Raw genomic sequence first — 115,343 nt, 5'->3', positions numbered from 1 at the left:
GTAACGGAAACGAACTATGACTATCTCCCCCTCGTATCCGAGAAGCCTTTAGAAAAAAACAAAAATGCGGGTGAGAAGACTGCAGATGAGAAGACTGCAAGCGAGAAGAAGTGTGGGAAGAGCAGGTAATCCGTGATAAAGAAAGGAGATAGAGATATGTACAGAAAAAATTGGAATTTATTGGGCTTATTAATTCTGGGTATGATTGTTTATCAATTCGTCTTCCCGGTGTCAGCAGGAGATTCTTGCAGGCAGGAAAATGAAAGTGTGGGAACGGTTATAATCGCCACTGTTGAAGGAGACTCTCACACTTTTGGGAAGGATAGTATCGCGACTGCGTTTGAAAAAGAAGGTTTTGAAGTAATTAATCTTGGAGACAGTATTTCTGCTGAAAGCCTTGCCGCAACCGCCAAAGAGAAGGAAGCTGATTTTGTATTCAGTTCCGCCTCCATGAGCACCACCATGCTCCACCAGATCCAGATTGAGGAGCAGCTCAAAGCTGCAGGTATCCGGGATAAAGTTATAACAGGTGTAGGAGGATCGCTGGTCACTCAGGCCTGGGCTGACAAGATCGGAGCTGACATATACGCTGCAGGCCCTGAAGACGCTGTTTTCAAGGCAAAATCGACCCTGTTGAACGGCAGCATACCCGGAACTCATATTTCGGCTAATGAAAGTACAAGTTGCGGAAACTGCCACAGATAAGTGTTTGAAACCCGGTAATCTTTGAAAAAGGATTATGTGGATGATTGGGAGATGGGGGCTATCTCAATCGAAATTTCGGAGAAGTCATCATTCATAAAGTGCCGGGGGGAAACAAAAGTAATGACCCGAAGTCGCAACAGGAAATAAAAGTTGAGAAAATCAGTAGTTAAGAAACTTGAGCGTTGAGTAAGAAAGTCAGTTAGGTGGTTCACAAGGTTTATCCTGCATCATGAAGTAGAATATTACCGGATCAGTTTTGAGGCTGCCCTGCTTTTACTCCATTTACAGTATCCTGTGTCATGAAGTATATTACTGGATCAGTTTTGAGGCTGTCCTGCATTTGCTCCATTCTACAGTAATCCCTCATGAACCAATCATAAATATGTAAGTCATATTATAAAATACTGATGATAGAATTTCTGTTTATTTAATCAGTCCCTATATTTACGAATCGATCGCCCTTGCATACCTGAGAAAAGGTAACTTAATCTGCCTCAAATCCCGGATATAAATCAAAAGATATCGTGTTTTCTTTACTTCACCGTCCCCCTGCTTTAATATTTTTCAGGATTTCCTTTACCCCGGGCCTTTTTCCGTACATGAGCAGGTAAACCCTGAACAACCGGCTTGAAATCACGATTACTACATGAATTGAAACAAAAAGGATAAAGAAACTCGCTGCGATCTGGTAGAAAGGAACTTCCGAAGCCCCGATCCTTGCAAGCATGGATGCAGGAGAGGTGAAAGGAAATAGGGACAGAAAAACTGCAAGCGGGCTGTCGGGGCTTGTAAGGATCACCTGCATGAATATAAGAGGAAATGCAGCTACAAATGTGAAAATTCCTGCTACCTGCTGGCTCTCCTGAAGGGAACCGGTTACTGCCCCGACTCCTGCCATCATGCTGGCAAAGAAGAGAAAGCCGAGCAGAAAATAGATAAGGGCAATAAAAAGGAGCATGGGTTCGAGATCTACCGGAAGGGCATAGCCACCTCCCAGAAAGATTACTGAGAGCCACACGACAATCTGCAGGAGGCCAACTGCCCCAAGCCCCACTACTTTGCCGGTAAGAAGCTCGGAAGGGGTTACGGAAGAAAGAAGAACCTCCATAATTCTATTTTCCTTTTCTTCAGCAACCCCCCGGAGGAGATAGCCTGAAGCCGAAAAAATGCTGAAAAAGAGGAGAAAAGCCATAAGAAAAGGCAGACCAAAGCTGGTAAGGATCTCGGCTATACCCTGCTCTGAAGATTCTCCATTATCCCCTACATTATACATATTAAGGTTAATCGGATCTTTGACCCTCTCAAGTACGGGTTCATCCACCCGATCTTTCAGGAGAGAATTGATCGCGATATTTGAAAGCTCAGCCGAGAGTTCAGCCCCCGGAACTGACATTCCCTTTTCGGAGGCATAAAGTTCGATCACGCCGGTCTCAAGGAAATCTGCAGGGACTATAAGATAGGAAGAAATCTGCCCTGACTGCAGGGCTTCCCTGGCTTCAGAGCTTTCTTCGTACCTTATAAACTCTATAGTTGAGGGCTTTGCTCCCAGCGGTCCTACAGAGAAACCTTCATGAGTTAAAGATTCCGGAAAATCGAAGGAACCGGTCATGTCAATATAGCCTACCCTCTGATCTTCGGCAAGAGTGGTGCCGGCAAGCAGAGAGGGAATAATAGCGATTCCGGCAAGGAGAAGAGGAAAAGCAAAGGTCATGAAGAGAAACTCTTTACGCCTTACGGTTTTCAGGAACTCATACTTGGCAACAACAAAGGTTTTTCCGGAAAAGTTACTCACCAGAAGCACTCTCCACAGTCTCAATAAAAATCTCGTTAAGGGAAGGAAAAGCCTGCTCAAACCGCAGGACATCAGCTCTCCGTATAAGCTCCTGCAGAACTGCCTGTGCGCTTATGCCTTCCTCAGGAAAGATCTCAACTGACCCTTCATGCTCTGTAATTTTTCTGATGCCTTGAATTTCTGGAATAATGCTCAAACTCCTTTTTTCGGCGAACTCCACAAGCAGGGAGTTATTCCCGTGCTCCTTTCGTATCCCTGCAACGGTGCCGTAAAGCACTCGTTCACCTTTATTCAGCATAAGGATCCTGTCGCAGAGCTTCTGCGCCTGTTCCATCATATGCGTGGAGAGGATAATAGTCCTGCCTGAGTTTCTGTACTCGAGGATTTTGTCTTTAACGGTTTTCGTGCTTATGGGGTCAAGCCCGGAAAACGGCTCGTCAAGAATAATAAGTTCAGGCTCATGGATAATAGAAGAAAGAAACTGAATTTTTTGCTGCATTCCTTTTGAAAGCTCTTCTACCCTTTTCCCCCTGTGTTCGTACAGGTCCAGGGATTTCAGAAGAGACTCTGCATTCGCCTGTGCCTCTTTCTTAGGGACGTTTTTAAGTTGTGCGAGATAGACAAGCATATCCAGAAGCTTTGTTTTCCTGTACAGCCCCCTTTCTTCAGGAAGGTAGCCTATCCTATCTTTTGCAGCAGGACCCAGAGAACCCCCAAAGACCCTGATTTCTCCCGAATCCGGTTTTATAATATCAAGAAGCAGCCTTAAAAGGGTGGTTTTTCCAGCCCCGTTTGGTCCCAGCAGCCCGAAGATCTCACCCTGTTCGACTGAAAAAGAGATGTCTCTGATAACATTTTTTTCTGCGAAAGACTTTGATACGCCTTCAAATTCCAGAGTATGCATCCAGATTAAATATATTCCAATATAGAATAACTTTATTGGATGTTTAATTTGGGGGAATAGGTGACAATATGCTACCCAGACTGGTCATACACAACACCATAAGTCTCGACGGCTCAACTACCGGCTTTACGGCAAACCTTGATGTTCACTATGGAATCCTGGGCAATTACGAGCCTGATGCCATGATAGTCGGCTCAAACACCGCAAAGGCGGGAACACAATTTTTTTGCGAAAAAGTCCCTCCGGAAGATGAATTGGACTTCAAGAAACCTGAAATTCAGCCTAACGACACCCGGGCATACTGGATGATCGCTGATTCCCGGGGAATTCTTGAAGGGCTGATGCACGTTTTCAGGCGTTCCGAGTACAGTAAAGATGTGATCGTCCTTGTATCGGAGAAAACTCCTGAGCCTTACATCAATTATCTAAAGGAAAGGAACTACGACTTTATCCGGGCAGGAGCAGAACGCGTGGACGTCAAGCAAGCACTTGAAATTGCAAATGAACGGTATGGTTTTAAGCTTGTAGTCTCGGACAGCGGAGGAATACTGAACAGCATTCTGCTCGAACAGGGGCTCGTTGAGGAAATCAGCCTGGTCCTGACTCCGGAGATTGTGGGAAAACCCGGGACAAATCTTTTCAGAGGCATTGAGAAAAGCGGGATTCAACTTGAACTTTTAAAAAATGAAATTGTGGAAAAGAAGTATGTGCATCTGGTGTACAGGGTTTTAAAAGAATAAAAAGGATAAGAAGAGAATTAGAAAAAAATAAGAAAAGAATTAGAAAAAAATAAGAAAAGAATTAGAAAAAAATAAGAAAAAAAATAAGAAAAGAATAAGAAAGGAATAAGAAAGGAATAAGAAAGGAATAAAAACCAACATCATTACCACTGAAAGGTTACTGAAAGAAACAGATTTGAGAGTAGTCATACCAATCCATGCGTCCACGGATTAAAAATTAGTCTATTGAAACTGCTTTGCGCCTTTCTATATTCTGTACTTTTTTGTAGGCAACTGACGATAGTTTTGACTATGCCACAGATACGGCAATAAATTGCTGCACTTTCTTGCAGTACTTTGGGATGTTTAGGACATATGAAATATCCAGATAGAGTTTTGAACTTAAAAGTAATTCTGTTGAGAGCGGAATAGGCTGCGTAAGATTATTATAGTTCTGATTATTCCAATCCTCCTGTGATAAGAGTTAGATATCAGGAATTCCCTCTGGAGATACAAAAAAATAAATTATTTTATTGTGTTAAAGCCCCTGATTCTTTCCCTGTAGCGAAAATATATGTAATGAATAATAATTATTAATCAGTTCAATAAACTTTATAATGTAAATCTATATAATATTATGAAGTATTAGGCAGAAACGTTTCCGGGGAGAGTAAACCCGGATGAAATTTACGGTGGAATCTCAATACGAATTACAAAACTAACCCTATCATCTCATATACAGAGGATAGTTTCGAAAGTCTTGCTTTAAGCGGGATGGGATCTGGAAAGCCAGAACTCTCTACCCGGACTGATAAACTGTTTTCAGCTTTTCTTTTAGCTGCCGAATCTCGGTTTGAGGAGTGAATACATTGCTCGAAGCCTTAGTGTACGGTGCAATTGCCGCCCTTATATCCGGAACTGTCCTCCCTCTCCTGTACCGCAGTAAAAACACAAGAAAGACTTCTTTTGGCCTTTCTCTGATCTCATCAATCCTGCTTCTGGGTTTTGCAGGCGCGATCCTCTACACTGGAAAAGAGCCTGTATTTCCAGCCATTAGATATCTTCCGGGCCTGGATTTTACCCTTGCTGCAGACCGGCTCTCAGCCGGATTTATCCTGCTAATTGCAGCAGTCGTGCCCGGTGTTTCAATATATTCGGTAGAATATGTGGAACACGCTAAAAGTGAATCCAGGAAAAACCTGCAGACAGCCCTGACAAATCTCTTCATCCTTGCCATGCTTATGGTTGTACTTGCAGGCAATATGGTCATCTTCCTTATTTTCTGGGAAATAATGTCCCTTTCATCTCTCCTGCTTGTGCTTCACGACTATTCCTCTGAGGAAAATAAAAAAGCAGGCTTTTTCTACTTCGTGATGACCAACATCAGCACGGCGTTTCTTTTCGTGGGCTTCATAAGCCTCTTCAAGTTGACAGGCTCGGCCGAGTTCGGACCGCTTGAATACTCTGCAAGCGAGCTGGCTCTCCCCTTCCTCTCCCTTTTTATTGGTTTCGGGGTCAAGGCAGGACTTGTTCCTTTCCACAAATGGCTTCCCTATGCTCACCCTGCAGCCCCATCAAGTGTCTCGGCACTGATGTCCGGAGTCATGCTGAAGGTTGCAGTCTATGGCTTCCTGCGTTTCCTGCTCTCTGTCTTCACACCTGAACTCTGGTGGGGAGTACTCATCCTTACAGTAGGCAGCCTTTCAGCCCTCTTTGGGGTAATTTATGCCCTTAAGGAAAACGACATAAAAAGGCTCCTTGCCTACAGCAGCATTGAAAACATAGGAATCATTTTCACGGGAATAGGGCTTTATGTTATATTCAAAGTTGAAGGGCTTGAATCCCTCGCCCTGTTAAGCCTTGCCGGAGCCTGCTTCCATGCCTTTAACCATGCCCTCTTCAAAAGCCTGCTCTTCCTCTGTGCAGGCTCGATAGTCCATGCTACAGGCACAAGGAATATCGAAGCCTTCGGAGGCCTTGTAAAAACGATGCCTGTAACCTCAGCCCTTTTCATGATAGGTTCAGTCTCGATTGCAGCCCTGCCCCCAACAAACGGTTTTGCTGGTGAACTCCTGCTCTACCAGGCTTTCTTCCAGTCGTTTGCCGTAACTGACCCCCTTCTCACCGTATTTCTGATAACTGCTCTCTCAAGCTTTGCCCTTACCGGAGCACTGGCAGCTGCTCTTTTCGTAAAACTTTTCGGGATCACCTGTCTTGCCATGCCGCGTTCGGAAAAGAGCCGCCTTGCTGTAGAAGTCCAGAAACCCATGCTGATAGGATCCGCAGTGCCAGCAGCTCTCTGCATACTTGCAGGGCTTTTCTCAAAGCAGCTCCTTTCTCTTGCAGGCTGGGAGATTGAGTTCCCGGACCTGCTTTTGCTGGGGCTTCTGCTTGGGTTAATATACGCAGCCCTTTTCCTGATAATCCGTTCAAAAGAAACGAGCCCTGCCAGGATTAGCGAAACCTGGGGATGCGGAAGTCCGACCCTTGCCCCTTACATGGAATACAGCTCTGCAGGCTTTTCCGAGCCTCTTGTAATGATCTTCAAAAACATTTACAGGACAAAGATTGTGCACAAAGCTGAGTACCTCGACAAACAGGAAAGCCTCTTTAAAAACGGGAACGTGGAAATCCGCCTTCTTCGCTTCTTTGAAGAGTACCTTTACATCCCTCCTGCGCAGGCAATCGAGAGTTTTTCAAAATATGTTTCAAGCCTGCAGAACGGAAAACTTGACAGTTACGTCCTTTACGCCTTTCTGGCAGTAATTGCATTGATTATAGCAACCGGAGGCCTTGTATGAACACGTCGTTCCTGCTCTTTGCCCTCTTAAATCCGCTTTTTGCCCTGCTGGCAGCCCCTCTATACATGGCTCTGATCCGGAAGGTAAAGGCATACGCCCAGGGAAGAAAGGGCCCGAGGCTTTTTCAGGTTTATTACGATTTAAGAAAACTCATGAAGAAGGAAGCGGTCTATTCCCCTACCTCCTCCTGGGTCATGCGGTTTACCCCATACCTCAACCTTTCGACTCTGCTAGTTTGTTCCCTTTTCGTACCTCTGGTCTTTGTACCGGAACCTGCAGGAGGGCTGGGGAATATCATTGTCTTCCTGTACCTTCTTGCACTTGAAAGGTTCTTTACCGCCCTTGGCGGACTTGACGCAGGAAGTGCTTTCGGAGGCATGGGCAGTTCAAGGTCAATGAGCCTTGCAGCCGTGATCGAACCAACGATGGTAGTTGCTTTTGCAGCTCTGGCTTTTGTTCTGAAAAGCCTCAATCTGCACCATATGTTCGCACTTACTGCAGGCACGGTCCTTCCCATTAGCCCGACCCTTGTCCTGGTCTCAATCTCGCTCTTCATTATCCTGATCGTGGAGACCGGCAGGCTCCCTGTGGATAACCCGGCAACTCACCTTGAACTTACCATGATTAATGAGGCAATGATCCTTGAACAGACAGGAAAAAATCTTGCCCTGCTTGAACTTGCCCATGCTCTTAAACAGTTCCTGCTTATGGGGATATTGATTAACACAATTCTTCCAGTAGGGCTCAGTACTGAGATAGATGCCGGAAAAATTGCGGTCTCAGCCATTCTCTTCCTCCTGAAAGCAGGGCTGCTTGCAATAATAATCGGGCTCTTTGAATCAGCCCTTGCAAAGATGAGGCTCTTCAGGCTTCCTGCATTTTACGTGATGGCATTTTTCTTTTCAGCCCTTACCATCCTTATCGAGGTGTTTGCATGATTGACCCGCTCTTCCTTGAAGGCATAATAAAGGTCCTTTTCGTCTTTGTCCTTATCAGTGCAGGGCTGATCATCTCAACCCGCAACCTGAGTTCGGTCCTTACCACATACACAATCCAATCTTTCCTGCTATCTGCAGTCTCATTTCTCCTCTACATGATAGACGGAAAAGGTCAGCTTCTGCTGCTGGCAGGCCTGACCCTGGCAAGCAAGGTAATTCTTATTCCTTACTTTATCTCCAGAATAGAAGAGAAAATCAAAATCGGAAGAGACCTTCACTTTGCGTATCTGGAGCCTACTCCCTCTCTTCTGCTGAGCATAGGCCTTATCCTCCTCTCCTATACGTTCCTTTCAAGGGTCTTCGAAGGACTGCCCCTCTCGAGGCTCTTCTTCTTCGGGGCTGTGATAGGCCTTTCCCTGACCCTGATGGGCATGCTTGTGATGTTCAGCAGAAAAAAGGTAATCACAAAAGCGCTTGGCTACCTAAGCATGGAAAATGGGGTCCTGATGTTCGGGCTTTTTGTTACGGAGCTTCCCTTTATCATCGAAGTCCTGATTATAATCGACCTTATTATCCTGGTCATGCTGACCACTATTCTGGCTGTGGGGATGGACTCGAGCATTGAAGAATACAGGCAGAAATTCCGAAAACTGCAGATCTGGACAGGAGTGGAATCCCTGTGATCCGGTATTACCTGTTAGTAATGGGGATATTCCTGGCACTTGGTCTTATTCCAAAATCTCATAGACTCATGAATGCGCTTGCCGCAGGAAACGGCCTGCTGCACCTTGTCATGAGCTGCACAGCTCTGCTCATGTTTGACCTGCCAGGAAGGCTCGGAGAATCTCTCTATCTTGACCACCTTAACCTTTATGTGGAACTAATAACGGCCCTGGGATTTTCGGCGGCAGCCTTCTATGCCAGAGGGTATACCGACAGCCTTATGGAAGCGGGAGAACTTGACCCTAAAAACCTGAAGACCTTCTACCTTGCCTTCAATCTCCTGCTTGTTACATCCACTGTTGCGCTCTTTTCGGATAACCTGGCGCTTTTCTGGATCTTTGCAGAACTCACAACGGTCTGCGCTGCCATGCTTGTTGCAATTCTGTCAGCAAGGGAGAATATCGATGCAGCCTTAAAGTACGTCTTCATAGTCTCCGGAGCCATGCTCTTTGCTTTCCTCGGGCTGGTTTTCCTCTTCACCCTCTCTGAACAGACCCTCGGAGAGGGCACCCTCAACTGGACAGTACTGGCAGTTCATGCCTCTGAGTTTTCCCCTGCCCTTCTCCTTGCAAGCTTTACATTCACGTTCATAGGCTTCGGGGCAAAAGCAGGGGTAGCTCCTTTCCACACCTGGCTCCCGGACGCCTATGCAAGGGCACCTTCGGTAAGTGCAATTCTTTCAGGTTTAATGCAGAATCTGGGAATCTACGGAATTATCAGGATGTATGCCCTGCTTAGAGAGAGCAGTGCCGCCCCACAGGCGTCTTCTATCCTGATTGCAGCAGGGGTTTTCTCAATTGCTCTCGCTTCATTCAGCATGTTCCAGCAGAGGAATTTAAAGAGGCTGATAGCCTTCTCAAGTGTCGAGCATATGGGCCTTCTCCTCATAGGAATAGGGATCGGGACGCCTATTGCCCTTTTCTGGACTCTATATTACATGCTCGTCCATATCCTGGTAAAGGAAACTCTGCTGTTTTCCGCAGGCATTCTGCACAGGCAATACAGAAGCAATATGCGTGAAAATATGAAGGATGTCTTCAAACTCCAGCCCATGGCAGCCTGGTGCCTGATCCTTGGGAGCATTGCAATAGTAGGAATGCCGCCTTTTCCTCTCTTCCCGGCAAAATATTTCATCCTGCTGGAAAGTGCGATAGTTTCTCCCTACATGACCCTTGCAGTGCTGCTCATGCTCATCCTTGCAGCTGCATCCTTTGCAAACTTCCTGTTAAAAGCCTTCTCAAAAGTGACTGTAGAGGAAGAAAATGAAAAAGAGGAGCACAGACACATAACCAGGACTCCTGCAGGAACAGGAGAAAACGCAAAGGAACTCTCCACAGGAAAAGCAGGCTATGAGAAAAGCAGGCTTGCGGGTCAATATATGGTAAAGGATGGAATGAAGGTCCCAACGATCTTCATGCTGGCTCTTGCCCTTGCCCTTGGCTTTTATTTCCCGGATTCACTAAGGGATCTGCTTGATGCGATAATTCTTGAACTCGGGTATGTTTAAGGGGCGGTAAATATGGATATCAAAATGAATAAAGATACAGCGGAATTGCTTTCAATAATTTCGGGCATTGTAGAAGAAGAGCCCGAACTGCTCAATGCCCGTGAAAACGAAATATACCTGAGGCTTTCGGAAACCGGGTTTGAAGATGCGGCTCTTGCGCTTGCGGAAAGGAAGTTCAGCCTTATCGGGCTTTTTTGCGCAGAAGCCTTTGAAAAAAAGAGCGGATTTACCCTCTTTTATGTATTCAAACAGGCAGGACAGGCCCCTGCCCTTGTACTTGTCCGGGAGGCAGAAAAAGAAAAAGAGGTTCCCTCGGTTGCAGGAACCTTCCCCTCGGCTTCCTGGTTTGAGCGGGAAATTAGGGATGGTTTCGGGCTGGATTTTGCCGGTGCCCTTGATAACAGAAGGCTTTTCCTGCACGAGTGCTACCCCGAAGGCTTCCACCCTCTGCTAAAAACCTTCAAAAACGGGCCTATCCGCCCCTCTGAATTCCCCCGAAAAGAGTACAGGTTCAGGCAGGTTAAAGGCGAAGGTGTATACCAGATCCCTGTCGGGCCTGTGCATGCCGGAATAATCGAGCCGGGGCATTTCAGGTTCAGCGTGATAGGAGAGCCTATATTCAGCCTGGAAATCCGGCTTTTTTACAAGCACAGGGGAATAGAGAAACTGGCTGAAGGAAAAAGCCCCTCAGAATGCGTCGCTCTTGCCGAAGCAGTGAGCGGGGACGAAAGTATGGCAAATGCAACAGGGTTCTGTATGGCAGTAGAGCAGGTATGCGGAATAAAAGTACCTGAAAGGGCAGAACGCCTGCGGGCAATAATGCTTGAGCTCGAACGCGTTTATTCCCTGCTCGGAGACCTTGCTGGAATGGCTGTAGATGTAGGCTTTTCTCTTGTGGCAAGCCCCTTTTTAATACTGAGGGAAGAGGCATTCAGGCAGAACGAAAAACTGACAGGCTCAAGGTTCCTGCGCGGAATTACCATTCCCGGGGGGTTGAAAAAGGACATCCCCGATTCACTCCTGAACGACCTTCCTGCCTTCCTGGAAAAGTTTTCCAGGGCATTTGAAACTGCTTTCGAGAGGGCAATGTCTTCATCTTCACTTATTGACAGGTTTGCAACGACAGGCGTGATAAAAAAGGAACTTGTCTCTCCGCTTAACCTTACAGGCCCTCTTGCCAGAGCTTCAGGCTGTCCTGCCGACACCAGGCTCGACAGGCCCTATGGAGCCTATAAAGACTTTGCTCCGGAACTTTCAGTAAGGAAAATAGGGGATGTATTTTCCCGCTTTGAGGTAAAAGCCAATGAGATCCGTGCATCTGCGGACCTGATCCTGCGCCTCGCAGAAAAACTTCCACAGGGCCCCATATTTGCTGAAAGTACCGGATACGCCGGATACGCCGGGCATAATCTAAGAGAAGCCAATAGCCCTGGAGCTACAGGATATTCCCTTGCCCTTGTAGAAGCCCCAAGGGGACAGAACCTGCACTGGGTCTACATGAAAAACGGGATTGTTGACCGTTATAAGGTAAGAACGGCATCTTTCTGTAACTGGCAAGTTATAGAACATGCAGTACTCGGAAATATTGTTCCCGACTTTCCCCTGATCAACAAGAGCCTTAACCTCTCCTATGCAGGAACCGACCTTTGAATATACAAAAACTTAGGAAACACGAGGTATAATTATGGTAAACCCTCTTTCCCTCTTTCTCCGGCCCAAGGTTACGGAGACCTTTGAATTCCGGGATGAAGAATTGGAAGCCCTTGGAGCAGAAATCAAAAAAGAGATCCCGAAAGTTTTCGGGCACAGCCTTGCCATCCGCGAACTGGATTCAGGCAGTGACAATTCCACAGAGATTGAAATCTCAAACCTCGGAAATCCTCATTATGATGTTGAGAGGTTCGGGATCTCTTTTGTTGCTTCCCCGAGACACGCTGACGTCCTGATGGTTACGGGAGCAGTTACCCTTAACATGGCTGAAGCCGTGAAAAAAACCTATGAAGCCATGCCCTCCCCAAAATTTGTGGTAGCAGTGGGAGACGATGCCTGTGACGGCGGGATCTATAAGGGTTCTTACGCCGTACTCGGCGGGGTTGATAAAATCCTGCCTGTGGATATGAAAATTCCCGGGAACCCGCCCTCTCCGAAAGAAATCCTGAAAGGGATTTTTGCCCTTGTAAAAAACGCCTCCAAATAAAAGCATCCAATAATCGTGGAACTCCTTCTGCTTCTGGCAGAGGAGACTTCTTTTTTAGTGTTAAAACGTACTTTTTATTCCTCCCTCATCGGACTGCGAGTCTCTCAATTTCGGGAAAAAATATACCTGAGAACCTCAGGAAACCGGAAGAATACAGAGGAAAAAGTGAACTCCCAGAAAGGAGTAATCTCGAAGGGAGAACGCATGTCTGAAAGTTCGGGAAATCCAGATGCACAAACAAAACAGGAAGTATCTGCCGCCAAGAAGTGGCTTTCAGTTAAAGAAGCCGAAGCTCTTGGCTACTACGATTTCATGAGTTACCTGGGAGTGCCCTATTATCATACAGGCGGCCTTGTATCCACCAAAAAACTTGCAGAGTTATGCCGGATTGACAGGACGAAAAAAGTCCTGATGGTAGGCTGTGGAACCGGCTTTTCGGCCTGTTTCCTTGCCAGAAAAATCGGCTGTGAGGTGGTGGGAATTGATATTGCAGAACTTTCCATTGAGAAAGCAAAAGAACGGGCCAGAAGGCAGGGAGTTTCGGATAGGGTGAAGTTCAGGGTTGGGGACGCTTATGCCCTGCCCTTCGAAGCCGGGACTTTTGACGCAGTGATAACCGAGTTTGTGTCCCAGTTCCTGGACAAGGGCAGGGCCTTCAAAGAATTCGCGCGGGTCCTGAAACCGGAGGGCTACGTGGGAATCAACGAACTGTACAAAGAGGAGAGGATTCCCCCGAAAGCCGCTGAAGAAATCGCTTATGCAGAAAAAGTATTCAGGGAAATAACAGGGCTTCCCTTTTCCCCCTCCACGCCGGAAGAATGGAAAAAGGGACTTGAGGAAAGGGGGCTCAAAGATGTAAATATCCGAAAGTTCAGGCCTTCTCCAAGCCCTGGAGAAGTAAAAGCCCTTATGGAGGGGATGGGCGGAAGCTGGAAATTTTCCCGGTACTTTGCAGAGCTGATTTTGAAAATGGGAAAGTATTACCTGTTCAGCAGAACGATCCGGTACCGGTTCAACCGACTGGGAGAAGGCAAAAAAATCCTGCTCCGAAAAAAGTCAACATCAAAATATGTGGGTTACGTCCTTGCTACCGGAATAAAGGAATGAGAAAAGGATTAGAAAGACAGACAGAAAATAAAAAAGGCAAAGAGACGAGGGAGAAGAAAAATAGGAAGTGAAAAAGGCAGAGAAAAAGGAAAAAAAGGTGAAGAGTAAGGGAAATAGCAAAGAAAAAGGAAAATAGCAAAGAAAAAGGAAAATAGCAAAGAAAAAGAGCTTAACTTTAAAAAAGTAAGTGCTTTTTGGAAAAAAATATAAGGAAGCAACTGAAAAGTAGCGCATGAGTGTTGGCACTAAGTCCCCCTCACAGCTTTCTTCGGGGAGAAAGAAAGGACTTTTGCCAATAAAGGTTGCTTCCTGAAAAGAAGTCAACTACCCACTAAATCTAAAGATATAACGGGTTTCCTGCTGAAGGTTTATGAAGGAGAAACGATCCGGCATACTTGAGAAGCTTCTAGGGGAGATGGAGTAAAATGAAAATATCACTTATTGACCTGGCATTCCTATCTGAAAAAAGGAAAGATTTATTGCTCCTTCTGGAAGAAGGGCCCAAGACAGGCGACGAAATAAAAACAGCCCTTAACGTTACCTCGACTTCAATTATGCCCCAGATCAAGAAATTAAAGGAAGGGCGTCTGATCGTGCTGGATGAAAACAATGCCTACAGGCTCACGGATATGGGGGAAATAGTTGTTGAGAAGATGGAGCCTCTGCTTGATACGGTCAGGGTTTTCGAGGAAAACTACGATTACTGGATTAACCATGATTTTACCGCAATTCCTGAGCATCTTCTTAATAGGATTAATGAACTCGGAAATTACTTCATGCTTGAAGCCGATCTTAACCGGCTTTTCGAAGTTCCAGAAGACTTTAAGAAGAATCTTCTTGAGTCAAAACACATAAAAATGTTTCTTTCATATTTCAATCCCCTCCATATTGAAATCTATTCAGAGCTCGTAAGAAAAGAAGCAGAAATATGCCTTGTCCTGACAGAACCGGTCTTTGATAGAATGAAAAAGGATTATTTTGAAGACCTGAAGACTCTTGTAGAATCAAAGAATACGGAAGTATATATCTGTGACAAAAATGTAACACTTAAAGACGTCGTAACAGAACGTTTCTGCTCTCTTGTACTCTTTGATAAAAAAGGAAAATTTGACCATCAGCGGTTGATGAGCTTCGATGAAAGCGCACTTAAATGGTGCGAAGAGCTCTTTATATATTATAAAGAGATGTCCAGACGCCTGGAGAAAATATAATTTTTCACTGGTAATATGGTCTGTTTAAGACAGAAGTAGCATCTTTTTGAAACATAAGACTGAAGCCGAATAGAGACGAAAATCGAATCTGGACTGGAAATGGGATTCGGAAAAATACCTCAGCTCGAAATAGAAAAAATATCTTTCCGACTACAATAGTTTTCCAATGTTAGCTTACTTTTCCTGATGTCCTCTGCTTTCCAGACAGTAAATCTCTTTAGATTGTAAATATCGTCTCAGATTTCAAAGCTTCTAATTACCAGCGTGTTTGTGATATTTTTTGATATATTACCAATTTTTTAAATATATAAAATATAGATAATTAAATATATATTTTGAGCTTGCAGCTCTGTGTCCTCTCTTTAGTCTCCCAGATATTTATCGATAAGGGACCTGAACCTGTGGATATCTATGGGTTTTGAGATATAATCCACACATCCCATTTCGATAAAGTGTTCTTCACTTCCCTTCATAGCATGGGCTGTGACAGCTATCACTGGAATATCTGCAATAGCAGGGTTCTTTTTGATCCTGTCCATAACCTCAAGCCCATCCATTTTAGGAAGTTGCATATCGAGGAGGATAAGATCGAACTTTTTCTCAGCAAGGCGTTCAAGAGCCTTTATCCCGTCCTCAGCTTCTGTGACACGGTGGCCGTAAAACTCAAGGAGGTCCAGGATCAGTTCCATGTTCATGGGGTTATCTTCGACAATAAGAATTTCTTTCATCTTCACGCCTCTTCAGCATAGCTAATTGTTTTATCCTATTAATTAACTCTTTTCTTCCGAATGTACCCTTTTTAAGAATAGAAATAAAACGCTCCTTAAGTTCACCGTTCAGTTCTTCAATATTCTTCTCAGTAAACTCTCCTGCGGTACATACAATTAAAGGAATGTCTTTTGTCTTCTCATCTGCTCTCATGCGGGAAATTACCTCAAATCCACTTATTCCCGGCATCAGTAGATCGAGGATAAGAATATCTGGCTGCTGCTCGGAAAAGAGGCTGTCCAGACCTTCCTGCCCACTATAAGCCTTTACCACCTCAAAGCCTTCGGGTTCAATCATTGAACTCAGCAGTTCCACTGCATTATCATCGTCGTCAATGATAAGAATCCTTGGCTCTTCGAACCTGAACTTACCTGTGATCTCTCTTAAGGAATCCAGCAGTTCGATTCTTTTTACTGGCTTTGTAAAGGAATAAGTTGCCCCAAAGGCAATTCCCAGCTCGTTATTATCTGTCACTGAAATAATAAGTATGGGAATGCGGGCTGTCTCAGGATCGCTCTTCAGCTGTCTCAGGACACCCCAGCCGTTAGTATCAGGAAGGAAAACATCTAACGTGATAACATAAGGTTTCAGTTTCTTTGCAACGTATAAAACATCTTTTCCTCTATATAGAGAGGCTGTACTGTACCCGTCTTCCCTGAGAACAACTGAAATAAGTTCATTGGAATTCATCTCGTCATCAACTACGAGAACAAGATTCTGCGCTCCAATACTCTTTTCAGGAAGAAGTATCTCAGGAAGCTCGATTTCGTCCTGCAGGTCTTCGGCACACTCTTTCACGGAAAAGGTAGCTGCTTTATTCATTTCAAACTCAAGCATTAAATCGTCAATTTCCTTAGTATCGGCTTTTCGGGACTCAGGCGGTTTAGTGAGCGGAATTATAAACATAAAAGTACTGCCTTTCTCAAGTTCACTTTCAACCCAGATGTCTCCCTGGTGTAGATGTACAATTTTCTTCACGAGAGCAAGCCCAAGCCCTGTCCCGCAGTACTGCTTGGCGGATGATGCATCGATCTGAGTAAAGGGCTGGAAAAGTTTTTTCTGGTCTTCAGAAGAAATACCAATCCCTGTGTCCGTTACAGAAAAAATAGCTCGGTTTCCGCTTTTTTTACAGTGGACAGATATCTTGCCTCCTTCCGGGGTAAACTTGACCGCATTGCTTACAAGATTGTAAAGAATCTGAATAAAACGGTTTCTGTCGGCTTGAATAGCTGCAAAATCCGGTTCTACCTTAAAGCTTATTTCAAGAGATTTTACCTGGGTAAGAGGAGAAAGAGTAGCCTTCACCTCTTCGAAAACCGGGTCAATAGAAAACTCACTGTAGTGCAACTCCATTTTTCCGGCTTCTACTTTTGAGAGGTCAAGAATGTCATTTATAAGTCCCAGAAGATGTTTTCCGCTGGTAGAGATGTTATTAACATATCTCAGCTGTTTTCCGTTGAGTTCCCCAAAAACTCTCTCAAGCAGTATGTCTGAAAAACCAATGATGGAATTCAGAGGTGTCCGCAGTTCATGGCTCATATTGGCAAGGAACTCACTCTTTGTACAGCTGGCAGCCTCAGCTTCCAGTTTTGCCTGAAGGAGCTTCTCTTCAGAACGTTTGTATGCTGTAATATCGAGCCCTGTTTGCAGGACTCCGGTTACTCTTCCGTTATTATCCTTTATCAGATTTGCACGGATCATCCAGACTTTTCCGTCCGGAGTAACTACCTCTCCGAACTCCTCATTTCCGGATTCAAGCGCTTTTTGTGCAAAAGATTCTCCGGAAACAGCATCGGACATTGGAGAAAATTCCTCATATCTGTGCCCAATAATGTTTTCAAGCTTAAGACCTGCATGGTCCAGAGAAGCCCTGTTTGCCCAGACGATTCTCAGCTCAATATCCATAAAGATCACGAGTTCGCTGAGAGAGTTAAGAATAACCCTCTTCTCGTGTTCCTGAGCTTTAGATTTATCAGAATTTATTTTCAGACGATCAAGCATCCGGTTTATTCCTTCAGTTAACCTTGAGAGCTCATCATCCCCGTTCATAATACAATGTGCTGAGAAACTTTCGTCCTTCCCCACTTTTTCTACAAAATTATCAATGGCAACAATTCTGGATACTACCTCCCTATCAAGAAGGAACTTACAGACTGCTCCGACCATGAGACCTGAAAACAGGAGGAAGAGTACTATATACTTAAGGGACTTCCTGCCTTCTGCATAGATGTTCCTGTCAGCATCCGCCCGAACCATGACGGTTGGATTTCCGTTAAGGTCTTCGTGGATATAATAACCTGCTAACCTGTCCCCCTCTACAATATGTGTGAAACTCTCATTTCCATTTTCGAAAAAGACTTGCTGGAAATCAGGAGGCACGCTATCAGGACTGTAAAGCAAAACCGGATTTCCTGTAATTTTCTGGATGGACTCGACGAAACCGGAATCCAGATTCATCCCCAGGATTATTGTGCCGATTATTTCCCTGTTATCGTATGCAGCAGATACGGGACGGCAGGAAACAATTGCAGGTCCGTTTTTCAGCAGGAGCATCCCATTTAAAGGACTCATTTCCCCCCCGCAAAGAAGACTTCCAGCATTTATTTGTTGGTTGATTTCAGGAATTATTGAGTCATTAGAAGCATTACTGGCGTATATTGAATCCGAAACCTGGGAGTATATTATGTGCCCAGAACTATTTACAAAAAAAATGAAGTCGCATCCACTCAGGGTAAAAAGATCAGTGAGCACAGTTCTGCCAAGATCTTCTTGATTCTCACTTAGCATAAAAGCCCTGATGTCTTCCCTTGAAGAAAGGGCAGAGTTTGTCTCATCCAGTTGTATGATCTGGAAATCAATTACATTATGTATATTTTCCACTGTGCCAATTGCCTCTTTCTCCTCAAGGTCGGAAAAACTCGAGTAGAGGATATTCTGAGACGCAAAAATGACGAGCGAAGTAAGGAGGGCAAAAATGATATAGATAATAACAAAAATTTTTCTACTTACATTCATATTATGAACTCGGCTGGGTTGAAACAGAATAGGGGGGGTTAAAAAATAATTGTAGCAGATAGACTTGGGATGATAAATATATAAAATACTCCACATACATAGTATAAAAATTTATCCTGAGTCAGTAGTTAAAGGGAATAATAAGGCTTTATTATCAAAAAAACGGATATATAGCATATTTTATAAAAAAATATATTAAATAAGAAGCAAAAAAAAGAACTTGCCAAAAGTGTTAATTGTCACATAATTTACTATCATACTATCTCATAAGTTATGTATCAGCTTTCTCTTCCAGTATGTCAGCTTTCTTTTCCAACATGCCAGCTTTCTTTTCCGGCATGTCAGCTTTCTCTTCCAGCCTGCCTTTAAAAATACCCTTCTAGCCATTTTGAGTCCAGAGTAATTTATCCTCGGAAGTGACCGGATCACCATTTAAAGAATCTAGCTGCCCAGTTCACATTAGTTCTCAGGAGATATTTCCTCAGTTCATCGATCCCCAGGAGGAAAACCGCAAAAGGAACGGCGAGTAACATGTACCTGAGATCAATTGGAGCGGTGTTGAAGATAAGGTTAGCAAATGGATTCCAGATAATGAGGGCAAGAATCAGGAGTTCGCTTGCAATTCCCAGGAGAACCGGGCGGTTGCTGAACAGTCCCATTGAGAAGACAGACTGAAACCGGGTTCTTGAAGCAAACACATTAGCGATCTGGCAAATGATCACGGCGGAGAAGAAAGCGGTTATTGCCTGCATATAAAGGGGATTAGTGTTTGCAAGCTGCTCACCGAAACTCCAGCCCCCATCAAAAAGTACGGCAAAATAACAGAAGAAACCTGCAGCAGCCTCTATAGGCCCTTTTACTCCATAGGATGTCAAAAGCACCTGGGGAGTTAATAACTTTTCATTCCTTGGTCTGGGAGGCCTCTTCATAATATCTCCCTCTCCTTTTTCCACCCCCAGAGTAATGGCAGGAAGGATATCAGTCCCCAGGTCGATTGCCAGGATAAGCTGGACAGTCATAGGAAGGGGAATAGAAAGGAGAACAAAAGCTATGAAGGGCAGGATCTCGGGGATATTGCTTGTAAGGATGTAAACAATAAACTTTTTTATGTTATCAAAGACGGTTCTGCCCTCTTCTACAGCATTTACTATCGTAGCAAAATTGTCGTCCAGAAGCACCATGTCTGCGGCTTCGCGAGCCACATCCGTGCCGCTGCCCATAGCGACCCCCATATCGGCATTCTTGATAGCAGGAGCATCGTTTACCCCATCGCCGGTCATGGTCACGATCTCTCCTTCTGCCTGGAAGAGCTGTACAATTTTCAACTTCTGTACAGGAGAGGTTCGGGCAAAAACAATACTCGGGTTTTTAAGCCGGGAAGCAAGCTCTGTACGGGAGAGGGATTTCAGCTCGTCTCCGGTAATAATCTCAGGTTTTCCGGATACCGCAAGTCCTACATCCCTGGCAATTGACTCTGCGGTAACCGGGTGGTCACCTGTGATCATGACAACCTTGATCCCGGCAGCATGACATTTCGCAATAGCTTCTCTGGCTTCAGGGCGCGGTGGGTCTACAATCCCGATGAAACCCAGAAAAATAAAATCTCCGGTATACTCGTTCTGTGCTTCTGCCTGCCTGAACGCAAGGGCAATTATCCTTTCTCCTTTTTCTGCCAGCCTCAGGTGCCTTTCCAGAAGCTCTTTTTGCCTGGCATCATCCAGTTTTCGGATTTCTCCGGACTCCATAACTGACCCGCACATTTCCACAACCACTTCCGGAGCGCCTTTAAGGTATACCTCAAGTTTGCCTTCGGGAGTGCGGCAGACAACTTCCATGCGTCGGGTAAGGGAATCGAAAGGAAACTCCTCCAGCCTCGGATACTCTTGCTGGAGTTCTTTTACATCTACGAAACTGTTCGCAAAAACAAGAAGCGCACCTTCTGTCGGGTCGCCAGTGTATCCGGGAGGCGAGTCGTAAAGTTTCGCGTTATTGCAGAGCCCTGCAACCCTTATAAAAACCGGAGGAATCTTTTCCGGATTCCATACGGGATTTCCTGTAACAGGAACTCCTTTTGCGCCTGAGTAAGTACCTTTCTCCGCAAGACCTTTTTTTGTACCATCTTCTGCATCCTGCCCTGCAGAGCCTTCTTGAGAAAGGGAAGGTTTTTTAGGCTCCAGAGTTTCAAACCCTACGATAAGAGAATTTACTGCCATCCTGTTCTGAGTAAGGGTCCCGGTTTTGTCCGTGCAAATCACAGTAGTCGAGCCCAGGGTTTCCACAGACTCAAGCTGTTTTATAAGGGCATTCCGGGAGGCCATTCTTCGGGAAGCAAGGCTGAGGGCAAGCGTAACTGTGGGCAAAAGCCCTTCAGGAACATTGGCAACAATGATTCCTATGGCAAAGATAAGGCTTGCGAGAAAAATATTCTGGAGAAAGAATGCGAGCAGGAAAAAGGTAATTCCAAGGAAAATCGCAATTGCTGAAATAATCTTTATGAAATGGTTGAGTTCTTTTCGGATAGGGGTGTCCACGGATAATGTCTGCTCTGTAAGCGTTGCGAGGCTTCCGATCTGGGTATCCTGTCCAGTACCGAAAACAACGGCTTTACCGTTCCCGCTCTGTACGAGAGTTCCGGAAAAAACCATATTCCGGCATTCCAGCAGATTCGAATTAGTGCATTCAAGAGAACGCAACTGCGGCTCTGATTCCCCGGTCAGGGTTGAATTGTCCACTTTCAGGGAATTGGTTTCAATCAGACGCCCATCGGCAGGAACCTTATCCCCCTCTTCAATAAGGACAACATCCCCTGCCACAAGTTCCGAAGCCAGGACATCCCTTACTTTTCCATCCCTGAAGACCTTTGCATGAGGAGGTAGAAGCTGCCGGAAACTTTCCATTGTCTTTGCAGCCTGATACTCCTGCACAAACGTGAAAGTCCCGTTAAGGAGAACGACTGCGAAAAGAGCAACCCCTATATAGATATTTCCCTGCCCGGGATCAAGGTACTCGCCAAGAAAAGATAGAATCGCTCCTACGGTCAGCAGGACAGCGAAAAAATTACGGAACTGACGGACGTATCTCTTAAGTATGCTTTCCTTTCCGGCTTCTTCGAGGATATTTGGTCCGCATTCCTGAAGCCTTCGTGTAGCTTCCTGTTCATTGAGCCCGTTTTCGTCCGTTTCGAACCTTTTTAGAAATTCCGGAAGAGAAATAAGATGTTCATCGCCCCGCGGAGAGCATACCCTATTTGTATTTCCAGCCAATTCCTTTTCCATCCAATCCCCTATAGTTCAATGTGACGCAAGAATAAGAAACTTAACGTTACGAATCTGCCGAATTACTTCAAAAATCCAGAATAATCAATTATCCGAGGCTGGTATTTAATAGAGATTTTACCGATTACAGAACCGGATAGTAGAAAATAGAGGATGGAAAAAGATTGGAAGAAATGAAGAACCTGGATAATAGAGTTAAAATTAATTACATGATTTATTTAAAAAACGGCCAAAAAAAATTCTCGGCAATTAGCTTTTATAATTTGGTAACTAAAAAATATTCGTATCCTAACTCAATTGAGAAGCTAGAGAATTGTTTTTACTGCCATGATTCTCACTCCTGCTCAGGCGAGACAAAAAAGCTGATTCATAAGGCACTAGCTGGCTCCATTCATCAGTATAGAACTACAGTTTTTTAATAGATTTTGAACTCTGGATACTCTTGTCCAGAGTGTGAAACATTTTGGATTGAAAAGGTCTATATAATATTGTCAAGTAGACAATTAAATTGGAATAAAAATATATGTATAAGAATAGAAGTAAAAAAGGTATGACCGATATGAGCGAATTCACACTTAAAACAAGACTTTTAGCTGCCCTTGAAGGCAAGCCCGTTGACAAAACACCAGTTTGTTCCGTGACCCAGACGGGGATTGTAGAACTTATGGATGAAGTCGGAGCCCCCTGGCCTGAATCCCACACCAGCCCTGAACTTATGGCAAAGCTGGCACTCGCCAACCACGAGCTCAGCGGACTTGAAGCTGTAAGGGTTCCCTACTGCCTTACCGTCCTGGTCGAGGCCATGGGCTGTGAGATCAATATGGGTACCAAGAACAGGCAGCCCTCCGTCACCGGTCACCCCTACCCCAAAGAAATTGAAGGCGCAACAATCCCTGCAGACCTCCTTCAGAGAGGCAGAATTCCAGCAGTACTTGAAGCAATCAAGATCGTCAGGGAAAAAGTAGGTCCTGATGTGCCAATCGTTGGCGGTATGGAAGGCCCTATCACAGTCGCTTCCGACCTTATAAGTGTAAAATCCTTCATGAAATGGTCCATCAAAAAACCTGAACTCTTCGAACAGGCCCTGGACCTCGCAACTGAAGCCTCAATCATCTATGCAAACGCAATGGTCGAAGCAGGTGCAGACGTTATTGCCATTGCAGACCCTGTCGCTTCCCCTGACCTCATGAGCCCTGACTCCTTCAAGCAGTATCTCCAGCCAAGGCTGCAGAAGTTCTCCGCCAATGTGAACTCCGTAACCATCCTTCACATCTGTGGAAACGTGAACGCAGTTCTCGACTATATGGCAGACTGCGGATTTGAAGGCCTCAGCGTTGAAGAAAAAATCGGCAGCGTAAAGAAGGCAAAGGAAATCATCGGAACCAGAGCAAGGTTAGTAGGAAACATCTCCAGTCCGTTCACCCTGCTGCCCGGACCTGTTGACAAGATCAACGCCGAAGCCAAGCAGGCTCTTGCAGACGGTATCGATGTACTCGCACCAGGCTGTGGAATTGCACCCATGACCCCTCTCGAGAACATCAAAGCCATGGTCGCAGCAAGAGACGAATACTACGCCTGAAAAGGCACAAACTTTCTTTATTTTTTAGGGGCAAATCCCGGAGCTCTAAAACAATTAGAACTTCGGGATTTTCTGTCCCGATTCATATTTTTTTTACTTTTCCAGGAAGGGACCTCAGGAATGAGGAGATCCGGAACCGGGTCCCTAACAGGCTGTTATTTTAGGAAGCTAGATCCAGGCAAGTGATTCAGCAAAACTTACCGGAACAGCTTATTCGCCATAAAACTTATTGAAATTTATTAAAAATAACAAATGCTGAGATAATTAGTTGAGTAAGTCTTAAACTTTTTTGGAGGAGGTTAAGATATGAAAACAGGAGTTGCAATTGACCTGGGAACCAGCGGATTCAGGGCCCAGAAAATTGACCTGGAAAACAGCAAGATTAAGAAAACCGTGATAACTCTCCGGAACCCCCTGCCGGGAGCAAACGTAATGGACCACCTTGACTTTGCAATCCATTACGGGCTTGACAAAGCCCATGGGCTCTCGGCAACAGCAGTAAAAAATATAATTACGGAACTCGGAGTAAAACCTGAAGAGATGGAGAAGTTATCAATCTGCGGAAACCCTATCCAGCTCTCTATCTTTCAGGAAATTCCCATTGAAGACCTGGCATACGCAGGCGAGCGTAAGAAACAGAAGTATCATATTGAGGAACAAAACAGAGACGCTCGAATCATACCTCTGACCGAAATCGAGGGATTTGAGGAGTTTAAGAACTGCAAACTGTTTGTGCCCCCCTCCATAAAACACGAGGTTGGAGCCGATGCACTTGCCCTTATAGTAAAGGCAGGCATGATCGAGAGTGATGAGATTGCGATCGCTACGGACTACGGGACAAACGCCGAAATGGCCCTGAAATCAAACGGGATTATTTACACCGGATCGGCTGCTGCCGGTCCAGCTCTCGAAGGTCAGGAAATCGAATGCGGGTCCATTGCATCCCCGCATACCATCTGCGATGTCGAATTTGAAGGAGAAAACCTGCGCTGTTACGTGCTCGACAGGGATATGAAAACAGCCATGGGAGACCTCGTAAACCCGAAGACAGGGGATGTTGTGGAAAAGGGTGAGGTCACTGCAAAAGGCATTACAGGGACAGGAGTTATTGCCCTTATCGAAGCCGGGATAAGGAACAAACTAATAGTTCTGCCAAAAATTAAGACTCCTGAGGGCATCATTCACCTTCAGGATGGGATCAAGTTTACGGATAAAGACCTTATAGCGGCCGGAAGAGCCATAGGGGCACTCAGGGCAGGGCACATTACCCTCTGTGCAGCTGCAGGCATTGGGATGGAAGACCTCAAGATAGCTCACATGTCAGGAGCTGCCGGGACTTACATGGATGCCGCAAAAGCCCACCAGGTAGGAATGATCCCTTACAACGCAAATTATGTCTCCCAGATAGGGAACACTTCCCTGACTGTTGCCCGGGAAATCCTGCTTTCTGAAGACAGGCTCCGGGAACTGCAGGCAATTGCAAAGGAAATCCTGGGCACGCATGTGATGTTCGCAACCTCCGAGGCCTTTAAGGAAGCATATATGCTTGAACTTGCCTACTGGAACGAGGGTATGGCATTCAAGATGCTACAGAAGTTCCTGAAAAAGAAAAGTCTCCCCATGATCAGCGAGCCTTCAACGAACCTTAAAATCGACCGCCAGGTTGAAAGAGATATTCCTGAACTCGGAGAAGAAGGACTTGAAGTGCTTGAAAAAGTCGGGACCTACCTTACCATGGTCATCGAAAACTGCACAGGTTGCAAACAGTGTGCAAAAGTATGCCCCAACGGAGCTCTCAGGATGGAAGACAACGGGACTGTAAAAATAAGGACCGACCTCTGTGACGGAGCAAACTGCCAGCGCTGCCTGCATGCCTGCCCGGATGACAGGTTCAAATGGGAAAACCTGACTGTTGCAGGCAACTGAGAAGGAAAAAAGAAGGTAAGAAAAACTTATTAAAACTGAAATAAAGTAGAATGCCCGTGAACTAAAGTTTGCGGGCTTACTGCTTCATTTTCCGTGGTCAGAAGATGTCGAGTGAGTGAACTACTCCTAGCTAAAGCAGAGGAGCTTTCTCCCTTCTTTCTCGTAAATATTTACCTTCAAAACTAGAGTTATTTTTTGTTTGTACCCACGAAGTTTGTTCAGTTGCTTTTGATTTTTGACTTTATTATGTCTCTTTTAATTTTTGACTTTTTTACTATGAAAGCCAGGATAAACCCGGAGGGAATAGATGCCAAAAACGGATTGAGAGACACAAAAAAGATTTTGATCACCCCCGATTTAGAGATAAAACAATATACTTTGAGAATAGAAAAATTGACGCTTATATCTCCGGAGCAGAGGTCTGGGGGTTTACAATTCATTCTAGAATGACAGGAAAGAAAAGGGAAATAAGCAGAAAGCGGCAGAAAACGGAGGAAAGAAAGTGGATGTCATTGTTGTGGGTGGTTTCCTGGGAAGCGGGAAGACAACCACTATTATCAATATGGGTAAATACCTGGCAGAAAAAGGAAAAAAAGTTGCCATCATCGTGAATGAGATAGGGGAAATAGGGATTGACGGGGACGTGATCAAAAGGTTCGGATTCGATACCAAGGAGATCACAAGCGGCTGCATCTGCTGCTCTCTGAAAGTAGGGCTGAGGACAACAATCACCCTCCTCGCAAATGAATACAAACCCGATATCCTGATGATCGAGCCCACCGGAATTGCTTTCCCGCACATTATCAGGAACGAAGTAGAGCTTATGAATCTTGGAGATGAGGTAAAAATCGCGCCCCTTGTGACCCTGATCGATGGCAGCCGCTTCAAGCATCTGATGAAAGAGGTAAAAGAATTTGCCATGAGGCAGATTATAGATGCCGAGATTCTGGGAATAAACAAGGTAGATCTGATCGAACCTATCAGAATCCCCATTCTGGAAGCTTCAGTCCAGCAGCTGAACCCTAAAGCCAGGGTGGTTCTGCTTTCAGGAAAGGATACCGGGGAAAGATTTGAAAGTTTCATGCAGGTAGTTCTCCCTGACATAAAAGAAGTTCCGGAAAAAGCTCAGGTAACCACCACAGAAGAAAAGTCCAACTTTTCTGGGTCTCAGGAAACCGAAGATTCCGTCGAAGCCTCCGGAGTTGGAAGCTATGCTGCAGAATTTGCAATAAAGGAAGGAGAAAGCCTGAGCACGGAAACAGCAAGGGAATTCACTACAGAATTAATGAACACAATAAAAGAAAAGGTTCTGGATCTAAACCCCGAATTTGTAGGGCATATCAAACTCTTCCTGGACAATGGATCTGAAACCGTGAAACAGAGCGTTACTATCTATTACGAAGAGCCCCAGGAAGAGATCATCAAATCAAAAGAAGGAGCTGTCCCGACATTAAAGATCCTCTCCGCAGTCTCAAATGTTAAGAAGGAAGCTCTAAAAGATGCTGTGAACAGCTCGGTACAGGAAACCTTTGAGAAAAGGGGAATAGACGTGCATAAAGCCAGACATGGACATGATCCAGAACACGGCCAGAAGAGTGGACATGTACATCACGAGCATGGACATGTGCAAAGAATCGTGAGTATTAAAGGCAGGAAAGAATAAAAAGAAAAAAAGGTAGGAAAAATAAGAAGAAAGAAAAGGGCGAGTCAGATTAAAAGTGTTCCCGCTCCGCCATTTTCAAAAATATTTTTTTCAGAAAGTTCCGGTCTGGCTGCCGTAAATAATTGCCCGGAATGATTCTGGCCGACAGACAGTAATGCTTTTTAATTGATTTTCTCTGAGTGGTCTATATAATACTGAGCAAGTTCATTGCCCCATTCCAGAGCACTTGGGGTAAAACTCATGATCTTCCTGTGGTCGAATTCTCCATCTTTTCCAAAGAGCTTCAGCATCATAAAAGTGTCTGCAACCATAAAAGAAGATGGTCTTAATTTTCCAGAATAGATGTAAAGAGACACCTTATTTTCCAGGCAGGTATTATATTCTTCCTCAAAGTCATTTTTCAGCCTGTTATAGACCTTTTCATCGAGGATCAGGTGCACTTCGGCCCCTTTCTCTGCACAGCTTGCCTGTATCGAAGGGCAGTCAGGACAGAAATAAGAGTAGAATGACTTGAGGGTTTTTGAACTGTAAAGTTTGTCCCGCAAATGCCTCGGAAATTCAAAGAGATGGTCCAGATCAGGCTCGTCCAGAGTACATTTTCCCAACATATCCATCTTCTTAATCAGGTGCTTAGGGATCGGAGACCTGTCGTGTTTTGACCAGTAATCCTTGTTCCCGTCAAAAACATCAAGAAGAGAAGTAAGGGGGAGCATCTTTTCAACTATAACTTCTCCGATGTCCGAGAGTTCATAGGCATTTCCTTTCTGCACAATGATATCCATATCTTTCAGTTTTTTAATCTGCGGCATTACCGCACATGCCTTTACATTAAGGGTGTCCTTGATCTCATCAATATACATCGGCCCATTAGCTAACTGTACAAGGAGATTTTTTCGTTTTTCAGAGAAGAAAATCAAGTCTATAAGGGAACTCATATTTATCCGCTTCCAACCATCATCTGTTATGTTAAGTCGGACTACCGTTTTCCGGAGCTTTGCCCATAAACCCACCTCAATCCTCCGGGAAGGATAGTTTCAACATTTAGCCAAGAGCATTACTGGATAAATCCAGTACTTTACCGGGATTATTATTGCCCGTATAATAAAGCGTTTTGAAACTTTAGCTCTTGTTGTATACACCTCTGCATTAAAGGAGTGGTTATCAACATATCTTCAATATAAAATTTTAATCTAAAAATGGAAAATCTCTTTAGATAAAAATCATACCAATTATATTACGAGCATTATATTTAAAGTATGATTCTGATCAGCATAACACAAACTACAGATATTATATTTAAATTATCAGAATCAGCAAAAAATCAAAAGATATAAAGCAAACGTCAGAGATATTCTAATGTTTTCAGCATAACTGAGAAACAAAATATCTGTTTTCACACCGAATAATATAAATGCCATGGGCTCAATAGGGCGGACCAGCCGGCGGGACGGCATCTGTGATCTTTCAACCTGTATTTTCCCGACAATTACCCTCAAATTTTCAATACCCCTCATTTTTATGTGCTCCCATAATATTCAATGGCTTTTATTATTCAAGGGGAAGGAATTTTCCATCCCCCGGTAAAAATCTCATGTTTGCAAAAAGGCTGTGAACTTAAAAGATAAAGATACAACAAATTTCCCCGGCCCCTGAAATAAGAAGCCCGATAAAAATCAGGCCCATACAAAATATGAGGAAAACTATATTTTACCGGGAGAGAAAAAATTGACACATGACTGAAAAGCACTGTCGGTTAAGCTATATACCATTGAGTTAATCTGTCAATAGTGACCATTTAAACCTGAAATGAAGGAATAACCTGGACTAAATTCAGGCGAAATTCCAGCCTGTACCGCGGCCGGAAGATTCTGATTTTCAGGAAAAATGGCCATGTTGTGAATTAAGGAGTATATTATTGGATTTAGGGAATTGACGGGCTGTGGAACCCGTTAAGGATCTAAGTAAAAGTAGATAGAGATCCGGAAAAGCAGGACGAAAACTGGCTGTCTGGGTCCGTCACTAAAAAAAAGGAGATTTTTCAATGGCAAAAGAAGATATTCTGAACGCTTTAGCTGATGCTGTCGTTGAAGGCGACGACGAACTTGCAGAAGAATTTGCACAGAAAGTCCTTGATGAAGACCTCGACGCATATGAAGCAATCGTTGACGGTCTTGCAAAAGGCATGAAGATCATCAGTGATATGTACGAGAAGGGAGAAGCCTTTGTCCCCAGCCTTCTGCTCGCAGCAGATGCAATGTATGCCGGAATGGACATCCTTACCCCTTATATTAAATTAGACGGAACCTCAGTCCCCAGAAATGTCATTATCGGTACCGTTGAAGGAGACGTACACGATATTGGCAAGAACCTTGTCAAGACCATGATGACCGCAGCTGGCTTCAACATGATTGACCTCGGCTGTGACGTGCCCCTTGACAAGTTCGCAGAAGCAGCAAAGGAAAACAAGGCAACTGCAATCTCAATGAGCACTCTGATGACCACAACAATGGGTGGCATGGAAACCGTTATCGAGCAGCTCCAGGAAGGAGGCATAAGAGACTCCCTCGTTGTCATGGTAGGCGGTGCACCTGTTTCCAAGACCTTTGCAGACAGCATTGGTGCAGACGGCACAGCCCTTGATGCAAGCGCGGCAGTTGAGACTCTTTCCTCTCTTGTAAGCGAGCTTCCTGTCGATTTATGGAGCGATTCCTCAATTGCAGCAAGCAAGATGAAGTACAAGGAATCCCTCGCACAGAAAGGCGGCAAGGAAAAGATCGATGTAGGGCTCATAACCGCTGAAAAAGTCAAAGCCGAATTCGACTCAGTGGTCCCGAAGTTCACGGAAACCATGACCAAAGCAGAGAGATTTGGCTCTGCCTTCCAGGACAAGAAGGTCGACAGGCTCCCTGTAGCACCTCTCGCCTGCGGTGTATCCAGAAAGTTCGTGCCCTGCTCTTACAAGGACTACTCAACAAGTGCCGAAAAGTACGCAGACTGTGTCGAAGCAGGTATAAAGTACTTCAACATGGACACCTTCGTCGGCCTGACCGACCTCTGTGTCGACGCAGCAGACTTCGGTGCAACAATCAGGTATCCTGAGGAAGATACCCCTGCAGCAATCGGCCACCTCGAAGACTACGAGAAGCTTGAAATCCCCGAACTTAAGGAAGGCACCCGTGCATACAACCTTATCCAGGGCAACAAGATTGCAACAGAGAAGGCACATGCCCTCGGCGCACCCATGACTGCCCTGATCGAAGGCCCAATGGTCGCTCTGACCCAGATCATGGGAGCAACCCGCATCCTTTCCGACCTAAGAACCAACCCTGATGTTGTCCTCAAGGCCCTTGACAAGACCACAACCTACGTAGAAGAAATCATGAAGGGCATGTTCGAGGAAGCTCAGCCGGACAACCTCTGTATGGTTACCCTCTGGACCAACAACGTCATTCTCGGCGCTGACGAATACATGAAGTCCGAAGGCAAGGTCATGCAGAACAGGATCGCTCCGCTGTACAAGAAGTACAACAAGCCAGTTGTTATCCACAACTGTTCCGATGCCCCACACTGGGACCTCATCGACAAGTGGAACACGGAGTACTACAGCTACACCTTCTACCCTGATGAAGTCAACAAGGGTTCCAAGGACCACAAGTACCTGATCAGCACCCACGGCAAGAAAACCATGTTCGGCGGAGAAGTCAGCCCGATCGTCTTCCTGGACAACAGCCCAGAAGGCCTCGCATCCATGAAAGCAAACACCGTTGCCCTTCAGGAGAGCGTCCTGAACACCCTCAAGGAGAACGGCCTGCAGTCCAAGTACATGATTTCAACCGGCTGTGAAGTACCACCAGGAGCACCCTGTGACTCCATCACTGCCCAGACATACACCGTGGCAGAGAAGGGTCCGGAACTCTACAAGAAAATCATGGGATAAACCCACTGAAGCCATTTCCTGAAAAAAAGGAAAACATGGGCTTGCCAGGTACGGGATGGGCTTCCGGCCCATCCTCTTTTTATTAAATCACAATAAAAAATTCGGGTTCTCACTATTTCCTGCACCCTTTGCCTCAAAAAGTGCAAGCGAACTAAAAACGGTAGAAAAAGCATTGGGAAGGAAAAAAACGAGAATAAAAAACGAATAAAAACACATTTGGGCCGAAAAACGTAAAAATTTCCGCAGAAGATGGCAGAGAACCTTTTCAACTATTCTGATAAAAGAGGTGAAACCGGATGGGATATCAGAAAGTACCCGGAAATGAGGAAAAAAGGTTTTATTCTAGTCCTGTACACCCTGCATCCTATAAGCTGGAGTTGAACCATTCATCTCAGAAGTTCCTCTTCCGTTACTCAGTTATTGAAATAAGTCCTGTGAACTATGAATCGAGCTTAGCCCCGGGATCGATAGAATATACAGATATATACGCGGACTCCAGATGTTCCGATCTGCCCGCAGAAGTGGACCTTACAATGGAAGATCCTGATATCTACCTCGAATACACAGGAAGGCTCTCCGAATCATCAAAAATTCACAATTAGTATTAGTAGTAGAATTAATATTAATACTAATATTAATAATGCTTTATGAATGTCAACCGCAGCAAATGGGAAAAACATGGCAAGCGAATTAAAAACACCTGACCTGGAAAGCCAGGATGGAATGGCAAAACTGGCCCGGACTATAAAAGACAAGATCCTCATTGACGAACCGGTAAAAGAAAATGAGCTGGTAGACCAGCTCGAAAGAGCAGCCATAGAAATTGATGAGCTGCTGGGTTCATCTCTCGGGCCGAAAGGCATGAACAAGATAATAGTAAACCCTGTAGGGGACATTTTTGTTACTAGCGACGGGAAGGTAATTTTAAAGGAAATGGATGTACTCCACCCGATAGTAACTACACTCAAAAAGCTTGCCGAATCAATGGACAAAGCCTGCGGAGACGGCACAAAGACAGCTGTTATTTTTGCAAGCAACCTTATAAAAAACGCAATCCAGCTTATAAGAGCAGGGATACACCCTACAACAGTTATAGAGGGGTATGAGCTTGCCCTTCAAAAAGCGTATGAAATGCTCCAGTACAGCATAAAGCAGGCTGGAGAAGAAGACGTACGCACAACAATTATGTGCTCTGCAACGGGAAAAGGAGTCGAAAGGTATCAGGCAGAGGCAATAACTGAAGTTGTCCTGAAAGTTGTAAGACATTTGAGCGAAAAACAGGACGGAAGAATTGACCTTAACAGGAACGTCAAAATCCTCAAAAAGAAAGGCGGACCGGAAATCGTTGCAATAGAAGGTCTGATCATGGATGAAAACCCGGCAAGGGAAGATATGCCGAAAAGTTTCCAGAACCCTGCCGTCCTGATCATAAATTATGACCTCAAGATTAAAAGCGGATACTTAAACCCTCAGCACAACCTGAAAATGGACTCGGTACAGACGGCGCTCCTGTATGAGGAGAGAAAGAAGGAGATGTGCAGGGAAATTGCCCAAAAGATCATTGATTCGGGAGCAAACGTCCTTTTCTGTGAGGGAGATATCGACCCTTATATCGAAACTCTGCTCCGGGACAATGATATGCTGGCTTTCAAGAAACTGAAAGCGAAAGACCTCGATAAACTTGCAGAAGCAACAGGCACAACCCTGAAAGTATTTCAGGATGAGATTCTCCCTTACGACCTGGGAACGGCAGACAGCATAAAGGTTGAAAGAAGGAACGGAGAAAACTTTGTTTTCATCGCCGTGAAAGAGAAGGCAATAGCCACCATCCTGATCTGGGAACCTGTCAAATATGGGCTTGACAAGGTCGAAGAAGCGATAGACGATGCCCTGAATAATGCGGCATTCCTTATGAAAAACAGGGAAATCGTGAATGGAGGAGGGGCAATAGAGTTTGAACTGGCGCACATGATCAGGCTGTTTGCGGCAACACAGACCGGAAAGAAACAGCTTGCAATCCAGGCGTATGCAGAAGCCCTCGAAAAAATTCCCACGATTCTTGCCAGAAATATGGGAATGAATGCAATTGATGCAATGGCGCAGATGAGGAATTCATATTCAAGAGGGGTAGAGGCAAGGATAGACCTCTCACGAAAGGTAACTGATAAGGGGCCGAAAGTATACGATTCGGCAACGGTCAAGAAACTAGCCATTATCGCAGGTACAGAAACAGCAAGAAACGTACTAAGAATTGATGAAATCGTCCCGAAGAGATGATATCACACTGATTGCAATGCCTCACCCTCTCTCCGTGGCATTGTTATCATACCCAAGAAGGAAGTTAGACCTTCAATGTCTTTCCGGAAGACACGGATTTGCCATTTTAGATGTGCCTCCCGGAAAAAACCTATATCAAAAAAAAAATCCAAAAAAGGCGGCTGAGACCTGGTTTTGCCATTCTCCGGTCAAATGTCAGCCAAAAATCAGAAAATATGGTTCGGTACTCCCAACTTCAAGCCTCATGGCAAGTAAAAGAGTACCGTAAGAATCAGGAAAAAGGTACTTTTCAGGCCCTTTTTGCCATTTAAAGGGTTTAAGAGAAAAGACTTTAAAATCTGAGACCAGTAAGATCGGTGTGCCCCCATTCCTGAATCATCATGGCAGGAAGGGAGCAGTCTTCCGATCATGCACAATAAGCTTTAAGAAAATTAGTAAACGAGAGGGAGGGTGATTTACTCGCCCTCATTACATTGATAAAAAACTAATTCAATAGAGCAGGATGTAGAAGTTGACGCATTCTTTCCCTGAACTAAAGACTCCGGGTTTCCTGCTGAGGTTTTATGAAGTGCATGATAATCGGCGGCTTCCTTGGAAGCGGCAAGACTACTACAATAAGAAAACTTATCGAATACCTTGGAGCACAGGGGCAGCGAACAGCAATTATCGTCAACGAGATCGGAGAGATAGGGATAGACGGGGACACGATCTCGGAAGGTGGAGTGGAAACCAGAGAAATTACAAGCGGATGCGTTTGCTGTACTCTTAGAATCAGTATGGAGCACACCATAAAAAGCCTTAGAACTTCCTACAGTCCGGATACTATAATAATAGAGCCTACAGGGATAGCCTTTCCGAGACAGCTCAAAAGCAATATAGAAAGCATGGATCTGCCGGGGATAACCTTCGCTCCCATAGCGAACCTCGTAGATGCCAGCCGTCTGGGCTCCGACCCGGAAGACATCCCCAATTTCATGAAAAACCAGATCGAAGACGCAGAGATCCTTGGCATCAACAAAGTTGATCTCATCGGACCTGAGAAGCTTCTTGAGGTCTGCAGACTCCTGCGCAAACTGAACCCGAAATCAAGGATGGTTCATTTCTCAGCCAGGCAAGGAGGAGAAAACTTTGACAAACTGCTGGACCTGCTTGGAGGAGACAGCCAGGAAAAAATAGTTCCTGAAGCGAAAAACTCAGTCGAGATGTCCGGAGTTTCGGCATATTCCTCCGAATTTGAAATCACTTCACAGGAAATTCCCCTTGAAACCGCGGTCTCTGTTTCCGAGCAGATCCTGGAGAATATAAGAAACAGAGCAAAAGAGCTGAACCCCGAATTCGTAGGGCACATAAAGCTTTCCTTTACCCACAACGGAAACTTTGTAAAGGGAAGTGTAACCTCAGCGCATGAAAACCCTGCAATAGAAGTGCTTAAAAAAGAAGGAAATCCCAGGTCAAGGATAAAAGTACTTTCGGCAATAACGTCCGTACCCAGGGAAGAACTGGTTAAAGCCGTGGATGTGGCAGTAACCGGGCAACTGGAAAACAGACAACTTTCATATATAAAGATGGAAAAAAGAGACCACGGACACCACCAGGCCACAATAAGCCCCTTTAAGCAGAATAACCTCTGACGGAAATACGTTTCAGGTCAAGGGAAGCCTTGACCGGACATACAACAACTTTATATAGGATCGAATTGTCCTCGATCCTTACCCGAAAGAAACCCCTTATATAGAGAGGTAAAGTACTCTTTCAGCCGTCCGGAAAAACCTGGCTTCTGGAGAGCAATAAATTTACCGAAAATATTTGGAAGTTAGCATAAGAAGAAATTAAAAACAGAGATGCAATAACTTACCAGGGAAAAGTTCGCCCATATTTTAAAAAACGGCGGAAAAAAGGCAAAAAATAGGATTTAACCAGACTCAGGAACAATTTAAAGACCTGAACTTTGAAAATCCAGTTATATATTAGGAAGAAAAATAAAATATCTGGAAAAATGAAGAAAAACAATTGAGCATGTAAACTATACTTGCATGCGTTCAAGATAAAATCCAGGTGGACCTTATTTTGCCTGATTAAATATTCCAGAAAAAACAAATCCACTTGATTAACTTTCATAGCTCAAATAAAAGCCTGTGTATCTTCAATATCCGCAATAAGAGATATCCCTGAAAAGAGGATAATTGCTCTATAAATTTTGATACCATTGATCAAATCAATGGAAACAAAAAAACAATTCTTTTTTATAAAATCATTTGCGGAGAAAATTGGAGTGACAACTATAAAATTATAGCTGCGCAAAAATTAGCATAGATGAAGGTATATGCGAGGAAATCTAACTTTAAATTGCAAGTGAATTCCCGAATAGTAAAGGGAGTACACCTTTCATAAGTAAACTGGGAAAAACGGTCTACTGGCACAGGAAAATGGGAACTGGAAATCCGGAATTCCGGGAAATCAGTAACATTCCTGAGAAGCCTGAAAAACAGGAAAATTGACCTGTAATTCAGCACATTTGTGCAACCAGTACACCATCAAGAGGTTATCCATACCCCCACAATGGAAAGAATTCGATCTGGAGGTTTTCGAATTCATTTACATTGTTTCAGAAAGTATTTCGGAAGAAATACCCGAAAGTTCAGGAAGATGTAACTTGCAGGATCGAAGATCTGAGCAATCTGAGATCTCTTCATTATGAAATGGAGGTTAAAATATGTTGGATTTGAAACTGGAAGACATCGATGGCATATTAGTACGCTACAACGTCGCCCTCGAAAAGGAAATGACTCCTGACGAAGCAGCAGAAGAGCTTTACCCGAAGGATGAACTCATCTATCCGATTGCAAAATCAATCTATGAGGGAGAAGAAGAAGACGTGGTTGACGGACTCAAAGCCGCAATCGCTGCAGGCAAGAAGCCAATCGACCTTATCAATGATGCTCTGATGATAGGCATGGGTGTTGTATCCAAGCTCTACGACGATGGTATCATTTTCCTCCCCAATGTTATGATGTCTGCCGATGCCATGCTGAATGGTATTGAATTCTGCAAATCCCAGACCACCGAAGTACCCGAGCCCAAGGGCACGGTTGTCTGCCATGTTGCAGAAGGTGACGTGCACGACATCGGAAAGAACATTGTTGCTGCCCTCCTGAGAGCAGCCGGCTATGACGTAACTGACCTGGGCAGAGATGTCCCTGTTGACGAAGTCATTGAAGCTGTTGTAAAAGATAAACCAATACTGCTTACAGGTACTGCTCTCATGACAACCACCATGTATGCATTCAAGGAAATCAATGACAAGCTCCTTGAGAAGGGATTAAAACTGCCCTTTGCATGTGGTGGCGGTGCTGTGAACCAGGACTTCGTTGCACAATATGACCTCGGAGTTTATGGTGAAGAAGCTTCAGACGCTGTGAAGATTGCTGATGCAATCCTTGCCAGTGGGAACGACATAGAGAAGTTAAGAGCAGAATTCCACAAGCACTAAGGGAGGGAGCAAAATGGTAAAGAAATACACTTCAATGGCTTACGCTAAAGCAGATGACATGCTTTTCGGGAACTCAAAATACCCCGTAAAGGCAGGCCTTGGCCTCGAGATCGGTGCTGGATACACAACTCCTGAACTGAACTATGCCCCGAGACCTCAGGCAGGCAAATCTAAAGACAAACTCATTAAAGAATACGAAAGGATTACCACCGACGCAATGGCAAGAATGGTCCAGATCGGTGCACCTTCAATCGTACTCGAAACCGAACACGTCGAGCAGATGTCCAACAACCCCGACTGGGGAGGCGCTGTTGCACATGCCCAGAAGACCATCATGGAAGAATACCACGATGAATACGGCATAAAGTGCGCACTCCGCCACACAATCGGGGACATCCGTGAAGACCGTGACTATCTCCAGCTCAGAGGAGACAAGTACACAACCTTTATGGAAGCCTTTGAACAGTGTGCCCAGAACGGTGCTGACATGCTTTCCGTAGAGAGCATGGGTGGTAAGGAAGTATTCGACTACTCTATCCTCAGGAACGACACTGCAGGTATCCTCTTCGGTATCGGTGTGCTCGGCAGCATGGACATGGAAATGATCTGGTCCGACATTGCAGACATTGCAAAGAAGAACGGAGTAGTTGCAGCCGGTGACACAGACTGTGCCCAGGCAAACACTGCAATGTTCATCGCAGGCGGCCTGCTTGACAAGAACCTTGCCCACACAACTGCAATCGTTGCAAGGGCAATATCTGCATCAAGGTCCCTCTGTGCATATGAAGCAGGCGCAACTGGCCCCGGGAAGGACTGCGGATACGAAAACACCATCATAAAATCCATATCTGGTGTACCAATTGCTCAGGAAGGTAAGACTTCCACCTGCGCCCACTCTGACGTAATGGGTAACCTGACCATGCAGTGCTGTGACCTCTGGTCCAACGAATCCGTTGAATACCACGGTGAATTCGGCGGTACCACAGTTCAGTGCTGGTCCGAGACTCTTGCATACGACTGTTCCATGATGAACACCGCTCTGAAACTCGGAAAAGGAAAGGACCTCAGGGACATCCTCACACTCTCTGACAAGTACAGAGACCCACAGGGATATGTCCTCGCCTATGACAACGCCTACAAGGTAGGCCAGGCAATTGCAAAGGACGGAAACAACAACTACCTCCGTTCCAAGAATGCTGCAATTGAGTGCTGTAACATTGTAGAAGAAGGCATCAACTCCGGCAAGCTCAGACTTACAAGGTTCGAAACCAATGCTCTTGCAAAGGTTAAAGCCGACCTTGTAGCCCTTACCGATGATGCTGACAAGTTCATGAGTGAAAGCCTGACTAAATACAAACAGGAAGTTGCAGTTTTCAGACCTGAAAACTACGGGCTCTAAGCCCCAAACTTCTTTTTTTAATTTTTTTTAAAAATGGCTTCAGGGGAATGATCATGAGCGAAAACGTAGGAACTTCTACCATAATAATCGACAAAACTGCAAATGCCGCTCCTCTCGGCTTTACCGGCCTGGGTCTCGCTGCAGTCCTGTTGAGTCTGAGCTACATCGGCGTATACCCTGTGGAGTCAATGATTGTCTCCATGGCAATATTCCTGGGAGGATTTGCCCAGGTGTTTGCAGGAATCATGTCCTGGAAGAAAGGAGATATTTTTGCAGGAACTGCATTTTCGGCATTCGGCCTTTTCTGGTTCTCACTGGCCGGACTGCTTGTAATGCCTGCAATGGGCTGGGCGGAAGCCTCTTCTGGAGTCGCTATGGCCGCATATCTCTTCATCTGGGGTGTGTACACCTTTGTTATGTTGATCATTACAATGAAGATCGGAGTCAGAGCCCTTCAGTTTGTATTTGTGACATTATTTATACTATTTATGCTGCTTGCCGTTGTAAACGCAACCGGAAGTACCGGGCTGCTTGTAGTGGCTGGATACGTTGGACTTATTATGGGTCTTGGATCTCTGTATACGGCTCTTGCCATGGTAATGAATGAAGTTCATGGAAAGACAGTTGCTCCACTCTGAAGATAAAGTAATGATAGCATAAAACCCTCAGTAAAAAAAAGGTATCTGAGGAATACCTACACCAACCTCGACGGCCTACAAAACCCACAAAAACGACAGGGCAAAAACAGGACCTAAAGCTCGAAAAAGTTCTCAACCCTTGAAGACACAGGTTATAAATCTGTGTTTTCAATATACTCACCCTCTCCGAGATATATGGATTTTAGTGGCTGAAAATGCTGCGTTATGTACCGCGGCAGGGAAAATGTAGGCCTTCGAGGTCTTATAAATTTTTAAAATTATTTCAATAATAAAGCAATCTCTTTTCAACCTGGTCAAATGGGCCCGCTTTATAAAGGAGGATTAAAACAATCATTAAGGAGAATTTCGGATGAAAGCGGACAAAAATTTGAATAACCTCCGGAACAGATCATATACAGGGCTTTTTTTTAGTCTCGTACTAACTTTTGTTAAATTGATTGCAGGACTGTTGGGAAACAGCACAGCACTTCTTGCGGATGCAATCCGTTCCTTTTCAGAGTTAATCGGCGAATCCGTAAAACTTCTGGACCATTTTATCACCAGCAAACCCGAAGACTGGAACCATAATTATGGATATGGGAAAATTACGACCCTCTTTACGGGAGCAGGAGCATGTGTGCTTCTTTTTGCTGGAGTACAATCATTAACTCTAGCTTCAGGAGAGCTACTTATGTTTATACAGGGAAGAGGGACAGAAACCCCTGAAATGTTTGCACTCTACGCAGCTGCTTTTACCCTTGTATCAAAAGAAATTATTCATTTTTTAAATAGGAGAGCCGGAAAGCAAACTGAGGGTATTTCCTCAGAAATTGACTCTTATACCAGAAAAACTCACATCAGAAGTCTATTTTTTTCATGTATTGTTACTCTGGGCATAGGATGCACGTTTCTCCCCGGAAAAAATTGGGCTATAGCTGATTCTCTTATTGCAGTTCTTTTAAGCCTTTACCTTCTCGGAACCTCGAGCAAGCTCCTCTACGGTACTGCCAACGAACTCATAGAAGCTTCCCTTGATGAAGAAAACAATCGGAAGATCAGGGAGATAATAAACAGAACCGAAGGAGTACTGGATTCTGGCGAGCTTAAAACAAGGAGGATAGGAAACGGGATAGCAATTAATGCTTGTATTACTGTAAATAGCTCTCTGAATATTCAGGAAGTTAAAGAGATTGCAGACCTGGTGGAAACGAGACTGAAAACAGCCTATGGGTAGGGCATATATACCCTTATAAAAGCAGAACCTGCCCTTGAGAGAAATTGTTTTTTCCAGAAAAAGATAAGAAGTTCTGAAATCAGATATCCATGTAGCTACTACATGTTTAACAACTATTCAGATTAAAATAATAATAACAAGCTTTAACCAGCCGGAATCTGACCATGAGCCAGAGCCCGAAAACTGGCCAGGTTGTTTAATAGTATCTTAACAGAAACATTACTAGAAACTAATAACTTTCCGAAACGCCTGAAGAAGCCGTTATCCAATTCACAAAAGAGGTAAGTAAGAAAATGCACTTCAGTCTTGGAATCGATGCAGGGGGCACCTATACTGATGCCGTTATCATAAGGGATTCTGATGGAGAAGTAGTTGAGGCGAGCAAAGCTCTGACGACCTACCCCGACCCTCTGCCGGGAATGAAAAATGCAATCGACAGACTGGACCCCGGCTATCTTAAAGACATAAAGCTCGTATCCGTCTCCACCACCCTGTCCACAAATACGATTCTGGAAAACACCGGATTTCCGGTAGGACTGATCATGATCGGAGACTATGTGATCCCGGAGAAACTTCCAACAGACTACTGGGTAGCAGTCTCAGGCGGGCATAACATCGATGGAGAAGAACTAAAAGCCCTGGACCTTGATTCAGTAGAAGAATTCGCCCTCAAAGTACAGAATAAAGTTTCTGCTTTTGCGGTTTCTTCGTACTTCAGCAACCGAAACCCCGAACACGAGCTTGCCGTCAAAAAAGCTGTAAAGGAACTTACCGGGCACCCGGTTGTTTGCGGCCATGAGCTGTCCCAGGACCTTGGGGCCTATGAAAGGGCCATAACTGCTTTTCTGAATGCTCAGCTAATCCCGATTACCCATAAGTTTATCCAGTCAATAATCAAAGAATTTGAAAGCCGCGGGATCAGCGCAAACATGCTGATGCTAAAATGCGACGGGTCAGTAGTTGGAATCGAAGAGGCTCTGGAAAAACCCATTGAAACTATCTTTTCAGGGCCTGCCGCGAGCCTTGTGGGGGCCTCTCACCTCAGCAGGCTTGACACATGCGCTGTTATTGATGTTGGGGGCACGAGTACGGACGTAGCCATGATGCAGAACGGGCTCCCACAACTCAGCAGCACAGGTGCGATAGTCGGAGGCTGGCAGACCCGCGTAAAAGCTATCCGTATGGAGACCTCAGCAACCGGAGGAGACAGCCATATATGGCTTAAGGGCGACCGGATCAACTTAGGCCCCCGCCGGGTTATTCCTCTCTGCAGGGCTTCTGAGATATATCCCGAATTCAGGGAGAAACTTAAGCATAACAGAGTAGCAAAAGGTTATCTCTGTGAAAACATCCAGGTAACGAAATTTTTTGTTCGTACGGATTTCAGGCCTATTGAGCTGAAAGCAGGAGAACGTGAGATATACAGGCATATCGGAAAAGAGCCTGTTTCCTTCGGAGATCTGCTAATAGCACTGAAAAAACGCCCCTCGCCTTCAATGCTCGATTCACTGATACAGAAAAGGCTGATTCAGGCTATAGGTTTTACACCCACCGATGCCCTGCATGTCCTTGGGGAATATACCGAATGGGATGTGGAAGCTGCAAGGATCGGGGCTTACATACTCGGGAGGCCACTGAAGCTAAGCCCGGAGGCTTTCAGTGCTGAAGTAAAGCGCAGGGTTGCGCACAACATTGCCGAAGACCTTATCGCATATCTGATAGAAGGAATGCCCAGATCCGAGATTGACAGAGTACTTATGGGAAAAAACTTTACGCGGTTTAGAATAGAAATTCCTGTGGTCCTTCTAGGAGGGCCTGCATGGGCATATGTGAAAGAACTGAGTAGACTGATTAATGCCGGGTTCATAGTTCCCGAACACGCTGATGTTGGCAATGCAGTTGGCGCCCTTGTTGGGAAAGGAATCAAAAGGGTAGAGATTCTCATAAAAACAAGACTTGTTTCCAGGTCAGGGGAAGAAAAACCTGAAGATGATGAGGAATACGGCATAGCTCCGGAGAGTGAAATTATAGAAAGTGCTCTTCGGCAAGAAAAGAAAAACGAGTTTATTGTATTTTCCCCTTCAGAAAGGAAGAAATTTGAAATATACGGCGAAGCTCTGGAATATGCAGAAAAGCTGGGGAGACAGCTTGTCATGGATTACATGATCAGTGCAGGGCTTGAAAAAGAGGACATAAAGATAGATGTCAGCAGGAAGCACCTGGCGCCCAGCGGCTGGACAGATGCACCTCTGGAAACAAAACTTGTTTTTGTAGGGGTCGGCGTTCCGAAAAACACAGTAACAGGCTGAAAGGAAAAGAATAAAACAAACTTTCGTGACCGAAATATATAAGCAGAGATATATATATCTGAAGCAATATCTTAATACATCCGGCTAAAAAGAGAAATGAATACAGCTAAAAAAAGATATAGATCACTTAAAATAGAGTAAAAAATGGGGCTGTTTTGACAATGCAATATAGTCTGGGTATTGACGCAGGTGGAACATACACTGATGCAGTTATCTTAAGGGATTCGGACAGCCGGATCCTTGATACAAGCAAAGCGGTTACCACCTATCCGGACCTTATGACCGGAATTCGAAATGCAATGAATAAGTTGAATCCGGAATACCTGAAGAAAGTAAAACTTGTGTCGGTTTCCACAACTCTTTCAACAAATACCATCCTGGAAAGGACAGGGTATCCTGTGGGCCTGATCCTTGTAGGAGATTACACAATCCCCAAGGAACTCCCAGCCGACTACTACATTACGGTTAGAGGCGGACATGATAGCAACGGAGAGGAACTCCACCCGCTTGACATAACTGCGGTAGAACAGTTTGCTGTGAGTATGAAAAAGAAAGTCTCTGCATTTGCCGTTTCTTCCTATTTCAGTACCAGAAACCCGGAACATGAGCTCAAGATAAAGAATGTAATCCTTAAACTGACAGGGCATCCTGTGGTCTGCGGGCATGACTTATCCCAGGAACTGGGAGCCTACGAAAGGGCAGCAACCGCGGTCCTGAACGCCCAGTTAATTCCCATAACCTATCAGTTTATCCATTCAATTATCGCCGAAGTAAAGGAAAGAGATCTTGATGCGAAGGTCCTCATGCTGAAATGTGACGGCTCAGTCATAGACATAAAAGGAGCAAAACTGCGCCCCATCGAAACGATATTTTCAGGCCCTGCTGCAAGTATTATGGGAGCCTCACACCTTTCAGGACTTGACACATGTGCCGTAATCGATGTAGGCGGGACAAGCACCGATGTGTCTATAATAGAAAACGGAATCCCTAAACTTTGTGAGAGAGGCGCCATCGTGGGAGGCTGGCAGACCCGGATAAAGGCTATCAAAATGGAAAGCTCTGCAAACGGGGGAGACAGCCATGTATGGTTCAAAAAGTGCGTGAGGATAGGCCCAAGGAGAGTCATGCCCCTCTGCTTTGCTGCAGTAAAGTACCCCAATTTCAAGGAGAAACTTGAAAAAAACCCGGTACCCCTTAGAACCATGCTCAATGAGCATATCCAGCCAACAAAGTTCTTTGTCAGCACCGGTGTTACACCCATCAACCCCACCGAAAGTGAGAAGAAATTACTGGAAGTTATAGGAAACGAACCTCTTTCCATTCATGATATCCTAAATAAAATGAAACGTTTCCCCTCTCCTGCAGTTCTCGACTCACTGATGCAACAGCGGCTGATCCATGCAATAGGCTTCACACCTACGGATGCCCTCCATGTCCTTGGGGAATATACGGAATGGGATGTCGAAACCGCACAGATAGGAGCCAAAAAACTTTCCCGCTTTACTCAGATGGGGATCCATGCCTTCTGCAAAAAAGTGAAGCAGCAGGTTGCCAGAAACATGGCTTACAGCCTGATGTCCTTTATTATGGAAGGAAGGGGAAAAGACGGAATAAAGAAGATGCTGGAGGGAGAAGTCCCTGCCCAGTATAAGATAAATATCCCCATCGTCCTGCTGGGAGGGCCGGTAAAAGCCTATCATGAAGAACTGAAAGCTCTGATTGATGCAGAAATTATAGTCCCTGAACAGGCTAGAGTAGGCAATGCGGTTGGAGCCCTTGTGGGAAAAGGAATCAAAAGAATTGAAATAACTATAAGGCCCAATTTAATGGAAAATCCGGACCAGAATTTTCTGGTGTTTACCCCGGCTGGAAGGAAAAAATTCGAGCAGTACAGGGGAGCAGTGGAATACGCTCACAGGGTCGGAGAAGAACTTATTCTGGATTCAATGAAAGATTTCGGGCTTCCGGCCAGCTCAATAAAGATAAACACCAGCATAGAGTATCTCTCTCCACCCGACTGGAAGCATACGCCAATGGAGACAAAGATGACCTTTGTAGGAGTCTGTGCACCTGGTTTTTCAAAGGATTAAAATTGACAATTCTGTATCCCCGTGTAAAAAAGATTAACTTGAAAAACTCCGGAGAAATGCGGAAGTTGACATTGAACAGCCAAGAAGCAGCCTGCCGGGAAAAAGGATCGGCGGCATATAGCAAGATAGTACACCATAGGAAGTAAGAAGATATGGAATCTTCACTTATTGATCTTGTTTTCCGCTCCGATAAAAGAAAAAACCTCCTTATACTGCTGGATGGAGGCTCAAAAAGCATTGATGAGGTCAGGACAGAACTTGATGTTACCGCCACGTCGATTCTTCCACAGATAAAGAAACTCATAGACAGTGACCTTATAGTGCAGGAAGACAGGATGTACAAACTCACAGTGCTGGGAGAGTTTATCATCAAGAAGGTAAAGCCACTGATAAGTGCCCTTGAAGTCGTGGAAAAAAATAACTGTTACTGGACAAACCACGACCTGAACTCAATCCCCCGACATCTTCTGGAGCGAATATCCGAACTTGGAGACTGTATCCTTGTCGAACCCGACCTGAATCACATATATGAACCATCTCCTAAAATAATAGACAGTATGGTCAATGCAAAGCGAGCTTCGACCCTTGCTTCTTATTTCAATCCTGCCTATCTACCCCTGTATGTTGAACTCGGAAGAAAAGATGCCGAGATTTCTCTGAATTTCACACAGTCAGTCTGGGACCATCTCTCAAACGAGCACTCAAATATGATAAAAGAAGTAATGGGCATGGATAATGTAAGTCTGTATGTTTCCAAAGAAGGAGTAAAAATTACAGAAATTACAGTAACTGACAGAATAATGCTCCTGGGGCTCTTCGATAAGAATGGAAAATTTGACCAGCAATTTATTATGAGCTTTGAGCCCAGCGCTCTTCGGTGGGGCCAGGAATTATTCGATTATTTCAAAAGGCTTTCCAGGCAGGTAAAAGAGATCTGATCTGAAGAAGACCCATAAAAGAGAAAATATGCAGATGAACCCTACAACTAATAAAGATAATGAAAAATAATTATATTAGTAATCCGTTGCATAAAAAAATGGCAATTTTCGATCTGTCCCCGCACTCATGCTCTGAAAGCCATCTATGGAAAGAATATCAATTTTGCGAGTAAAGCATGACAGGTGCACAGATTCCGGGTATAGAGATATATATAATGTTAGATATAATAAGATGAAAAATAAGAGAGGGAATTAGATGGAGTCATCATTACTGGATGTTCTCTTTCTTTCAGAAAAAAGGAAAAACCTCCTTCTACTGCTTCTGGACGGACCCAAGAACATCGAAGAGATCAAAAATACACTCGATGTACGCTCAAGCCCCATAATGACCCAGATAAAGATCCTGATGAAGCATGACTTAATTGTCGAAAGCAACAGGCTCTACAAACTTTCCAGCATCGGAGAGATTCTTGTCCCCAAGATGAGAGCAATCCTTGAAACTTTTAATGTATTCGATAAAAACCACGATTACTGGATAAACCAGGATATGACATCAATTCCTCCCGAATTCCTGGATAGTCTCGGAAAGCTTGGAGACTATAGTGAAGTAAACCCTGATAGAAACCACGTGTTCGAGTACCCAAAAGAAGTCGTAGAACACCTTTCAGAATCCGAGAAGGTAATGATCTCATCTTCATTTTTCCTTCCGATCTATCCTTCGCTCTGTATAGAGCTTGCAGCAAAGGGTACGGATATTACACTTGTATTCACTGAGTATGTTTATGACAGGATGCTCAACGACTACAAAAAAGAGCTTGAACACTTCCTGAACTTAAAATACACTAAACTCTATGTCTGTAACAACAATAATATGAAAATCGCATCAAGCATAGTTACAGAGAAATTTATGTCTCTATCCCTCTTTTGCAATAGCGGGATCTATTACAACCATAATCTGGTAAGTTTTGACGACAGCGCACTTAAATGGGGAAAAGAACTTTTTGACCATTATAAAGGCATGGCAAGGCCGATTACAAGGATCTGAGAGGAATCTTCCTTCGATCAAAATTTCCAGATATAAAATAGCTATTAACCAGATTAATTTTTAAAGAAAAATAGCTCTTAAAAGAGTGCTGTCCCTGAAAGCAGTCGATGGCGCCTGTTCCGAAAAGAGCATTATTACAACAATCATGTGTATCCTTTTTTTTCAGATGGGTTCATAAAGAGCCTGAGACCTCGGCCTATAAACGGACATTATGGCGATCATTCATCTGTAATTATTACTGGTCAATCCTGAAACTCTGCCTTATAAAACTTTGCCCGACCGCGCAGAAGACGGATATCAGTAGAAAAAAAGCGATGTTTTTAAAAAAAGGGAGAACAGAGATTCTCAGTTCACCCTGATAGTTACGTTCATTTCCGGAGTGTCTTTTACAGTGAAAAGGTAGGTCCCTGGAGTGTTAAAAGTATAGCTATAAGGAACACTGTAAGCCATTTCCTGATCCGAAAAGAGTCCTTCTTCACTTACAAGGACATAGGTCCCCTGCCTTTTGCCGCTCCACCAGGAAACTGTGTCCCCTGCCTGGACATCCAGTTCTGAAGGTCTTATTACTTTATAATACTCAAGGCGGACAATATGGTCTTTTCCAGTCCCTGAAACAACATTTTCCTGCGACATATTTTCTTGCGTTTCTGCTGCGGCTTCCGAAGCATCGGATTCTTCAGTCGCAGACCCCGAGTCTTCCTCGGCACAACCGGAGGCAAACAAAAACATAAACACCAGAAGTAAAACCAGAATTTTCCCTTTCATGAATATCACCAGTTTTCAGTCATTATAATATAAGTTCACTTATACACATTATCTTGTAGAGATATTTAAAACAAACAAAAGAAAAATAAAAAAACAAAGGTAAAAGGAAAAGTAAAGAAAAATAAAAAAACAAAGGTAAAAGGAAAGAGAAATTAGAAAAAAGAGAATAAATAGAAATTTACGTCCCGACTGAGACTTGAACTCAGGTCTAAGGCTCCGCAGGCCTCAAGGATATCCACTACCCTATCGGGACGCAAGCGAGTACCATTGATAAGCACATTCTAGCATATAAACTTTGTTACTCAAGATAAGGCTGAATCTGCAACACATCTGTCTATTTTCTCTGAAAAGTGAGGAAAAAAACCTGTTTCTAAGGCTTCAATATCAATAAAGATTAAATGCAACAAGTTCGTTTTTATAATTTATGTCGATGACCATAGGCCTTGCAGGAAAGCCCAATGCGGGCAAGTCCACCGTCTTCAAAGCAGCTACCCTCGCAGATGTTGAGATTGCAAATTATCCCTTCACAACTATAAACGCCAACCACGGTGTCACATATGTTCAGGCTGAGTGCCCCTGTAAAGAGAAGGAAAAAACATGCGGAAAGTGTGTGGACGGAATCAGACATGTTCCGATTGATATCATTGACGTTGCAGGGCTTGTGCCGGACGCGTGCAAAGGGAGAGGACTTGGAAACACTTTCCTGGACGAGCTCCGGCAGGCTCAGGCAATAATTCATGTTGTAGATGCCTCGGGTGGGACAGACGCTGAGGGCAACCCTGTAGAAATAGGAGACCATGACCCTCTTGAGGATGTGGCTTTCCTGAACAGGGAAATTACCATGTGGCTCTATGGAATTCTGGAAAGGAACTGGGTGAAGCTTTCCAGAAAGATCCAGGCAGAAGGGTTAAAGCTTGAAATCGTAATTTCAGAACAGCTTGCAGGGGCAGGGATAAAGGAATCTCACGTAAATGCTGCCTTAATTGAGACCGGGCTTGCAAGGGTGGATCATATAAAATGGACTGAAGAAGACATGATCCGGCTCTGTGATACTATGAGAGAGTTCAGTAAACCTCTCCTTATCGCTGCAAATAAGGCAGATATTGCCCCAGGAGAAAACCTGAAAAAACTCAAAGAACTTGACAGGATAGTAGTACCTACGAGTGCAGCAGCCGAACTGGCTTTGAAATCCGCTGCAAAAAGTGGAATAATCAAGTACACGCCAGGAAATGGAGACTTCGAGGTGCTTACGGAAGATCTTACAAATGCCCAGAAGAAAGGGCTTGAAGCCATCCATAAAGTAGTTGAACGGCTTGGCACCACCGGGGTTCAGGAGTGCATAAACAGGACTGTCTTTGAACTTCTGGACCTTATTGTAGTATATCCCGTAGAAGACGAAGGAAAATGGTCCGACAAAGTAGGGAATATGCTTCCAGATGCTTACCTTATGAAAAGAGGTTCTACCTGCCACGATCTTGCATACCAGATCCATACCGAGATAGGAGATCGTTTCCTGTATGCTGTGGATGCAAGGACGAGACTCAGACTTGGTGAAAAACACGAGCTGAAAAATGGGGATGTAATCAAAATCGTCTCTACTGCAAAATAACTGGTTGTAAAACGAGCCTAAAAAAACTGCATACCTGAGAAAAACCTGAAACAGGATAAAAACAATGAGAAATAAATACCAGGCCATTTAAGGCTTTTTTAGGATGAATACTCGATGGATCTGCTTTCTTTTGGTTATCCCCTCTATGAGAGGTACCTGGCCTGGCAAATAACGAGGTCAACCACAAAGACCCCTGCGCACGTGGCTATCATACTCAAGGAAACCGATCTCCTTGACCCTAAAGGGATGGAAAAACTTCTGGCCGCGCTTCTCACGTTTAAAAAGTTTAAGGTAGAACTCGTGAGCATTTATGTTGATATTCTTAAGACTGATCAGCCGGTGAAAACCGAGCTTGCGTCAACACTTGGAACCAGATTGGAAGAAGGTTTCATAGATCTTCTTTCCGGAACAGGTTATGAAATATATGGCCTTGAAGGGGAAATACAGAGCAGCAGGCAGGGCGGGGATTTTTTTGTATATGTATCACTTGGTTTTGGAGGAAGAGGGGAAATCACTAGGTCTGTACTTTCTATACTTGAGGAGATCAAGGCGGGAAGTATCAGACCGGAAGAAGTAGACGAAAAAATGCTTGAATCACACCTCCTTGTCAAGCATGAACCTGATATAATGATCCGTTCGGGAGGGCAGAAACTTTCGGATTTCCTTGTCTGGCAATCCGTATATTCGGAACTCTATTTTACGGATGTCAACTGGGAAGATGTACGAAAAATAGACCTTATGAGAGTGATAAGGGATTTTCAGAAAAGGCAGAGAAGGTACGGAAGGTGAGAAGAGATGGAGTTTGGAGAAAACCCCGGAGACTCACGTTATGTTGTGGTAGTGTGCCCTAAATGCAGGCAGCAGGCCCAGATAACAGAGACCGGAAAGAAAACCCTTAGATGCCAGCACTGCGGAGCCCTCCTGCAAGCGCGAAAACTCAGAATATTCGGCTCTTTCGAAGAATTATCCGAAGCTGTGGACTTCAGAACTCGCTTGCAGGCTGAACTTTCCGGAAACGGAACAGAAACTTTTTCCCTGAAAACCTTTCCGAAAGAATCTGGAAACTCAAATCCCGGAGACCAGGCCCTGAAAGGAACAGCTCAACCGGGACCCGGAACTTCTTCTGGAAGCACAGCCGCGAAAAAAGACCAGAAATCGATCCTCAATGAGATCCTTAAGGTTTCGGATGGGAAAATAGGAATTGAAGAGTTTTGTGAGAAAGCTATGGAAAAAGGGATAAGTAAGGAGAAATTTGATTTAATTTTGAAGAAACTTCTGGAAACAGGAGAGCTTTATTCTCCCGAACCTGGAATTGTAAAGCTGGTGTGAACTACCCGCTAAATCTAAAGATTTAACGGGCTTCCGGATTCATACTTCCGGCTAATTGCCAGAAAATCCCCAGGCTCATCCCCTACCTGTCATATCCAGTAAACCGGATATGCTGAGGAAAAGGGATCTTCCCACCTTAGAGATAAAAGAAAAAGTTAATAAAGAGATTGTTAAAGAACTTTTTGTTGTCTGGAAAATGATCTTTTCCTAGATTCTCAGCAGTAGTTATTGCCAACTACCCGCTAAATCAAAAGATTTAACGGGTTTCCTGCTGAGGTTTTATGAAGTTGAATAAGACAAACTTATATTAAGTACGAAAAGATTTACTATAATTGAGTATTTAAAAGCAGGATTGAATCCGTTTGGAGCAAGCAAGAAATAGCCAATTATATTCAAAAATAATTATACTGAACCGGAACTCACTGAAAAACTCATTGAGGCGTCCCGGAAAACTACTTACTGAAACTTCTACTGAAACCACTTAAATTTACTCATTGAGACCACTCACAAAATGATTCAATGTGTGGTCTTTGTGGTTTTATCACGATTATCCGTAAAGTTCACGGAATTGATACAGGGTATAACGGTGTTATAGACATGATGGATCCGCAAATAGAGCGAAAACTCATTGAAATCATGAGGGTGATTCACGAAAGTGATAAACCCATAGGTGCCCGGGCCATAGCTGACGAACTGAACAACCGGGGCTATGATATAGGAGAACGGGCTGTCCGCTACCACCTGAGGATCCTGGATGAGAGAGGGTTTACACACAAACACGGATATGCCGGGCGTACACTTACGGACCTTGGAGAAAATGAGATGAATGATGCCCTCATAGGGGATCGTTTTGGTTTTGTAATCTCCAGGATCGAAGAAATGGCATTCAGAACCACTTATAACCCCGAAACAGATACAGGGGATGTAGTGGCAAATATTTCTTATTTTGACAAAGACGATTTCGAAACTGTTATTGATTTGATTTCGTATACAGCCCACTCAGGGTACATGATAAGCCCGAGGGTTAGAATCTTCGAAGAGGATTCAGGACCTGAAATACCTCTCCCTCCGGGGAAAATAGGAATAGCTACCGTATGTAGCGTCACTTTTGATGGGCTTCTCCTGAAAGCAGGTATTCCTGTAGAACCCGCCTATGGAGGGATCCTCCAGATAGAAAACAGGAAACCAGCGCGTTTTCTTGAACTGATCTCCTACAGCGGGACTTCCATTGATCCGATAAAGATTTTCATGAATAGAGCTCCCACCTCAGTCCTTGAGGTGCTTGAAAAAGGAGAAGGAAAAATCCTTGCCAATATGCGGCAGATAAATTCTTCGGCCTATGAGAAGGCAGGAGAAATTATGAAAAGGGCAGCAAAGGTGGGTTTGGCAGGATGTATCACTACAGGAGAAATTGATGAGTTTCTACTTGGAGCTCCGGTTGAAACAGGAAAGTTCGGGGTTGCAGTAGTGGGAGGAATTAACGGGATCTGTGCCCTTGAGGAAACGGGAATTGAAATTGAAACAAACCCGATTTCCACTGTACTGGATTACCGAACAATGTCAGAAATATGACCGGATACGTTTAGAAACATAATAATAAGAATATTCAAAATTTGAGGCAGGCAGATGCTCAGGCTAACAGTGCTGTATGATAATGAAGCATACCCAGGTTTTACAGGAAGCTGGGGATTTTCGGCTCTACTTGAAACAGGCAGAGAAATCCTCCTTTTCGATACTGGATGGGATGGAACTCTGCTTCTCAAGCATATGGAGAAAATTGGCATCAGTCCTGCCTGTATAAGTAAACTGGTCCTTTCCCATCAACACTGGGACCATATCGGAGGTCTGCCCGAGATCCTTCACGCAAATCCCGGACTCACTGTTTATGTACCTTCATCTTTTTCAGAGAAACTCAAAAGGGAAATAAAGAAAAGGGCTGACCTTGTAGAGGTAAAGGAAGCCTTAGAGATATCTAATGGGGTCTGGAGCACAGGAGAACTGGGAGATAAAATCAAAGAACAGTCCCTTGTTCTGGGTACAGAAAACGGTTCCTATGTACTTACAGGCTGTGCTCATCCGGGAATTGATGCAATTATGGATGCTGCTCTTTATTATGGGGATATTAAAGGAATTATTGGAGGGCTGCATGATAGCGATAGGTTCGAGAGGCTTAAAGAGATGGAATTGATAGCAGCAGGGCACTGCACAACCCATAAGGGAAAAATAAAAGATACTTTCCCCTCAAAATATATGGAAACTCGAGCTGGCATGCGCTTTGAACTTCAGTAAATGCGAATTAAAAGGAACATACTTTCTTTTCAAACAATTACTTTCTTTTCAAACAATTACTTTCTTTTCAAACAATTACTTTCTTTTCAAACAATTACTTTCTTTTCAAAAAACCATTTCTGCTTAAGAGAAATTACTTTCGTTTTAATCCTATAGTAATCTCAATTTATTACATGATCCCTAACTGGCAGTGTCCGTGAGTTATTGATTAAATCTGGAAAAACGGAAACATCTACCGTCTTTGTCCAGATTTGAGAACCGCCCCCCTTGCTTGCGATGTTTCAGTGACTGAACCCCACGCCCCCTAACCTTAGCACTTTAATTAAAAAATAGGTTAAGGAGAAACTGAGAAAACATATGGTTAGAAATACAATGTCCTCCAACAGGAATAAAGGACTTTATGCAGAGAACTGGAAATCAGATAGGACTGCCAGAACAATCTGATTTTATCGTTATTTCTGCCATACATAATATAATTCAAATAAACGCACTTTGAACGGCTACTTCTTGAGATACGGAAAAAGGAATCGGGGAAACCGTATCAAAAATGAGATTAAGGGAGAAACATCGATGCTGAAAATAGAAGACCTGACTGTAGAGGTCAACGGAAAAATTTTGCTTCATGACGTGAACCTCGAGGTTGAAAAAGGGTATACAAATGTACTTTTCGGACCAAACGGAGCCGGAAAGTCAGCCCTTATGAGGACAATCATGGGCTTTAGCGAGTACAGGATTGTGAAAGGCAGGATACTGTTCAATGGAGAAGATATTACCAATCTTCCAGTGGATGAAAGAGCCCGCCGCGGACTGGGTATCATGATGCAGCGTCCTCCGGATATGTCAGGAATTAAACTGAGGGACCTTGTAAAAGTAGCATCGAAAGGAAAAAAGGATCCTGAAAAACTTGCAGAAAACCTTGATATGAAGCGCTTTCTGGACAGGGATGTAAATGTGGGTTTTTCAGGCGGAGAGATCAAACGCTCTGAGCTTCTGCAGCTTGCAGCCCAGAATCCGAGCCTCTACCTTCTGGACGAGCCTGAGTCCGGGGTGGATCTTGTAAGCATCGAACAGGTCGGAATGACAATAAAAGGACTTCTCGAAGAAGGTATGGACTGCCCGGGTAAGAGATGCAAAAAGGGAAAATCCGCCCTTATCATTACTCATACAGGCCAGGTTCTGGATTATGTGCAGGCAGACAAAGGGTATATTCTCTGTAATGGAACGGTCATGTGTTCAGGAAATCCCCTGAAAATGCTGGAAGAAATAAAAAACAAAGGGTATCAGGAGTGTATAACATGCAGACTGATGAAGTGAGCCTGAAAAAGAGAGCTGAGAGCGCAACTGAGAAAAAGGCGACTTTTGGAGAGGATTTTGAACTGGCAAAATATGAGGACGGCTCTAAGGTCAGCAAGCCTATTGAAGATCTTCAAACTCTTGACGAGGAAAGCAAAAGAACCCTGCTTCAGGTAGGGGTAATCCCAAGCGAAGAAGGCAGATCAGGCAGTTTTCTGGTACTGGATAATGCAGTCTCACACTCATCTCTGAAAGATGAGAATGTGGAACTAATGTCCACGCATGAAGCCCTTGAAAAGTATGAATGGCTCAAAGATTACTCCTGGAAACTCGTACAGGTGGATGCTGACAAGTACACGGCAAAAACCTACCTTGAAAATGCGGACGGTTACTTTATCCGTGCGCCTGCAGGAAAGAAATCTTCCATGCCTGTCCAGACCTGCCTTATGCTGGGAAGCAAAAAGGTATCCCAGACAGTGCATAATATCATAGTCGTCGAGGAAGGAGCAAGTCTTGATATTATCACAGGCTGTACCGCCAAAAAGGGAGTTGAAGAAGGCCTGCACCTTGGAATATCCGAGATGTATGTAAAAAAAGGTGCCACTCTGAATTTCACAATGATCCACAACTGGGCTGAACAGATAGGAGTCCGCCCGAGAACTGTTGTGCACGTAGAAGAAGGTGGGACTTATATAAGCAATTACATTTGCCTGAAACCCGTACGTTCCGTACAGACCTACCCAACTGTAATGCTCGAAGGGAAAGGAGCGGTGACAAGGCTCAACACCATAGCAATTGCCCACCTGGGTTCCGAACTTGACCTTGGAAGCAGGGCAATTTTCAACGCCCCGAATACGAGAGCGGAGCTGATATCGAGAACAATCACAATCGGCGGGAGACTTATTGCACGGGGAGAAATGATAGGCAATGCAAAGGGTGCAAAAGGGCACCTGGAATGCAAAGGGCTTGTCCTTACCGACAAAGGAAGTCAGCTTGCAATCCCCATCCTTGAGGCAAATGTAGATGATATAGAGCTTACTCATGAGGCAGCCGTGGGGAAAATTGCCAAAGACCAGGTAGAGTACCTGATGGCAAGAGGGCTTACCGAAGAAGAAGCCATTGGAATGATCATAAGGGGCTTCCTGGATGTTGGTATAAGGGGAATCCCGGAAGAACTGAAGAACGAAATAGAAAATACGATTACACAGACGGCTCTTGGGATGTAAGTGCTGGCAGTCGGGGAAACTCCCGAGTTTCCCCTGTAAACTGATCAGGAAAGGATCTGCATGCAGAAGGAAAAGTAGGGAGCCTGTGGAAAAAGTATGGAGAAGAATACAAATTTTTCCGAATCAAGTATACTTTAATTAAAAGAGGTGTTTGTATCCGGCAGGATAAAAGGAGAAACCTGCCGGTTTTTTGTGGAGTATATGTGGATATTAATGAGCAGAAAACATATTTTAGACCGGATTTCTTTGTGGAAAAAAAACCTCAAATCAAACAAGCTCATTAAACCGTAATTTGCAGATTGTAAAAGGAGTATAAAAATCTATCTCTATAGGACAGTAGGCGGACACATTACCAGGCAAATTAGAGAAAATACCCTGGAAAAAAAGAGAAAATTCTACAAAAAGGAAAAAACAGAAATGTTCTGGAAAGCGGAATATTATATGAAAGGAATGTTCTCTAAACACAACCAGAAATGAAATAGAAATAGGATTATTTTTAATCAGGTAAATTTGTTTTATTTAAAGCATATGGCTTATGCGGGGAACATAAGCTTAATTGACTGGAAACCTCTGAAAAAGAGCGAATAGATCAAAGAAATTCCGGTACTTCGAATTTTTGCCTTTAGTATGCCGTACTTGCCAGTATATAAATACTCCGGATATAATATTACAGTACTGTAGAAGAGAGGAGGGATTGGAATAATAGACTTTGCCTGCAAGGAATTCAAAGTAGAAGATGTGATCAAGTGCGCTCTCAGTCTTACAAAAGCTGATCTGAATGTAATGAAGCACTTCTTAAATGAACCCGAAAAATGGGTTGATACTGACACCCTTTCCAGATCTCTGGATCTGGATATTTCTACGGTCCAGCGTTCCGTGAAAAAGCTGCACGAAAAAGGGATCCTCCAGAGGTCACAGCAAAACCTTGACGGAGGAGGCTATGTATTCATTTATAAAATCCATTCAAGAAACCAGATTAAAAATGTCATTCTAAAAATTGTACAATCCTGGGCCGACAGACTCGGACAGGAACTTGAACAATGGGAAAACGGAGGTTAATTTAAAATGCTCAAAATCACTCCCTACCTGGGAATCCTTGTACTTATTGTTTCCATAGGAGGGCTCTGGTACCCTGCACTCGGGTACTTTGTGTTGCTTATTTTTGCAGCAATCTTCCTTATCAGCCCCTTCAGAGGCAGATGGTTCTGCGGAAATCTCTGCCCGAGGGGAAGCCTTGCTGATTTCTGGATCAGTAAAATTTCAAAGAAAAAGAAGATCCCGGGCATCTTAAGGAGCCTGTGGGTGCGCATACCTATCTTTCTCCTGATGATGGGCGTTATGGGCTACAGGATTTCAAGTGTCATCGGAACCCTGAACACCTTTGAAAAGATAGGGATGATCTTTGTCACCATATGCCTTGTGACAACGGCAATTGCAATCCTTCTCGGCAGCTACCTGAGCCCGAGGGCCTGGTGTTCTTTCTGCCCGATGGGAACAGCACAGAACCTGCTCGGAGGGAAGAGGTACCAGCTTCAGCTTGAAAAAGACAAATGCATAAGCTGCAAGAAGTGCGAAAAAGTGTGCCCCATGCAGCTTAAGGTCTGCCAGATCGAGACAAAACCCGACTGTATAAAATGTGGGCGTTGTGTGAGTGTCTGTCCCAAAGATGCCCTGAAGTTCTGATTTATATTTTTTATTTTTTTGTTTATTATTTTTTATTTTCCGCAAAAATTAGAACGGTGTTTCACAGGAAAACACCCTCAAAGGAAAACTGAATCTCAAAAACAACTGTATGCCTCAAAAACGGTAAAACGGCATATCTCACAAAACGAATATTTTTATTTTATAATTATATAATATAAACTATAGGGGAACCAAAAAACATTTTCAGAATCTGGCTTTAATGCAACCATCTGCGCATACTGTAAAGTGTCCACAAATCAGTGTCCACAAATAGGCCATAATTCAGGAGGAGAAGAATATGACAGCAAGAAGTGTACCGGAACTTTCAGAAGCCCAAAAAACAGAACTCTCCGAACTCTTCGGGGAATGCGTCAATCTTGACAAACGCGATCGCCACTATTATAACCACGATATAGGAGCCTTACCCCCACTTGTCAAAAAAGTAATAGGGAACACTGACCCTGCAGCTGTTGTAAAAATCCGGACGGAAGAAGATGCAGTAAAACTTCTGGAATTTGCAAACAGGCACCAGATTCCGGTTGTCCCCCGTGCAGGGGCTTCCTCCGGGTATGGCGGGGTAATCCCTACGAAGGGAGGCATAGTTGCCGATGTCACATTACTGAATAAGATCATAAGCATCGATCCAGAAGGGCAGAAAGCAGTGGTGCAGAGCGGGCTCATCTGGGAAAATTTAGATAGGAAGCTGAAAGAGAAAGGGCTTTCTGTCAGAGCAATCCCTTCAAGCGCTCCATCCTCGACCGTAGGGGGCTGGCTGGCTCAGAGCGGAGCCGGATATGGAAGTTATGAATTCGGCTGGGGCTATGAGAGCATGGAAAAAGCCCGGGTTGTCCTCCCCAACGGAAAAATAAGGGACTTTTCCGGCCCCGAACTCAAGAAGTTAATAGGGACAATGGGGACCACGGGTATTATCACCGAAATTACCCTGAAAGTCCAGAAGCTCGATGAGAGAAAAGCTGTTTCCGCCAGCTTCCCCGACGCTTCAGCCATGAAAAAAGCGGTAGAAACCATAAGGAAAAAGAACATACCCCTCTGGTCCATCTCTTTCCTGAACCCCGAATGGGCGGACATGAAGAATAAATCACCCCAGAAACTCCACTATGGAGAAATTGTGGACAAACAAAGGCCAGTGCTACCTGTTGCTTACGTCTGTACCTTCATGTACCCTGCCTCCAGGGACGTCTCCGGCCTAAAAGAAGCAATCAAGAACGCAGGTGGAACGGTCCTTCCCGAAGAGATTGCAAAGCACGAGACTGAGGAATGGTTCAAGTCCATGAAAGTTAAAAGGCTAGGCCCCTCCTTTATCCCTGCTGAGATCCTCGTGCCGCTTGAGAAGATGGATAGCGCTTTTGAAGAAATTGAAAAGAGGATAAAACTCCCGGTGCTCATCGAAGGGATGGTTATCAGTGACGGAAACGTTGTACTTCTCTGCTTCATGCGCCACTCCGAACGCTCCTTACTCTTCAATACGGCCTTTGCCCTTTCCCTGAGCATCCTGAAAATTGCAGAAGAAAACGAAGGCAGAGCCTATTCTTCAGGCCTCTTCTTTGCCTCGAAAAAACAGAGCGTCTTTGGAGACCGGCTTTCGGAAATAGAAGCCCTCAGGAAAGAATTCGACCCCAACGGAATCATGAACCCTGAGACCCTGGACGGAAAAGGGCTCCTGAACACCGCCGTGTCCCTCGGCTCTTCCTTCGAACCCATGGGAAGGCTTGTTGGAAATATGTCAGGGATCGGAGAAGTTTCCTTCAAAGACGAAAAGGACATCCCGGCAGACATTGTCGAACTTGCCTACTCCTGTTCCCAGTGCGGATACTGTGTGAGCGAGTGCGACCAGTACTACGGCAGGGGATGGGAGTCCCAGTCCCCCAGGGGAAAATGGTTCTTCATCAAGGAATACCTGGCAGGCCGGGAAAAACTTGACCAGAGGCAGACGAACACCTTCCTTGCCTGCACTACCTGCCAGATGTGCGACGCCCGTTGTGAGCTGGACATGCCAATCGAACATGCCTGGATGACAATGCGCGGAAAGCTGGTTGATGAAGAGAAAAAGATGACTTTCCCGCCCTTTGAAATCATGGCTGCAAGCCTCTTGAAGGAGAGGAACATATGGGCAAACTTCAGCAAAGACAGGGACAAATGGATTCCTGACGACATCAGGGCAAAAATGAAAGACAAAGCCGAGTATGCCTACTTTGCAGGCTGTACGGCGTCCTTTGTGGAAAAAGACGTGGCTGTCGGGGCTGTGCGTATGCTCGACGATGCGGGGATCGAGTTTACAGGGCTGGGAGACAAAGAGGCCTGCTGTGGAATTCCCATGCTCGTTGCCGGGAAGTGGGATGTATTTGAAAAGATCATGCGGATGAACGTCTCGAACATGAAAAAGAAAGGTGTAAAAACCGTGATCACTTCCTGCCCAGCCTGCTGGCTCATGTGGCACACGGTCTATCCCCAGTGGGCGGAAAAACTGGGCATTGAATACGGGCTTGAGACAAAGCACTATTCCGAAGTCCTGGTGGAGCGTCTGGACGTGCTGAAGCCCAAATTCAAGAACCCTCTGAATAAAGTGGTTGCCTGGCATGACTCCTGCCACCTGGGAAGAGCCGGGGGCAAGGTATACGAACCCCCGAGGGAACTTTTGAAAGCCATCCCCGGCATCCAGTTCAGAGAACTTGAACACAACAGGGAACAGGCACACTGCTGTGGATCGGTGGTGAGCCTTATTGCCGAACCTCCGGTTGCATATAAACTTGGAGGCATGAGGCTTCAGGAAGCTGTGGATGTAAACGCAGACATCATTGCGGCCCTGTGTCCCTGCTGTACGGTCCAGTTCCGTGTCGCCGCCGAGAAAAACAACATGAACATAGAATCCCAGGACCTCGGCGCCCTTGTGGCAAGAAGCCTCGGCTATGACATCCCGGACACGACAAACTACGCCCTGCAGTCATGGATGCCCTTTGAGAAGATGATCGCCCTCATGCAGCCCGAAAACATGACCGACCTGATGGTAGAACTCCTGCCCCAGATGATGGCCGCAATGCCAGCTCCCCTTCAGGCCATGATGAAGATGGTCAAGTATGTGCCCGGAATGGACGCCATGATGAAGCCCATGATGCCGGTTATGATGCCAATGCTCATGCCTTCTGTCATGCCAAAGGTCATGCCGGATATGCTCAAAGCTGTTGAGAGAAGGGTCCCGATGCCTGATTACATGAGAGAGCAACTCCCGGACCTCATGCCAAAAGCCATGGAAAACCTGATGCCGAACATGCTGCCCGAAATCATCCCTCTGCTGACCCCACGGATGATTGAGTATATAAAAACGCATTAAAAAACATCAAAAAAGCAGTGAGAATTCAACGTACAAAACCCTGTACACAAAAAATCGAAGGAAAAGTTTCGGGATTCCTTCGATCCAACCTTTTTCCAGAGAATTATTAGCATACTGCCATTAGCATACTGCCTTTTTTTGAAAAATACAAAGCGCCCTGCATTTTATACAATAAAAAACGTCCTCATGCAAGGGAAAAAAATTCATACCTATAAACTTGGCTTCTAGAAACTCGTTTTCCAACCAATAGTTAAAAAAATATCAGAATGAAGAGAAAAGAATAGGTTCCATCAGGGAAGGCTCTTTCAATAAAAAATAATAGTTGAGCCAGAAAAAGCAAAGAATGATAGTAAAAGAGCCTTGATAGCCTGAAGAAAATAAAATACTCTGAGGAATACACCCGGATTTAAGATACCTTCAAAACCAACCAAAAAAAAGGTATTAAAAGGACCAGAAGACCCCATTTTAAAGATTCAAAACCTGACATCCAGAGGAATTCTTATATAGAAGTGCTTGCATTAAGAATATGAAAAATTACGCACAAAGATAACGTGCTCAGAAATACTACTGATAAAAATTCATAGAAATTCATATCATTATAAAGGAGATTAAATTTTGGCAGCACAACCGATTTTTATTTTAAGAGAAGGCAGCAAGAGAACCCACGGTTCCGACGCCCAGCACAACAACATCATGGCCGCAAAGGCAGTAGCTGAGGCAGTAAGGACCACTCTTGGACCGAAGGGTATGGACAAGATGCTTGTAGACTCCATGGGAGACGTCGTCATCACCAACGACGGAGCAACAATCCTCAAAGAAATGGACATCGAGCACCCAGGTGCAAAGATGATCGTAGAAGTCGCCAAGACCCAGGATGCCGAAGTAGGCGACGGGACGACCACCGCAGCCGTGCTCGCAGGAGAATTCCTGACAAAGGCAGAAGACCTGCTTGAAAGCGGCGTTCACCCCACCGTGATCGCAAGCGGCTACAGGCTTGCAGCAGACCAAGCTACAAAGATCCTGGAGACCATCACTGTCAGTGCATCTCCGGAAGACACCGAGACTCTTGTGAAAATAGCAGGCACAGCCATTACAGGAAAAGGCGCAGAGGCTCAAAAGGATCACCTTTCCAAACTTGCAGTCAAGGCCGTTAAATCAGTTGTTGAGGTAAGTGAAGATGGGAAGATCACAGTGGACATAGAGGACATCAAGATCGAAAAGAGGCCCGGCGGAAGCATCAAAGACTCCGAGATTATCGAAGGCGTAATCATTGATAAAGAACGTGTCCACACCGGAATGCCGGAAATAGTGAAAGATGCAAAAGTCCTGCTCTTGAGCGTGCCCATTGAACTCAAGAAAACCGAAACAAAAGCCGAGATAAAGATCACCGCCCCTGACCAGATGCAGCTTTTCCTTGACCAGGAAGAAGCCATGCTCAAGGAAATTGTGGAAAAAGTAATCAGGACAGGTGCAAATGTAGTCTTCTGCCAGAAGGGCATTGACGACCTTGCCCAGTACTACATGACAAAGGCAGGCATTTTCGCGATCCGCAGAATCAAGAAGAGTGACATGGACAAACTCTCCAGGGCAACAGGTGCAAAGGTAATCACAAGCATGGATGAAATCGAGGAGTCCGACCTCGGCTATGCAGGCCTTGTGGAAGAGAAGGACGTCACAGGTTCCAGAATGACCTTCGTCACAGGCTGCAAGGACAGCAAGACCACCTCAATTCTGCTTCGCGGCGGAACCGAGCATGTAGTTGAAGGAATTGAGAGAGCCCTTGAAGATGCCCTCAGAGTTGTGGGCGTTGCTCTCGAAGACCAGAAGATTGTTGTGGGCGGCGGCTCACCTGAAATCGAATTATCCCTCAGACTCCAGGAATACGCAGCAACCCTTAAAGGCAGAGAACAGCTTGCAGTTAAGGTCTATGCCGAAGCTCTCGAAGTCATTCCGAAAACCCTTGCAGAAAACGCAGGGCTTGACCCAATCGACATGCTCGTGGAAATGCGCTCCCAGCACGAGAAAGGCAACAAGCGTGCAGGGCTCAACGTCTACAGCGGAAAGATCGAGGATATGTTCGAAAACAACGTTGTCGAACCTCTCAGGATCAAGACCCAGGCAATCAATGCTGCTACCGAAGCTGCAATCATGATCCTCAGGATTGACGACGTAATCGCATCCTCAGGCATGAGAGCAGGCCCAGGCGCAGGTCCGGGCGGCGAAATGCCGGAAGATATGTAAATAATTCAAAAATATGAATCCAGGGTTACCGGAGAGAATTCCAACTTTCCGGAACCTTTCTTTTCCTTTCGTTTTTCCAATTTTCAAAAGAGTCTTTTTTCAAAGTAGAAGTATTTTTCAGAACAGTGACATTTTTCAGAACAGTGGCATTTATTTCAGAGGAAAATAATCATTTTTTATAAAAGAAGCATCAAAGGCCAGAAAATAATATTCTCTTTAAAACACATGGGTATCGTCTGACATGGGTATCGTCTGACATGGGCATCGTCTGACATGGGCATCGTCTGACATGGGTATCGTCTGACATTGGAATGCCAGGAGAATAAGAAAAGCCGTTTTTAAATAACTAACGTAATTAACGTAATTAACAAAATTATTACCTGGCTTCGTAGCAGGAAATTTCTCTTGCGTCTACCCTCACTGGTTTTCCGAGTTCGTTTGAAACGACGCTTTTCACCCGTGCCATGCACCTGCATTCAAGCTGAATACGAGCTGACATGGCTTCTCGCTCTTCACAATAGATATCGTTTGAGCTGACAATAGAATGAACAGAGATCTGCATCTGCACAATCTTTGCTATAAGAGCTGAAGTCCCATCTGTAAGGTCCTGAAGGCTCGCAGAAGTAAGGAGAACATTATCTCCTGCATTGAGCCCGAGTACTCCGAAGAAGTTCTGCGGAGTCCGGATCTCAAGAGTCCTGAGCTCGTGTTTTTTCAGGACCTCGATCACGGAATCAGCAATTCCTGTTAACGCGATGTACTCCATGGAATCACCCGTACATTGGGAATTCCTTCTTTACTTCTCCTTTCTGCTCGGTGGTCTGAACGTCTTCAGCAAGCTTATGGAGCTCGATTTCTATGCGCTCAGCCTGTTCTATAAGCCTATCAGTGCTGACCGAAAGCCCGTACAGTTCATTAAGGACTCCTATTACGGCAGAAGCAGCTCTCGGATCAGGGTTCTGGGTTTTTGTAGCCCCGAGCAGACTAATTGCAGGAATCCCGCGCAACAGGCATTCGGCCATTACGCTGCCTGAAATCCCGGAAATAGTCCCCATCTGGAAAATTTCTACTTTGTCCCTGATTTTATCCAGCATTTCCGATGTGGTAGCTGCCCCGAAAACCTTATGTCCCCCGTCCATAATGGCAATTCCTGCAATGGAAGCGATCTCCCTAACATTGATAGACTCAGCCCAGTCCACTAGAGCATTGCTTACATCGTAGGATACCGAGTGACTGATCGGAATATCGGAGATGACTATAATGAGGTTGTGCTCCACGTTTTCGTAGATCCTTACAGGCATGTTTATAAGCCCCTCATAAAGCACCGCAATTGAAGGGAAATACCTGGACTCAATGGAGCCTATATACTCCATATTCATCTCTTCGATCATGTGCTGACTTGCTATATTCCCCACAAGCCCGATTCCGGGAAAACCTTCAATCAAAACAGGGTTTTTTGACTGCACAGGTTTGGTAATAATCTTCACGTCGTTGTTGTCATAGTCTGTAGTAGTTGACAGAAAAACCACCTCAATGAAATAAAACCCCTATGATTATATCTGCTAATCCTAAATAAACAAGTTTCTCGCCAGCCCGGATCTGCGTGACCTTCTGCACAGACATCAATAAAAAAATATCGACGAATCCGGGATTCCGAATGCCATAACCCTCTTTTTTATTAAAAGAGAATCCTTTTAATATATATCTTTTCTCATGACAGAGAAAAAATAATTCAGATCAGAAGCGCTTATTCTAATTACGATGCATTCTCCGCTAAATGTTTGCTGAATGCAAACTGTGTTGAGGAAGGCTAGAAAAGGAGAGGGAAAAAAGTTTCATAGAAAAGAAAGAAGATAACAGAAAAAAGACGGAAAAGCTGACGGAAATAAACTTAAAAAGTTGATAAAATAATTAATGAAAGAAGTTCGTAAAAGAAAATTAAAATCAAACATAGGAGGAAGTAATTTATGGAAAAACCAATTCATTATCTGGACAGCGTAGGGGAAGCAAACACGGAAGCTGTTATTGAAGCTGCAGCAAAAAGGGCAGCAGAACTTGGAATATCCCACATTGTAGTTGCCAGTACCAGCGGAAAAACTGCTCTTAAAATGGCAGAGGCAGTAAAGGGCAGCGCCATAAAAGTAATTGGAGTAAGCCACCAGTACGGGCAGAAAGAGAAAGGCGAGTGGGAAGTAGAAGAAGAATACAAAAAGAAGCTAGAAGAACTTGGAGCAGTAATCACTACCCAGTCACATATGTTTTCCGGAATAGAGCGTTCGGTCACAAAGAAGTTCGGAGGCTATTCAAGGATCGAAGTAATTGCAGATACCCTGCGTTCCCTTTTCGGAAAAGGCTTCAAGGTAGCGATAGAGGTTGCCATTATGGCAGCAGACTCAGGCCATATCCCGGTCTCAAACGATACTGAAATCATAGCCATAGGAGGCACAAGGTGGGGTGCAGATGTGGCTCTTGTACTAAGGCCGGCTCACAGCAATGATTTCTTCTCCCTTCAGGTAAGGGAAATAATTGCAATGCCGAGAGCAAAAGAAGACTGAAAAGAGAAGAAATAGAAGAGCACAGAAAATAAAAAGAGTATGGACCCAGGCCTCAAAAAGCCAGTCCATTTCTATTTTAGAAAAAATTAAGCCATCCCAAGCCTTTTGAGAATCTCCATCCGGTCTTCTTTGGTGAAGGACTCGCCCTGGAAGGTCTCAACCGCGTTCTTCAGGAGAGTCACTGCAAAGGACATCGAAGGTCCGCCGCCAAAAGAAACTGAAACCATGGCAGCCTGCATAATCTCCTCTTTTGTTGCTCCGGCCTCAAGGGCATTGAAGGCGTGCAGAGAGATGCAGTAAGGGCAGCGATGGTAGAGGGCAACACCTATAGCAATCAATTCCTTGGTTTTGAAGTCAAGAACCGAAGTTTCAAAGCTTGCTCCGACCATGCCTATAAACGCTGCAGCTTGCTTTCCCTGAACTTCGGTTTCGGAAGCAAACTCACCAAGTCCGGCCGTAAAATCAAATAACAATTTTTTCGGGTCTTCAGTCATGTAATCACCTGTATGTATCTTGTATATAACCATGAATTCTGGAGATATATAACGGTTGTGTATGAGTGATACAAAACTACCCAAAATAGAGAATATCTCATGCGAAAAGAAACCAAAATATCCCGGAAAAACTAAAGGCAAAGAGGAAAACTGAAAAAAAGTACAGGGCCCCCTTTGAAAAAAATCCTGTCAAATTCGCTCCACCCCGGACTCCTGCAAGCCCCCAAAGATAAATATATCTGAGAGGCATCTATACCCCCGGCATGTCAGCGACATTTGAAATTCTCGACAAGGACGCAGGCGGCAGGATAGGTAAACTCAAGACCCCTCACGGGACTGTTGAGACACCTACTGTCATGCCTGTAGTAAATCCGAACATCCAGCTAATCTCCCCGAAAGAGATGAAAAGCTTCGGGGCAGAGATTCTGATCACCAATTCCTATATCATTTACCGGAAGGAAGAACTGCGAAGTGCTGCCCTTGAAAAAGGGCTGCACGGGCTCCTTGGCTTTGACGGGCCAATTATGACAGACTCGGGCTCTTTTCAACTTTCAGTATACGGGTCAGTGGAAGTTACAAACGAAGAGATCCTTGCGTTCCAGCAGAAAATCGGGAGCGACATTATAGTCCCACTTGATATCCCGACTCCTCCGGACGTTCACTACAGGAGGGCGGAAGAAGAACTTGTAATCACTACCGAACGCCTGGAAGCTGCCCGCAAATTCATTCAGGGTGAACAGCTCCTTGCAGGCCCGGTCCAGGGATCGACCTATCCCGAACTCAGGGAAAAGGCTGCATCCCACCTGAAAGACCTGAACTTTGATGTTTATCCCCTGGGAGCCGTTGTCCCGCTAATGGAATCCTATCGTTACGCAGAGCTTGCGGATGTAATTGCCGCAGCCAAAAAAGGTCTGTCTCCGACCTCACCGGTACACCTTTTCGGGGCAGGGCACCCTATGATGTTTGCTCTTGCAGTCGCGCTTGGCTGTGACCTTTTTGACTCGGCGGCTTATGCCCTCTATGCCAAGGACGGGCGTTATATTACTGTAAACGGGACTTATCACATAGAAAAACTGAACTACCTGCCCTGCTCCTGCCCTATCTGTTCTAAATATACTGCCGATGAGTTGAGAAAAGCCAAAAACCGGGACGAGCTCCTGGGAAGGCACAACCTCTACGCGACCTTTGCGGAAATCCGGCTGATCAAGCAGTGCATAAAGGACGGAAAACTGCTCGAGCTTGTTGAACAACGCTGCCGTGCCCACCCGAAACTTCTTGACGGGCTGAAAAAGCTCTACACCCATTCTCCCTGGCTGGAACAGTTAGACCCTGCTACCAAAGGCACCTATTTCTACTGCGGACCCGAATCCGCCTCCCGCCCAGAAGTCCTGCGCTTCGGAAAGCGGCTTGAAAGGTTCAGCCTTGAAGGTTCGGCAATTATCCGCACAACTCCGGTAAAAGGGGAAAGAAGCTATGACCAGCTCCTTATCTTCAAAGCACCTTTCGGGGCATTCCCTGCAGAAATGGAAGAGGTATACCCCTTCAATGCCGAGGTCTCAAAGTTTCCGGATTACGAAGCTCTCAGCACCGCCCTTTCAAATACCCTTAAACTGATAGAGCTTAACCCGAAAGCGAAGTTTACCTTTGTCTGTGAAAGGGAATTCGAGCATCCCTTACTCGAAAAAATAAAAGAAAAGGCTGAACTGGTCTACAGGGATGCCTGGAAAAAAGAATAAGCATTTCATAGCCCCTTAAAGGGGCCTGGATTTTTCATGGATTCTTAAATTGTTCCAGGGGTTCTCATGCATCTCGTAAACCCCTCAGTTACCTTTTCATGGCAGGATTTTCCTGAAAAAAAGAAAAAGGAAACTTTTTTGAGATGCCAATGTTTATAGGACTAACTGTAAAAATCCCTGATAACACTAAAAACCTGACAATTCCCGAAATATAACCAACCCCCAATACAAACCAGAAAAGCACAGGTGAAAAGATTGTCCCTTACAGCAAGAATCGGGGAGCTCAGCCCCTACCTCCGATTGCTGAGACCCGAACTCTACTACATGGACCTGACCCTCCCCGCCGCAAGCGCGATCCTTGCTTCCTACCTGGCAACCGGAGGGCTGCCCTTACTTGTCCCCTTCTTGATTGCCGTGATAGGAGGCTTTGCGGCCATAACCAGTTCATATGTTTTCAATGACTGCTGCGATGTCGATATTGACACCATAAATATCCCGGACCGTCCCCTGCCTGCATCGAGGATCTCAAAGAACGCGGCGATGATGTACGCTCTCTTGCTTTTACTTATCGCAGGTGCCGCAGCCACGTACCTGAACCCGGAATCCCTTGCAGTCCTATTTGTCGCAGCTGCAACTATCACCATTTACTCAATCTTTGCAAAGCGCAGCACCTTCCTTAGCTTCCTGCCTGTCGGCATCTCCTACGGGCTCGTACCTATCGGGGTATGGCTTGCATTTGACCCCGCAGGAATCCTGAAAGGCAGCGACGGAGTGATTTTACCCCTTCCGGCAATCTGTTTCGGGCTCATGATGTGCGTTACGGACTGGGCTTTTACTCTGGGAGGCGTTGCCAGAGATGTGGAAGGAGACCGGCTAAAAGGGGCTCCTACACTGCCAGTAACCTTCGGAATTCCCTTTACCGCCAGGTTTGTGACATTCTGGTGGATTGTAGGAGTTATTGCTTCAGTTATAATAGGCTGGTCAGCCAGACTCGGCCCGGTATTTTTTGCAGGCGCTCTTGCCTCAGGGCTCTGGATGCTTGCCCAGTGTTTTGATTTTATCAAACATCCAACTCCTGAGAGAGGCGGCGCGCTTTTCCTTAACGGCTCAAACTACAGAGCAATAATGTTCGGGTCAATGATCCTGGACGTGGTGCTCTGTATATATCTTGGATCTTATACCTCCATTATCTGGTGAAAAAAGGATAGAAAAAAATGGATGCGGACATTATTGTAATAGGGGCGTCCCCTGCAGGGCTCATGGCTGCCAGAAATGCCTGTGAAAAGGGTGCGGATGTCCTTTTGCTGGAAAAAAAGGAAGAGATAGGGAATCCGCCACACCCTGCAAACTCTTTTTTTAAGGGGATGCTTGACAGGTGCGGAGAAAAGGTAGACCCGTCTTATGTTGTGCATTACCTCAAGGGGATGAAGATCATCTCCCCGGAAGGACGCGAAGTTATAGTAGAAACACCTGGCTATTCTATCGATAAAACGAGATTTGACCGGTTTTATGCTGAAAAGGTAATAAAAACCGGTGTTGATCTCAGAACAGGGATAGGAGTAAACAGTATCCGGAAGGAAGGGGGAGAATTTGCGATCAGTACTTCGGCAGGGGTGTTCAGGTCGAGACTTGTAGTAATTTCCGACGGCATCAATTCAAAAATGGCATCCTTTCTAGGTCTGAAAACAATGAAACACCCCGAGGATATTGCCTGGGGAATTGAGCTGGACGTCAGGGCTCCTGGTCTCGGGAAGCCGGAAATGTTTGAGTACTATGTAGGAAACCATGCTCCCGGCTGGAAGACCACATATGCACCCAGAGGAGGCGATAATGCTGCGATTGGGGCTTATGTGCGCAGATGTGGGAAGGATGCTACCCCTTACCTGAACGCCTGGGTGGAGCGGTTCAAAAAGCTTAAAGGGCTCGAAGAACTTGAGGTTGTAAGAAAACTTTCCGGGGGGGACCCTATTGTTACTATCCCAGGTGAGTACATAACTGATGGGATAATGGTAGCTGGAGGAGCTGCAGGCCAGTCCGGGATAGGCTATGCGATGAGAGCAGGCCAGATATGTGGAGACGTGGCGGCAGATGCTGTAAAAAAGGGAGACGTCTCAAAAAGTGCTCTTTCGGAATACCGGAAAACCTGGGAAAAGGAGTTTAAGGTCGAGCATTACCTGGGCCGTATAGGGCTTGAGACCCTCAGGAAGATGACGGACAGAGAAATAGATGAAATGGTAAGGGTGTTTGAAAAAGAAGACCTGTCCTTTATCCACGGCAGCGCCTTTGAACAGGCTATGCAGGTATTTATCTTCACGTTGAAGAAAAAACCTTCAGCTATGTTAAAATACAGAGCATTCCTGAGGGACAAGTAAACTGGAGACGAAAGGCAAGCTGGAAAAAATAGGACTGAAAAAAGGGATAAGATAAAAAAGAAAGACAAAACCAGAAAAAATAGAACGGAAAGTAAAGAAAGGAAAATAAAGAAAGGAAAAAACTACCAGAAAGCCAGATGCAGGGAAAATATGCAGTACGAATTTTATAAAAATCCCCTTTTCAGGGTTTATGCCGAAATTGAAGATGGGTGTTTGAAGATGAAAACAGGTGGAGTAGCCTCTCCACTCATGAAAAAAGCCCTTGCGGCAAACATCTCGATCTTTGACGGCGAAAAGCCTGCGAATGTAGAAGCTGACCGCCTGATCTATTCTACCTGGATGCCTCCGATTCCAAGTCCGGGCTTTGACCGGCTTGTGAAGAGCCAGTTATCATCAATGTTCGGAAAAAATATACCTGACCAGGTAACAATCTCAATTACCGAGGACTGCCCAAACAACTGTATCCACTGTGCCCTCCCCGATACAAAGAACAGGGCAAAACTTGCACCCGAGACCGTTAAAGATGTAATCGACCAGGTGCTCGAAATGGGCACAACCTTTGTGATTTTTGATGGGGGAGAACCCCTGACCTACCCTGGTCTGGAAGCCCTGATAAGCTACGTTGCTCCTGAAAAAGCTATTACCGGGATGTTCACCTCAGGAGTCGGACTAACAGAAGAACGCGCACGGAGCCTTAAAGCTGCAGGGCTGTATTCCCTTACAGTTAGTTTTGACAGCGCATATGAGGAAAAGCACGATTATGTGAGGGGCAGGAAAGGAGTTTTCAAAAGCGCGGTTGAAGCAGTCAAAAACGGACTTGCGGCTGGGCTGCTTGTAAACATATATGTGGTGCTTTCAAGGGACAATGTCAATGAGCTTGATGAACTCTATACCCTTGCAACGGATCTTGGAATCCACGAACTCTCTTTCTATGAGATAGTGCCAACAGGCAGGTGGATGGACCATGCTTCCGAGATCATGACCCCAAAAGACCTCAGGAAATTTGACAATTTTGTGTCCCAGACCAGGGAAAAGGAAGGACCCAGAGTTTTTCCAATTCCACAGGTTATGAAGACCACGGGCTGTATGGCAGGCAGAAAATGGCTGCACATCACGCCTGAAGGAAATATTCACCCCTGTGCCTGCATCCCTATTCCCTATGGAAATGTCCACAGGGACAAAATAAAGGATGTCTGGAAAAAAATCAGGAACGAGCCGGCATATAACGCAAAATGCTGCCTTATGAGAAACCCCGAGTTCAGGGAAAAATACCTGAAGCTTCTAGAGTGAGCTTCAGGTTTTTTAAAGCATTTTTAAGATTTTTGAAGCAGGCAGACCTTAAAAATCATAATAGTTCTTTTTTTCCGCATGCTCTGTGAGGTGAGCTTGCCTTCACAACAGACAAAAGCGAAAGCACTAGCTGTGCGAAAGTACACTGCACGAAAATACACAAACAGAACGTCAACCGTAACCAGGGAGCGACGAAAAGAAAAAGCTTCTAGAAAAACCGCATATTCCGGGATAAAAACAACTGAGACAGCGTAAGCAGGGGATATAAACAGGCAATAAACAGTCAACTTTAAACAAGCAGCGCAATACTGCTCTGGGAACGGAAAAATAAACTGGGAACAGAAAAATGAGTGCAGGTAAAGGTTTGGGACCTTTACTTGCAACGGAAATTAAAAATTTAGCGAGCAAATATATTCGATGTGATTGATTAGACTAAACCAGACCGCTGAAGAGTCATCAGGTCTTCGGTAGTGAGTTTAGCTCCGCCCTTGAACTTATCGAAAATGGATTTGGCATCCTTCTGAAGTTCGGACTTGACGACGCGGGACTTTCCGTCCTTGTCTTTCTTCTTAAGCTTGAAGACTTCTTTGTCGAGATCCCTGATTTCCTTCTGGGCATTGATGAAAATCTTGTGCTGTTCGTCAGCTGCTTCCTGGGCTTTTACAAAATCCCGGTGTGCAATGTCTGACTCTGCCCTGGTTCTGTCAGCTTCCTTGAAGGCATTAATCATCTTCTCGTGGTATTCCTGGGCCTGCCTGGCGTATTCGGCAAGCTCGTTGTGGAACTCCGAAGCTTCGTCCCTGATTTGCTGGGCTTCATCCAGGATATCTTTCAGTTCGAGGTTGCCCTCAAGCTGGACTTTCTTTTCATGGTATTGTTTCTGAAGCTCTGCAATCTTGCTAACGAGTTCTCTTTCCTTGGTTGTGCTCAGGACTTCGGTCTGCTGAGTGAATTCAAGGCGATCGATGTCTTTCCTTAAGGCTTTGATTGAGGGCCCGCCAAGGTTGTTCTGCTTCCTGATGGAATCTGCCTTTGCAAACAGATCATTTGCTTTGGCATTGGTGTCATCGCGCTTGTTCTTGTATTCACTGACCTTCTCGTTGATCTCGTCCCTGAGAACTTTTAGTTCCTGGGCTTCGTTGATAAGGTCTTTTGTCTTCTTGTTCAGGTCGTTGCGCTTTGCGGCAAGAGCGCTGGCCTCAGCGTTTAAAGTATTCCTTTTTTCCTTGGATTCTTCAGAAATGTCCTTCAAATCTGATCTTTTTTTCTGTAATTCCTTTAGCATCTCTTTTTGTGCCTCCCGGTCCAGCAAAAAAGCTGGCATTTTAGTAGTGTTCGATGTCGACATGCTGTGCCTGATTACAAAATTGATAAGAAAGAGAGTCAAGAACAGGGATCACGGCTCTCAGGTCTTTTATTGTTATGACCACGTCCGCATATTCCCTAAGTATGGGCTTTGGATTGAAAGCTATGGAAAAACCTGCTACCTCAAAAATGCAAGCATCGTTTGCGCCGTCCCCGACAACCACACACTGCTCAGGCCTGACATTGTAAAACCGAGCCAATTCCTCGAACACTTTTGCTTTGGAATCGCTTTGTGTGACAGGACCGACAACTTCGCCCGTGAGGCAGCCATCTTCCATAAGCAGTTCGTTAGAGACGACGAAATCAATACCAAGCACTTTACCTACCATCTCGGCAGCTATGGTAAATCCACCGGAAATCATCGCAGTCTTATAACCCCGATTTTTAGCATACAGGACAAGTTCGGCTGCTCCCGGCATAAGATTAATCTGATTTACAGCATCAAGGGCAGTATCAAGGGGTAGTCCCTTAAGAAGTCTGACCCTTTCTGCAAGCGCTTGCTCGAAATCGAGGTCTCCATACATTGCTCTCTTCGTAATCTCCTCTACTTTGCTTACAACACCTGCGGCCCTGGCGAGCTCATCGATGGTCTCAGCGTCTATAAGGGTACTATCCATATCAAAAACAATAAGTTTGTTTTCAGTAGAATTATGTATAGGACAGTTCACTCAATCAAAACCTGGACCTGAATAGCTATATATATAGCGGGACAATTCCCGAAAAAGGGCATGCCGCACGAAATACCATTTTCAGGGTACCCCCGCAGCTTGATAGAATATATGTGCCCTGACATTAAAAGCCCACCAACGGATAAAGTTCTTCAAATTATAATGCGGGTTTCGCGAAAACAAAACCACAAAACAACAGCATTGATGTCAACGTTTTTGAGTGAAATAAATCACATCCCTTTTAAGCTTTTCGGAGGAGCAACAAAAGGTACCGAATAATAATTATAAATAGAGCAGATATATATAAAATAAGATGGATATGAAAAGGAGATTGCCAAAAGGATTATAAACCCTTTAGGAATTCCACTATTGAAGAAAAAGGTCAACATAGGATTTTGAGAAAAATGGTCAACATAGGCTTTATAAAAATGGGCAACCTGGGAATGAGCCAGGTTATCAATCTGATCCAGGATGAAATTGCAGCGCGAGAAGGAATTACTGTAAGGGTATGTGGTACTGGTGCCAAAATGGGCCCAGCCGATGCCGCGGACACTGAGAGCTTCAAGCAGTGGAATGCTGACTTCGTGGTAATTATCAGTCCGAATGCAGCAGCTCCAGGCCCTACCGCAGCCCGTGAACTCTGGAAAGATGTACCCTGTATCGTAGTTTCAGACGGTCCTACAAAAAAGGAAGCCCGTGAGGCTTTTGAGCAGGACGGTTTCGGATACATTATCCTTCCGGTAGACCCCCTTATCGGAGCAAAGAGGGAGTTCCTCGACCCCGTTGAGATGGCATCCTTCAATTCCGATGCTATGAAAGTCCTTTCCGTCTGTGGTGTTGTAAGACTTATCCAGGAAGAGCTCGACAGGGTAACCGAGCAGGTTGCTTCCGGAAAGTCAGGAAAGGAGCTTGAACTCCCGCATATCTTCGCAAAACCTGAGAAATGTGTAGAACACGCAGGATTTGCAAACCCATACGCAAAAGCAAAGGCTCTTGCCGCCCTTCACATGGCTGAGAAAGTTGCACAGGTTAACTTCCCTGCTTGCTTTATGTTAAAGGAAATCGACCAGGTCTGCCTCACAGCCGCAGCCGGGCACGAGATAATGGGAGCTGCAGCGCAACTCGCAACCCAGGCAAGGGAAATCGAAAAATCCAACGACACAGTCTTCAGACAGCCCCACGCAAAGAGTGGTGCCCTGTTGAAGAAGGTCAAATTATACGAAAAACCACAGTAAATACCGGAAAACTTTTCCCGGTTTTAAAACTCAGACCCTGTATTTCATTCAGGACTGGAGGAATTGGAAAAATGTCCCTCTCAAACCTTGAAAAAGAGGTGGGGGACAAAATCCTCCAATAAAAAGCAATTCGTTTTAAAAAGCAATTTGTTATTTCCTTTTCTTTATTAGAATGCTGCTTGTAACCTGCTTTGACTTTATTTTTTTGCATCCTCGACTTCTTCCAGCACGGAAGTATATTCCTGAAAGACAGATGGAAGATCAATTGTAGCCAGAAGGTCCACAATCCCGAGAGCCGCGACAACCTTCCCGTCCTTTGAACGGATGGGAACAACTACCACATGTTTTCCACGGTACATGCCTTCTGCGGGAACTTCATGGGCAATTTTGTTGGTCTTTAACACCTCTTCGAGTACAGGTCCTGTATAGTCCCTGTCAAGGATTTGTCCCTTTTCCAGGCGAAGCCCTTTTCGTTTGAGGCTTCGAATAGTGGTAGGGAGTCCCATTAGTGAATGAACTGCGACTGCTATTGGCTCAAGGTCTTCAGGCCCTGAGTCTTCTGATATAGATAGGGAAATAATGTTTTCACCCCCAAAGGTACTTGGAAACCGGTACAGGCAAAAAACTGGAATTTCAGAAATTAAAAGCTGAGCCCCATTTTTTCGCCATATTTAGATTATATTTTTCCAAAGAATATATAATCACTCTTCATTCTCAAGCGCTTTTATGAGCGCCTGCTTGTGCAGTTCTCCGGACTCGTGAATCCCTCCCATTTCGCCCCTGACCGCACGGCAGGGATATTGCTGAACCAGCAGCCCGGCTTTTGGGGGGGCATCTTCTACTGGCACTCCAACAATTTCCTTTGCCATATGCCATGTACTCCCGCAGGGGGCACCTTTTATGACCTCAACTTTAGCTATTTTTCCGTTCTCTGTCTTGACTTTCAAAACGGGAGACCCGAAAATATCAGCAAACGGACGGTTGAAGGAGTTGGGTTCGAGGGTACAACAAATTTCATCCACCTCGATGTCCATTCCGGAAGCTTCGGAAATCTTTTTAAGTTCAGGAACCGATGCTCTGGAAGGTCCTCCAGGGATAATCAAAGAGCGCACCCCAGCTTCTGCGGCAAGTTTTGCAATTGCCGAGGTAAGGTCAGGATGCAGGGAATAAGTAACTACAATCTCGGCAGAAAAGACACGTAGGTCGAAATTCAGTCTTTCCAGAAACTCATCAGGTTCCTCAATGAATATGGGCACGAACTCAGGCAGGTCGGCAGTTACAACTGAAAAATCACTGTGTTCCTTTACAATTTCAATAAGGCGGTGTCCGTACTTGCCCCGTGTGATAACTCCTATTACAGTCATTAATATAAGTTATTTTTAATGTTTGCATAAATAGATGCTCATTTTATCTGGAACTGCTGACCTGACCTATCAGCTATGTGTGACTCTCTATGGAGTATAAATACAGACAGGGCATTTGAATGAAAACCTGTAAAGAAAGAAAATTAAAAAGGCGGTCCTTATGAGAGGTAAACTGATCACACTTGAGGGTATTGATGGTTCAGGCAAAAGTACGGTTGCAAAAAAACTTCAGGAAAACCATGAAATTCGTGCTTTTGAGCCGGTCTTTACCAGAGAGCCGACAAGAGATACCCTTACTGGAAATGCTGTCGAAAAAGCAATCCAGTCGGATACCGACCAGCTTGCCGAACTATTCCTTTTTACAGCTGACCATGCTGAGCATCTGGCAAAGCTTGTAAAGCCTGCACTTGAGAACGGGAAAACCGTGATTTCTGACCGTTATTCCGACAGCCGCTATGCTTACCAGGGAATAACTCTTAAAAACCGTATCGAAAACCCACTTGAATGGGTAAGAGGCCTGCATAAAGGCTGGACAGTTGTTCCGGACCTTACTTTTCTTTTTGATATTGAACCTGAAATCGCAGTTGAACGCTGCGGGAAGCGGGGAGAACAAACCAAATTCGAAAAGATAGAATTTTTACATGGAGTCAGAGAGAATTTCCTCAGGCTTGCCTCAGAAGAGCCGGAGCGGTTTATAGTAGTTGATGCGTCCTGCTCTCCAGAAAACGTGGAAAAAACAGTTGTCCAAAAAATTCTCGAGTTTGTTCAAAGGGATTGAATTGGATATTGACAGGGCATGAAGATTAAATCTTAAAGTAAAATCAAAGAGTGAGGCAGGAGATTAAACCAAAGATTGATCCCGGCAACTAAATTCAAAAATTAAACCTTGGATATAAATAAAAAGGGAAAAAGAGATGAAATGAAAGCCCGGTTAGAGCTTGTTATCATCCGCAAACTTGATCAGGGCTTCCGCCAGCATCCGGACATGCGAAGGATTGAGATTGAAGCGGGATTTTTTCACGCCTCCACGCTCTTTTGCGAGCTCTACATATTCCTTTTCAAACCGGTCGCTGTGCGCCAGAGAGATGGTCATGTACCAGCCTCCCCCCATCTTGATCTCCGTGTACCCGTCCCCACTGTTTTCTCCTGTGCGCTCCTCTACTGGCTCTTCAATACTCTCCTCAGTTACCTTTCTTGTTGCCATGCTGTAACCTCGTAAACTCTTTGTTTTGATGATGAAATCTAATGATCTGGATATAAATCTGCTAATTGGGTTATAAAGATACTCAATGCCTTATATACCAGAGGCATAAGGCAGGGCATAAATCCTTCCCGGGAATTCATTAATTGCCTTTATTTATCATTTCAAGTCCCAAATCCATCACTTCCGGAGGGACCGAGCCTGAGTGGATTGCAGTTGCTACCAGTGCACCCCTTACGCCGAGCCTCTCCAGGGCAAAAAGGTCGTCCATGCCCTTGACCCCGCCAGCAAGCAGCACACTGTGCTCAGAGGCTTCAGCCAGTTTGCGAAGGAATTCAGAATCAAAGCCAGAAGCCGTCCCAACCCTGTCAAGATCGAGGAAGAGAAGGTCTTTTAAGGGGATTCCGTTAAGCAGCTTTACGATTTCGAAGGGATCTTGAGGGATCTCGGGGTCCTGTTTAAGAAGCTTTCCGTTTTTAATATCAATGCTGACACTTATTCTTCCTGGGTATCGTAAAGCTGCGTCTTTGATCACTGCAAGTGTGCCTGTCTCTGTACCTATGACCGCCGTTTGGGCGATAGAAAGCGCTTTGTCCACATCTTCAGGAGAAGCGATTCCAAAATCAAGCATTGTATCTGCTCTGAAACTTACTTCCCGGATAATGCTGGCATTAGTCTCGAGGGGACCTTTCCCCTGCAATACATTAAGATCTGCAATGTAGACTTCGCGAGGGTGCACAGATTCGAGTATATCCACAGGGTCCGAACTGCTGCATATAACACTTGAATCCGAAACCGGGCGGTAATTTTCCCTTACTCCGCCTTTTGCAAGAACAACGTTACGGTTAAATATGTCCATCACAAAAATTACTCGGAACATACTTATCACATAGCTGCATCATCCTATAAAAAAATATAAAATAAGATCGATTGTATATAAATAAACAATATATATCATTGAAGATTTAACTTCATTCTTAATTAGAGGCTTTTTATGAAACTGCTTGTAAGTCCAATAAATAAAGAGGAAGCAATCATAGCTTCCAGAGGCGGCGCAGACATTGTAGATGTCAAAAACCCAAAAGAAGGTTCTCTTGGAGCCAATTTCCCCTGGGTGATAAGGGATGTTAAAGAGGTTGTAAACGGCAGGCAGCCGATAAGCGCAACAATAGGAGATTTCAACTACAAACCCGGAACTGCTGCCCTTGCTGCTCTGGGAGCAGCAGCATCTGGAGCAGATTATATTAAAGTAGGCCTTTACGATATCCAAACCGAAGCACAGGCCCTTGAACTGCTCACAAAGATTACAAGAGCCGTAAAAGACTATGACCCATCAAAAAAGGTTGTTGCCTCAGGATATTCGGACTACAAACGTATTAATTCGATTTCTCCTATTTTACTCCCCGCAGTTGCCGCAGAGGCTGGAGTAGATGTGGTCATGGTAGATACAGGCATCAAGGATGGGAAATCTACCTTCGAATTCATGGATGAAAAAGAGCTGACAGAGTTTACTGACCTTGCTCATGAACACGGGCTTGAAAATGCAATTGCCGGTTCCCTGAAATTCGAAGACCTTCCGGTACTCGAAAGGATAGGGCCCGACATAATTGGCGTCCGGGGTATGGTCTGCGGCGGAGACCGAAGAACTGCGATCCGGCAGGAACTTGTAGAAAAGCTCGTATCTGAGTGCCAGATCTGAAAATTTTGTATATCAGTAAAACGTCGGAACCCTTTGCTGGCCTGCCTTTCAGGCCGGCCGGCCAAAACATAATTATACGCAATCAACTTTTTTAATCTGATGTTTATTCTCGGGCATATAGGGATTACTCTGGGGATCTTCTATTCCCTGAATCGTTTATTTTCGAAAAAGAACATTCCGGTAGACTTTAAATGGATCGCTTTTGGGGCGCTCCTTCCGGACTTTATAGACAAACCCCTTGGCAGGATAATTCTTACTGAGACTATAGGAAGCGGGAGAATTTTTGCCCATACTCTTCTCTTCGGAGTCCTGTTAGGGCTGGTTGCAGGTTACACCTTCTACCGAAAAGGCTGGATAATACCCCTTATTGTTGCGGGTGCTTCGTTCTGTCATCTGCTTGAGGACCAGATATGGAATTCACCTGAAGTCCTTTTCTGGCCGCTTCTGGGATGGGAGTTTCCAAAAGATACGCTTTCCGGAGGTTTTATTGAGTACTTCATGAGAATCCTGAGTAATTCATACAATCCGGCGTATTCAGGCGCATTTATCCCGGAAATAATAGGATTGGGCATTATTCTCCTTTTTGCGGGCAGTTATATCAGGACAAAAATAGAAGAAAAAAATACAGCCCTCAAACAATGAAAGAGAAAGCAAAAGAGCAGGACTAATAAAAAATGTAGTATCTGATTAATTGGCTTATAGATTCCAGAATCAAAGGCTGAAATATTTTTAATCTCTTCTGCGCATTACAGAGCTAAAGCCGTCTCACCAGCCACGTAAGAAAAAATCGCAGTGTCTTTCTGCGATTTCTAATTTTTATCGATCATCTATCACTTTTATTTTGGACTTATCTCTTCTTTGTGGTCTGAAAGCCCGCTCTCCCGCATCGAACGTGACAGAATCCATAAATTAGACCTCTTGAACAAAGCTCACTTCTAAAACCCAAAAATTAGTCCTCTTGAGCGCAGCGAAAAGGACCGCGTACTCCCGAGGCGCAATTCGGGTGGCGCAACTAGGGTGGCGCAACTAGGGTGGCGCAACTAGGGAAAAAAGCAGCTCAAGGAGTATGCTTGTAGATTTTTATGTTAAGAGAGTCGTAAATCTTGTACAGAGGTTTATTGTCCTGAGTCTCGGAACTGTTTCCTGCTGAAGAATATCCCAGATTATCAGATCCTGATTTTTCCAGGTTCAGAGCCTCTGAGAAAGTTGTTACTACGAGGTAAAAAGGTCCAAACGTGGCGGGATTATTCAAAGACTTTACATCCGTGGGACGGTTTGCAGGGGCTGACCCGGATATGGTAAAAACCTCGGGAAATGAATCATATTGTCCCGGACTGTCGGTAGAATTTCCTGAAAAGGTATACCCCACTTTTTCTCCAGAAGACATAATATACGGGTCTGCTGCTTTTGATCCGACTAACCACTGCATTCCTTCCACCTCATTTTGTGTGATAGCTTCCGAGATTCCGCCGGCATACGGGGAACTGAAACAGCTGAAAAACCCTAAAGTCCAGAGAAGACCCAGAACCAGGATTGTAGCGCTAAGGCCGGTTGTATACCCCTTCCTTAGAAGGACAATATAGAGAGAGTACCCCAGAAGCGGGATCTGAGCAAAGATGATGAAACTTAAGTTTGCAAATCTATCTGGTGGGTAAGGGATGAAGGGGTTTAAAAGAAAGCCAAGCTCAAGGAAGAACGCAGTTATATACAGGAATAAAAAGCGGGGGTATCTGCGGACAAAGTGGTGACAAAAGCGTTTGCGATTCTGCCATACGATTACTGTATTGATTACAACAAAAATTAACGGGATATAGTACTTGCCGTAATAGAGATTGAAAAGGTGTATGAACTCGAAAATCCCTGGTTCCATGCTTGGAATTGTAGCAAAGCCCGCAGCAGCAAGAGAATTGATACGCAAGGCAAGAGCCGGGAGGAAAATATCAAAAAACCCTGAAGCGTACTTTGCGCAGAGCAAGAAACCGCCCGAAATAAATGACAGGAGGACAAATAGAGGAACTATTTTTCCTGAAGAGCTGGAAAGGGGATCTCGAGCAAGGCTTTTAAGACTAAGGATTTTTTTAAGGAGCCCTGACTGCATGACTTTACCTGCAAAAGCAAGCAGCAGAGAGAAACATACCAGGTACATGAAGATAAAAGGATGAGCTAACGGAAGCAAAGGTATCATAAAGAGCAAACAAACTACTCCCGCTGCCCTGTTTTTATCGGAGATTGCATTCCACAGCAAAAGAAGATAGATAGGAACAAGACAGAAAGTAAGGTAGTAGGGGACCGTTGATACCTGGAAATGCCCGAAGTATGGAATGACCGAGCAGAGAAAAGTTACCGATACCAGCTTTTCCCGGCTCATAAAGCCCCGGTAGAACAGAAACATACCGGCAATAAATATAATCGAAAATAAAATCGGTAAAAAGTATGATAGTGCCCGTGCATTCATTCCTGAGGTCAGAGCCAGAGCTGAGACCAGGAGAGGACCGGTAGGGGAGAGATCTGAAAAGACACAAAGTCCTGAGGAAACGAAAGCTCCTGTATTTCCTGCCAGAATCAGGTATGAGAATTCATCTCCCCTGCCTACTGAAGCGTAACCAAGCATATACGGGATTATCAATACGATAATATGAACAAGTAGAAGTGTGAAGACTGCACTAATCTTTCGATATGCAAGAAGCAGAAAGCAGGCAGAAAGGTAACATAAGAGCAGGATCAGATAAAAATGGAAAGGAAGCTGTTCATAGATATTAACTGCATATCCTTCAGGCTGGATTTCCCTGAGAACAAAGAGGCTGTAAACAAGTAGTAACAGAGAAACCGCTGGAATCAGATTTAAGATTTTATTGTTGAGTTTAGACAATATGTCCCCCGTCCTTCCGGAAAGTTACAGAGTCCAGTTTCCGCACCTTTATATAAGAACTTTCCTGAGACAGCACCTCTACTCCCATAGAGTCTGCTTTCACAGGTAGCCCGCGGCAGGTAAACTTCCATGCTCAAAATTTCCTTCTATATAAATACTTCGTTTACTTTGTTCTCCTTTTTATGTTTCGTATACCCAATCGCTCAACAAATAATTAATTGTTGTGCCCGATGCGCAGGTTGAGATACTGCTCCTCAAGAAAATTAATGTCCTCATAAAATAAAAATCCTCAAGAATTAAAGACTTTCGGGCTTTTATAAAAAGAAGCAGAAAAACCCCAGGTCTTTACAGGCAGCCCTACAATTACTACCAGTAATAACCGAATTTGTTCTTTATCGATTTAAAGGCTTTATACGTCTTATTTTTTACATGTTTTTGCTCTGAAATTGAATTGTCGGACAGCCTCTTTAGCCTGGGGGATATAAGAGTCAACTTCTACAATATTCGTTTCGTTATTCTTTGACTTGACATACATCGAAGCCAATATAATATTAAGCAATGGTTACAAGAACCAGGTGGCCAATTCAATAGATGTTAACCTTCAGGCTCATCAGGTCATAAAAAAATACATAGTCTATAGCTTGTAACCATGTAAAGCCGAAACAAGCGACGGAGCGGGACATAGTAGGGCAGGGAATGCCAGAATTAACGCCTTTAGAGAATCTAGAAGGTAGTCTATGAATTAGGAAACCCGTTAAATCTTTAGATTTAGCGGGAAGTTCACCAGCTGTATACCTATCGAAGCTCCGAAGATCCTTTTGTTTTATGGCAGACTTTTCGAACAGTATGGACATTCCGTTACTTGAAACAGATAAGTGACGGACTGCAAATCCAGAAAGCCAGAGCCCGAAAATTAGATTTTAAGGGACAGGAATTCGGTTTCCTTACGAATCCTGACACCTTTATACTTCCTGGCTATGTACCTTTGTATGATGAAATATTCAGAATATAGATATATTCAGAGAGCAGAAAACGGCAAACTCTGCCTGGTCATTCTGCTTTGAGCAGAAGGAAGTTCCCTTTCAAACACATGATACTCCTGAATAATCCCTCAAGCACATTACATCAACTTCGCTCAGTTTACTCAGGATATGCCGGACCCTCTGTTCAACAAGCTTCCCTTTTATGCACCAGTAAAAGGGCCTCTTATTTCCAAGAGAAGGGAATCTGGTACAGGAGATATCCAGTGGATGGAAATAGAAAATGGTGTGCCCTCTTTTAAGACTCTGCGTAAGCCCGTCCAGAATGAATGATGAACCCAGGAATCGAAGCATAGGGCCGCCTGATGCAGGGAACTTTAATCCATGTTGACAATAAGCCCATGGAAACTCAATAAAGTTCCGGTCACTACCTGCTTCAAGTTCGCTCTCCTCCGGATAATAGGGGAAGGATGAAACTGTATTAAGGGCTGAATCAGTTTTGTTGTAAAAGGAATTTACTGAAACAGATGAATCATACTTAAATCCCAGTTTTTCGAGGGAATCAACCATCCACCCACTTACCAGGGCGTTTGGTGCCCTGTAGCCGACCAACTTTTCGCCGCTGATTTTTTCGAGCATTTTCTTTGCAACCAGGGTCCTTTGCTCAAACTCCTCCACACTCATTAACTGTTTTTTTGTATCAGGGTCGATTTTACAGGCATGATTCAGCCCGTGGCAGGCTAGCTCATGCCCCCTATCTACAATTGACTCTACCAATCCAGGGTAGTGTTCAATGGTATCTGCAACTACAAAAAAAGTAGCATTTATGTTGAACTCATCAAGAATATCCAGCACCCTTTTTGTGGGCTCACTCAAGAAATCATATCTGCCGTTCCACGTCTTGAAGAATTCATCTACATTCCTGTAAACCGAAAACGGAGAACTGCAGACAGAAGGAATATGATACCAATCTTCAAGATCTACTGTAACCGAAAGACTACCGTTCATGAAATCCCCTCCTCACTAAGAGCGTATTTGCATATATCGTGAAACTGGACTGGAAGTTTCACTAAGAATGGGAATTAGCAACTATGCATTCCCCAATGGCTTAGAAAGCCTCCCCATTTAAACGAACACCTTAAGAGTATAAAAGATTTTGTGAGATATCATAAGAAAGAAAGGAGCCAAGATTTACTGAATTAAAAAAAAAATACGGTAACGGCGAAAACAAAATAAATAACTTATACCGATGTGATAAGTATAAATATGGCATGTTTACCATAGATAGTCTGAGTTGCCCTTCGTCGAGGGAGTGGGGCTTTAAGCAAAGCAACAAAAATCATCAGTTCAATTATTTGCCTGGAAAAACGAAGTACAGATTTCCAAGAAATCAAATAAATCGAAGTCTTTTTTCGGATGATATTTTTTAGAGAAATTTTCCATAGACAAAGCTATGATAAAATAATATTAAGTACTGGATATAAAAAGGCTGGCGGCAAGAAAGCTGGTTTTATGGAAAAGGTGCTTGGGAAAAAATTCTGCTCCCGGTCTGAGGGTAGAAATAGGAATAATTCCATGAAGCTGAGACTTATTTTAACTAATTATATAAAGTGAAAATCAGATAAATTGCCCTGTATAGACTTTTCAGGTTTCGATCCCTTCGGATAATACGGCTAAAAAATTCCAGATCAAAACTAATGGTATTAGGCTTCAAAACTAATGGTATTAGGCTTCAAACGGGTTTTTCGGAATGATACCTGAAGGTGTAGAACTCAGAACTGTTATTGGAACCGCGAAAACCTAAAGCGACTTTTGAGTTGTAAACCAATTGAAAAAACGAAATCACTGTTAAAATATTTAGATTACTGAATAGAACAGAGCCTCTTTGAGAAAAAGGAAGGCTCTAAAAAGAATGCCTTCCAGACTCCTGAATATTAGTTATATTGCCGTGGAGAGAAAAAGTATTATTGTGCGGATCGCACCTTCTGTGATGGATTCTGCGGTTGATGAAAATTCCAGAAAAAACATTACTACTTTTAGCAGATGCTCTCACAATTTTTAAAAGGGATTTTCAGTTACGAGAAATGATTATGTAAGCATCAATATAATCTTGATTTGGGATCTTTAGAAATATGGTTGAGTAGAGCAGTAGAAAGGTCAGTTTGATAAGAGATACAGACTTAATTAGAGAAACTCGATAAAGAACATATAATAGATAAGGGGAGTAGAGGGATTCACTTTTAGAATTAGTTATATTTCAGTACCCCTCATTCTATTTAAAGAGTTATTGAAGAATTTCTAATAAAAAGATTTTTACTGCACGCAGTGACAATGGGAACAGTATAAAGAATGGATTATCAAAGCAAAAATAATATACGATGTATGGATCTCCGCGTATGAGACTGGCAGAAAACAGGCGTTTTAGAGATCCAACCCGGGTGAAAATTAATGGTATTAGAATCACATTTTATTTTGACAGAAGAAAAAAGTGAAAAAACTGTATATAATTTAGCCCAACCTCTGCTGTCAAATAATTCAGTAGAAAATAAACAGTGTTAATTAGAAAAAAGTGTTCCTCGCGGGCTGTAAAGAGACATCGATGTGCACCTTAAAAGTATATAAATATAGAAAAACACAATGTGCAAGCTACTATATGAATTAATAGTATAAGTTATGTCCTGAAAATCTATGTAACTTTGTATATCAGAAACTGCTTTTACTTATAAAGAGGTGCGTACAAGAATATAAAATGTCTCGCGGACTATCCAAAGATAGTTAAATAAGTAACGGAAAGGTTATATATGAGAATCACATAAACTTCAAAGTCAACTCAACATTACATAAGTAAACAAAAGTTTCGCAGATGAGTTGACCGGGCTAAAAGCTATGGTTGATAAGAACAGGAAATATTGTCCTAAAAGGAGAAATATCCTGTCGTTATACAAACTTTGAATAAAAATCCAGAACCAGAGCTTCTCGTGTCCGGCCACCTCCAAAAAAATAGCCACTCATAACAGTGAAAATGAAGAGTGGAAAATCCTCTGCAACGTGTCCGCCCCACAAAAACGCAGAGAACCGAATTGAAAAGGTTCAAAAATATTACGAAGACGTAATTAGAATTTTTGAATTACCGCATAGACCCGACATAATTAGATATTTGAGATAAACTCGGTCTAATTAGATAGTTCGGAAAAACATTACGAATACGTAATATGGAATTTTGAGAAATATCTGGGAAAAAGTATACGATTATCCTGGATTTTTTGAGTTTACTCAAATTCTAAATCCAATCAGAGGCGATACGATGCTAAAAATGAATCAAGGAACCCTATTCCTGACAATATGTCTTATTTTAACAACCGTATCAACTGTTGGAGAAATATATAACTGCTTAATAGTTTTTTGAGTTTACTCAAATTCTAAATCCAATCAGAGGCGATACGATGCTAAAAATGAAACAGGAAACCCTATTCCTGAAAACATATCTTAGTTTAACGGCCGTATGTGCTTTGGGAAAAAATATACAATGACCCTACAAATTTTTTGATATTGCTCAAATTCCAAATCCAACCCAAAGGTGATACGATGCTAAAAAGACAGATAGGAACCCTATTCCTAGTAACATGCCTTATTTTAACAACCGTACCCGCTGCGTTAGGCGCACAGAATACGATAACTGTAAATGCAACGTCTGGATCAGATGCCCAGACTGCAATTAATAATGCAATAAATTCCGTAGCATCAGGAGCAACATCAAGTAACCCGGGATATGTTCTCCTTAGTGCTGGCACTTATAAGATAAGTGCACCTATAATTTTGAAATCTAATGTAGTACTAAAAGGCGCGGGCGACAGTACAATAATCTTTGCTACTGGCTCAGTTTGTAACTCCGCGGGATCACCTGCGTATGTATACGGATCAGGTGTTTCTAACGTTGAAGTATCTAATCTTCAATTCCAGAGTACAGCAACCGGACCTGGAGATGGAGGTCATGGAGACTACCGTAACTGCATAAAATTTACCTCTGTAACTAACAGTAAAGTACATGACATTTTATTCAATCGCTATCTGTATGGTGATGGTGTCAGAATCGGTAAAAGTTCTGGAATAGAGGTATATAATTGCAGAATAACGTCCTCTGGACACGATGGTGTGTCATTTTTGTCCGGCACTAAGGATTCCAGAATGTATAACTGTTACGTTGAGGTTCAGACCAACACAGGTGTCAGGGTAGACAACTGTGCAAATATTGAAGTGGATCATAATACCTTCACAGGTAGTGCAGGGTCCGGATGGTGCTGCGTTGAGCTGGAAAATACACTGACAAATGTGGATGTCCATCACAACATTATGCATGATTACAAAGGATCAAGCAGCAGTGCAGGCATTGGAAATTGGAATGCAAAAGGGTCGATTAGCGTTCGTGATAACGTTATGTGGAATGTGTCTCCTTACGTTGAGGTAGGCTCAGGCACAAACATATTAGGACCATCCGATCACAGCGTTGATAATTGGGTAGCGAAAGGGTATGGATACGGCTCTATTGGCAAGGCGTCAGGCTCACAGAGTACAACAGCTGAAAATCCAACATCTGGAACAGATGCCCAGACAACAGCTAATGAAACCGCTGTAACAGAGACAAAAGAAACCGAAGTTGCAACGACCAATAATCAGACAACAGCTAATGAAATTGCTGTAACAGAGACCGCTCCTGAACAGGTAGTTGGAACTGATACCGTATCATTACCTGAGGAAAATGCAACAAGCATTGTTATAGACAACCGTCTCAGGGAAGCTTCTCCTGACACCGTCTACCAGGAAAAAGCGTATATTGACATAGGAGGCAGGCCTGGAGTAGGAAAGTACAGAGATCTGCTCCTGTTTGACCTGAGTGACTACAACGATGCTGAAAATATTAGCAATGCAACCCTTTCCCTCTACTGGTATTATCCTGACAGACGGGAAAGACCAGAAGATGCGGTTGTAGAGATATACAGACCCGCTGCAACCTGGAATCCTGAAAATGTGACCTGGAACAGCAGGGATAATGGTGTGCTCTGGACACAACCCGGAGGAGACTGGTTAGACATGAATAATGTCTCTCAGGGAGACGCACCGTACGCTACGATAACCCTGAACGGAACCGATATACCGGACAACAGGTACTATGAGCTGAACGTAACTGATCTCGTAAAAGAGTACGTCAGCGGCGAGTACGAAAACACAGGGTTCCTGATTAAAACCCGTACCGAAAATGCGGATTACGTAGCATTCTACAGCAGCGAAATCGAAGATGAAAACCAGCGCCCAATACTGAATATAGAAGAGAAAGCTGTAGCTTAACAGCCCTAACTTCAGGAAGAGACCTCTGAAAGGCGGGAAGTGCGGAGATGACAAAAAGACCTCCGTAACCCAGACCTTTGAGTTCTTCCAACTTATTTTAGTCATAAGGGAGAATTTTCAGGCTAAAAACTGCGGAAAGTTTTTCCTTTGATCTTCTTTTCATATGAATTTCATTGAGATCTGATGGAATGTCTGCAGGTTAGAAAAAAATGAGTAGACAATTTCATACAGAAGTAGGAATAAAGTTTTATCGAACATATTAACTCCCCTCAGAGCAAATAAATAATTTAATAGTACATATATTTCAAAAAGTACTCGTGTGTTGCTGTTAAAAATTTAAATCAGCTAACTGTACATAAATTTGTTTTCAAATCGGATTATATAAATAGAGCTATTCTGATTCATAAGACGTTGTCTATTCAATACATACCCCCCAACAATGTGAATAACTTTAAGCACATAAGCTTTTTGTACACTGCCGCAATCAATGATTAGTATCTTTATGTTAGAGCTCATATGGATTCGAGAAAAGCCGATAGCGTGCAAAGAATTATTTTTAACTGTTGTGAAGATTAAACCCGTGAGATCACTGATGACATCAGGTTTTTTAAAAAAACTCCAGTGACAGTACCTTCCAGCGATAAATTTTATTCAAGTTTGGAGGAATTATATCTCAGGGTGCAGGGATAAAAAATGAACGGAAAAGATCTTATAAACAGATGGGGAAACAGAAAAAAAACGGGTTTTTACATTGCAGTCTTCATGTTCTTGATTGTAATGGTAACAACCGCCCTTTCGATCACGCCATCAGGCATGACAGTTTATGTGGCTGGAGACGGGAGTGGGACCTTTAACTGTAATGGGACTGACGACCAGGTAGAGATCAATCAAGCCCTCGCATACGTCGCAGAACACCAGGAGTTTACAACCGTTCATTTGAAAGGCCCTAACACATACGTTATCTCAGACAGTATTCTGGTCGGGAACAATACCGTTCTGGAAGGGGACCCCACAGCTGTGATAAAACTTAAAGACAAAGCAAACTGGCCAGTTGCCAAGCCCCTGATTACGCAGAGAGATAGAAAGGGAAACCAGGATATTACTATAAAGGGTTTTGAGATAAACGGAAATCACGACGCCAATACAGATAAAAAGAAAGGCGCTGGATACTACAATCTTATCCATTTCATGAACTCAACAAACATTCAGGTTCATGATATGTATATGCATGACAGTCATGGAGATGGATTGAAAGTTGAAAACAGTTCCAATATTCAGTTTTACAACAATAAAATATATAAGCTCGGTCACGACGGTCTTTACGGGATCCAGTCTCAATATCTGGAAGCCTGGAATAATACGATAACTTGCAGGACTAACAGCGGGCTTAGAGTATGGGACTCAAATCATGTAAAATTCCATGACAATACTATTGATTCCTTTTATCACTGGAGCGCAGGTGGTCCGGGTATTCAGGTCCAGAAATCTGCAGCCGTCATGGATGATATAGAAATATATAACAATACCATCCACAACACTTACGGACCTGGCATCTGGCTGTTGGGCTATGGTAGCTACCCTCTGAAAGAAGCGCAGAGTGTCCATATTCATCACAATACATTCTACAGCACAGGCACGAACCCAAGTATTGATTGGGTAGGAGGTATTGTAACCAGCGGGTTTAACAATACCCTTATTGAGAATAACGTGTTTGACGGCACATATCATGCTGCTATCGTCCTGATGTACCCTACAGACCGCACCATAGACATCTCACCTAAAGGTAAGGGATACACGACCATTGTCCGTAATAACATAATTACAAATACGGAACGTCGCAAGAGCGAGTCAAGCGGAACAGGATTTGGTGTTGTCAATTACCTCCCCGAAACCCATAGCCTTGTACTGGAAAACAACTGCTTTTACAATAATGTTGCAGGAGACTATAGAAACGCAACATCAACAAGTGATATTTATTTAAACCCCCTTTTCACAAATCAGAAAGAAAATGATTACCATCTTAGATCGACAGGCGGCAGATGGGATGGGGAAACATGGATAAAGGATATTGAAAGCTCTCCGTGCATTGATGCAGGTTATTCCTCCTCAGACTACTCAAATGAACCCGAAGACAATGGAAAACGGATCAATATAGGAAGGTACGGAAACACTGAAGAAGCATCAAAGTCAGGGGTAATGCCCGGATATGTGGCCTGGTGGCATCAGATATTTTCGCCTGAATGGAGGATGTTCAGAATGCTCCTGAAGACCTTCCTTCTATTCTGCTTTAAAATTCAGATTTAATGCTTTCTCAGGTGCGTCCCTAATTAAAAAAGATTAATTTATCCACCCCCTGGAAGAAGATTTTAACTTAAACTTTCAGGGGTTTGCTTTTAACTTTTAGAGTTAAATCTGCCCCGGATCCATGTAAGCCTAACGTGAATGCTTATAAATCTAGATCTTTATCACACCTGACGATTGAATCCTGACCAGTCACATCAGAAAAGGTAAAAACGAAAATAAAGTGCTCTGGAACTTTAACTTTCTGCGGTGAAGATATAAGACAAGGTTCAGAACAGGCTTTTCTACTAACCTCAAAGATTCACGACTTCCAGATATTATATCCCAATAATTTTGAAGAGACTGGAAGGTGCTTCATTAAACAATCAAGCTCTATGGACACCAGACTATGAAAAGGATTCAAATCTTTCCTGTAAAGTTTTTTGCAGACATCAACAGATAACTTTTTTTAAGCTTAGAGAGTTATAGTTAATGTATTGGGGGTACAAAATGAACGAAACTCAGTGGATATATAGACAGGGAGAAAAAAAGAAAAAAGGAATCCTGATTTTACTTCTTATTACTCTGGTCGCAAGTGTAACTATTGCCCTCTCAACTGCTCCTTCCGAAATGACGGTTTATGTAAATACCGACGGAAGCGGAGATTTCAACTGCGATGGGACCGATGACCAGGTAGAGATCAATAAAGCTCTAGAATACGTTGCAGAACATCCGGAGCTTACGACCGTTCATTTGAAAGGCCCTAACACATACGTTATCTCGGGTAGTATTTTCATTGGAAGCAACTCGATCCTGGAAGGGGATTCTACAGCTGTGATAAAACTTGAAGATAAAGCAGACTGGCCATTGGATAAGCCCCTGATTACCCAGATCGATAGCTCGGGAAACCAGAATATTACTATAAGAGGTTTTGAAATTGACGGCAATCATGACGGAAATAAAGAAAAAGGCAGGGGAAAGGGGTACTACAACCTGATCCACTTCCTCAACTGCAAAAATATTCAGGTTTATGACATGTATATGCATGACAGCCACGGAGATGGGCTGAAAGTTGTGAAAGGTTCCAATATTCAGTTTTACAACAATACAATATATAAACTCGGGCATGACGCTCTTTATATTATATATTCTTCAAATGTAAAAGCATGGAACAACAAAATAACGTGCAGAACAAACAGCGGTCTCAGGGTATATAATGGAAATCAGGTTAAATTCTATAACAACATTATCAATTCAGAGGGGGAAGGTGGAGCTGGAATTGAAATCCAGAAGGCGGGTTCGTCAACAGTAATGAATGATATAGAAATCTACAACAACTTGCTATATGAAACAAATACCGCAGGAATCTGGATTACAGGTTATGGGTCCACATATTCAAAAGACTCTGCAAAAAATATATACATTCACAACAATAAATTTTACAAAACTGGTATTAACCCCGGTGCCGACTGGGCAGGAGGTATCGTCCTCAATGGTTTTTATGATACCCTGATAGAAAACAACTTATTCGATGGATGCTACGGGGCGGCAATTGCCCATAAAGAGGTAGATGAAGAGTTTACATCCACGGGTACAGGTTATACAACCATTGCGCGGAACAATATAATAATAAATACAAAATCAAGCCCTGCAGCCGGAGAAGGTTACGCATTTTATAATAAATTGGAAAATACCCACTCATTCGCCCTTCAAAAAAACTGTCTATCAAATAACGCAGGCGGGGACTATATGTATACCAGCTCTACATCGGACGTACAAGCCGACCCTGCACTTATAGAACAGCTGGAAAAAAATGGGTCTTCAGTGCAAAACCTGCCCTGTGCAGACGCTATGAAAGTAGGACCACAGGAAATGCCTTATGAGATAGATGAGAATGGCATCGATATGGGACAGGAAGAAGGTCTTGGATCAGATATTAAAAGGGCGATCTCAAAAATGGTACGGTTTGTGAAAAATATCTTTTTGGGGTTCACTTCGGGAGAATCAGAGGACGAAAACATAAAAATCGCCTTACCTTCGGTTGTCTCAGACAACAGGCTGAAAGAAGAGTCTCCTAACACGACATTTAGGGAAACCGAATATATGGATGTGGGTGAAAGAGCAGAGGGCGGAAAATACAGGGATATCATACTGTTTGAATTGAACCAGCTGGGTCAAACAGATAGTATTGAAAAGGCAACCCTCTCTTTGTTCTGGTATTACCCTGACGAATCCAGGCCGGAAGATACTATTCTGGAAGTATACAGACCGGAAAAATGGTGTGAGGAACATGTTACCTGGGAAGCAAGAGAAACAGGAACTTTCTGGCAGAATCCGGGAGGTGACTGGTACGATAAAAAAGGTGTATCTCAGGGCAGCACACCATATGCAACAATAACTATTAAGGGCAGTACCCTTCCGGACGACAGGTATTATGAACTGGACGTAACAGAGCTTGTGCAGGAATATACCAGCGGGAAATATGAAAATACTGGTTTCCTTATAAAAGCCAGACTGGAAGATAATAACTATATTGCTTTATACAGTTCAGAGTGGCAAAACAAAGCTCAGAGACCTAAACTTACTATAGAGTATACAGGCGAATAATACAATCTGAGATTAAGCAAAGATTAGAGTATATAAAGCACAGGCAATATTTAGATATAAATGAAGAGCCGTTATAACCTTCGATGCTTCTCTTCGGACATCTGGGAATAACACTGGGGGTATTTATCGGCCTTCGGCGACTTATTCCTCGCTTAAAATCCGTAATAGATTTAAGGTATCTTGCTATTGGAGCCCTTTTACCTGACCTGATAGATAAACCAATAGGAAAAGTAATATTCGCATCGACCTTTGCAAACGGGCGTATGATAGGTCATACCCTGTTGTTCAGCTGCCTTCTTGTTCTTGCCGGTATCTACCTTTATCAAAAAAGAAGGGATACCAGAATATTTACCCTTGCTTTGGGTTCGTTTTTCCATATCCTCGAAGACCAGATGTGGGAGCGGCCTCAAACTTTTTTATGGCCCCTGCTTGGATGGAGTTTCCCGAGAGATTCTATTGATTATACAGGCTTTGAATACTTAATAAAAATGCTTGAGGGCTCATTCAAACCTGAATTTTCCCAGACTTACATTGCAGAAATTATGGGAATAGGAATAATTGTTATTTTTACTGGAATCTGGATAAAAAAAAGACTGAATCAAAATGGCTCTGACTAGAAAATCCGGATTAAAAAAGAATCAGATTAAAGAGCCCGAATTAAACAAGCGGGCTCTTATTGTTTTTGCAAGAAAAAATACATTAAAAGAAAAAGCCCGGAAGGAAAACTTCCGGACCTCAGCGAGCAAGTCCTACCCTTTCATTCCTTTTCTTTTCAACCTGCATATCAAAGAGCATTCCGAACAGAAGCATCTGAAGTCCAGTACCCAGTACGAGGAAACCAAGCAGTGGGTAATAGGACGGTAGAGGGTTTTGAAGCAATATCTGCAAAAGTCCCCAGATACCAAAGAGGACACTCACAGGCAGGGCAAGCATCCCAAGGAAGTAAAACAGAACCAGAGGATGGAAATCCAGAACCGTATATTTGATCCTTAGCCTCCAGAGAAAGCCCCTGAAAAGCATGGGTGAAATCTTACGGATATACTTGCTGTACTTTATGGATGACTTCTCTCTGCCATAACGGGCAGGGATTACTACATCCATGACCCTCATTCCAAAGGCGTTAAGCTTGATCAGCAAGTCATTACAGTAGCCGTAGTAAGGATAAACAGAATCCAGATCGATAACCTCAAGGGCCTGCCTGGAAATGGCTGTATACCCGTTCTGCGGATCCATGATATGCCAGTATCCACTCCCTATTTTAGTAAGGAAACTCAGCAGAAGGTTTCCAAAAGACCTCCACCTGCTCATCCCGGTCATAAAATTGTCGGAGAGAAGCCGGTTACCCTTTGTATAATCAGCCCATCCCTCGATAATCGGAAAGATCAATCTCGGAAGCTGGGTAGGATCCATCTGGTTATCCCCAGCCATAACTGCTACAATATCCATTTCATCTTTTAGAGCAAGCTTGTACCCGTTAATTATTCCTGCTCCGACGCCTTTGTTTACTTCGTGGCGCAGATAAACGATTCTCGGATCTCCGAACTTTTTTACAATTTCTCCGGTCCGGTCAGTACTACAGTCATCAATAACATAAATCCGATCCACATACTCTGGAATCCCTCCCAGGGTTTCGCCGATAAGCAGTTCTTCATTATAGGCAGGTACTACAACTCCGATACGGGTGCTCTCAAGCTTCCGAAATGCAGGATCAACGTCAAAGCTCAGGTAGTTAACCTTAAGTTTTTCAGTTTTCGCAGCAGAAAGCAGAGATTTCAAAGATATATGCTCTTTGCCTGAGCTAATATTCTGAAGCGATCTTGAGGTTAAGGCAAAAAAGCCTATTTTTTCTTTGAAGGTGCTTTTCCCGTTCAGAAGCATGACTGTCTCCTGTTCACAGGAAACCCGACAGGGCCAGGAACCTACAGACAGGTCAAATCCCTGCCTGAGCGGCTCAAGAACATGAGACAGCAGATCTATATCCTGCATGCAATCAGGATAGATAAGAACCACAAGCTCTGAATCAAGGGATGCCCTATAAAGGACTTTGAGCAATGCTTCCTCTCCTCCGGCCAGGGGGACGACTCTTGCCCCTCCCAGAGCTGCCACTTCCATAGTTCGGTCAGTAGAACCTTTGTCAAGCACAAGTACGCGGTCTGCATAACTCGCCGCAAGCAGGACCTTGCTTCCTATGGAGGCCTCCTCGTTTTGAGCTGGAATCAAGACCGTAAACTCATGCCTAAGAGGCCTATCGGAAAGTTGAGATGGCGATGAAACTATACTGATGGGATCGGAAATTAGAGAATTAAAACAAAGTGTAAGGGCTGAATACAAACCCTCTCCACCCCCTATGAATATAGATTATACTATAACCCCCTGTATGTGTATAAATGCAAAAATATTAAAGGCTATCATTTAAAAGATATTTGAGAAAGAATATATATAAAGTTAACATGCGACTGAAAATAATCTGTTAAAAAATTAATAACTTACAAGGATGCTTCCTTTATTGAATAGTGAGTTATAGTATATAGCCCAGGTTTGGTAGATTCTACTAACATAAAATACAGAATTTTCTCACAAAAAACGCGTTTTAGCGGCATAATGGGTCCGAAAAATAAAAAAAGGAAAAATTAAAAAATACAAGATAGAACTTTGGATTTTAGGAAGAAAACAGAATCATGAAGCCCATTTATACATCACAAAATATATGAGTATGTAGAATTTGGATTATAGTTTACGCTCCTACAGCAAATGGAAAAGCCGTTATATTCTGCAAAAATGTACATGTGCTACTCCAGAGTTAAATATTATGAAGGCACCGCAACCGGGAAAAAATTATAGATAAATTAGTTAAAATTCAGGATAGTAAACCTTAGTTGTATGCCCTGACCCAGTTACATGTCATAGTATGACTCTTGGGAACCGGGGCATGAAAGAACTTAACAGGCCTGTGCGAACGGGCAAGAGAAAAAAAATACCAAAAAAGGCAAAGTACATTGAGAAAAATGATGTGGCTATTGCTGGAAGAAAAAAGGGGAAAAAATAAACACCGGAAAACCCCCTGGACTTCAGGCAGCAGCCGTTACTGAAAATAATACATTCACAGAGAGCTTATTTAACCATCAGGTGAATGGGGAAAGGAACTATCGCGGGAATATAGAGTAAAGTGGTATAAAAAACGCCCCTGTATATCCATGCCTTGAGAGCGCATAAAGTAATTAGGGGATTCTTTAGTTCAGAGGGATTCAAGCAAAATATGAAAAGTGCCAATAGGCTTTAAAAAATAAGGCAGATGAGTTCAATATATGCAAGTAGCCAGCGTATACTGATGAAAAATATTCGTCTAAGGCTAAAACTTATATTCTAAGAATATTTATTAATTTAAAGGGAGACGGCATAATGGTGAAAGCATATACCGTCAATTGGGGAAAAAGAGTTTGAGATTTAACTTACCTGTATTCTGGAAGGCTTCCATACAATGAAAGGAACAAGACGGAAAAACCGAATTGAAGCCGATCTGAAAAAGCAGTAAGAACTCAAGGTCTTTCTTTGTACGAATTGGTCTTATTTACCGATAGAGTTGATCTTATTTACTGATACTATACTACCTATGTAAAATATCCTGCTTTTTTTGCAGGAGATCAAACAAATCGGGATCAAAAGCGCCTGATAAAGTTATTGTGGGGGGTAAAAGAATTGATACGCGTAGGAGTGGTTGGAACCGGTTACATGGGGGAGAACCATGTCAGGATCTATAGTGAAATGGAAGACGTTAAACTGATAGGGATTTCCGATCCCAATACTTCAAGGGTAAAAGAGCTTGCAGCAAGATATAATACACTGCCTTTTGCAGACCATAAAAAAATGTTTGAGAAAAAAAAGCTTGACGCAATAAGTATCGCAGCTCCTACTACCCTTCATTGCCCCATAGTGCTTGATGCACTTGAAGCCGGGGCAGACGTGCTTGTAGAAAAGCCTATTGCAGACAGTGTGGAAAATGCAGCTGCAATGATCGAATCTGCTGAAGAGATGGACAGGCACCTGATGGTAGGACACATAGAAAGGTTTAATCCTGCGGTCCTGAAATTAAAAGAAATCGTTGACTCAGGGACTCTGGGAAAAATCGTCTCAGTTTCAACCAGAAGAGTCGGGCCTTACAATCCCAGGATAAGGGATGTGGGGGTAATCCTGGATATTGGGGTACATGACATAGATATAATCTCCTGTATCTACGGAATGAAGATAAACCAGGTATATGCCGTAGCAGGATCAGACATTCATTCCTTTGAAGATCATGCGACAATTCATCTCCGCCTGAACCATGCATACTCAGGGCTTGTGGAGACAAACTGGCTTACCCCCCACAAAATCCGGAAGCTAACGGCTGTTGGTCTGAAGGGTGTTGCATATCTGGACTATCTTGATCAAAGTGTGGAGCTCCACGACGATGGCTGGATCCAGAAAGCCAGGGTAGAAAAAGCCGAACCTCTGCAAAAAGAACTCTCCCATTTTATCTGCTGTGCAAAGGATGGAACCTGCCCGATGCCCTCGGGAGAAGAAGGAAAACATGCTCTGGAAGTGGCACTGGCTGCAATCCGGTCATACAGGGAAGAAAAAATGATTGAGATATGAAGCTGCAGCCGGGTGAAGCAATCTATCTGAATTCACTCATGAAACTGACTCTTTAAAAGGAGTAGGAGTGTCCCCAGGGCTCAGATATGTAACTGGTGGGAAAAAGAATAAGGCATTAAGGACAATGCTGAAATTTAAAAAAAAGTAAAAGAGATATCAACTAAAAAAATAGAATTCGTTTAGAAGAGAATGGAGAAAAACAGATATCAAGGCTTAAAGGAAAGGTTAAAAGAAATTACAGTCCGATAAAAAGGATAGTTTGGATTTGTGAACTATCCCCAGGCTAAAACCCTGGGGTTTCATGCTTCTTCTTATAAAAGAAAAATGCTTCATCGGGAAACTATATAATCCTAAAGAAAGTTGTTATGTTGAGGGTTGTATGGAAACTATAAAAAGGTATAAAGAGAGATTTACTGGAAATCTTGACACGATTCTCAGTGTAATGGGATTCAATTTAGGCGTGTTTATTGTTTCGTTATATTACCTGATCAATTTAAACCAGAAGGATATCGGAATTGCTGTGTTTTCTGCCTGCTTAATCTATTATATATTTAGAAAAAAATTTAAAAGTGAGTCCCCCATTTCCTCAGGAAAAGACAGGTTAAAGAATGTACTCAACCTTTCCTTTTATCTCGTATTTCTGATAAGTGTGCTCGTATATAGCATGAACCTGTATTACAGGCCCATATCTTATTTCATACTGATATGCATACTCGCAGGAATCATAGCTTCGGAAATCCTGTATGTAAGAGAAGGAGACAGGGTAACTTCAATATTACTACAGATATTCCTTCTTTCAATCCTTATAAGAGCCGGAATCTATTATAATTTCCCAAGTCTCATGGGCTATGACGCTTATTTTCATGCAGGTATGGCAAAACTGATTACTGAAACAGGGGCTATTCCCCCTATTGAGATCAGCAGTAAATATTTATATTATCCTCTTGCCCACATTTTTGTCTCGATAACCCAGCTTATGGGCGGACTGGATATCAAGGACGGATTCTTTTATTCTATAGGATTTGCCAATATTTTCAGTACGGCAGGGATTTACCTTATAGGAAAGAAACTCGAAGGCCCTCAGATGGGCTTGCTTGCAGCTTTATTAATAAACTTGAATAATCACAATATTGTCAGCGGGATTACAAATATAACCCCGGGTTCCCTGGTTCTTTGCTACTTTATAATTATCCTGTATGCAATCTTTAGCGAAAAGCCGGGCCTGGTGCAGACAGGACTTCTTCTCCTGGCTACGGTTCTGATGGTGCTGACCCACCAGTTAACTACTTTTGTGGTTTTTCTGTCTTTAGTTTCAATTTTATTAGGGAAATACCTGCACAACCTCCTGTATGAGAGTTTACCCACTGCAGCAGCCAGTTTTAATTACCTCCTATTTTTTGTGATTAGCCTGCAAACCTACTGGATGTTTACATATGTCACTCCGGAGACCTCCTTTTTTGAGATGATCTTCAAACCTCTCATGGAAGTACTTCAGGTTGGATCCAGCTACTCAAGTGAGGAACTTATCGTGGGGACTGCAACCAATCCGGACTCACTGGAAGTACTGATACTTCACATAAGCTACCTTGCCCTGCCTTTCTTTGCAATAGGAGGAGTTCTGACATGGTTTTCCCGCAGGGACGCCGAAAAAAGAGATAAGTTCTCAATTGCTCTGGTTGTTGTAATTCTGTATAGCTTTGCTTACGGAATTCCTTTACTGGGTATGAGAAATTTCCTTACAAGCAGGTGGTTCCCGCTAATAGCAGTATTTCTGGTCCTGGTAGCTGCCTCATATATATTGAAGCTAACAAGCCTGTTTAACTCTAAAAAAGCAAAAATTTCTGCAATTTTCATCATAGTGTTGTTCTTCTCATTCGTAATGGTTACCACACCAGGTATTAATAAAGACAATCCTCTTGTAGGAAAAGAGACAACCGTAAGAAACCAGTTCAAGAACATTGAAATCCAGCCTGTGAAAACATTATCTGCCGTGTACTCAGGAAACATTCTGATGGATGCTCCCTATGACAGCTGTCTTTTTTACAGGGATCAGGGATATGATGCAAATAACGCAACATACTTCAATACAAACCAGATCGAGTCGAGAGAAATAAGCGGCGATCGTATGGTATTGCTGAGAAGATCATCCCTGGGGGAACCAATATCCATAAATGACCCGAATAGATACGGAATAAACATAATCAAGCCATTACCAGTAGAATTCTTCAACAGCTTCGAAGCTCCGGAATATGCACTGGTATATGACAATGCAGAAGTACTTGCTTACCTTAAAGAGAACAAATAAGTAAAAAAATAAAAATTCATCGGAAACTATTATATAAATCACCTGAGTGAAACCCCCTATCTACGGAGAAACTGAATTAATATATTTAGAAGTTGGAAACCCCATGTCGAACTTTATCACTAACGTACTAAAGCTTATATCCGGAAGTGTTACTGCACAGTTTCTGAGTATACTTCTTATACCCATAATCACAAGAATTTATAACCCAGATGATTTTGGGATTTTTCAGCTTTTCCTGTCAATCTCAGGCATACTTGTAATAGTTTCTACTTTTTCGTATCAATTTGCGATCATGCTGCCAAAAACAGAGGAGGATGCTGCAAATGTTGCCTCTGTATGCACCGTACTGGTAACTTTCATATCCTTACTGACAGGCATAGTGGTTTTGTTTATTCCGGATAATATTAATCTTTTCAATACCCCGGGGATTTCAAGGTATTTGCCTCTCCTTCCGCTAATAATATTCCTCAACGGTATGTTTTTTGTGCAAAATTACTGGCTTTCAAGAAAAACCCGGTTTGGAGTCATTGCAGGGTCCAGAGTTTCGAACACCTTAACATCAAAGGCATTTCAAATAGGATTTGCGAAATGGAGTGTTACCCCATTAGGCCTGGTTGGCGGATTTATTGCAGGATATGCATTTGCAGACCTTGTCATGCTCAAGGGCATTAAAAAAGATATTCAGGTATTCAAAAAGATCTCATTAAAAAGAATGAAAGAAATGGCCATTCAATACAAAAAATTTCCGTTATTCAGTTCCTGGTCATCGATCGCAAACACTATTTCTCCACAGGTCCCTGCTTTTTTGCTCGCATACTTTTACAGTACATCAGTTGTAGGGCATTTTTCACTTGCAAATCAGGTTGTAAACCTTCCAATGGGAATTGTAGGCAGCGCTATAGGACAGGTTTTTTTCCAGAAAGTAAGCGAGGTTAAGAACGGGAACGGAAAAGGAGATATGACGGTTATAGTTGGGGAGGTTTATAAAAAGCTGATATCGATAGGAATCTTCCCTATGATACTCCTGATGATTCTCGGAGAGCAGATCTTCACATTTGCTTTCGGAGAGGAATGGGGCATTGCAGGCACATATGTAAAAATTCTTGTGCCCTGGATCTTCCTGGTCTTTCTTTCTTCACCGATATCAACTCTCTATAATGTATTTGAGAAACAGACCGTCTGGCTTACCTTCAGTATAATTCTCCTGATCTCAAGGATAGTAGCCCTGGTCATTGGAGGAACTTATGGAACCCCTGAGTTCGCTCTTGCCCTGTACAGCTTTACAGGGATTGTGTTCTGGTTATGGAACAATGCATACCTGCTGGGCCTTGCAGGAATTAGCAAGAAAGAAAGCATAGAAATCCTTATAAAATATACGACAATCGGCCTCGTTGTTTCGATCCCGTTAATTCTAATAGAGATGATTTCCTCAAGCTTTTACGTAATAATATTTGCAGCCGTCATCATAACAGTTATCTATTACGCAATAACCCTTCACGACGATCCTATATTCAGGAAAATGTTCTCAACTTTTCTTGTGAACGTAAGAAATAGGACCTGAGAAGGAGATTAAATCTCCTTCCAGGAAAAAAAATGATTAAATTACGATTTCAGGAAAAATATCCTGATTTCGGTTTTCTAGCTTATTCCGGCTTTCGGTAAGGAATTATTCTTTTCAGTGAGGAAAATATTCCTTAAAGCAAGAATAAAATTCTCCTGCTTCTCCAATCATTCTGATTCTTCATGCGTAGCCTGGTATAATAACCTCATAAGGGAATATTTTTTGCTGCGCAGGGTTACTCTATAATAAGGAACAATCTTCGGGGAAAATCCCATAATAAAGTCCGTAAATCGTGGGATGTTTGCTGCCATTACATTCATATATTCAAAATTTCTGGACTTCAGGTCGAGAAACTCATTATAATATAGAAGCGCATTTGGACCCATTCTACCGAATTCAGGATTAAGGGCTGAAGACCAGGTAACCGTGCATTTTTTACCATACAGGTTCAGATGAGACGCAATTACTTCTCCTTCGAGAGTCTCTGAGACAAACATATAGCCAACATCTTTCTCCCGGATCAACTTAAATACCCTTTCAAAGAATTCCTTTGGCACAGGAGGTTCCAGATTTTGTTTATCATAGACAAGGGAAAGCAGGCGATAATAAGTTTCAGGGTCGTTTGAGACTCTCGTTTTAAGCCCTGCTTCCTCTGCGCTCTTAAGTTCTCTCCGGATTTTCCTCGAAAGATTACTATCTACATTTTCTTTAAGGTCGAGATGATGAGTATAATGCACACTCGACTCCCATCCTTTCCAGGTAAAAGGTCTTACGTCTTCAAGCCCGGGAGCAAGTGTAAGGGTAATGCTGTCGAATCCCTGATTGCAGAGGAATTCTCTAAGAGCTTCAAGGATCTCGTGTGTGTCCTGCATACGTTTGCTAGCTTTAGAGCTGGCTCCCTCTTTTATAAGGGGGCCGCAATAATCAGTCATATTACAGGTCGAAGATGCTACTTTCAGCATCCCTTTGATGTTCTTAATGAAAATGGGACATCCGCCCACAAGCTCACCGTTTCTGAAACAACCATAAATCTTTAAGTCTCTGGAAAGGACATCTCTGCAGATTCCCAGCCAGTCACTTGTGTGAAAGAGCGTACCGGGTTGAGCTTTTTCCACAAGCAGATCCCAGTCATTATATTCAGACTGTAATAATTCTCTGACTTCAATTTCGTCCATTTTAAGCCCCGTGTGAAAGACAATAATTTGTATTTTTGACAAGTTATAATAACATAAGAAAGACGGATTCCGGGCGTTCAGCCTTTGAGTCCCGATTTGCAGACCCCGTCTACCTGTTTCGCAACACTGTACCAGCTGTAATTTTCAGTAACATGACTTAAACCTTTTGAGCCCAGTTTCGCCCTCAATTCCCGATTATCAAGTAGCTTTGAGATAGCGTCTGCAAGGGCTTCCGGGTTTTCTGGAGGGACAGGAATTCCTCCTTCTGAAGCCTTAAGGACATCATCAACCCCGCTGATCGCACTCGCAACAACTGGCTTTCCGCAAGCCATATACTCATATAGTTTCAGAGGGGAGAGCCCTATTTTTGCGTTTCTGGCCAGGATAAAGGGAGCAGCGCAGATATCACTTGCATTGATGTACACAGGCACGCGGTCATAGGAAACCACACCTGTAAAAACAAACCTGTCTGCAACCCCGAGCTCCTTTGAGAGGTTGAGCAACTCCTCTTTCATAACTCCATCGCCGACAATAAGAAAACGGCACTCAGGAGACCTGGAAAGTATTGAAGAAGCTGCCTTTACCAGATATTCTACCCCCTGCCAGGGAGCAAGGTTTCCCACAAAACATATATAAGGAGTTTCCGCGTCCAGACCAAGCTCTTTCCTGCAGGCCTCCTGCTCAAGAGGTTTGAACAGGGAAGTGTTTGCTCCGTTGGATACCACAGTTATTTTTTCTCCTGGAATGTTGTAAGAACTCTCAAGATTCGCTTTTATTCCTGGAGTTACTGCGATTACCTTATCTGAAAACCCAAGAGCTTTTTTCAGAACCGAAACCTTTAAACTGGCTTTTGCAGAAGAAAAATACCGGGATAAATTTACCATTTGTTCCTCTTTCAAAGACTTCTCCTCACTGCACCTGGATTTGATAAGGCTGCTTTCATCCTCCGGGATTCCATTTAATTCATAAACCAGAGTTTTGCATCTGCTTTTGCAAAAGAACCCGGCAAGAAAACCGAAATTAGGATTTCTGGTATACAGCACATCAAAAGTTTCGGAACCGACCAGACCTGCAGAGCTCCGGAAATAGTTGAGTGTGAGGGTCAGAAGGCTTCCAGGACATATATAATGGCAGCGGATATTGTCCAGGTTAGAAAGAGTAGAACTATCGGTAGTGAAGATATGGATTTCATTGCCCAGCTTCGCCAGGTTGCTTACAAGCTCATGCCTGTGGATAAGCGAACCATCAGCCAGGTAAAGGGGCCATACTATATCCAGAAAGAGCATCTTCATACTATCACCTTCAATACATAACTCTTATAAAATATTTTAAAATGTTCACCGTTCTCCCTGCTGGGCATCTGTAGAGTTACGGCTTAAAGCCCCCGAGATTCTGGAAAACAACAGCCTGATGTTTAAACTTCTGTAGTAAGCCCTTATTTCCATGTCCTTGATCTTTTTCTCCCTCTTAAGGGTTGAATTGAGGTATCCATAGAGGTATGCAATTCCTGTGTAATAGGGAGACTTCAGAGTATAATAAAGCGTATTTAACAGAACCACAGGCAAATTTTTATCCACATAATAAGCCATCCAGCCATTTTTTACATATCCTTTCCAGAGTCCCTCCCCTGCACTCGTCTTTCGTTTCTGGATTTCAACTACATCTGCGTACTGCCTGAGTTGCCAGCCCCGAAGAAGGGCTTTAATATTGGAAATGGAATCAGGAGATGGTTCTACCAGATAACCTTCAGTCTCGAGGAAACAGGATTTTCTCCAGAGCCTTCCTGTGCCGCGGGGCAGATTTTTATCTGAGACTTCTCGTGAAAGTTTGCCACCAACGTCATAGTAAACCCCTCCACTTGCAATCCCAAGAGATGAATCTTTTTCAAATTCGCCCAGTAACTTTATAAAATAGTTTTCATCGAGTACGGTATCGGCGTCAAGAAGACCTATGTAATCATACTCAATGCCATTTTCCCTGCAGTAATCCAGTGCATGATCAAATCCCTGTTTGCAGACGTAGCTATAGTGAAAGGTTATATCTCTTGGCCTTGGAGGGAGCCTTATGCTCTGAATCCAGGAGTATCTTGCCTTCAGCCCTTCGAGAATGCGGGGAGTCTCATCCGTACTCCCATCATCCACTATGATCCATAGTGCAGGTGTTACTTTCTGCCCTGTTACAGACTTAGAAACATCAGGAAGGTTTTCCTCTTCATTCCTTGCAGGTGTAATCAGCAGATACTTCCCATTAGAATCAGAATTCATTCTCCCACCACCTGTAAATCTCTTCTCCGCTTGTCATCCATGCCCCTTTTTCAGAGCAGTACTGCAGAGCCATTTTATAGAGTTTGATCCAGTCTTTTCTGAAACTGCACCCGAAAACGAAGTTATGCCACAGCAGGGTAATGACCCCATTGAACCTTGCTGTTGTATCTATCAGGTCCTTTGTGCATCTCCAGGCTTCCTCAAAAGATCTGGAATCTTTGAAAAGAGCTACATCCATTACAGTAAGCGGGATTTCCAGGATGCCTATCTCCCGGTCTTCATTCAGATTATATGGTCTGAAAGGGTGGCACATGCCGTTCCTGAAGCCAACTGAATCACTGTATCCGAAAGTTGAATCATAGCTAAAACCGGCATCTGCCAGCAGTTCCCAGGTTTCCGGAGTTTTGAACCTGAGATAATGGTTGCGGAAACCGAGGACTTTTTTACCCAAAACGTTTTCCAGCCTTTTTTTTTCACTTTTTAGCGCTTCAAGGTTGTTATATGAATAATATCCACCATGCAGACCAGCTTCCCACCCTCTATCGGAAATTTCTCCCAGATAGCTTTCTACATCCTCTATATCATATCTGAACCTTTTGGGGTCCTCTCTGCTAGCAATGAAGTAAAATGAGGACTTTGCCCCAAAACCGGCCTCTAGATCCATGATTTCTGAAAAGTTAAGATAAGGCGAGTGCTCAGGCCCTCGGGATTTCCAGAGGAACTGAGCTGCCAAACTCCGGAAATCCAGATCTTTCAGGCAGTGGGCTGAGGACAGAAGGCTGTGGGAAAGAGGAGGATAAATATCATCCATGTCATGAGTCAAACATACAGCAAAGGTTTTGTTTTCCGGAAATTCAACTTTCATCCCGTGCTCTACCAGGTATCTGGATGCCTCAGGCTCAGAGGCGTTTCTGAGGTCTTTCTCAGCAAAAAGAAAACGCCCGTGCTCATCGAGCTTTTCGGATAAATACTCTTCTTTTCGGGAAAAAATGTCCCAGATTTTTGCGTTTTGCTTTAGTAAATCATGCATAGCTCTCATCCGAAACCGCAGATACGGAACCTCCGGACTTTTTACCAGGAAGGCCCTCTATGAGTTCTACCATGAATTCGGTTACGTTAATTTTATCCCTGAGTAGAGTAGCTCTCTTAAGGCCCCAGGTCTTCTTGAGTTCAGGGTCCTTAAGAAGTTCCACAGCCTTTTTCAGGGCAGATTCCGAATCACTGTAATTGAAGAGCAAACCGTATTTCTCCTCGAGTTCCGAAAAGTTTCCCATCGTTCCCGCAAGGGAGGAAACATAGATAGCCGGAGTTCCAAGAATTGCGCTTTCAACAGCCATGGTTGCTCCCTCACCCACACAGAGTGTAGCATAATAAAGAAGGTCATGGATTTTTTCGGAGGGTATCCGGATTCTGTATCGGTCAAATTCTTCTGCCAGTTTTCCTTCTGAAGAAATGAAAACCTTACCGAATTTTTCGAGTTCTTTAATAAGTGCGATCTTATTATCGATTCCATGCTGTCCCACATCATGGTGTGCACCCCATGAAATAAAGCGCAGAATTACGAACGGTTCGCCTACCTCCATACCGAGTTCCCGTAAAACCTCAGGATTCGGGGAGAAATAAGCTGGATGAAGATATGCCAATTCATGATAGCCGCTGTACTTGATCTGCTTTTTTCCTGCATCTTTTTTAAAGGATGTGGGCGTGCATATAACATCACAGAAAGGATAGGTAACTTTCTGGGCTATTACTGCATGTTCAGTGTCATTAAAAATTATGGATTTTTTCCCCAGTGCCCACGCAACATGGGCAACAGGAGGGGAAAGAATGCCCATAATGAGGTCTGGATTAAACTGGCGGGCTATATTATAAAGTTTAGACTCTCTTATGAACAACTCTTCAAACAGGTGAATCTTACCCTGTTTGACCTTACTTAAAACTTTATGCGGGATTTTATAGGCATCTAATAACTCTATTACAACATCTTTATCCCTTGAGACAACCATAACCTGGTGTCCTTTTTTTTCAAGATTCCAAATAGTGTTTTTAAAAAAATGAACGTGGGCTGGATGCCCTATATCAACAATGACCCTCAAGATTTTCACTCCCGAACTGATCCCCCAATCATAATTCCATTAATTGAGGAAAAGGACAGTTTTTCTTACGAGAAGGCAACGGTATAAAGGAAAGTAAGAAACGAATTTAAATGCCAAATCCGGAAACAGATAAGGCAAGATGCTTTAGATAAATCAGGAAGTCATTCTACTTCATCTATTAGAGAAGCAGTCAGTTGAACCCTGGTTCTTCTTAAGTTCCTTTTTTCCGAACCTTGATTTGATTTAAAGTCCCTTAGATTTCCCCTGAGCTGACAACAGGATGATGGCAACCCGGCCCCCCGGCTATAGCCCACCCAATTACAGCGCCTCCTTGAACTTAAATATTTGATACTGATAGGATCACTAACAAATACTATTATGCTTAGAAGATAAATAGTTCAGGAATAAATAGTTATGGAAACTAAGATACTGAACTAAGATAAGTATAAATTAAAACCCACGGATAATTCCAATTTTTTTAGCTTCACAAACGAAAAAAAATAACCTATTATAACCTATTATAACCTATTATTACTCGGTAATATTTCAGCGGGACGACCACCTCCGGAAGAACGAAGAAAATCCCTAAAACGTAAAAAAATTAAAGTGTTTAGGGGGTTAACCCTGTAAAAATCATTTCCAAGCATGCAAAGAGGAAATTGGTAACAAAACATATCAACAGAGGGTATATCCCCATATCAATAGAATCTATTGAAAAAGAGTCTTCTTTCAGGGAAACCAGAAGCATTTCCTTCATCCCCACAAGAACGATTAGTCCCAGAACCGTTATCCTGTAAAATTCAGGAACTCCAAAGTCCGTGTAAACAAAACAGATGCCTGAACCGGGAAAATGATTTCCCAGAGCAAGATTTTCGGTACCCAGGATCAGCATTGAAAGCACTATAAATCCCCCAACTTATCATTAACGGTATTGTAAGAACATGTACTAAATTCTAACTATAGAAACCTATAAACTGTCAAACTATATAAATATTCAAACCGGTACGAAAAAGATAAGTATATGAAAGCCTGAAAACGAGAACCTTCAAAAACCAGGAATTGCAAAGAGATACAGCCTATCAAAAAATAAATAAGAATTGGGATCGATTACCTCTTCAATTCCCGAGAAAGAGGTTCAGATTATGAAAGTTTCGGTTATAGGTTCAGGGTATGTGGGTTCAGTCACTGCAGCCTGTTTTGCAGAGGTCGGACACGAAATCATCTGTGTAGATATTGACAGGAAAAAAACGGAGCAGATAAACGCAGGCATTCCCCCCATCTATGAAGAGGGGCTCGGAGAGCTTTTGCAAAAATATGCAGGAAAAAAACTCATAGCAACTACTGATTATGAATTTGCGGTCAATGAAACGGATATTTCCTTTATCTGTGTAGGAACACCTTCAGCCGAAGATGGGAGTATAGACCTTTCAATTGTCCGGGCAGCAGCAGAAAGTATCGGTGCAGCCCTGGCAAAGAAAGAAGGCTACCATGTAGTTGTAGTAAAAAGCACAGTAGTACCCGAAACGACAGAAAAATTTGTCCTCCCGGTCCTTGAAGAAGCATCAGGAAAGACAGCCGGAAAAGATTTCGGTGTCGCAATGAATCCAGAATTCCTCAGGGAAGGAAAAGCCGTCCAGGATTTCATGCACCCTGACAAAATAGTTGTTGGGGCGATCGACAGACGCTCAGGAGATCTGGTTTCCGAACTCTACAGGACCTTTGAATGTGAGATCACGCGTACAAGTCCGGCAACCGCGGAAATGATCAAATATGCGAATAACTCCCTGCTTGCAACCAAGATCTCCTTTGCCAACGAAATAGGAAATATTTGCAAAAAGCTGGGGATTGATACCTATGAGGTCATGGAAGCTGTAGGGAAGGACTTTAGGATTTCTTCAAAGTTTTTAAATTCCGGAGCAGGCTTTGGGGGATCATGTTTCCCGAAGGACGTAAAAGCGCTTATAGGAAAAGCAAAAGCAATAGGATACGCTCCTGTGCTCCTTGAGTCCGTGATAGCTGTAAATGAAAGGCAGCCCATTCTTATGACTGAAATTCTCCAGATGAAAATCGGGGACCCAGCAGGCAAAAAGATCGCAGTCCTTGGACTTGCCTTCAAAAATGAAACAGATGACATAAGAGAATCCAGAGCAATTCCTGTGATTGCTGAACTCCTCAGGCTTGGAGCCAGAGTTTCGGCTTATGACCCGATGGCAACAGACAACATGAAGCGCGTCTTTCCCACAATCGAATACCTTGATAAGGCCTCAGATGCCCTTAAAGATGCAGATGCCTGTCTTGTGATGACTGAATGGGAGGAATTCAAGAATCTCGATTCCGAATTCCAGGGCATGAAAGGAAAGATAGTTATTGACGGAAGGCGGGTAATTAAAGCGAAAAATGTGGATTATGAGGGACTCTGCTGGTGAAAATCAGCAGAAATTATCGCCCCCATTTATTACCTATTTATTAGATAGTCTTTTGACTATCTTTTTTTAAATAGATCTTACTTGATGCTTCTATTATTATCTGGATTGTTATTATCTTTACTTTTTCTTTTCTGTCGGAACCTTTTCAACTGCCAGGATTTCGCGCAGGTACTCAAGTACATCATCTCTAAGGCTTTCATTCTTAAGGGCAAAATCCACTATGGACTTTACATACCCAAGCCGGTCTCCGGTGTCAAACCTTTTTCCTTTGAACCTGCAGGCGTAGATCATCTGAGACCTGTTCAGGAGCCTGATGCCGTCCGTGAGCTGGATCTCACTTCCTACACCGGTTCCAGCTTCCTTTATACAGTCAAAAATTTCAGGAGTAAAGACATAGCGTCCGATTGCCCCTACATTGGAAGGAGCAGCTTCAGGAGAGGGTTTTTCCACAATATCCTCAAGCACGTACAGGGAATCATCAATAGGCTTGCCCTTTATAATCCCGTAGCTGCTCAGTTTTTCGTAAGGCACCTCTTCGACTGCGATGGTTGACCGTCCGTATTTTTCAAAGTTCTCGATAAGCTGGGCAGTGCAGGGTTTGTCGTTGACTATGATATCGTCTCCGAGAAGCACTGCAAAAGGCTCATCTCCGATATGGTTTTCTGCCCTTAGAACCGCATCTCCCAGACCATTTGGCTCTTTCTGGCGGATGTAGTGGATATCCACAAGGGAGGAGATGTTCCTCACCAGCTTCAGCATGTCGGTCTGGTGTTTTTTCGCAAGGTGCATCTCCAGTTCAGGGGAATCGTCGAAGTAGTCTTCAATGGCCCTCTTGCCTCTTCCCGTGATGATAATTATATCCTCGATCCCCGAGGCTATGGCCTCCTCCACGACATACTGGATGACGGGCGTATCGATGATTGGGAGCATTTCCTTTGGCATGGACTTGGTGGCAGGCAGGAAACGGGTTCCGAGACCTGCTGCCGGGATAACTGCTTTTTTTACTTTCAAGATGGACACTCCAGAAGAAGGGAAAAATTTCATTTGAGCAATTTCAGATATGTGTTGTTTACCTTGCACTACAATTATCATTAATTTTTCCCTCTCCTGGGAGAGGTTCATGAGTCTTCGGTTAAGTTCGGAATCATGATAATTGCATCCATTTATACAACAGTTATTTAAAAATTTAGCCGAGTTGGGGGTGGAGCAGAGCATCGATTTCAGGTAAATAGGGCAAAATGTGATGCAGACTTCGGGTACAAAATCGATAGCCTTCAGACAAGAAAATTTCTTAATCGATGACCAATGAAGAAGAATTTGAGAGTGGGTTAAGAAGGATAGTGGAGTGCTGTCAGGCAGTACTCCCATTTTTATTTATTTTTTAGAAGAGCGCTTGAGTGAGCTTACACTTGCCTTTTGTATCATGGAAGGGGAAGTAGAGAAAGGAAAAATGTTTGCTCTGGACAAACATAAATAAAGATATTTATAAGTTAAAGGGAGATTAGTGGAAGATTTCTTATGTCCCTAAAAAAGAAAATACTGGTAACAGGCGGAGCTGGCTTCATAGGAAGCAACCTTGTAGACCGTCTGATGGAAAAAGGAAACAGAGTCCTTGTTTTTGACAACCTGAGTTCCGGGCAGATGGAATTTATAGAGCACCACCTTGAAAATCCTGAGTTCACCCTGATGAAAGGAGACCTGCTCGACCAGGAAGCAATCGAAAGCGCCTGTAAAGGTATCGACTTCGTCTTCCATGTGGCTGCAAACCCGGATGTCAAGCTGGGGGCTTCAGATACGAAAGTCCATTTCGACCAGAACATCCTGGCCACCTATAACCTGCTGGAAGCAATGAGGAAAAACGGTGTTAAAAAGATTGTATTTACTTCAACATCCACAGTCTACGGGGAAGCAAGTGTTATGCCCACACCCGAAAGTTACGGCCCCCTTATCCCCATATCCCTTTATGGTGCCTCCAAACTCGCCTGTGAAGCCCTCATTACTTCATATTCCCATACCTTTGATATGCAGGCCTGGATCTTCAGGTTCGCAAACATCGTCGGACCCCGCAGCACTCATGGAATTACTGTAGATTTCATAAGGAAACTGAAGGAAAATCCCTGCGGACTCGAGATTCTCGGGGACGGAAAGCAGGAAAAATCCTACCTCCATGTATCGGAATGTGTTCATGCGATCCTTTTTGCAATAGAGAAAAGCAAAGAAGAAGTAAATATCTTCAATATCGGATCCGAAGACACTATCAGTGCTACAGGGATAGGAAAAGTCATTGTGGAAGAGATGGGGCTTTCTGACGTAGATTTCACATATACCGGAGGGAGCAGAGGCTGGAAAGGCGATGTACCAAGGATGAGACTCGGGATTGAGAAATTAAAAGCTATGGGATGGAGACCGGCCTATACATCGGAGCGCAGTGTACGAGAAACGGCCAGGGAACTGCTTTCAGGAAACTGAGAATTTATAGGAAGAAGCGTAAAACTCATTGGTCTTTAACCCGGGGGTATAAGACACAATAAGGCAGAAACTACCCTATTTCAAGCATGTGGAGATTCCGAAGGTAATCTGTGAAACAGGAAGCCTGTTAAATCTTTAGATTTAGCGGGCGGTCCACATGAAACCTCAGTACATACAATTAAACCTCAAATTTCAAAGGATAGCTAACTTTTCCGATTCTCGTCGCCTTAATACCTTATTCCGAGTCTGTAACCGCAATTGAGGGTACAAAGTTATAGATTCCGAGAAAACAGGATAGAACTGGTTCAATTTGAAGAAAAAGAGCCAGATAAACGCAAGGTTAACATTGTTAACTACAGTATTTAAATAAGTTGAAAGTTAACACTGAAAAGCGGGGAGGACTTCAAAGTTCCCAACTCAGAATTAAAGGTGTATGTGATATGAAGAAAAATGACTGTGCGCTTGTTCTGGGGGGATACGTCAACGGATATTCGATAATTAAGGAGTTGTACGAGAAAAAGATAGAAGAAATAGTTCTTTTCGGGTGTTTCAGAGAACTTGCCTCATACAGTAATAAAATAAAGAAGTTTGTGCTTATTGATAATACCCCGGATAGCCTGCGCAGAGAGATTGAAAAGCTCCATCAGGAGTATGAAAAAATAATTGTATTTCCCACTAATGACCTGCAGCTTGAAAATTTGCATACCATTTATCCTGAAATCCATTCCTTCTGTTTTTTGCCCTTTAATCCTGAAAACCTGCTAACCTGCCTGGACAAATATATCCAGTACTCTTACTGTGAAAAGCTTGGTGTTCCATATCCTAAAACAATACTTCTTCAGAAAAAAGATGATCTGGAAAATATCAAAACTATCCAGTTTCCTGTTCTCCTGAAGCCAAACAAAAGGGAAGACCTGAGAAGAAAGGTCTTCAGAAACCTGAAGATAGATAATACTGAAGATATGAAGAAAGTACAGAAGGAAATCGAAAATTATCTGGATACTGGAATCAAGTTCCTGGCTTCAGAAATAATTCCGGGAAATGGGAACTGTATATATGCTTATGTAGGGTACAGAGACCAGAAAGGAAGGACCCTTAACGAATGGACCGGAAAAAAATTATCTCAATACCCTGATAATTTCGGAGTATTTTCAGCCGCTTCAAATGAGGCACCTGAAGAAGTGCTCGTACAGGGAAGAACCCTCCTGAATAGTATGGATATAAAAGGAATCGCACAACCTGAGTTTAAATACGATTGCAGGGACAAAAAATACAAGCTTATGGAGATAAACCTTCGTTCAATGATGTGGCATAGGGTAGGTAACCTATCCGGGGTTAACCTGCAGTACTCCCAGTACATGGATGCACTGGGAAAAAAAGTAAGCCCCCAGGTGCAGGTGAAAAACAAGAATATCCATTTTCTCTATATGAAACATGAAATAAAAAATCTGATAATGCAGAAGAAATACCTCAGGACTTTTTTAAAGAATATTATAGAGTCAGATGAAACCCATTTTGCTGTATTTGATAGAAAAGATATAAAGCCATTTTTAAAGGACAGCACGGATATAGTGAGCGGAGCTATCAAAAAGTTCCTGCGAGTACTGGGAATAACAGGCTGATGAGTTATTCAAAAGCTGAGACTAACCAGCTAATCCATATTTACTCGATACCGAGAATACAGGACAGATTATTTGCTGTTTGGGCTCACCTTTGACCTGAATAAATATCTTTTTATTAAAGACATTTCATGGTCAGTAAAGCCGCCCACCAGCAACATCACAACCACATAAATAAACGTGCCTGCCCCCATTGCTTCGAAAAGCTCAAGTATACCTGAGATGGCGAAGCTGGAAACAAAGAAGTACATAGCCATTGATGACAAAATACTTTTTGCAATGTCCATAAAATAAAAATCAAGTTTAAAATGTTTAAGGGACATGCGCATGCACAGCATAGCCATCAAAAAGTAGGAAACAAGAGTTGAAATAGCAGCACCGATAATGCCGACTGACGGTATGAGAATAAGATTGATTAGAACGTTTGAGACAGCAGCAATGATATTAAGATAGGTAGTAGACTTCGTTTCTTTTATAAGGAATATTGTATTGACAAAAATCTGAAATATTCCTGCCAGAAGCCCTGCAAAAGCAATAATAGGGATTACAAACCAGCCAGAAATGAAATCTTGAGTGGTAAGGACCCCAAGCAAAGGCTTTGCAAGAGCTGAAAGTCCAAAAACTGCGGGGATGGAGATAATAAGGAAGTACCTCAGAGAATGAGACATGTAGATTCTTACCTCATCCATCTTATTCTCATCAAACAGCTTTGAAAGCTCGGGAAGGAGAATAAGCTGAAGAGGGCTTACAAAAAGCTGGATAAGGTTCCCGATTGAACACGCTGCAGAATAGACACCTACACTGCCAAGGCCTAGAAAATAAGTAACCATATATCTGTCACTTGATTCCGTAACCCATCTGATAAGTGCGTTTGGAGTTAACGGCAGAGAAAACTGCAGGTACTCTCTGATGTAAGTGAACCGCGGGATAACAAACCCTATCTGTGAAACTATGGTAATAAGGGTGATTAAAAAAATCAGACCCTGAACCATTAAAGTAGCGGTTATTACTCCAAGAAGCCCGTACCCCATTTTAAGGAAAAACAGTATAAGTAACAGTTTTCCAAAGGTTTCAACAAGAGTAAAGTAAGAAAATTTTTTAATTTGCCTGAAAACTCTGAAATAAAAAAGGGATATAGACTCAATTACGTTCAGTAGAATTAAAAGGGAACCTGCCTGAACAAAGTAGGTTGCTTCAGGGTCATTAAAACCGAAAGTTGCAAGTGGTTCTGCAAATACGTATAACACGAATGAAGCCAGACAACCTGATACTGCAACAAAAAAAAGGATTGAGTATACTGCTTCCCTTATTATTTTCGTATCGGTTTCGGAAGATAAAAATCTGACGAAACTCATCGAAAGCCCCATCAGTGCAAGAGAAGAGATTAAAGATACTGTAATATTGATCTGTGCCCAGAGTCCGTAATCATATGCTCCAAGGGTTTTTGTAATAATGGGAAGTAAAAAGAAGGTACTAAGGCTTGTAAGTATCTGAACAATCCCAATAAAGCCAACATCCCTTGCAAATTTTTGATATGACATCATACCACCTTAAAAAGAACTATCTCTTTTTCCGTTTTTAATTAAAGGAGCTTATGATATAGTCGCGCGAAAATCTCTTTCGTAGCCTCGATTCAGATCACGAATTAATGTTTGACATATAAATCCTTTTGACCGCCATTGATTATCCGACTCAGGTTTTAGCATGGATATTGATTGTTTTTCGATAACCGGAGCGAATTGGTTTATTATCATCAAAAACACCTTTAATTGCAAAGAGAAAGTATGGAGATTTTAAATTTATTCTCAGCGTTAACTTTATTCTTATAATAAGGGCACAATAATTTAGATTCATAGAAACACCTTTAATTCGGAAATAATCATGAATTCGAGAACGGGAGATAGATAAGAATTCTCGCCGTTAACTTTCAATTTATTTAAACGGCGTTTTCTTTTGAATAAATCGGGCTCCTTCTCACCCCAAGAAGAGAATTCTACAAAGGATAAAAGCCTTTGTGTTTAAATAAATTTTTATAATAGTTTATTATCAGCCTACTTTCGGCATGTAATCTACTGTTTTCATAATATTTTTATTGATAGTGTTTTTGCTGGAAAGCATATTATTCCTGATACAGAACATGGTTCATTGTTTATATTTATCGTGAGATTTGGGGCATATGTGAACCAGCTTCAGACCAAATTCATATTTAAATAAGAGAGGAAAAACGTCATCATTAAGCAATCCCAAAATGTAATGTAGACCTACCAAAAGTAGGATGCAGGCAACCAAAACCATCAAAAAGAGAATTTGGCAAGTATAAAAAGATAGAATGAAAATTAAAGAAAACCGTACAGAGAATCAGGATAGGACATGTGAACTGCCCCCAGGCTAAACAAGCTGCCAGAAAATTACCCCCAGTAATAACCGAAGTTATTCTATTTTGATTTAAAGGCTTTAAATACCTTTTTTTGTAGATGTTTGCCCTGAAATTGAATTGTCGGACAGTCTCTAAAGGTCAGGGTAGTCGTGACCCTCTGCGCTCCCATAGTAATAAAAAAAGAAAGGTGAAAAGTGCCATTACATAAAGCACATCATCTTATAAAAAAACGTTAGATTTGCCCTTAAAAAGTTGGGCATATCTCAAATTTAAAAGGGGGTTTTTCCGAAAAGCAGGCATTGGGAAATTAACATATCCTGCAGCCAGAATTTCGGATTACCTCCTTAAAGGACATCCAAACCTTTAGCTGTATACCAGTTGAAGTTTTGG

84 protein-coding genes and 1 tRNA gene (1 of these 85 running past the window's edge) are annotated in these 115,343 nt (G+C 43.5%); 56 read left to right on the top strand and 29 right to left on the bottom strand.

Annotation, left to right across the window (positions count from 1 at the left end):
• Positions 1–129: the 3' end of a NosD domain-containing protein gene (locus EO98_RS14325; RefSeq protein WP_082098628.1), read on the top strand. The gene continues 1,818 nt to the left of window position 1, outside the view; only the last 129 of its 1,947 coding nucleotides appear in the window; the start codon falls outside the window, past its left edge; the stop codon is at positions 127–129.
• Positions 130–156: 27 nt separating this feature from the next.
• Positions 157–705 carry a B12-binding domain-containing protein gene (locus EO98_RS14320; protein WP_048137869.1) on the top strand — a complete coding sequence of 183 codons (549 nt, stop codon included), beginning with the start codon at positions 157–159 and terminating at the stop codon, positions 703–705.
• A 538-nt stretch (positions 706–1,243) separates the two neighbouring features.
• On the opposite strand, the gene EO98_RS14315 is transcribed toward EO98_RS14320, so the two are convergent.
• The gene (locus EO98_RS14315) at positions 1,244–2,497 is read right to left on the bottom strand and encodes an ABC transporter permease (RefSeq protein WP_235283465.1); all 1,254 of its coding nucleotides are present in this window, start codon (positions 2,495–2,497) and stop codon (positions 1,244–1,246) included.
• A complete protein-coding gene (locus EO98_RS14310; protein WP_048137865.1) occupies positions 2,490–3,401 on the bottom strand; it encodes an ABC transporter ATP-binding protein in 912 nt (303 codons plus the stop codon). The genes EO98_RS14315 and EO98_RS14310 overlap by 8 nt, the downstream gene beginning before the upstream one ends.
• Positions 3,402–3,469: 68 nt before the next feature.
• On the opposite strand from EO98_RS14310, the gene EO98_RS14305 reads away from it, so the two are divergent.
• From EO98_RS14305 to EO98_RS14265, 9 genes are all read left to right on the top strand, one after another.
• Positions 3,470–4,141, top strand: coding sequence for a dihydrofolate reductase family protein (locus tag EO98_RS14305; RefSeq protein WP_048137863.1), 672 nt, complete (start codon positions 3,470–3,472; stop codon positions 4,139–4,141).
• Between the two features lie 839 nt (positions 4,142–4,980).
• The gene (locus tag EO98_RS14300) at positions 4,981–6,921 is read left to right on the top strand and encodes a proton-conducting transporter membrane subunit (RefSeq protein WP_235283464.1); all 1,941 of its coding nucleotides are present in this window, start codon (positions 4,981–4,983) and stop codon (positions 6,919–6,921) included.
• The gene (locus tag EO98_RS14295) at positions 6,918–7,859 is read left to right on the top strand and encodes a respiratory chain complex I subunit 1 family protein (RefSeq protein ID WP_048137859.1); all 942 of its coding nucleotides are present in this window, start codon (positions 6,918–6,920) and stop codon (positions 7,857–7,859) included. Before EO98_RS14300 ends, EO98_RS14295 begins: the two co-directional genes overlap by 4 nt.
• Positions 7,856–8,542 (top strand): hydrogenase subunit, encoded by a 687-nt coding sequence (locus EO98_RS14290; protein ID WP_048137857.1) that lies wholly within the window; start codon positions 7,856–7,858, stop codon positions 8,540–8,542. Before EO98_RS14295 ends, EO98_RS14290 begins: the two co-directional genes overlap by 4 nt.
• Complete coding sequence (locus tag EO98_RS14285) at positions 8,539–10,089, top strand: proton-conducting transporter membrane subunit (protein WP_048137855.1); 1,551 nt, start codon at positions 8,539–8,541, stop codon at positions 10,087–10,089. Before EO98_RS14290 ends, EO98_RS14285 begins: the two co-directional genes overlap by 4 nt.
• Before the next feature lie 12 nt (positions 10,090–10,101).
• Positions 10,102–11,739 carry an NADH-quinone oxidoreductase subunit C gene (locus tag EO98_RS14280; RefSeq protein WP_048137854.1) on the top strand — a complete coding sequence of 546 codons (1,638 nt, stop codon included), beginning with the start codon at positions 10,102–10,104 and terminating at the stop codon, positions 11,737–11,739.
• A 34-nt stretch (positions 11,740–11,773) separates the two neighbouring features.
• On the top strand, positions 11,774–12,286 hold the full coding sequence (locus tag EO98_RS14275) for an NADH-quinone oxidoreductase subunit B family protein (RefSeq protein ID WP_048131623.1): 513 nt from the start codon (positions 11,774–11,776) through the stop codon (positions 12,284–12,286).
• A gap of 204 nt (positions 12,287–12,490) precedes the next feature.
• A complete protein-coding gene (locus tag EO98_RS14270; protein WP_052734442.1) occupies positions 12,491–13,393 on the top strand; it encodes a class I SAM-dependent methyltransferase in 903 nt (300 codons plus the stop codon).
• A gap of 425 nt (positions 13,394–13,818) precedes the next feature.
• Positions 13,819–14,604, top strand: a complete 786-nt coding sequence (locus EO98_RS14265) for a winged helix-turn-helix domain-containing protein (RefSeq protein WP_048137852.1) — start codon at positions 13,819–13,821, stop codon at positions 14,602–14,604.
• A gap of 362 nt (positions 14,605–14,966) precedes the next feature.
• Here EO98_RS14265 and EO98_RS14260 read toward each other — a convergent pair whose 3' ends face one another.
• The 3 genes from EO98_RS14260 to EO98_RS14250 form a co-directional block, all read right to left on the bottom strand.
• Entirely contained in the window at positions 14,967–15,332 is a 366-nt protein-coding gene (locus EO98_RS14260; protein WP_048131625.1) for a response regulator, read from the bottom strand.
• Positions 15,304–18,387, bottom strand: coding sequence for a response regulator (locus tag EO98_RS14255; protein ID WP_048137850.1), 3,084 nt, complete (start codon positions 18,385–18,387; stop codon positions 15,304–15,306). The genes EO98_RS14260 and EO98_RS14255 overlap by 29 nt, the downstream gene beginning before the upstream one ends.
• A gap of 425 nt (positions 18,388–18,812) precedes the next feature.
• Positions 18,813–21,662: a cation-transporting P-type ATPase gene (locus EO98_RS14250; RefSeq protein ID WP_048137848.1), complete on the bottom strand. Its 2,850-nt coding sequence runs from the start codon at positions 21,660–21,662 to the stop codon at positions 18,813–18,815.
• A gap of 559 nt (positions 21,663–22,221) precedes the next feature.
• Here EO98_RS14250 and mtaA point away from each other — a divergent pair.
• The 3 genes from mtaA (at position 22,222) to EO98_RS14230 (ending at position 26,830) form a co-directional block, all read left to right on the top strand.
• Positions 22,222–23,241, top strand: coding sequence for a methylcobamide:CoM methyltransferase MtaA (mtaA, locus tag EO98_RS14245; protein WP_200895258.1), 1,020 nt, complete (start codon positions 22,222–22,224; stop codon positions 23,239–23,241).
• 306 nt (positions 23,242–23,547) lie between these two features.
• Positions 23,548–25,167, top strand: a complete 1,620-nt coding sequence (locus EO98_RS14240) for a methylamine methyltransferase corrinoid protein reductive activase (RefSeq protein ID WP_048137844.1) — start codon at positions 23,548–23,550, stop codon at positions 25,165–25,167.
• A 502-nt stretch (positions 25,168–25,669) separates the two neighbouring features.
• Positions 25,670–26,830, top strand: coding sequence for a GTP-binding protein (locus tag EO98_RS14230; protein ID WP_048137840.1), 1,161 nt, complete (start codon positions 25,670–25,672; stop codon positions 26,828–26,830).
• Between the two features lie 161 nt (positions 26,831–26,991).
• Here the strand turns inward: EO98_RS14230 and EO98_RS14225 are convergent, their stop codons facing one another.
• Positions 26,992–27,840 (bottom strand): winged helix-turn-helix domain-containing protein, encoded by an 849-nt coding sequence (locus EO98_RS14225; protein WP_235283462.1) that lies wholly within the window; start codon positions 27,838–27,840, stop codon positions 26,992–26,994.
• Between the two features lie 1,031 nt (positions 27,841–28,871).
• Here EO98_RS14225 and EO98_RS14215 point away from each other — a divergent pair.
• The 12 genes from EO98_RS14215 to EO98_RS14155 all read left to right on the top strand — a co-directional run bounded on the left by EO98_RS14215 (position 28,872) and on the right by EO98_RS14155 (position 46,187).
• Positions 28,872–30,767, top strand: coding sequence for a uroporphyrinogen decarboxylase family protein (locus EO98_RS14215; protein WP_048137836.1), 1,896 nt, complete (start codon positions 28,872–28,874; stop codon positions 30,765–30,767).
• A gap of 296 nt (positions 30,768–31,063) precedes the next feature.
• Positions 31,064–31,369 (top strand): hypothetical protein, encoded by a 306-nt coding sequence (locus tag EO98_RS14210; RefSeq protein ID WP_048137834.1) that lies wholly within the window; start codon positions 31,064–31,066, stop codon positions 31,367–31,369.
• Positions 31,370–31,418: 49 nt separating this feature from the next.
• Positions 31,419–33,044 carry a TCP-1/cpn60 chaperonin family protein gene (locus EO98_RS14205; protein WP_235283461.1) on the top strand — a complete coding sequence of 542 codons (1,626 nt, stop codon included), beginning with the start codon at positions 31,419–31,421 and terminating at the stop codon, positions 33,042–33,044.
• Positions 33,045–33,607: 563 nt separating this feature from the next.
• Positions 33,608–34,675 (top strand): GTP-binding protein, encoded by a 1,068-nt coding sequence (locus EO98_RS14195; protein ID WP_048137828.1) that lies wholly within the window; start codon positions 33,608–33,610, stop codon positions 34,673–34,675.
• Positions 34,676–35,757: 1,082 nt separating this feature from the next.
• The gene (gene mtaC, locus EO98_RS14190) at positions 35,758–36,534 is read left to right on the top strand and encodes a methanol--corrinoid protein MtaC (protein ID WP_048137826.1); all 777 of its coding nucleotides are present in this window, start codon (positions 35,758–35,760) and stop codon (positions 36,532–36,534) included.
• Positions 36,535–36,547: 13 nt separating this feature from the next.
• Positions 36,548–37,933: a methanol--corrinoid protein co-methyltransferase MtaB gene (gene mtaB, locus EO98_RS14185; RefSeq protein ID WP_048137824.1), complete on the top strand. Its 1,386-nt coding sequence runs from the start codon at positions 36,548–36,550 to the stop codon at positions 37,931–37,933.
• A gap of 53 nt (positions 37,934–37,986) precedes the next feature.
• Positions 37,987–38,571 (top strand): acetate uptake transporter, encoded by a 585-nt coding sequence (locus EO98_RS14180; protein ID WP_048137822.1) that lies wholly within the window; start codon positions 37,987–37,989, stop codon positions 38,569–38,571.
• 370 nt (positions 38,572–38,941) lie between these two features.
• A complete protein-coding gene (locus tag EO98_RS14175) occupies positions 38,942–39,805 on the top strand; it encodes a cation diffusion facilitator family transporter (RefSeq protein ID WP_235284796.1) in 864 nt (287 codons plus the stop codon).
• Between the two features lie 293 nt (positions 39,806–40,098).
• Positions 40,099–42,114, top strand: a complete 2,016-nt coding sequence (locus tag EO98_RS14170; RefSeq protein WP_048137820.1) for a hydantoinase/oxoprolinase family protein — start codon at positions 40,099–40,101, stop codon at positions 42,112–42,114.
• Between the two features lie 161 nt (positions 42,115–42,275).
• Positions 42,276–44,204, top strand: a complete 1,929-nt coding sequence (locus EO98_RS14165) for a hydantoinase/oxoprolinase N-terminal domain-containing protein (RefSeq protein WP_048137818.1) — start codon at positions 42,276–42,278, stop codon at positions 44,202–44,204.
• 152 nt (positions 44,205–44,356) lie between these two features.
• A complete protein-coding gene (locus EO98_RS14160) occupies positions 44,357–45,142 on the top strand; it encodes a winged helix-turn-helix domain-containing protein (RefSeq protein WP_048137816.1) in 786 nt (261 codons plus the stop codon).
• Between the two features lie 256 nt (positions 45,143–45,398).
• On the top strand, positions 45,399–46,187 hold the full coding sequence (locus EO98_RS14155; RefSeq protein WP_048137813.1) for a winged helix-turn-helix domain-containing protein: 789 nt from the start codon (positions 45,399–45,401) through the stop codon (positions 46,185–46,187).
• A 345-nt stretch (positions 46,188–46,532) separates the two neighbouring features.
• On the opposite strand, the gene EO98_RS14150 is transcribed toward EO98_RS14155, so the two are convergent.
• Together EO98_RS14150 and EO98_RS14145 are read right to left on the bottom strand one after the other, a co-directional pair.
• Positions 46,533–46,952 carry a cell surface lipoprotein gene (locus EO98_RS14150; RefSeq protein ID WP_048137811.1) on the bottom strand — a complete coding sequence of 140 codons (420 nt, stop codon included), beginning with the start codon at positions 46,950–46,952 and terminating at the stop codon, positions 46,533–46,535.
• Between the two features lie 181 nt (positions 46,953–47,133).
• A tRNA-Arg gene (locus tag EO98_RS14145) sits at positions 47,134–47,205 on the bottom strand.
• 171 nt (positions 47,206–47,376) lie between these two features.
• Here EO98_RS14145 and EO98_RS14140 point away from each other — a divergent pair.
• The 11 genes from EO98_RS14140 (at position 47,377) to thsB (ending at position 61,971) form a co-directional block, all read left to right on the top strand.
• On the top strand, positions 47,377–48,561 hold the full coding sequence (locus EO98_RS14140) for a redox-regulated ATPase YchF (protein ID WP_048137809.1): 1,185 nt from the start codon (positions 47,377–47,379) through the stop codon (positions 48,559–48,561).
• Positions 48,562–48,675: 114 nt separating this feature from the next.
• Positions 48,676–49,350 carry an undecaprenyl diphosphate synthase family protein gene (locus EO98_RS14135; RefSeq protein ID WP_048137807.1) on the top strand — a complete coding sequence of 225 codons (675 nt, stop codon included), beginning with the start codon at positions 48,676–48,678 and terminating at the stop codon, positions 49,348–49,350.
• 6 nt (positions 49,351–49,356) lie between these two features.
• A complete protein-coding gene (locus tag EO98_RS14130; RefSeq protein WP_048137805.1) occupies positions 49,357–49,890 on the top strand; it encodes a DUF5817 domain-containing protein in 534 nt (177 codons plus the stop codon).
• Between the two features lie 597 nt (positions 49,891–50,487).
• A complete protein-coding gene (locus EO98_RS14125; RefSeq protein ID WP_048133562.1) occupies positions 50,488–51,462 on the top strand; it encodes a DUF128 domain-containing protein in 975 nt (324 codons plus the stop codon).
• A gap of 54 nt (positions 51,463–51,516) precedes the next feature.
• Entirely contained in the window at positions 51,517–52,179 is a 663-nt protein-coding gene (locus EO98_RS14120; protein ID WP_048137803.1) for an MBL fold metallo-hydrolase, read from the top strand.
• Positions 52,180–52,749: 570 nt separating this feature from the next.
• A complete protein-coding gene (locus EO98_RS14115; protein ID WP_048137801.1) occupies positions 52,750–53,493 on the top strand; it encodes an ABC transporter ATP-binding protein in 744 nt (247 codons plus the stop codon).
• Entirely contained in the window at positions 53,475–54,698 is a 1,224-nt protein-coding gene (locus EO98_RS14110) for a SufD family Fe-S cluster assembly protein (protein ID WP_048137799.1), read from the top strand. The genes EO98_RS14115 and EO98_RS14110 overlap by 19 nt, the downstream gene beginning before the upstream one ends.
• Positions 54,699–55,397: 699 nt before the next feature.
• A complete protein-coding gene (locus EO98_RS14105) occupies positions 55,398–55,757 on the top strand; it encodes a TrmB family transcriptional regulator (RefSeq protein WP_048133566.1) in 360 nt (119 codons plus the stop codon).
• Positions 55,758–55,763: 6 nt separating this feature from the next.
• The gene (locus EO98_RS14100; protein WP_200895256.1) at positions 55,764–56,381 is read left to right on the top strand and encodes a 4Fe-4S binding protein; all 618 of its coding nucleotides are present in this window, start codon (positions 55,764–55,766) and stop codon (positions 56,379–56,381) included.
• A gap of 298 nt (positions 56,382–56,679) precedes the next feature.
• Positions 56,680–59,730 carry an FAD-binding and (Fe-S)-binding domain-containing protein gene (locus tag EO98_RS14095; protein WP_048137796.1) on the top strand — a complete coding sequence of 1,017 codons (3,051 nt, stop codon included), beginning with the start codon at positions 56,680–56,682 and terminating at the stop codon, positions 59,728–59,730.
• Positions 59,731–60,345: 615 nt separating this feature from the next.
• Positions 60,346–61,971 carry a thermosome subunit beta gene (gene thsB, locus EO98_RS14090; RefSeq protein ID WP_048133568.1) on the top strand — a complete coding sequence of 542 codons (1,626 nt, stop codon included), beginning with the start codon at positions 60,346–60,348 and terminating at the stop codon, positions 61,969–61,971.
• 376 nt (positions 61,972–62,347) lie between these two features.
• Here the strand turns inward: thsB and EO98_RS14085 are convergent, their stop codons facing one another.
• Positions 62,348–62,737 carry a DUF473 domain-containing protein gene (locus tag EO98_RS14085; RefSeq protein ID WP_048137794.1) on the bottom strand — a complete coding sequence of 130 codons (390 nt, stop codon included), beginning with the start codon at positions 62,735–62,737 and terminating at the stop codon, positions 62,348–62,350.
• 4 nt (positions 62,738–62,741) lie between these two features.
• Positions 62,742–63,500 carry a proteasome assembly chaperone family protein gene (locus EO98_RS14080; RefSeq protein WP_082098627.1) on the bottom strand — a complete coding sequence of 253 codons (759 nt, stop codon included), beginning with the start codon at positions 63,498–63,500 and terminating at the stop codon, positions 62,742–62,744.
• Between the two features lie 438 nt (positions 63,501–63,938).
• On the opposite strand from EO98_RS14080, the gene EO98_RS14075 reads away from it, so the two are divergent.
• The gene (locus EO98_RS14075; protein ID WP_048137792.1) at positions 63,939–64,526 is read left to right on the top strand and encodes a pyruvate kinase alpha/beta domain-containing protein; all 588 of its coding nucleotides are present in this window, start codon (positions 63,939–63,941) and stop codon (positions 64,524–64,526) included.
• An 86-nt stretch (positions 64,527–64,612) separates the two neighbouring features.
• On the opposite strand, the gene EO98_RS14070 is transcribed toward EO98_RS14075, so the two are convergent.
• Complete coding sequence (locus EO98_RS14070) at positions 64,613–65,020, bottom strand: carboxymuconolactone decarboxylase family protein (RefSeq protein ID WP_048133573.1); 408 nt, start codon at positions 65,018–65,020, stop codon at positions 64,613–64,615.
• A gap of 263 nt (positions 65,021–65,283) precedes the next feature.
• On the opposite strand from EO98_RS14070, the gene tgtA reads away from it, so the two are divergent.
• The 4 genes from tgtA to EO98_RS14050 all read left to right on the top strand — a co-directional run bounded on the left by tgtA (position 65,284) and on the right by EO98_RS14050 (position 70,418).
• Positions 65,284–66,756, top strand: a complete 1,473-nt coding sequence (tgtA, locus tag EO98_RS14065; protein WP_048137789.1) for a tRNA guanosine(15) transglycosylase TgtA — start codon at positions 65,284–65,286, stop codon at positions 66,754–66,756.
• A gap of 255 nt (positions 66,757–67,011) precedes the next feature.
• Positions 67,012–67,953 (top strand): UbiA family prenyltransferase, encoded by a 942-nt coding sequence (locus EO98_RS14060; RefSeq protein WP_048137787.1) that lies wholly within the window; start codon positions 67,012–67,014, stop codon positions 67,951–67,953.
• 17 nt (positions 67,954–67,970) lie between these two features.
• Positions 67,971–69,128 (top strand): NAD(P)/FAD-dependent oxidoreductase, encoded by a 1,158-nt coding sequence (locus EO98_RS14055; RefSeq protein ID WP_048137784.1) that lies wholly within the window; start codon positions 67,971–67,973, stop codon positions 69,126–69,128.
• Between the two features lie 150 nt (positions 69,129–69,278).
• Positions 69,279–70,418: a radical SAM protein gene (locus EO98_RS14050; protein ID WP_048137782.1), complete on the top strand. Its 1,140-nt coding sequence runs from the start codon at positions 69,279–69,281 to the stop codon at positions 70,416–70,418.
• Between the two features lie 427 nt (positions 70,419–70,845).
• Here EO98_RS14050 and EO98_RS14045 read toward each other — a convergent pair whose 3' ends face one another.
• The 3 genes from EO98_RS14045 to EO98_RS19440 are packed head-to-tail and all read right to left on the bottom strand — an operon-like array spanning position 70,846 to position 72,576.
• Entirely contained in the window at positions 70,846–71,703 is an 858-nt protein-coding gene (locus EO98_RS14045) for a coiled-coil protein (RefSeq protein ID WP_048138034.1), read from the bottom strand.
• Between the two features lie 40 nt (positions 71,704–71,743).
• A complete protein-coding gene (serB, locus tag EO98_RS14040; RefSeq protein WP_048137780.1) occupies positions 71,744–72,451 on the bottom strand; it encodes a phosphoserine phosphatase SerB in 708 nt (235 codons plus the stop codon).
• Positions 72,448–72,576 carry a hypothetical protein gene (locus tag EO98_RS19440; protein ID WP_255350183.1) on the bottom strand — a complete coding sequence of 43 codons (129 nt, stop codon included), beginning with the start codon at positions 72,574–72,576 and terminating at the stop codon, positions 72,448–72,450. The genes serB and EO98_RS19440 overlap by 4 nt, the downstream gene beginning before the upstream one ends.
• 279 nt (positions 72,577–72,855) lie before the next feature.
• On the opposite strand from EO98_RS19440, the gene EO98_RS14035 reads away from it, so the two are divergent.
• On the top strand, positions 72,856–73,686 hold the full coding sequence (locus tag EO98_RS14035) for a F420-dependent methylenetetrahydromethanopterin dehydrogenase (protein ID WP_048133580.1): 831 nt from the start codon (positions 72,856–72,858) through the stop codon (positions 73,684–73,686).
• A 197-nt stretch (positions 73,687–73,883) separates the two neighbouring features.
• Here the strand turns inward: EO98_RS14035 and EO98_RS14025 are convergent, their stop codons facing one another.
• Positions 73,884–74,192 (bottom strand): DUF2111 domain-containing protein, encoded by a 309-nt coding sequence (locus EO98_RS14025; protein WP_311135571.1) that lies wholly within the window; start codon positions 74,190–74,192, stop codon positions 73,884–73,886.
• Between the two features lie 195 nt (positions 74,193–74,387).
• A complete protein-coding gene (locus EO98_RS14020; RefSeq protein WP_048137774.1) occupies positions 74,388–75,050 on the bottom strand; it encodes a DUF166 domain-containing protein in 663 nt (220 codons plus the stop codon).
• 160 nt (positions 75,051–75,210) lie between these two features.
• Here EO98_RS14020 and tmk point away from each other — a divergent pair, with 160 nt between their 5' ends.
• The gene (tmk, locus tag EO98_RS14015) at positions 75,211–75,828 is read left to right on the top strand and encodes a dTMP kinase (protein ID WP_048137772.1); all 618 of its coding nucleotides are present in this window, start codon (positions 75,211–75,213) and stop codon (positions 75,826–75,828) included.
• A 153-nt stretch (positions 75,829–75,981) separates the two neighbouring features.
• Here the strand turns inward: tmk and EO98_RS14010 are convergent, their stop codons facing one another.
• Complete coding sequence (locus EO98_RS14010; protein WP_048137770.1) at positions 75,982–76,254, bottom strand: hypothetical protein; 273 nt, start codon at positions 76,252–76,254, stop codon at positions 75,982–75,984.
• Between the two features lie 139 nt (positions 76,255–76,393).
• A complete protein-coding gene (locus EO98_RS14005) occupies positions 76,394–77,131 on the bottom strand; it encodes a HisA/HisF-related TIM barrel protein (RefSeq protein WP_048137768.1) in 738 nt (245 codons plus the stop codon).
• Between the two features lie 114 nt (positions 77,132–77,245).
• Here EO98_RS14005 and EO98_RS14000 point away from each other — a divergent pair, with 114 nt between their 5' ends.
• Together EO98_RS14000 and EO98_RS13995 are read left to right on the top strand one after the other, a co-directional pair.
• On the top strand, positions 77,246–77,950 hold the full coding sequence (locus EO98_RS14000) for a (5-formylfuran-3-yl)methyl phosphate synthase (RefSeq protein WP_048137766.1): 705 nt from the start codon (positions 77,246–77,248) through the stop codon (positions 77,948–77,950).
• Positions 77,951–78,049: 99 nt separating this feature from the next.
• Entirely contained in the window at positions 78,050–78,592 is a 543-nt protein-coding gene (locus EO98_RS13995) for a metal-dependent hydrolase (RefSeq protein WP_048137763.1), read from the top strand.
• A gap of 415 nt (positions 78,593–79,007) precedes the next feature.
• On the opposite strand, the gene EO98_RS13990 is transcribed toward EO98_RS13995, so the two are convergent.
• On the bottom strand, positions 79,008–80,819 hold the full coding sequence (locus tag EO98_RS13990) for a hypothetical protein (protein WP_048137761.1): 1,812 nt from the start codon (positions 80,817–80,819) through the stop codon (positions 79,008–79,010).
• Between the two features lie 1,082 nt (positions 80,820–81,901).
• Entirely contained in the window at positions 81,902–82,807 is a 906-nt protein-coding gene (locus EO98_RS13985; RefSeq protein WP_048137760.1) for a polysaccharide deacetylase family protein, read from the bottom strand.
• A gap of 2,577 nt (positions 82,808–85,384) precedes the next feature.
• Between EO98_RS13985 and EO98_RS13975 the strand changes: the two genes are divergently transcribed.
• From EO98_RS13975 to EO98_RS13960, 4 genes are all read left to right on the top strand, one after another.
• A complete protein-coding gene (locus tag EO98_RS13975) occupies positions 85,385–87,142 on the top strand; it encodes a disaggregatase related repeat-containing protein (RefSeq protein WP_048137756.1) in 1,758 nt (585 codons plus the stop codon).
• A gap of 693 nt (positions 87,143–87,835) precedes the next feature.
• Positions 87,836–89,446 (top strand): right-handed parallel beta-helix repeat-containing protein, encoded by a 1,611-nt coding sequence (locus EO98_RS13970; protein ID WP_048137754.1) that lies wholly within the window; start codon positions 87,836–87,838, stop codon positions 89,444–89,446.
• A 486-nt stretch (positions 89,447–89,932) separates the two neighbouring features.
• On the top strand, positions 89,933–92,029 hold the full coding sequence (locus EO98_RS13965) for a disaggregatase related repeat-containing protein (protein WP_048137752.1): 2,097 nt from the start codon (positions 89,933–89,935) through the stop codon (positions 92,027–92,029).
• 83 nt (positions 92,030–92,112) lie between these two features.
• Positions 92,113–92,646 (top strand): metal-dependent hydrolase, encoded by a 534-nt coding sequence (locus EO98_RS13960; RefSeq protein ID WP_048137750.1) that lies wholly within the window; start codon positions 92,113–92,115, stop codon positions 92,644–92,646.
• A 118-nt stretch (positions 92,647–92,764) separates the two neighbouring features.
• Here the strand turns inward: EO98_RS13960 and EO98_RS13955 are convergent, their stop codons facing one another.
• Positions 92,765–94,249: a glycosyltransferase gene (locus EO98_RS13955; protein ID WP_235283459.1), complete on the bottom strand. Its 1,485-nt coding sequence runs from the start codon at positions 94,247–94,249 to the stop codon at positions 92,765–92,767.
• 1,476 nt (positions 94,250–95,725) lie between these two features.
• Here EO98_RS13955 and EO98_RS13950 point away from each other — a divergent pair.
• The 3 genes from EO98_RS13950 (at position 95,726) to EO98_RS13940 (ending at position 100,527) form a co-directional block, all read left to right on the top strand.
• Complete coding sequence (locus EO98_RS13950) at positions 95,726–96,661, top strand: UDP-N-acetylglucosamine 3-dehydrogenase (protein ID WP_082098626.1); 936 nt, start codon at positions 95,726–95,728, stop codon at positions 96,659–96,661.
• Between the two features lie 379 nt (positions 96,662–97,040).
• The gene (locus EO98_RS13945; RefSeq protein ID WP_048138028.1) at positions 97,041–98,966 is read left to right on the top strand and encodes a hypothetical protein; all 1,926 of its coding nucleotides are present in this window, start codon (positions 97,041–97,043) and stop codon (positions 98,964–98,966) included.
• Between the two features lie 103 nt (positions 98,967–99,069).
• Positions 99,070–100,527, top strand: coding sequence for a lipopolysaccharide biosynthesis protein (locus tag EO98_RS13940; RefSeq protein WP_048137746.1), 1,458 nt, complete (start codon positions 99,070–99,072; stop codon positions 100,525–100,527).
• A 167-nt stretch (positions 100,528–100,694) separates the two neighbouring features.
• On the opposite strand, the gene EO98_RS13935 is transcribed toward EO98_RS13940, so the two are convergent.
• The 6 genes from EO98_RS13935 to EO98_RS13910 form a co-directional block, all read right to left on the bottom strand.
• Complete coding sequence (locus EO98_RS13935) at positions 100,695–101,702, bottom strand: GNAT family N-acetyltransferase (protein ID WP_048137744.1); 1,008 nt, start codon at positions 101,700–101,702, stop codon at positions 100,695–100,697.
• Positions 101,703–101,779: 77 nt separating this feature from the next.
• Positions 101,780–102,994, bottom strand: coding sequence for a glycosyltransferase family 4 protein (locus EO98_RS13930; RefSeq protein ID WP_048137742.1), 1,215 nt, complete (start codon positions 102,992–102,994; stop codon positions 101,780–101,782).
• A gap of 45 nt (positions 102,995–103,039) precedes the next feature.
• The gene (locus tag EO98_RS13925; protein ID WP_048137740.1) at positions 103,040–103,966 is read right to left on the bottom strand and encodes a glycosyltransferase family 2 protein; all 927 of its coding nucleotides are present in this window, start codon (positions 103,964–103,966) and stop codon (positions 103,040–103,042) included.
• Positions 103,956–105,005, bottom strand: a complete 1,050-nt coding sequence (locus tag EO98_RS13920; RefSeq protein ID WP_082098625.1) for a polysaccharide deacetylase family protein — start codon at positions 105,003–105,005, stop codon at positions 103,956–103,958. The genes EO98_RS13925 and EO98_RS13920 overlap by 11 nt, the downstream gene beginning before the upstream one ends.
• Positions 104,989–106,062, bottom strand: a complete 1,074-nt coding sequence (locus EO98_RS13915; RefSeq protein WP_048137735.1) for a DUF354 domain-containing protein — start codon at positions 106,060–106,062, stop codon at positions 104,989–104,991. The genes EO98_RS13920 and EO98_RS13915 overlap by 17 nt, the downstream gene beginning before the upstream one ends.
• 610 nt (positions 106,063–106,672) lie before the next feature.
• Complete coding sequence (locus EO98_RS13910; RefSeq protein WP_235282906.1) at positions 106,673–106,954, bottom strand: hypothetical protein; 282 nt, start codon at positions 106,952–106,954, stop codon at positions 106,673–106,675.
• Positions 106,955–107,204: 250 nt separating this feature from the next.
• Here EO98_RS13910 and EO98_RS13905 point away from each other — a divergent pair, with 250 nt between their 5' ends.
• Entirely contained in the window at positions 107,205–108,488 is a 1,284-nt protein-coding gene (locus tag EO98_RS13905; protein WP_048137733.1) for a UDP-glucose/GDP-mannose dehydrogenase family protein, read from the top strand.
• A 117-nt stretch (positions 108,489–108,605) separates the two neighbouring features.
• Here the strand turns inward: EO98_RS13905 and galU are convergent, their stop codons facing one another.
• Entirely contained in the window at positions 108,606–109,499 is an 894-nt protein-coding gene (gene galU / locus EO98_RS13900) for a UTP--glucose-1-phosphate uridylyltransferase GalU (protein ID WP_156161144.1), read from the bottom strand.
• A gap of 507 nt (positions 109,500–110,006) precedes the next feature.
• Here galU and EO98_RS13895 point away from each other — a divergent pair.
• Both EO98_RS13895 and EO98_RS13890 read left to right on the top strand, forming a co-directional pair.
• Complete coding sequence (locus EO98_RS13895; RefSeq protein ID WP_048137731.1) at positions 110,007–110,957, top strand: NAD-dependent epimerase/dehydratase family protein; 951 nt, start codon at positions 110,007–110,009, stop codon at positions 110,955–110,957.
• 440 nt (positions 110,958–111,397) lie between these two features.
• Entirely contained in the window at positions 111,398–112,579 is a 1,182-nt protein-coding gene (locus EO98_RS13890; RefSeq protein ID WP_048137729.1) for a hypothetical protein, read from the top strand.
• A 68-nt stretch (positions 112,580–112,647) separates the two neighbouring features.
• Here the strand turns inward: EO98_RS13890 and EO98_RS13885 are convergent, their stop codons facing one another.
• Complete coding sequence (locus EO98_RS13885) at positions 112,648–114,120, bottom strand: flippase (protein ID WP_048137727.1); 1,473 nt, start codon at positions 114,118–114,120, stop codon at positions 112,648–112,650.
• Between the last annotated feature and the right edge of the window lie 1,223 nt (positions 114,121–115,343).

The sequence above is a fragment of the Methanosarcina sp. 2.H.T.1A.6 genome, assembly GCF_000979455.1.
Lineage (GTDB): Archaea > Halobacteriota > Methanosarcinia > Methanosarcinales > Methanosarcinaceae > Methanosarcina.
Note: the sequence above shows the minus strand (reverse complement) of the source record. Positions and strands in the feature narration are given on the sequence as shown.

Coding starts and splice junctions, on each gene's coding strand:
- EO98_RS14320 (WP_048137869.1), top strand. CDS start 157: ATGTACAGAAAAAATTGGAATTTATTGGGCTTATTAATTCTGGGTATG.
- EO98_RS14310 (WP_048137865.1), bottom strand. CDS start 3,401: ATGCATACTCTGGAATTTGAAGGCGTATCAAAGTCTTTCGCAGAAAAA.
- EO98_RS14305 (WP_048137863.1), top strand. CDS start 3,470: ATGCTACCCAGACTGGTCATACACAACACCATAAGTCTCGACGGCTCA.
- EO98_RS14295 (WP_048137859.1), top strand. CDS start 6,918: ATGAACACGTCGTTCCTGCTCTTTGCCCTCTTAAATCCGCTTTTTGCC.
- EO98_RS14290 (WP_048137857.1), top strand. CDS start 7,856: ATGATTGACCCGCTCTTCCTTGAAGGCATAATAAAGGTCCTTTTCGTC.
- EO98_RS14280 (WP_048137854.1), top strand. CDS start 10,102: ATGGATATCAAAATGAATAAAGATACAGCGGAATTGCTTTCAATAATT.
- EO98_RS14275 (WP_048131623.1), top strand. CDS start 11,774: ATGGTAAACCCTCTTTCCCTCTTTCTCCGGCCCAAGGTTACGGAGACC.
- EO98_RS14270 (WP_052734442.1), top strand. CDS start 12,491: ATGTCTGAAAGTTCGGGAAATCCAGATGCACAAACAAAACAGGAAGTA.
- EO98_RS14265 (WP_048137852.1), top strand. CDS start 13,819: ATGAAAATATCACTTATTGACCTGGCATTCCTATCTGAAAAAAGGAAA.
- EO98_RS14260 (WP_048131625.1), bottom strand. CDS start 15,332: ATGAAAGAAATTCTTATTGTCGAAGATAACCCCATGAACATGGAACTG.
- EO98_RS14255 (WP_048137850.1), bottom strand. CDS start 18,387: ATGAATGTAAGTAGAAAAATTTTTGTTATTATCTATATCATTTTTGCC.
- EO98_RS14250 (WP_048137848.1), bottom strand. CDS start 21,662: ATGGAAAAGGAATTGGCTGGAAATACAAATAGGGTATGCTCTCCGCGG.
- mtaA (WP_200895258.1), top strand. CDS start 22,222: ATGAGCGAATTCACACTTAAAACAAGACTTTTAGCTGCCCTTGAAGGC.
- EO98_RS14240 (WP_048137844.1), top strand. CDS start 23,548: ATGAAAACAGGAGTTGCAATTGACCTGGGAACCAGCGGATTCAGGGCC.
- EO98_RS14215 (WP_048137836.1), top strand. CDS start 28,872: ATGGCAAAAGAAGATATTCTGAACGCTTTAGCTGATGCTGTCGTTGAA.
- EO98_RS14210 (WP_048137834.1), top strand. CDS start 31,064: ATGGGATATCAGAAAGTACCCGGAAATGAGGAAAAAAGGTTTTATTCT.
- EO98_RS14205 (WP_235283461.1), top strand. CDS start 31,419: ATGTCAACCGCAGCAAATGGGAAAAACATGGCAAGCGAATTAAAAACA.
- EO98_RS14195 (WP_048137828.1), top strand. CDS start 33,608: ATGAAGTGCATGATAATCGGCGGCTTCCTTGGAAGCGGCAAGACTACT.
- mtaC (WP_048137826.1), top strand. CDS start 35,758: ATGTTGGATTTGAAACTGGAAGACATCGATGGCATATTAGTACGCTAC.
- mtaB (WP_048137824.1), top strand. CDS start 36,548: ATGGTAAAGAAATACACTTCAATGGCTTACGCTAAAGCAGATGACATG.
- EO98_RS14180 (WP_048137822.1), top strand. CDS start 37,987: ATGAGCGAAAACGTAGGAACTTCTACCATAATAATCGACAAAACTGCA.
- EO98_RS14175 (WP_235284796.1), top strand. CDS start 38,942: ATGAAAGCGGACAAAAATTTGAATAACCTCCGGAACAGATCATATACA.
- EO98_RS14170 (WP_048137820.1), top strand. CDS start 40,099: ATGCACTTCAGTCTTGGAATCGATGCAGGGGGCACCTATACTGATGCC.
- EO98_RS14165 (WP_048137818.1), top strand. CDS start 42,276: ATGCAATATAGTCTGGGTATTGACGCAGGTGGAACATACACTGATGCA.
- EO98_RS14160 (WP_048137816.1), top strand. CDS start 44,357: ATGGAATCTTCACTTATTGATCTTGTTTTCCGCTCCGATAAAAGAAAA.
- EO98_RS14155 (WP_048137813.1), top strand. CDS start 45,399: ATGGAGTCATCATTACTGGATGTTCTCTTTCTTTCAGAAAAAAGGAAA.
- EO98_RS14150 (WP_048137811.1), bottom strand. CDS start 46,952: ATGAAAGGGAAAATTCTGGTTTTACTTCTGGTGTTTATGTTTTTGTTT.
- EO98_RS14140 (WP_048137809.1), top strand. CDS start 47,377: ATGTCGATGACCATAGGCCTTGCAGGAAAGCCCAATGCGGGCAAGTCC.
- EO98_RS14135 (WP_048137807.1), top strand. CDS start 48,676: ATGGATCTGCTTTCTTTTGGTTATCCCCTCTATGAGAGGTACCTGGCC.
- EO98_RS14130 (WP_048137805.1), top strand. CDS start 49,357: ATGGAGTTTGGAGAAAACCCCGGAGACTCACGTTATGTTGTGGTAGTG.
- EO98_RS14125 (WP_048133562.1), top strand. CDS start 50,488: ATGATGGATCCGCAAATAGAGCGAAAACTCATTGAAATCATGAGGGTG.
- EO98_RS14120 (WP_048137803.1), top strand. CDS start 51,517: ATGCTCAGGCTAACAGTGCTGTATGATAATGAAGCATACCCAGGTTTT.
- EO98_RS14115 (WP_048137801.1), top strand. CDS start 52,750: ATGCTGAAAATAGAAGACCTGACTGTAGAGGTCAACGGAAAAATTTTG.
- EO98_RS14110 (WP_048137799.1), top strand. CDS start 53,475: ATGCAGACTGATGAAGTGAGCCTGAAAAAGAGAGCTGAGAGCGCAACT.
- EO98_RS14100 (WP_200895256.1), top strand. CDS start 55,764: ATGCTCAAAATCACTCCCTACCTGGGAATCCTTGTACTTATTGTTTCC.
- EO98_RS14095 (WP_048137796.1), top strand. CDS start 56,680: ATGACAGCAAGAAGTGTACCGGAACTTTCAGAAGCCCAAAAAACAGAA.
- EO98_RS14085 (WP_048137794.1), bottom strand. CDS start 62,737: ATGGAGTACATCGCGTTAACAGGAATTGCTGATTCCGTGATCGAGGTC.
- EO98_RS14075 (WP_048137792.1), top strand. CDS start 63,939: ATGGAAAAACCAATTCATTATCTGGACAGCGTAGGGGAAGCAAACACG.
- EO98_RS14070 (WP_048133573.1), bottom strand. CDS start 65,020: ATGACTGAAGACCCGAAAAAATTGTTATTTGATTTTACGGCCGGACTT.
- tgtA (WP_048137789.1), top strand. CDS start 65,284: ATGTCAGCGACATTTGAAATTCTCGACAAGGACGCAGGCGGCAGGATA.
- EO98_RS14055 (WP_048137784.1), top strand. CDS start 67,971: ATGGATGCGGACATTATTGTAATAGGGGCGTCCCCTGCAGGGCTCATG.
- EO98_RS14050 (WP_048137782.1), top strand. CDS start 69,279: ATGCAGTACGAATTTTATAAAAATCCCCTTTTCAGGGTTTATGCCGAA.
- EO98_RS14045 (WP_048138034.1), bottom strand. CDS start 71,703: ATGCTAAAGGAATTACAGAAAAAAAGATCAGATTTGAAGGACATTTCT.
- EO98_RS19440 (WP_255350183.1), bottom strand. CDS start 72,576: ATGTCAGGGCACATATATTCTATCAAGCTGCGGGGGTACCCTGAAAAT.
- EO98_RS14035 (WP_048133580.1), top strand. CDS start 72,856: ATGGTCAACATAGGCTTTATAAAAATGGGCAACCTGGGAATGAGCCAG.
- EO98_RS14025 (WP_311135571.1), bottom strand. CDS start 74,192: ATGGGACTCCCTACCACTATTCGAAGCCTCAAACGAAAAGGGCTTCGC.
- EO98_RS14020 (WP_048137774.1), bottom strand. CDS start 75,050: ATGACTGTAATAGGAGTTATCACACGGGGCAAGTACGGACACCGCCTT.
- tmk (WP_048137772.1), top strand. CDS start 75,211: ATGAGAGGTAAACTGATCACACTTGAGGGTATTGATGGTTCAGGCAAA.
- EO98_RS14010 (WP_048137770.1), bottom strand. CDS start 76,254: ATGGCAACAAGAAAGGTAACTGAGGAGAGTATTGAAGAGCCAGTAGAG.
- EO98_RS14005 (WP_048137768.1), bottom strand. CDS start 77,131: ATGTTCCGAGTAATTTTTGTGATGGACATATTTAACCGTAACGTTGTT.
- EO98_RS14000 (WP_048137766.1), top strand. CDS start 77,246: ATGAAACTGCTTGTAAGTCCAATAAATAAAGAGGAAGCAATCATAGCT.
- EO98_RS13995 (WP_048137763.1), top strand. CDS start 78,050: ATGTTTATTCTCGGGCATATAGGGATTACTCTGGGGATCTTCTATTCC.
- EO98_RS13985 (WP_048137760.1), bottom strand. CDS start 82,807: ATGAACGGTAGTCTTTCGGTTACAGTAGATCTTGAAGATTGGTATCAT.
- EO98_RS13975 (WP_048137756.1), top strand. CDS start 85,385: ATGCTAAAAAGACAGATAGGAACCCTATTCCTAGTAACATGCCTTATT.
- EO98_RS13970 (WP_048137754.1), top strand. CDS start 87,836: ATGAACGGAAAAGATCTTATAAACAGATGGGGAAACAGAAAAAAAACG.
- EO98_RS13965 (WP_048137752.1), top strand. CDS start 89,933: ATGAACGAAACTCAGTGGATATATAGACAGGGAGAAAAAAAGAAAAAA.
- EO98_RS13960 (WP_048137750.1), top strand. CDS start 92,113: ATGCTTCTCTTCGGACATCTGGGAATAACACTGGGGGTATTTATCGGC.
- EO98_RS13945 (WP_048138028.1), top strand. CDS start 97,041: ATGGAAACTATAAAAAGGTATAAAGAGAGATTTACTGGAAATCTTGAC.
- EO98_RS13940 (WP_048137746.1), top strand. CDS start 99,070: ATGTCGAACTTTATCACTAACGTACTAAAGCTTATATCCGGAAGTGTT.
- EO98_RS13935 (WP_048137744.1), bottom strand. CDS start 101,702: ATGGACGAAATTGAAGTCAGAGAATTATTACAGTCTGAATATAATGAC.
- EO98_RS13930 (WP_048137742.1), bottom strand. CDS start 102,994: ATGAAGATGCTCTTTCTGGATATAGTATGGCCCCTTTACCTGGCTGAT.
- EO98_RS13925 (WP_048137740.1), bottom strand. CDS start 103,966: ATGAATTCTGATTCTAATGGGAAGTATCTGCTGATTACACCTGCAAGG.
- EO98_RS13920 (WP_082098625.1), bottom strand. CDS start 105,005: ATGAGAGCTATGCATGATTTACTAAAGCAAAACGCAAAAATCTGGGAC.
- EO98_RS13910 (WP_235282906.1), bottom strand. CDS start 106,954: ATGCTGATCCTGGGTACCGAAAATCTTGCTCTGGGAAATCATTTTCCC.
- EO98_RS13905 (WP_048137733.1), top strand. CDS start 107,205: ATGAAAGTTTCGGTTATAGGTTCAGGGTATGTGGGTTCAGTCACTGCA.
- EO98_RS13895 (WP_048137731.1), top strand. CDS start 110,007: ATGTCCCTAAAAAAGAAAATACTGGTAACAGGCGGAGCTGGCTTCATA.
- EO98_RS13890 (WP_048137729.1), top strand. CDS start 111,398: ATGAAGAAAAATGACTGTGCGCTTGTTCTGGGGGGATACGTCAACGGA.
- EO98_RS13885 (WP_048137727.1), bottom strand. CDS start 114,120: ATGATGTCATATCAAAAATTTGCAAGGGATGTTGGCTTTATTGGGATT.